This is a genomic window from Aurantiacibacter zhengii (assembly GCF_003584125.1).
Classification (GTDB): domain Bacteria; phylum Pseudomonadota; class Alphaproteobacteria; order Sphingomonadales; family Sphingomonadaceae; genus Alteraurantiacibacter; species Alteraurantiacibacter zhengii.
This window is the reverse complement of record NZ_QXFL01000008.1, coordinates 1-113,199: the sequence shown is the minus strand read 5'-3', so window position 1 is coordinate 113,199 and position 113,199 is coordinate 1. Positions and strand designations below refer to the sequence as shown.

Annotated in this window: 110 protein-coding genes (1 of these 110 only partly in view); 51 read left to right on the top strand and 59 right to left on the bottom strand. The window is 64.0% G+C overall.

Annotated features, from left to right (window positions below):
* Positions 1–188: the 5' portion of a hypothetical protein gene (locus D2V07_RS15690; RefSeq protein WP_119587861.1), read on the bottom strand. It extends 88 nt beyond the left edge of the window; only the first 188 of its 276 coding nucleotides appear in the window; it begins with the start codon at positions 186–188; its stop codon lies off the left edge, out of view.
* Between the two features lie 192 nt (positions 189–380).
* Here D2V07_RS15690 and D2V07_RS15685 point away from each other — a divergent pair, with 192 nt between their 5' ends.
* On the top strand, positions 381–1,025 hold the full coding sequence (locus D2V07_RS15685) for a hypothetical protein (RefSeq protein WP_119587907.1): 645 nt from the start codon (positions 381–383) through the stop codon (positions 1,023–1,025).
* A gap of 76 nt (positions 1,026–1,101) precedes the next feature.
* Here the strand turns inward: D2V07_RS15685 and D2V07_RS15680 are convergent, their stop codons facing one another.
* Positions 1,102–1,512, bottom strand: coding sequence for a hypothetical protein (locus tag D2V07_RS15680; RefSeq protein ID WP_119587860.1), 411 nt, complete (start codon positions 1,510–1,512; stop codon positions 1,102–1,104).
* Positions 1,513–2,171: 659 nt separating this feature from the next.
* Between D2V07_RS15680 and D2V07_RS15670 the strand changes: the two genes are divergently transcribed.
* Both D2V07_RS15670 and D2V07_RS15665 read left to right on the top strand, forming a co-directional pair.
* On the top strand, positions 2,172–2,507 hold the full coding sequence (locus D2V07_RS15670; RefSeq protein ID WP_158586862.1) for a helix-turn-helix domain-containing protein: 336 nt from the start codon (positions 2,172–2,174) through the stop codon (positions 2,505–2,507).
* Positions 2,508–2,511: 4 nt separating this feature from the next.
* Positions 2,512–3,030 (top strand): ImmA/IrrE family metallo-endopeptidase, encoded by a 519-nt coding sequence (locus D2V07_RS15665; RefSeq protein ID WP_119587857.1) that lies wholly within the window; start codon positions 2,512–2,514, stop codon positions 3,028–3,030.
* Here D2V07_RS15665 and D2V07_RS15660 read toward each other — a convergent pair whose 3' ends face one another.
* Complete coding sequence (locus D2V07_RS15660) at positions 3,031–4,101, bottom strand: ribonucleotide-diphosphate reductase subunit beta (RefSeq protein ID WP_119587856.1); 1,071 nt, start codon at positions 4,099–4,101, stop codon at positions 3,031–3,033.
* A gap of 185 nt (positions 4,102–4,286) precedes the next feature.
* Here D2V07_RS15660 and D2V07_RS15655 point away from each other — a divergent pair, with 185 nt between their 5' ends.
* Positions 4,287–4,499 (top strand): hypothetical protein, encoded by a 213-nt coding sequence (locus tag D2V07_RS15655; RefSeq protein ID WP_119587855.1) that lies wholly within the window; start codon positions 4,287–4,289, stop codon positions 4,497–4,499.
* A 55-nt stretch (positions 4,500–4,554) separates the two neighbouring features.
* Positions 4,555–4,836 carry a hypothetical protein gene (locus D2V07_RS15650; RefSeq protein ID WP_119587854.1) on the top strand — a complete coding sequence of 94 codons (282 nt, stop codon included), beginning with the start codon at positions 4,555–4,557 and terminating at the stop codon, positions 4,834–4,836.
* Between the two features lie 17 nt (positions 4,837–4,853).
* Here D2V07_RS15650 and D2V07_RS15645 read toward each other — a convergent pair whose 3' ends face one another.
* Complete coding sequence (locus D2V07_RS15645) at positions 4,854–5,159, bottom strand: hypothetical protein (RefSeq protein ID WP_119587853.1); 306 nt, start codon at positions 5,157–5,159, stop codon at positions 4,854–4,856.
* A gap of 167 nt (positions 5,160–5,326) precedes the next feature.
* On the opposite strand from D2V07_RS15645, the gene D2V07_RS15640 reads away from it, so the two are divergent.
* Positions 5,327–6,193, top strand: coding sequence for an arylamine N-acetyltransferase family protein (locus D2V07_RS15640; RefSeq protein ID WP_119587852.1), 867 nt, complete (start codon positions 5,327–5,329; stop codon positions 6,191–6,193).
* Here D2V07_RS15640 and D2V07_RS15635 read toward each other — a convergent pair.
* From D2V07_RS15635 to D2V07_RS15620, 4 genes are all read right to left on the bottom strand, one after another.
* Complete coding sequence (locus D2V07_RS15635; protein ID WP_119587851.1) at positions 6,190–9,120, bottom strand: CHAT domain-containing tetratricopeptide repeat protein; 2,931 nt, start codon at positions 9,118–9,120, stop codon at positions 6,190–6,192. The two genes, D2V07_RS15640 and D2V07_RS15635, sit on opposite strands and share 4 nt — an antisense overlap.
* 68 nt (positions 9,121–9,188) lie before the next feature.
* Positions 9,189–9,488, bottom strand: a complete 300-nt coding sequence (locus D2V07_RS15630) for a hypothetical protein (protein ID WP_233548465.1) — start codon at positions 9,486–9,488, stop codon at positions 9,189–9,191.
* Complete coding sequence (locus tag D2V07_RS15625; RefSeq protein ID WP_119587850.1) at positions 9,485–9,856, bottom strand: hypothetical protein; 372 nt, start codon at positions 9,854–9,856, stop codon at positions 9,485–9,487. The genes D2V07_RS15630 and D2V07_RS15625 overlap by 4 nt, the downstream gene beginning before the upstream one ends.
* A gap of 13 nt (positions 9,857–9,869) precedes the next feature.
* Positions 9,870–11,777, bottom strand: coding sequence for a ribonucleoside-diphosphate reductase subunit alpha (locus D2V07_RS15620; protein WP_233548464.1), 1,908 nt, complete (start codon positions 11,775–11,777; stop codon positions 9,870–9,872).
* Positions 11,778–12,578: 801 nt separating this feature from the next.
* Here D2V07_RS15620 and D2V07_RS15615 point away from each other — a divergent pair.
* On the top strand, positions 12,579–12,797 hold the full coding sequence (locus tag D2V07_RS15615) for a hypothetical protein (protein WP_233548463.1): 219 nt from the start codon (positions 12,579–12,581) through the stop codon (positions 12,795–12,797).
* A 91-nt stretch (positions 12,798–12,888) separates the two neighbouring features.
* Here the strand turns inward: D2V07_RS15615 and D2V07_RS15610 are convergent, their stop codons facing one another.
* The 7 genes from D2V07_RS15610 to D2V07_RS15580 form a co-directional block, all read right to left on the bottom strand.
* The gene (locus D2V07_RS15610; protein WP_119587848.1) at positions 12,889–13,164 is read right to left on the bottom strand and encodes a hypothetical protein; all 276 of its coding nucleotides are present in this window, start codon (positions 13,162–13,164) and stop codon (positions 12,889–12,891) included.
* A 219-nt stretch (positions 13,165–13,383) separates the two neighbouring features.
* Positions 13,384–14,379, bottom strand: coding sequence for an amidohydrolase family protein (locus tag D2V07_RS15605; RefSeq protein WP_158586861.1), 996 nt, complete (start codon positions 14,377–14,379; stop codon positions 13,384–13,386).
* A 288-nt stretch (positions 14,380–14,667) separates the two neighbouring features.
* Positions 14,668–15,618, bottom strand: coding sequence for a TraB/GumN family protein (locus tag D2V07_RS15600; RefSeq protein ID WP_233548462.1), 951 nt, complete (start codon positions 15,616–15,618; stop codon positions 14,668–14,670).
* Between the two features lie 87 nt (positions 15,619–15,705).
* A complete protein-coding gene (locus D2V07_RS15595) occupies positions 15,706–16,590 on the bottom strand; it encodes an alpha/beta fold hydrolase (protein ID WP_119587846.1) in 885 nt (294 codons plus the stop codon).
* Positions 16,591–16,625: 35 nt separating this feature from the next.
* Positions 16,626–18,218, bottom strand: a complete 1,593-nt coding sequence (nadB, locus tag D2V07_RS15590) for an L-aspartate oxidase (RefSeq protein WP_119587845.1) — start codon at positions 18,216–18,218, stop codon at positions 16,626–16,628.
* 315 nt (positions 18,219–18,533) lie between these two features.
* A complete protein-coding gene (locus D2V07_RS15585; protein WP_158586860.1) occupies positions 18,534–19,544 on the bottom strand; it encodes an acyltransferase family protein in 1,011 nt (336 codons plus the stop codon).
* Positions 19,545–19,593: 49 nt separating this feature from the next.
* On the bottom strand, positions 19,594–20,541 hold the full coding sequence (locus D2V07_RS15580; RefSeq protein ID WP_119587843.1) for an ABC transporter ATP-binding protein: 948 nt from the start codon (positions 20,539–20,541) through the stop codon (positions 19,594–19,596).
* A 55-nt stretch (positions 20,542–20,596) separates the two neighbouring features.
* Here D2V07_RS15580 and D2V07_RS15575 point away from each other — a divergent pair, with 55 nt between their 5' ends.
* The 3 genes from D2V07_RS15575 to D2V07_RS15565 all read left to right on the top strand — a co-directional run bounded on the left by D2V07_RS15575 (position 20,597) and on the right by D2V07_RS15565 (position 21,896).
* Positions 20,597–20,839: a zinc-finger domain-containing protein gene (locus tag D2V07_RS15575; RefSeq protein ID WP_119587842.1), complete on the top strand. Its 243-nt coding sequence runs from the start codon at positions 20,597–20,599 to the stop codon at positions 20,837–20,839.
* Positions 20,840–20,926: 87 nt separating this feature from the next.
* Complete coding sequence (locus D2V07_RS15570; protein ID WP_119587841.1) at positions 20,927–21,334, top strand: hypothetical protein; 408 nt, start codon at positions 20,927–20,929, stop codon at positions 21,332–21,334.
* 16 nt (positions 21,335–21,350) lie between these two features.
* Entirely contained in the window at positions 21,351–21,896 is a 546-nt protein-coding gene (locus D2V07_RS15565) for a DUF924 family protein (RefSeq protein ID WP_119587840.1), read from the top strand.
* Here the strand turns inward: D2V07_RS15565 and D2V07_RS15560 are convergent, their stop codons facing one another.
* The 8 genes from D2V07_RS15560 to D2V07_RS15525 form a co-directional block, all read right to left on the bottom strand.
* On the bottom strand, positions 21,897–22,682 hold the full coding sequence (locus D2V07_RS15560; protein ID WP_119587839.1) for a hypothetical protein: 786 nt from the start codon (positions 22,680–22,682) through the stop codon (positions 21,897–21,899). It abuts the gene before it with no gap.
* Positions 22,679–23,338, bottom strand: coding sequence for an endonuclease III domain-containing protein (locus tag D2V07_RS15555; protein WP_119587903.1), 660 nt, complete (start codon positions 23,336–23,338; stop codon positions 22,679–22,681). Before D2V07_RS15555 ends, D2V07_RS15560 begins: the two co-directional genes overlap by 4 nt.
* Complete coding sequence (locus tag D2V07_RS15550) at positions 23,331–23,567, bottom strand: YrhK family protein (RefSeq protein WP_119587838.1); 237 nt, start codon at positions 23,565–23,567, stop codon at positions 23,331–23,333. The genes D2V07_RS15555 and D2V07_RS15550 overlap by 8 nt, the downstream gene beginning before the upstream one ends.
* A gap of 6 nt (positions 23,568–23,573) precedes the next feature.
* A complete protein-coding gene (locus D2V07_RS15545; RefSeq protein ID WP_119587837.1) occupies positions 23,574–24,284 on the bottom strand; it encodes an endonuclease III domain-containing protein in 711 nt (236 codons plus the stop codon).
* Positions 24,285–24,295: 11 nt separating this feature from the next.
* Positions 24,296–24,739 carry a CHRD domain-containing protein gene (locus D2V07_RS15540; protein WP_119587836.1) on the bottom strand — a complete coding sequence of 148 codons (444 nt, stop codon included), beginning with the start codon at positions 24,737–24,739 and terminating at the stop codon, positions 24,296–24,298.
* 89 nt (positions 24,740–24,828) lie between these two features.
* Positions 24,829–25,890, bottom strand: coding sequence for a hypothetical protein (locus tag D2V07_RS15535; RefSeq protein ID WP_119587835.1), 1,062 nt, complete (start codon positions 25,888–25,890; stop codon positions 24,829–24,831).
* A 61-nt stretch (positions 25,891–25,951) separates the two neighbouring features.
* Positions 25,952–27,526 carry a glutamine-hydrolyzing GMP synthase gene (guaA, locus tag D2V07_RS15530; RefSeq protein WP_119587834.1) on the bottom strand — a complete coding sequence of 525 codons (1,575 nt, stop codon included), beginning with the start codon at positions 27,524–27,526 and terminating at the stop codon, positions 25,952–25,954.
* Positions 27,527–27,912: 386 nt separating this feature from the next.
* Complete coding sequence (locus D2V07_RS15525) at positions 27,913–28,611, bottom strand: ZIP family metal transporter (RefSeq protein WP_233548461.1); 699 nt, start codon at positions 28,609–28,611, stop codon at positions 27,913–27,915.
* A gap of 260 nt (positions 28,612–28,871) precedes the next feature.
* Between D2V07_RS15525 and gyrB the strand changes: the two genes are divergently transcribed.
* Genes gyrB through D2V07_RS15510 form a run of 3 tightly spaced genes read left to right on the top strand, consistent with a single transcriptional unit; the run spans position 28,872 to position 33,243 of the window.
* Positions 28,872–31,418 carry a DNA topoisomerase (ATP-hydrolyzing) subunit B gene (gene gyrB / locus D2V07_RS15520; RefSeq protein WP_119587902.1) on the top strand — a complete coding sequence of 849 codons (2,547 nt, stop codon included), beginning with the start codon at positions 28,872–28,874 and terminating at the stop codon, positions 31,416–31,418.
* A gap of 9 nt (positions 31,419–31,427) precedes the next feature.
* On the top strand, positions 31,428–32,507 hold the full coding sequence (locus tag D2V07_RS15515; RefSeq protein ID WP_119587832.1) for an AI-2E family transporter: 1,080 nt from the start codon (positions 31,428–31,430) through the stop codon (positions 32,505–32,507).
* Positions 32,508–32,511: 4 nt separating this feature from the next.
* On the top strand, positions 32,512–33,243 hold the full coding sequence (locus D2V07_RS15510; RefSeq protein WP_119587831.1) for a M50 family metallopeptidase: 732 nt from the start codon (positions 32,512–32,514) through the stop codon (positions 33,241–33,243).
* Between the two features lie 62 nt (positions 33,244–33,305).
* On the opposite strand, the gene D2V07_RS15505 is transcribed toward D2V07_RS15510, so the two are convergent.
* The 9 genes from D2V07_RS15505 to D2V07_RS15465 all read right to left on the bottom strand — a co-directional run bounded on the left by D2V07_RS15505 (position 33,306) and on the right by D2V07_RS15465 (position 40,426).
* Entirely contained in the window at positions 33,306–33,989 is a 684-nt protein-coding gene (locus D2V07_RS15505) for a hypothetical protein (protein ID WP_199698813.1), read from the bottom strand.
* Positions 33,990–34,060: 71 nt separating this feature from the next.
* Positions 34,061–34,852, bottom strand: a complete 792-nt coding sequence (locus D2V07_RS15500) for a DUF1295 domain-containing protein (RefSeq protein ID WP_119587830.1) — start codon at positions 34,850–34,852, stop codon at positions 34,061–34,063.
* On the bottom strand, positions 34,845–35,522 hold the full coding sequence (locus D2V07_RS15495) for a 1-acyl-sn-glycerol-3-phosphate acyltransferase (RefSeq protein WP_119587829.1): 678 nt from the start codon (positions 35,520–35,522) through the stop codon (positions 34,845–34,847). Before D2V07_RS15495 ends, D2V07_RS15500 begins: the two co-directional genes overlap by 8 nt.
* A gap of 70 nt (positions 35,523–35,592) precedes the next feature.
* Positions 35,593–36,129 carry a hypothetical protein gene (locus D2V07_RS15490; RefSeq protein WP_119587828.1) on the bottom strand — a complete coding sequence of 179 codons (537 nt, stop codon included), beginning with the start codon at positions 36,127–36,129 and terminating at the stop codon, positions 35,593–35,595.
* Positions 36,130–36,207: 78 nt separating this feature from the next.
* Entirely contained in the window at positions 36,208–36,519 is a 312-nt protein-coding gene (locus D2V07_RS15485) for a DUF3088 family protein (RefSeq protein ID WP_119587827.1), read from the bottom strand.
* On the bottom strand, positions 36,516–36,776 hold the full coding sequence (locus D2V07_RS15480; protein WP_119587826.1) for a hypothetical protein: 261 nt from the start codon (positions 36,774–36,776) through the stop codon (positions 36,516–36,518). The genes D2V07_RS15485 and D2V07_RS15480 overlap by 4 nt, the downstream gene beginning before the upstream one ends.
* A 5-nt stretch (positions 36,777–36,781) precedes the next feature.
* A complete protein-coding gene (locus D2V07_RS15475) occupies positions 36,782–38,383 on the bottom strand; it encodes a carboxyl transferase domain-containing protein (RefSeq protein WP_119587825.1) in 1,602 nt (533 codons plus the stop codon).
* Positions 38,384–39,232, bottom strand: coding sequence for a hypothetical protein (locus tag D2V07_RS15470; protein ID WP_119587824.1), 849 nt, complete (start codon positions 39,230–39,232; stop codon positions 38,384–38,386).
* A gap of 36 nt (positions 39,233–39,268) precedes the next feature.
* Entirely contained in the window at positions 39,269–40,426 is a 1,158-nt protein-coding gene (locus D2V07_RS15465; RefSeq protein WP_119587823.1) for an acyl-CoA dehydrogenase family protein, read from the bottom strand.
* A gap of 123 nt (positions 40,427–40,549) precedes the next feature.
* Between D2V07_RS15465 and D2V07_RS15460 the strand changes: the two genes are divergently transcribed.
* Genes D2V07_RS15460 through D2V07_RS15450 form a run of 3 tightly spaced genes read left to right on the top strand, consistent with a single transcriptional unit; the run spans position 40,550 to position 44,376 of the window.
* Positions 40,550–42,070 (top strand): PAS domain-containing protein, encoded by a 1,521-nt coding sequence (locus D2V07_RS15460; RefSeq protein ID WP_119587822.1) that lies wholly within the window; start codon positions 40,550–40,552, stop codon positions 42,068–42,070.
* On the top strand, positions 42,071–42,838 hold the full coding sequence (locus tag D2V07_RS15455; protein WP_119587821.1) for an ATP-binding cassette domain-containing protein: 768 nt from the start codon (positions 42,071–42,073) through the stop codon (positions 42,836–42,838). It begins immediately after the preceding gene.
* On the top strand, positions 42,835–44,376 hold the full coding sequence (locus D2V07_RS15450; protein ID WP_119587820.1) for an ABC transporter permease/substrate-binding protein: 1,542 nt from the start codon (positions 42,835–42,837) through the stop codon (positions 44,374–44,376). Before D2V07_RS15455 ends, D2V07_RS15450 begins: the two co-directional genes overlap by 4 nt.
* Before the next feature lie 9 nt (positions 44,377–44,385).
* On the opposite strand, the gene D2V07_RS15445 is transcribed toward D2V07_RS15450, so the two are convergent.
* The gene (locus D2V07_RS15445) at positions 44,386–45,477 is read right to left on the bottom strand and encodes a class I SAM-dependent methyltransferase (RefSeq protein ID WP_233548459.1); all 1,092 of its coding nucleotides are present in this window, start codon (positions 45,475–45,477) and stop codon (positions 44,386–44,388) included.
* A complete protein-coding gene (lgt, locus tag D2V07_RS15440; RefSeq protein WP_119587900.1) occupies positions 45,474–46,394 on the bottom strand; it encodes a prolipoprotein diacylglyceryl transferase in 921 nt (306 codons plus the stop codon). Before lgt ends, D2V07_RS15445 begins: the two co-directional genes overlap by 4 nt.
* Before the next feature lie 170 nt (positions 46,395–46,564).
* On the opposite strand from lgt, the gene D2V07_RS15435 reads away from it, so the two are divergent.
* The gene (locus tag D2V07_RS15435) at positions 46,565–49,324 is read left to right on the top strand and encodes a [protein-PII] uridylyltransferase (protein WP_119587819.1); all 2,760 of its coding nucleotides are present in this window, start codon (positions 46,565–46,567) and stop codon (positions 49,322–49,324) included.
* A 3-nt stretch (positions 49,325–49,327) separates the two neighbouring features.
* Here the strand turns inward: D2V07_RS15435 and D2V07_RS15430 are convergent, their stop codons facing one another.
* Together D2V07_RS15430 and D2V07_RS15425 are read right to left on the bottom strand one after the other, a co-directional pair.
* Positions 49,328–49,798 carry a hypothetical protein gene (locus D2V07_RS15430; protein WP_147367041.1) on the bottom strand — a complete coding sequence of 157 codons (471 nt, stop codon included), beginning with the start codon at positions 49,796–49,798 and terminating at the stop codon, positions 49,328–49,330.
* Between the two features lie 87 nt (positions 49,799–49,885).
* Positions 49,886–50,551 (bottom strand): YggS family pyridoxal phosphate-dependent enzyme, encoded by a 666-nt coding sequence (locus D2V07_RS15425; RefSeq protein WP_119587817.1) that lies wholly within the window; start codon positions 50,549–50,551, stop codon positions 49,886–49,888.
* A 20-nt stretch (positions 50,552–50,571) separates the two neighbouring features.
* Between D2V07_RS15425 and D2V07_RS15420 the strand changes: the two genes are divergently transcribed.
* The 9 genes from D2V07_RS15420 (at position 50,572) to D2V07_RS15380 (ending at position 61,979) form a co-directional block, all read left to right on the top strand.
* Positions 50,572–51,108 carry a thiamine phosphate synthase gene (locus D2V07_RS15420; protein ID WP_119587816.1) on the top strand — a complete coding sequence of 179 codons (537 nt, stop codon included), beginning with the start codon at positions 50,572–50,574 and terminating at the stop codon, positions 51,106–51,108.
* Between the two features lie 178 nt (positions 51,109–51,286).
* On the top strand, positions 51,287–53,638 hold the full coding sequence (locus tag D2V07_RS15415; protein ID WP_119587815.1) for an FtsK/SpoIIIE family DNA translocase: 2,352 nt from the start codon (positions 51,287–51,289) through the stop codon (positions 53,636–53,638).
* 181 nt (positions 53,639–53,819) lie between these two features.
* A complete protein-coding gene (locus D2V07_RS15410; RefSeq protein WP_147367040.1) occupies positions 53,820–54,716 on the top strand; it encodes a BamA/TamA family outer membrane protein in 897 nt (298 codons plus the stop codon).
* Between the two features lie 16 nt (positions 54,717–54,732).
* Positions 54,733–56,136: a 7TM domain-containing protein gene (locus D2V07_RS15405; protein WP_158586859.1), complete on the top strand. Its 1,404-nt coding sequence runs from the start codon at positions 54,733–54,735 to the stop codon at positions 56,134–56,136.
* Entirely contained in the window at positions 56,054–56,824 is a 771-nt protein-coding gene (locus D2V07_RS15400) for a sugar-transfer associated ATP-grasp domain-containing protein (RefSeq protein WP_233548458.1), read from the top strand. The genes D2V07_RS15405 and D2V07_RS15400 overlap by 83 nt, the downstream gene beginning before the upstream one ends.
* Before the next feature lie 113 nt (positions 56,825–56,937).
* Entirely contained in the window at positions 56,938–57,423 is a 486-nt protein-coding gene (locus tag D2V07_RS15395; RefSeq protein ID WP_119587811.1) for an SRPBCC family protein, read from the top strand.
* A gap of 80 nt (positions 57,424–57,503) precedes the next feature.
* Positions 57,504–58,943: an ATP-binding protein gene (locus D2V07_RS15390; RefSeq protein ID WP_119587810.1), complete on the top strand. Its 1,440-nt coding sequence runs from the start codon at positions 57,504–57,506 to the stop codon at positions 58,941–58,943.
* A 118-nt stretch (positions 58,944–59,061) separates the two neighbouring features.
* Positions 59,062–60,177 carry an alanine dehydrogenase gene (ald, locus tag D2V07_RS15385; RefSeq protein ID WP_119587809.1) on the top strand — a complete coding sequence of 372 codons (1,116 nt, stop codon included), beginning with the start codon at positions 59,062–59,064 and terminating at the stop codon, positions 60,175–60,177.
* A 92-nt stretch (positions 60,178–60,269) separates the two neighbouring features.
* Positions 60,270–61,979: a sensor domain-containing diguanylate cyclase gene (locus D2V07_RS15380; RefSeq protein ID WP_119587808.1), complete on the top strand. Its 1,710-nt coding sequence runs from the start codon at positions 60,270–60,272 to the stop codon at positions 61,977–61,979.
* Here the strand turns inward: D2V07_RS15380 and D2V07_RS15375 are convergent.
* A complete protein-coding gene (locus D2V07_RS15375) occupies positions 61,976–62,389 on the bottom strand; it encodes an acyl-CoA thioesterase (RefSeq protein WP_119587807.1) in 414 nt (137 codons plus the stop codon). The two genes, D2V07_RS15380 and D2V07_RS15375, sit on opposite strands and share 4 nt — an antisense overlap.
* A complete protein-coding gene (locus D2V07_RS15370) occupies positions 62,386–64,464 on the bottom strand; it encodes a S9 family peptidase (RefSeq protein ID WP_119587806.1) in 2,079 nt (692 codons plus the stop codon). Before D2V07_RS15370 ends, D2V07_RS15375 begins: the two co-directional genes overlap by 4 nt.
* A gap of 208 nt (positions 64,465–64,672) precedes the next feature.
* Between D2V07_RS15370 and D2V07_RS15365 the strand changes: the two genes are divergently transcribed.
* The 4 genes from D2V07_RS15365 to D2V07_RS15350 all read left to right on the top strand — a co-directional run bounded on the left by D2V07_RS15365 (position 64,673) and on the right by D2V07_RS15350 (position 69,412).
* A complete protein-coding gene (locus D2V07_RS15365) occupies positions 64,673–66,481 on the top strand; it encodes an aminopeptidase P family protein (RefSeq protein WP_119587805.1) in 1,809 nt (602 codons plus the stop codon).
* 222 nt (positions 66,482–66,703) lie between these two features.
* Positions 66,704–67,264, top strand: a complete 561-nt coding sequence (locus D2V07_RS15360) for an EF-hand domain-containing protein (RefSeq protein ID WP_119587804.1) — start codon at positions 66,704–66,706, stop codon at positions 67,262–67,264.
* A complete protein-coding gene (locus D2V07_RS15355; protein ID WP_119587803.1) occupies positions 67,261–68,001 on the top strand; it encodes a response regulator in 741 nt (246 codons plus the stop codon). Before D2V07_RS15360 ends, D2V07_RS15355 begins: the two co-directional genes overlap by 4 nt.
* Before the next feature lie 19 nt (positions 68,002–68,020).
* The gene (locus D2V07_RS15350; RefSeq protein WP_233548457.1) at positions 68,021–69,412 is read left to right on the top strand and encodes a sensor histidine kinase; all 1,392 of its coding nucleotides are present in this window, start codon (positions 68,021–68,023) and stop codon (positions 69,410–69,412) included.
* Here D2V07_RS15350 and D2V07_RS15345 read toward each other — a convergent pair.
* Entirely contained in the window at positions 69,409–70,944 is a 1,536-nt protein-coding gene (locus D2V07_RS15345) for a helicase HerA-like domain-containing protein (RefSeq protein WP_199698812.1), read from the bottom strand. The two genes, D2V07_RS15350 and D2V07_RS15345, sit on opposite strands and share 4 nt — an antisense overlap.
* Positions 70,945–71,003: 59 nt before the next feature.
* Here D2V07_RS15345 and pabB point away from each other — a divergent pair, with 59 nt between their 5' ends.
* The 8 genes from pabB (at position 71,004) to ribA (ending at position 78,373) form a co-directional block, all read left to right on the top strand.
* The gene (pabB, locus tag D2V07_RS15340; RefSeq protein WP_119587802.1) at positions 71,004–72,800 is read left to right on the top strand and encodes an aminodeoxychorismate synthase component I; all 1,797 of its coding nucleotides are present in this window, start codon (positions 71,004–71,006) and stop codon (positions 72,798–72,800) included.
* Between the two features lie 56 nt (positions 72,801–72,856).
* Positions 72,857–73,975 (top strand): pyridoxal phosphate-dependent aminotransferase, encoded by a 1,119-nt coding sequence (locus tag D2V07_RS15335; protein ID WP_119587897.1) that lies wholly within the window; start codon positions 72,857–72,859, stop codon positions 73,973–73,975.
* A 111-nt stretch (positions 73,976–74,086) separates the two neighbouring features.
* A complete protein-coding gene (locus tag D2V07_RS15330; protein ID WP_119587801.1) occupies positions 74,087–74,746 on the top strand; it encodes an RluA family pseudouridine synthase in 660 nt (219 codons plus the stop codon).
* Between the two features lie 6 nt (positions 74,747–74,752).
* A complete protein-coding gene (gene arfB / locus D2V07_RS15325) occupies positions 74,753–75,157 on the top strand; it encodes an alternative ribosome rescue aminoacyl-tRNA hydrolase ArfB (protein WP_119587800.1) in 405 nt (134 codons plus the stop codon).
* Between the two features lie 136 nt (positions 75,158–75,293).
* On the top strand, positions 75,294–75,461 hold the full coding sequence (gene rpmG / locus D2V07_RS15320; protein ID WP_047003840.1) for a 50S ribosomal protein L33: 168 nt from the start codon (positions 75,294–75,296) through the stop codon (positions 75,459–75,461).
* A 134-nt stretch (positions 75,462–75,595) separates the two neighbouring features.
* A complete protein-coding gene (locus tag D2V07_RS15315) occupies positions 75,596–76,264 on the top strand; it encodes a LolA family protein (RefSeq protein ID WP_119587799.1) in 669 nt (222 codons plus the stop codon).
* Between the two features lie 250 nt (positions 76,265–76,514).
* Positions 76,515–77,303, top strand: a complete 789-nt coding sequence (xth, locus tag D2V07_RS15310; protein ID WP_119587798.1) for an exodeoxyribonuclease III — start codon at positions 76,515–76,517, stop codon at positions 77,301–77,303.
* A gap of 32 nt (positions 77,304–77,335) precedes the next feature.
* Entirely contained in the window at positions 77,336–78,373 is a 1,038-nt protein-coding gene (ribA, locus tag D2V07_RS15305; RefSeq protein ID WP_119587797.1) for a GTP cyclohydrolase II, read from the top strand.
* A gap of 34 nt (positions 78,374–78,407) precedes the next feature.
* Here the strand turns inward: ribA and asd are convergent, their stop codons facing one another.
* The 8 genes from asd to recQ all read right to left on the bottom strand — a co-directional run bounded on the left by asd (position 78,408) and on the right by recQ (position 84,738).
* Positions 78,408–79,268 (bottom strand): archaetidylserine decarboxylase, encoded by an 861-nt coding sequence (asd, locus tag D2V07_RS15300; RefSeq protein ID WP_119587796.1) that lies wholly within the window; start codon positions 79,266–79,268, stop codon positions 78,408–78,410.
* Positions 79,268–79,531 carry a DksA/TraR family C4-type zinc finger protein gene (locus D2V07_RS15295; protein WP_119587795.1) on the bottom strand — a complete coding sequence of 88 codons (264 nt, stop codon included), beginning with the start codon at positions 79,529–79,531 and terminating at the stop codon, positions 79,268–79,270. Before D2V07_RS15295 ends, asd begins: the two co-directional genes overlap by 1 nt.
* Before the next feature lie 76 nt (positions 79,532–79,607).
* Entirely contained in the window at positions 79,608–80,324 is a 717-nt protein-coding gene (locus D2V07_RS15290; RefSeq protein ID WP_119587794.1) for a hypothetical protein, read from the bottom strand.
* A gap of 48 nt (positions 80,325–80,372) precedes the next feature.
* The gene (locus tag D2V07_RS15285) at positions 80,373–81,374 is read right to left on the bottom strand and encodes a right-handed parallel beta-helix repeat-containing protein (protein WP_407641605.1); all 1,002 of its coding nucleotides are present in this window, start codon (positions 81,372–81,374) and stop codon (positions 80,373–80,375) included.
* Positions 81,375–81,428: 54 nt separating this feature from the next.
* Positions 81,429–81,677 (bottom strand): hypothetical protein, encoded by a 249-nt coding sequence (locus D2V07_RS15280; RefSeq protein WP_119587793.1) that lies wholly within the window; start codon positions 81,675–81,677, stop codon positions 81,429–81,431.
* Positions 81,678–81,706: 29 nt separating this feature from the next.
* On the bottom strand, positions 81,707–81,907 hold the full coding sequence (locus tag D2V07_RS15275; RefSeq protein WP_119587792.1) for a toxin-antitoxin system HicB family antitoxin: 201 nt from the start codon (positions 81,905–81,907) through the stop codon (positions 81,707–81,709).
* Positions 81,908–81,913: 6 nt separating this feature from the next.
* A complete protein-coding gene (locus tag D2V07_RS15270) occupies positions 81,914–82,822 on the bottom strand; it encodes an SPFH domain-containing protein (protein WP_119587791.1) in 909 nt (302 codons plus the stop codon).
* A gap of 80 nt (positions 82,823–82,902) precedes the next feature.
* Positions 82,903–84,738 carry a DNA helicase RecQ gene (gene recQ / locus D2V07_RS15265; protein WP_119587790.1) on the bottom strand — a complete coding sequence of 612 codons (1,836 nt, stop codon included), beginning with the start codon at positions 84,736–84,738 and terminating at the stop codon, positions 82,903–82,905.
* A gap of 66 nt (positions 84,739–84,804) precedes the next feature.
* Here recQ and D2V07_RS15260 point away from each other — a divergent pair, with 66 nt between their 5' ends.
* Genes D2V07_RS15260 through phhA form a run of 3 tightly spaced genes read left to right on the top strand, consistent with a single transcriptional unit; the run spans position 84,805 to position 86,335 of the window.
* Positions 84,805–85,113: a hypothetical protein gene (locus tag D2V07_RS15260; RefSeq protein WP_119587789.1), complete on the top strand. Its 309-nt coding sequence runs from the start codon at positions 84,805–84,807 to the stop codon at positions 85,111–85,113.
* Complete coding sequence (locus D2V07_RS15255) at positions 85,110–85,328, top strand: hypothetical protein (RefSeq protein WP_119587788.1); 219 nt, start codon at positions 85,110–85,112, stop codon at positions 85,326–85,328. Before D2V07_RS15260 ends, D2V07_RS15255 begins: the two co-directional genes overlap by 4 nt.
* A 47-nt stretch (positions 85,329–85,375) precedes the next feature.
* The gene (gene phhA / locus D2V07_RS15250; RefSeq protein ID WP_119587787.1) at positions 85,376–86,335 is read left to right on the top strand and encodes a phenylalanine 4-monooxygenase; all 960 of its coding nucleotides are present in this window, start codon (positions 85,376–85,378) and stop codon (positions 86,333–86,335) included.
* Between the two features lie 66 nt (positions 86,336–86,401).
* On the opposite strand, the gene D2V07_RS15245 is transcribed toward phhA, so the two are convergent.
* From D2V07_RS15245 to D2V07_RS15225, 5 genes are all read right to left on the bottom strand, one after another.
* Entirely contained in the window at positions 86,402–86,647 is a 246-nt protein-coding gene (locus D2V07_RS15245) for a hypothetical protein (RefSeq protein ID WP_119587786.1), read from the bottom strand.
* A 66-nt stretch (positions 86,648–86,713) separates the two neighbouring features.
* On the bottom strand, positions 86,714–86,998 hold the full coding sequence (locus D2V07_RS15240; RefSeq protein ID WP_119587785.1) for a hypothetical protein: 285 nt from the start codon (positions 86,996–86,998) through the stop codon (positions 86,714–86,716).
* 143 nt (positions 86,999–87,141) lie between these two features.
* A complete protein-coding gene (locus D2V07_RS15235; protein WP_119587784.1) occupies positions 87,142–87,987 on the bottom strand; it encodes an undecaprenyl-diphosphate phosphatase in 846 nt (281 codons plus the stop codon).
* Positions 87,988–88,092: 105 nt separating this feature from the next.
* A complete protein-coding gene (locus D2V07_RS15230; protein ID WP_119587783.1) occupies positions 88,093–90,216 on the bottom strand; it encodes a M13 family metallopeptidase in 2,124 nt (707 codons plus the stop codon).
* Between the two features lie 153 nt (positions 90,217–90,369).
* Positions 90,370–92,166 (bottom strand): ABC transporter transmembrane domain-containing protein, encoded by a 1,797-nt coding sequence (locus tag D2V07_RS15225; RefSeq protein ID WP_119587782.1) that lies wholly within the window; start codon positions 92,164–92,166, stop codon positions 90,370–90,372.
* Positions 92,167–92,375: 209 nt separating this feature from the next.
* Between D2V07_RS15225 and D2V07_RS15220 the strand changes: the two genes are divergently transcribed.
* Positions 92,376–93,608 carry a polyhydroxyalkanoate depolymerase gene (locus tag D2V07_RS15220; protein ID WP_119587781.1) on the top strand — a complete coding sequence of 411 codons (1,233 nt, stop codon included), beginning with the start codon at positions 92,376–92,378 and terminating at the stop codon, positions 93,606–93,608.
* Here the strand turns inward: D2V07_RS15220 and D2V07_RS15215 are convergent.
* The 3 genes from D2V07_RS15215 to D2V07_RS18740 are packed head-to-tail and all read right to left on the bottom strand — an operon-like array spanning position 93,605 to position 96,232.
* Positions 93,605–94,756 (bottom strand): acyltransferase family protein, encoded by a 1,152-nt coding sequence (locus D2V07_RS15215; RefSeq protein WP_233548455.1) that lies wholly within the window; start codon positions 94,754–94,756, stop codon positions 93,605–93,607. The genes D2V07_RS15220 and D2V07_RS15215 overlap by 4 nt on opposite strands.
* The gene (locus D2V07_RS15210) at positions 94,720–96,084 is read right to left on the bottom strand and encodes a putative O-glycosylation ligase, exosortase A system-associated (RefSeq protein ID WP_119587780.1); all 1,365 of its coding nucleotides are present in this window, start codon (positions 96,082–96,084) and stop codon (positions 94,720–94,722) included. The genes D2V07_RS15215 and D2V07_RS15210 overlap by 37 nt, the downstream gene beginning before the upstream one ends.
* The gene (locus D2V07_RS18740; RefSeq protein WP_199698811.1) at positions 96,077–96,232 is read right to left on the bottom strand and encodes a hypothetical protein; all 156 of its coding nucleotides are present in this window, start codon (positions 96,230–96,232) and stop codon (positions 96,077–96,079) included. The genes D2V07_RS15210 and D2V07_RS18740 overlap by 8 nt, the downstream gene beginning before the upstream one ends.
* Before the next feature lie 88 nt (positions 96,233–96,320).
* On the opposite strand from D2V07_RS18740, the gene D2V07_RS15205 reads away from it, so the two are divergent.
* The 4 genes from D2V07_RS15205 (at position 96,321) to D2V07_RS15190 (ending at position 105,840) form a co-directional block, all read left to right on the top strand.
* Positions 96,321–97,550 (top strand): TIGR04063 family PEP-CTERM/XrtA system glycosyltransferase, encoded by a 1,230-nt coding sequence (locus D2V07_RS15205; RefSeq protein WP_119587779.1) that lies wholly within the window; start codon positions 96,321–96,323, stop codon positions 97,548–97,550.
* A gap of 46 nt (positions 97,551–97,596) precedes the next feature.
* A complete protein-coding gene (locus D2V07_RS15200; protein ID WP_147367039.1) occupies positions 97,597–99,525 on the top strand; it encodes an ABC transporter permease in 1,929 nt (642 codons plus the stop codon).
* 222 nt (positions 99,526–99,747) lie between these two features.
* On the top strand, positions 99,748–104,391 hold the full coding sequence (gltB, locus tag D2V07_RS15195) for a glutamate synthase large subunit (RefSeq protein ID WP_119587777.1): 4,644 nt from the start codon (positions 99,748–99,750) through the stop codon (positions 104,389–104,391).
* A gap of 12 nt (positions 104,392–104,403) precedes the next feature.
* The gene (locus D2V07_RS15190) at positions 104,404–105,840 is read left to right on the top strand and encodes a glutamate synthase subunit beta (protein ID WP_119587776.1); all 1,437 of its coding nucleotides are present in this window, start codon (positions 104,404–104,406) and stop codon (positions 105,838–105,840) included.
* Between the two features lie 53 nt (positions 105,841–105,893).
* Here D2V07_RS15190 and D2V07_RS18735 read toward each other — a convergent pair whose 3' ends face one another.
* The gene (locus D2V07_RS18735; protein WP_233548454.1) at positions 105,894–106,073 is read right to left on the bottom strand and encodes a hypothetical protein; all 180 of its coding nucleotides are present in this window, start codon (positions 106,071–106,073) and stop codon (positions 105,894–105,896) included.
* A 98-nt stretch (positions 106,074–106,171) separates the two neighbouring features.
* Here D2V07_RS18735 and D2V07_RS15185 point away from each other — a divergent pair, with 98 nt between their 5' ends.
* The gene (locus D2V07_RS15185; RefSeq protein WP_119587775.1) at positions 106,172–106,423 is read left to right on the top strand and encodes a hypothetical protein; all 252 of its coding nucleotides are present in this window, start codon (positions 106,172–106,174) and stop codon (positions 106,421–106,423) included.
* 32 nt (positions 106,424–106,455) lie between these two features.
* Here the strand turns inward: D2V07_RS15185 and D2V07_RS15180 are convergent, their stop codons facing one another.
* Together D2V07_RS15180 and ung are read right to left on the bottom strand one after the other, a co-directional pair.
* Positions 106,456–107,796, bottom strand: coding sequence for a hypothetical protein (locus D2V07_RS15180; protein WP_147367037.1), 1,341 nt, complete (start codon positions 107,794–107,796; stop codon positions 106,456–106,458).
* Positions 107,797–108,269: 473 nt separating this feature from the next.
* The gene (ung, locus tag D2V07_RS15170) at positions 108,270–108,953 is read right to left on the bottom strand and encodes a uracil-DNA glycosylase (RefSeq protein ID WP_119587772.1); all 684 of its coding nucleotides are present in this window, start codon (positions 108,951–108,953) and stop codon (positions 108,270–108,272) included.
* A 192-nt stretch (positions 108,954–109,145) separates the two neighbouring features.
* On the opposite strand from ung, the gene D2V07_RS15165 reads away from it, so the two are divergent.
* A complete protein-coding gene (locus D2V07_RS15165; protein WP_147367035.1) occupies positions 109,146–109,598 on the top strand; it encodes a hypothetical protein in 453 nt (150 codons plus the stop codon).
* 50 nt (positions 109,599–109,648) lie between these two features.
* Here D2V07_RS15165 and D2V07_RS15160 read toward each other — a convergent pair whose 3' ends face one another.
* Complete coding sequence (locus D2V07_RS15160) at positions 109,649–111,373, bottom strand: ABC transporter ATP-binding protein (RefSeq protein WP_119587770.1); 1,725 nt, start codon at positions 111,371–111,373, stop codon at positions 109,649–109,651.
* Positions 111,374–111,487: 114 nt separating this feature from the next.
* On the opposite strand from D2V07_RS15160, the gene D2V07_RS15155 reads away from it, so the two are divergent.
* The 3 genes from D2V07_RS15155 to D2V07_RS15145 form a co-directional block, all read left to right on the top strand.
* Positions 111,488–112,105, top strand: a complete 618-nt coding sequence (locus D2V07_RS15155; protein WP_119587769.1) for a ribonuclease D — start codon at positions 111,488–111,490, stop codon at positions 112,103–112,105.
* Between the two features lie 24 nt (positions 112,106–112,129).
* A complete protein-coding gene (locus D2V07_RS15150) occupies positions 112,130–112,783 on the top strand; it encodes an LPS export ABC transporter periplasmic protein LptC (protein ID WP_119587768.1) in 654 nt (217 codons plus the stop codon).
* Positions 112,783–113,199 (top strand): LptA/OstA family protein (locus D2V07_RS15145; protein ID WP_325049030.1); only part of this gene is annotated, 417 nt, incomplete at its 3' end. The genes D2V07_RS15150 and D2V07_RS15145, both read left to right, overlap by 1 nt.

The window sequence follows — 113,199 nt, the reverse complement described above, 5'->3', positions numbered from 1 at the left end:
GGCACGCTGTCAGCCTCCGGATCGACGGCGATCAGCTCCCCGCCCGAAAGGTCCGGCGTGTCGAGCGGCCGCTCGGACATCTGCTCGGGCGCGTCCTCCTCCTCGGCCCCGCCGCAGGCGGACAGCGCCAGCGCCGCCGATAGCGAGAGGGTGGCAAGGATGGTGCGGGCAAGTGAAGTGTCAGTCATGGTCGTGTCTCCTTTCCTGTACCGGGCGACCCTGTGGGCCACGCCATAGTGACCGCGCGGGCGGCAATGGCAAGCCTTCTGCCGCATCGGCGTCCGGTCAAATTGTACGCACTGGGCAGGATCGCGCCCTCGCAATCCGCCGAGCGCGGGAAAGGTGTGGCGCATGCGGGCCCGCTGGGGCAGGATGCGCCCATGCACCCAGCCATAAACCGCCTCGCCCCGGGAGCACTCGCCACCGTCCTGCTTTCCGCCTGCGCCAGCATGGACGAGCCGCCCGCCCTGCCCGCCACGCAAGAAGCGTTCTGGGACAACCTGACCAGCCACTGCGGCAACACCTACGCAGGCGGGCTTGCCAGTTCGGACGAGCGGGACGAGGATTTCGAAGGCCGCCAGATGCTGGCCCACTGGGCGCAGTGCAGCGACAACCGCGTGGCGATTGCCTTCCATGTCGAGGACGCAGGCGCGCCGGGCGGGTGGGACCGCAGCCGCACCTGGCTGATCACGCGCAACGCCGATGGCCTGCGCCTGAAGCACGACCACCGCCACGAAGACGGCAGCGAGGACGCGGTGACGCAGTACGGCGGCGACACCCTGTCCGCCGGAACCGCGCGCGTGCAGGATTTCCCCGTCGACGCCTATTCGATCGCGATGTTCGAGCGCGAGGGACTGGACGTGTCGCTCACCAACGTCTGGCGCGTGGAAGTCAGCCCGGCCGACGCGCCCGGCGCCATGTTCGCCTACCAGCTCACCCGCCGCAACGACCCGACCCGCCTGTTCCGGGTGGAGTTCGACGCAAACGACCCGGTGGACACGCCGCCGCCTGCGTGGGGGTGGTGAGGGGCGGAACGTGGAACGCCCTTCGCATCTGTAACGCGGCTGGCCGAACCCCCGCCTAATCATCGATCCCGCCCGTTCACGATAGCTGCGCGACGAGCTGAACTAGCGCATTATCGTCAGTTTTCCAGTTGGTTGCGCGGTATTTGCCGCGATACATCACGACTTGTGCAAGCCCTGCGCGGAAGCGATATCCGGCAGACAGACCCGTGGACTTCGCAGAGGCAAGCGTGACGCTCTGCTTCGCTTTCCCTGGCGCCACGTCCCACGCCGCCGCGAACCCTTCCGCACCGGCGCGCTTACGAAGGCGATAGGCGCTGGTCTTATCCTTGCCTACCATGGCTGCCGCCATGGTGACGCACCGGGTCTGCGCGAGATAACCGATGAACATTGCCTGCCGCTCAGGCGTCCACCCATCGCGGCGCGGGGTAACGGGGACGGGATGAAAAGCCGGGATGCGGCGGCGGGTCTTGAAGCGGCACTTTGACATTGCAAAAGGCTGCGACGAGCAAGGGCGCGTAGGAAATAGCTCTGTGAGTACGAAAATCCTGATCGGCGAAAGTTATGAGAGCGGCCCCTCTCCTAGCCGCCCTCAAGTTAGCCAGTGTGGCAAGCGTTGCAGCAATGGTAACATCCGTTGGACTGCGGATAGGTCTTTTTCGCTCCCGAAACAGCCCCGTGGCAGTTTGAATGCCAGCCCAGATCCTTCTGATTGATCTTGGCGGGCATCCAATTGCAGCCCGAGGTGGCATTATGCACCTCATGATCGCCGTTCGATTGTGCGTTCTTGTTTACAATATAATTCGGCATCTCGCACTCCTAGCGTGAACTATCGGGGGTGCGGCGAACCGGAACCCATCCGCGACCCGGCTGGGACGTCGGAGGCATCCGTTCGTTGTCGCGAACCGTGGTGTAGTTGTCGTAGCGACCCCCTCGCGGACCGACCTCTTGGAAAATGCCTCCGTCGCGACCGGTATTACTTCCAGGCTTCTTCATTTCGTGACCTCTTTTTTGATCTGCCTCCGAATCGAGGCGAGAGCACTAGGCCATAGGAATCCAACATGGTCAACTCCTGACACACAAGTGTGCATGGTGTGCACAGTGGCACGAGATTGACAGATGTCGCTATGAGGCATATCTGCCAAGCCTGTGGAAGCAGAGCAGTTCTATAAGCAGTTGGGGTCAATCCTCGCAGAGAGGAGAAGGGCCAAGGGCCTTACGCAAACTCAATTGGCTGATCGGATTGGTGTGCCCCGGACGCGTTTGGCGAACGTTGAAACCGGACGGCAGAGCGTTCACGTCCATCAATTGGTGGAAATAGCAAACGCCCTCGGCGCGCACTCAATTGAGGCGCTGTTGCCTGCTAATTTTTGGGTACCGCAAAATGCAACGCAAAGTTCCAAGGTCGAAACCACAGGATCTAGACTTAGTGTGAGGCAACAGAAACAAGTGGCAGATATTTTCGACAGTTTAGGCGAAGATTGAAGTCGTGACACCCGACAAAAAAAGGGCTGAGCGAGCTGCATTGAAGCTGCTTTCGACTCACACGATCTCGGAAGCGCGGGTCCCTGTGCGCGCATTGGCTCGCGCCGCTGGATGCACGGTTAAACTCACCCCCCTCGATGACGATCTCTCAGGAATGGCCTTCTTGAAGGACGGGGTGAAAGCGATCGTTGTAAATTCTCTACATCATCCGAACAGGCAAAGATTTACAATAGCGCACGAACTCGCACATCATCAGCTTCATTTACCGCTGCTCGAAAAGGGTGTGCATGTCGATAAGGCTATTTTTCGTCGAGACCTACATGCCGCGAGCGGAACGAGGCCTTACGAGATCGAAGCAAATCACTTTGCGGCCGAGCTATTGATGCCGAAAAAGCAACTTCGGCAGTTTGTGGGCCCCGATTTCGATTTGCAGGATGATTCGCAGCTAATTGAACTGGCAGCCAAGTTTGGCGTGAGCACAGCAGCAATTGGCTACAGAATTCAGAACGTGTACGGCCGCTAGTTACTCCGCCGCAACGCTCCCGGCACCGCCGCCGCTCGTTTCACCGAACATGTCCGGACCTTCGTCCGCTGCGTCTTCCTCGTTTGCGGCCTTGGCTTTCTGGCGCTTGTCGAAGCTGGACCACACGTCCTGCCAGTTGCCCTTGGTCGCGCCCTTGGAATATTCCGTCGCGCGGGTTTCGAAGAAGTTGGCGTGCTCCACGCCGTTCAGCAGCGGGGCGAGCCAGGGCAGCGGGTGGTCGTCCACCATGTAGATGGCGGGCAGGCCCAGCTGCGACAGGCGCCAGTCGGCGATGTAGCGGATGTACTTCTTGATTTCCTTCGCCGTCATGCCGGGCACGGGGCCCTGCTCGAATGCAAGGTCGATGAAGGCGTCTTCCAGGCGCACCGTCTTCTGGCACATGTCCATGATGTCTTCCTTCACGGACTTGGTCAGGCAGTCCCGCTCCGCGCAGAAGGCGTGGAACAGGCGGGTGATGCCTTCGCAGTGCAGCGATTCGTCGCGCACGGACCAGCTGACGATCTGCCCCATGCCCTTCATCTTGTTGAAGCGCGGGAAGTTCATCAGCATGGCGAAGCTGGCGAACAGCTGCAGCCCTTCGGTAAAGCCGCCGAACATGGCCAGCGTGCGGGCAATATCCTCGTCGTTGTCGACGCCGAATTCCTGCAGGTAGTCGTGCTTGGCCTTCATCTCTTCGTATTCGAGGAACATGCCATATTCGCTTTCGGGCATGCCGATGGTGTCGAGCAGGTGGGAATAGGCGGCGATGTGCACCGTTTCCATGTTGCTGAACGCGGCCAGCATCATCTTCACCTCGGTCGGCTTGAACACGCGGCCGTATTTCTCGTGGTAGCAATCCTGCACTTCCACGTCGGCCTGGGTGAAGAAGCGGAAGATCTGCGTCAGCAGGTTGCGCTCGTGCTCGGTCAGGTTCTGCGCCCAGTCGCGGCAGTCCTCGCCCAGCGGCACTTCCTCGGGCATCCAGTGGACCTGCTGCTGCCGCTTCCAGAACTCGTATGCCCACGGATATTCAAACGGCTTGTAGGTCTTGCGGGCTTCGAGCAACGACATCTGGTATCTCCGGCTTGTGTGCGAATGTCCTACATAGGGAATCATTAACCCGATTCGATAGCAAGCCTGACCTTTGTGTCGTGGATAAATCCGGTAACCGGCGGCTGGCGGGCGGCGGGGCGCGGAACGCAAGGGCTGGCGTGGGTGTTGATTACGTGAACGCACTTTACACCAGGAGGCCCGCCATGGGCGAGTACGAACCCCGCGATTCCCGCGATGTCACATTGAAGCAAGGCAACGAACCCGGCAGCGCCGAGCGCACCGGTCCCAAGGAGGACGAAGTCCGCCGCGAGGCCATTGCCCGCGAAAAGGCCGAGGAGAAGAAAGCCACCAAGACCGAGCGCGACGATGCCGCGCGCCAGTCGCAGTACGATCCCGCAGAACGCACCAGCGGCTAGGGCTTGTGGGGATACCCCCCACATCCACCGCCCCTCATTCAGAAAGAACGCCCCCATGAACCAGCAGACCGGAAACGACCGTTATTCGGGCACCACGCCGCCCGTGCAGAACCAGAAGATCCAGCAAACGCCCGCACCGGCCGTCATGACCGAGGCGAAGCAGGCGGGTGCGCAGATGGAAAATCAGGCACGCCCCAAGGATACGGAAGAGCGACGCCAGCAGGCTGCGCAGCAGTCCGATCAGGGGCTTGGCACGGGCGCGCAGGACGCGGAAGATCGCGGATACGGCGATGCCTCGAAAAAGCGCGAGGAAAAGCTGGACGACGACGCGGACTGAGCGCGGCGCTACCTCGCTCAGTCCTTCGACTGGCCCCAGCGGCGTGAAATTTCCAGCATTACGAGGATCGGCGTTGCCCACAGCCATGTGAGCAGCGCAGCTTCGCGCCAGCCTCCGCCATCTTCGGGCAGGCGCATGGAGCAGGCATAAATTTCCAGCAGGTTTTCCGGCATGCAGGTGCTTGGCCAGTATGCGCCGGAATAGAGGTATACCCCCAGTAAGACCCACGCAATCTGCGATAGGTACAGCACGAAATACCGCGAAACCTTGATTTCGCCGTAGCCGTAGTGCGTCGGATACCGGTTGTTGCCGCGCTGTTTCATGGTTGCAGCCTATAGGGCGCAATTGGTTAGCATCACCTTACCGCGCGCCCGGATATATTGCGGATCTCATTTGCAGAACATCAGACCTTTCAGGGGCTTGCACGCAGACGCGCACCCGGGACAAGAGGCAAATTGTCGCGCACGCGCGGCTGCCCTATGGCGTGTTCATGTCCACCCAGCAGAAGCCTTCCGAACCGCAGAAGTCGGCCTACCTCGCCCGCATCGGCCTGTCCGAACCGCCAGAGACCGGTCCGGCAGGCCTCGCCATGGTGCAGGCCGCGCACCGACGCTCGATCCCGTTCGAGAACCTGGATGTCCGTCTGGGACGCGGCATTGCCTGCGATACGTCCAGTGCCTTTGCCAAGCTGGTCACCGCCAAGCGGGGCGGATACTGCTTTGAACACAACCGCTTGCTGGCCGACATGCTGTCCGCGCTGGGTTTCGCCAATCGCCTGCTGCTGGCGCGCGTGCTGCTGGGCAGTCCGCCTGCACCTACCCCGCGTACCCACTGCCTGGTGCTGGTAGATTTTGCGGGCGAGCAATGGATCGCCGATGCGGGCTTTGGCGGCGCCTATGCGCCGCCCATGCTGCTGGCCGATGGTGCCCGGGCGATGTCCGGCGACGGGGCGGAGCATCGCCTCACCCGCATCGGCAGCGATGGCGATCTGCCGGGCAGTTGGCTGTTGGAACGCAAGGGACCGCGCCTCGCCACCGATGGCCGCGCGGCCAGCGACGATGCGTGGGAGCCGCAATTCGCTTTCGACACCGCGCAAGTGGCCGATGCCGACCTCGCGCTGGGCAACCACTGGGCCGCCACCCATCCAACCTCGCGTTTCACCAATGCGACCGTAATCAGCCTGTGCCTGCCCGATGGGTTCACCAGCCTTGTGGACCGCAAGCTGACCGTGTGGCGCATGGGGCACGACGCCGAGCGCCTGACGCTGGAAACGCCTGCGCAATACGCCGCGGTTCTGCAAGAACGGTTCGGCCTTTCGCTGGACAGCGCAGAGATAGGCCGCCTCGCGCTGTTCTAGTTCTCCAGGATCACGAACGGTGCCCAGATTGCCGGGTGCGCGGCGTCGGCAATGTCGGGACGAGACATCAGCGCCAGTTGCGCCTGGCGCAAGGCCTCTGCCCGTGACAGGCCGCTGGCCGCGCCGCGCACCGTCTCCACGCTCAGCACGGAGGCGACATCGTCGCGCACGCGCCAGTGGCTCAGCATCAGGCTGCGCGCACCGGCCTGGGCAAAGGCCGTCGCCAGGCCGGAATAGACCGGCGCGCCGCCATCGGCACCGGCGGCGGTGTTGCAGGCGGACAGGATAACCCAGTCTGCGTCCAGCTTGAGCCGGGCAATCTCGCTCGCGCCCAGCAGCCCGTCTTCGCCGCTGTCCTTGTCCAAGGTGCCCAGCAGCAGCGCGGGCTCCCACAGGTTGCGTAGCTCTCCTGCAACCAGGCCATGGGTGGCAAAGGCGATCACGCGCGCCCCGGAAAGGTCGGCCCGCTTGAAGTTTTCTTCCGCTGCATCGCTGCCCACAAGCAGCACGTCGTCGCCGGGAAGGGCATCGGCCAGGGCCTGCAATTCGGCATCGGCGGTGACGAGCGGGGGCAGGTCCGCAATGCTGTCTGCCGCCGGTCGGCCAGAGCGGAACAGACCGGCAAGCTGCACTTCGCCTCCAGCCTCACCCGGCAGTTCCGCGCCGCCGATTCCGGCAAAGGTCGAGATGTCCCCGGCACGAAGCGGCCCCTGCGCCCGCCCTGCTGCGAACACGGCAAGATTGCCGATGACCTGCGAGGCAGCATCGCGCACCAGCCATGGTGCCCCGGCAAGGTCGCCGCGCGCCTCCCCGGTCAGCAGCATCGCCAGCGGCAAGCTCGCCAGCGACTGGCCGCCGTAGAGGAATACCTGCCGGTGATCGCCCAGCCCACTGGGAAACAGCTGTTTGAAAAGCGCGTGAGCGGCCTCTGCCGGAAAAGCGCCGAGGTCGCTGTCGGGAGCGACCGCGTCGCGCAGCGCGGCCACGTTGGCGCGCAGGCTTTCGCCGTCGACCGAAGTCCACACCATGCCACGGCCATCGACCTGCACCACCCAGCTGCCGAACGTTGTCTCCACCGGAATGGTGACCAGTTCGCCCTCCCCCAGCGACTGGCGCAGCCGTTCGAGAGAGATGGGCTGCGGCCGGATACGGGCGATGAAGTCGGGATGATCGGCGACGAGGGTTGCCAGCAGTTCCCCGGCCAGCGCGTCCAGCTGCGCGCGCTGGGCGTCGAGCGCTTCGGCCGCGCCTTCCTCGCTGTCTGCCGACAGCTCCAGCGCGATACGCCGCTCCACCAGCCGCAGCCGCCGGTTGGTATCGACCAGTTGGCGATGGAGGGCGAAAGCCTCGCTTTCCCCTCCGCCGCGCTCATCGGTCGCGCGGCCCTGGGTGAGCGCGAGTTCCGACAGGGTGAGGATCTGCACAGCGCCAAAGGCACGATCCTCGTCACCCGCATCCAGCGCGGTTTCGAGGTACAGCAGCATGGCTGCCGAATTCGCGCTTGCCTGCCGCGCAATATCGCGGTCTGCGGCGCGTACATCGGAAAGCTTGGCCACAAGCTGGGCCGCGACCGGATCGACCGTTTGCCACAGCGCGTCGCCCTGTGACGCGGCATCACCGTCCAGTTGGCGCAGGCGCGCAAGCAGCAACTCGCCAAAGACGCGATCGTTATTGGCAGGGATCAGCTTCTGGGCGAGGATAGGCACCCAGCGCTCCGCCAATTCGCGGGCGGCGTCCGTCTCGCCGCGGCGGTAGAGCTGGTAGGCGTGATCGATATGGAAAATCGCCAGCGCGGGATTTTGCGAATCCAGCATCTCGGCCAGCACCGGTTCCGCATCGGCAATGCGCTGGGCGTAAAGGTCCCACTCGCCCAGCGAGGCCGCCAGCCGCGCCCGCGTCCGCAGGAAGCCTGCCAGCGTGTTGGGGTCCATCAGATCCCGGTGCTGCTCGAGAATTTCCGTCGCCGCGCCCGACAGCGCGCTTGCTTCGCGCAGGTGCCCGGTTTCCTCCAGCGCCACGGCGAGGACCATTTGCGAGGCAGCGGTATAGGGATGCTCCGGCCCCAGCTGCTGGCGGCGCACGTCCAGCGTTTCCCGGATGACCGGTATCGCCTCGCCATAAAGCGTGAGGTCCAGCAGCACCTGTCCCAGCGTGTTGAGGACATAGCCGTACCACGCATGGTCGCGCCCCAGGTGAGCGCGGGCGAGCGCTTCGGATTCGCGCGCCACGCGCAGCGCTTCGGTATCGCGGCCGGTCTCGTCCAGCAGCGAGGCCAGGCTGTCGAGGCGCTTGATGATCTCGAAGGCATCGTCCGGCCCGGCAGCGCGCTGCTCGTCCAGCGCCTGCCGCATCAGGTCCAGCGACTCCTCGTACCGTCCGGAGGAATAGAGCACGTTGCCCAGCGTGCCGAGCGCGGAAGCCACTTCCTCGTGCGGCTCGTCATACAGATCCTGCCGGATGGCAAGCGCAAGACGGGCGGCTTCCTCCGCCTCGCCCAGCCGGTTCGCGCGGCGCATCAGCACGGCGCGGTTGATCGCCATTTCCGCCACCTTGTCGGGTGCGTTGCCATCCTCGGCATAAGCAGCCTCGGCGCGGTCGAACCACAGCGCGGCATCGTCCATCTGCTGCTGGGCGTAGTGGGCAACGCCGATCATCGCCAGAAGCTCGCCACGCTGGCGCGCAGACACGGCGGAGGGGTCGGCCTCGACTTCGGTCTGTAAGGCCATCAGCGCTGCCAGCGCTGCCGCAGGATCGCCATCGCGGTCCGCATCGGCCCAGTACTGGATGCGTTCTGCCAGCGGGGCATCGGCAGGCGGCGCGGCTTCGGGGGGCGCTTCTGCCGCATCCTCCTGCGCCAAAGCGGGCGCAGCAAGCATCGCTGCCGCCAGCATCAGCCCGGCGCGCGTTGCCGCCAAATAGCGCGTCATGAAATTCCCCCGAAGAACCCTCTACCCGAAATGTAGATTATCCAGCCGCGAGAGAAAATAAAGAGGAATTACTTGCGTTTCTTCGATCCGAAGACACTGCCCCCGCCCAGCACGGTGATGCCGAGGAAGAAACCGAAATCGTACCACCCGCCCGAATTGGGCACGGCGTAGACGGCGATCTCGTTGTTGAAGAGTGAACCGACGAAGGCGAAGGGGAAGACGAACCCGTGCCACAGGCCCCACCAGAAGCCCGGCCCCGCGCCCTCTGGAACGACGCCCGCGTCGATCTGGCTGGCGCAGGCAGAGAGGAGCGTTGCCAGGGCGAGAGCAGGAAGAACCCGCGCCAGGCGTGCGGTAGACAGAATCACGATCTTGTCTTCTTTGACGCCATGTTCCAGGCGGCGGCCAGCGCAGTCCAGCTGACGACCATCACGATCGTACTCATCGCGGCGGTTAGCACCGCCCGCTCCCCGCGCAGGACAAGATCGACGTTGACCAGCAGGAATTGCGCTAGACCCAGCGCCAGCGCAGCCTGCCATGCATTGCCCATCTTCCGCGCCGTCCAGTCGAACAGAAGAACGGCGAGCAAGACGTAGACCGCGAAGCCAAAGAGCGGATGGAGGACGGCCATGCCAGTGCCGGGCAGATCGCCGACCGGGCGGTAAAGCGATACGACCAGCAACAGGTTTGTTACGCCAAAGGCGAGGGAACCGGCAAAGATCGGCATCCAGCCCATGGCAGCACCCCTTTTACTGACACGCAAGACACTCGTCGTAGTCGGTCGTCGGCAGTTCGTACTTGGCCGGTTCGCCCGTGTTGTCCGCTTCCACGCCGCCGGCGAAGCCTGCGCGCTGCACGCTCTTCGAACGCAGGTAGTAGAGCGACTTGATACCCTTCTCCCACGCCTGGAAGTGCAGCATGGCAAGGTCCCACTTGTCGACGTCCGCCGGGATGAAGAGGTTGAGCGACTGCGCCTGATCGATGAACGGCGCCCGGTCGGCGGCGAATTCGAGCAGCCAGCGCTGGTCGATCTCGAAGCTGGTCTTGAACGTCGCCTTTTCCTCCGGCGTCAGGAAGTCGAGGTGCTGGACGGAGCCGCCCTTTTCCAGGATCGAGTTCCAGATCGCGGTGGAGTTCTTGCTCTTCTTGTCGAGCAGCTTTTCCAGGTACGGGTTCTTCACCACGAAGCTGCCCGACAGCGTCTTGTGTGTGTAGATGTTGGCCGGGATCGGCTCGATACAGGCGCTGGTGCCGCCGCAGATGATGGAGATCGACGCGGTCGGCGCGATGGCCATCTTGCAGCTGAAGCGCTCCATCGCGCCCATTTCCTCGGCATCGGGGCAGGGCCCGCGTTCCTTGGCCAGCATCATGCTCGCCTCGTTCGCCTTGGCATTGATGTGCTTGAACATCTTCAGGTTCCACACCTTGGCCATCGGGCTTTCGAAACCGATACCCTTGGCCTGCAGGAAGGAGTGGAAGCCCATCACGCCCATGCCGACGCTGCGTTCGCGCATGGCCGAATACTTGGCGCGTGCCATCTCTTCGGGCGCGCGGTCGATATAGTCCTGCAGCACGTTGTCGAGGAAGCGCATCACGTCCTCGATGAAGGTCTTGTCGCCGTTCCATTCTTCCCACTTTTCCAGGTTGAGCGAAGAGAGGCAGCACACCGCCGTGCGATCGTTGCCGAGGTGATCGACGCCGGTCGGCAGGGTGATTTCGCTGCACAGGTTGGAGGTGGACACCTTCAGGCCCAGGTCGCGGTGGTGCTTTGGCATCATGCGGTTCACCGTGTCGGAGAACACGATGTAGGGCTCACCCGTGGCAAGGCGGGTTTCGACCAGCTTCTGGAACAGCGAGCGCGCATCCACCTGCCCGCGCACGGAGCCATCCTTGGGCGACTTGAGATCGAACTTCTCGCCCGCACGCACCGCTTCCATGAATTCGTCGGTCAGCAACACGCCGTGGTGCAGGTTCAGCGCCTTGCGGTTGAAGTCGCCCGAGGGTTTGCGGATTTCGAGGAACTCCTCGATTTCCGGGTGGTGCACGTCGATGTAGCAGGCGGCCGAACCACGGCGCAGCGAGCCCTGCGAAATCGCCAGCGTCAGGCTGTCCATCACCCGCACGAAGGGGATGATGCCGCTGGTCTTGCCGTTGAGGCCAACAGGCTCGCCAATGCCGCGCACGTTGCCCCAGTAGGTGCCGATGCCGCCGCCCTTGGAAGCCAGCCACACGTTCTCGTTCCAGGTGCCCACGATACCGTCGAGGCTGTCCGAAACGGAATTGAGGTAGCACGAGATCGGCAGGCCACGCCCGGTGCCGCCGTTCGACAGGACGGGCGTTGCGGGCATGAACCACAGGTTGGAGATGTAGTCGTACAGGCGCTGCGCATGCTCCTGATCGTCCGCATAGGCATCGGCCACGCGGGCGAACAGGTCCTGATAGGTCTCGTTCGGCAGCAGGTAGCGATCGTTCAGCGTTTCCTTGCCGAAATCGGTGAGGTTCGCGTCGCGGGAGGAATCGGTCTCTATCGTGAACCGGCGCGGATTCACCGTCTTCGAATCGCTCTGCGGCTTCAGCGCGGTTTTCGCCGCCTGTGCCAGCGCTTCGGCGGCCGCCTCACTCACGAGGTCTTCGCTGCCCTTGTCCGTCTTTTCCATGCTTACTGCTTTCTCGTCGGAACTCTTCGTTCCTGATGAATTGCTAGGTGATTTGGTAGCCGAGGTATCGGTTCGGGCGGGCCTGGCTTCGGCCGCACCGGCAGTGTGTTCGTCCAGACCCATCGCTGCGTTGTCTCCGTTCCGAAATTCCATCTGACCCTTAGCCCCTAATGTCGTGGGACGCACGAACACCATCCGGGTGCCCACGCGCCGCGCCTTGATCCCGCAATGTGAGCGAATCGAAGCGGGCACGCTGCCAGCGACTTTGCTCACATGCATCGGCGGGCGATTACTTATCCCCCGCCGCACCGGCCGTGCGTGCCATCCGTGCCTACCAGAACGATTGTCGGACCTGTTGCGCGAAGCGTATCGCGCTGTCCTGTAAATCTAGGTCTAGTAGGTCGTCCCGGCAAGCCGACCACCACCTGTTGTGAATCAGGTGGGACTCGGGCGCAAGAGGGTTAAGCCCGATTTACCGCGCAGACACGGCTGTCGGTCCGGTGTCTGGCGCCAGCAACACGGTGCGACGCGTGGATGTTCCTCGACTCCCGCGCTGTGCAAGAGGAAAAACCAAACTGCGGAAAAAAAGCTCGCCAGGTGCGGCAACGCGAATCAATCGAATCGGCGCGCGCAATATTGCTGCCGCAGGCCTGCCGTGGATCGCCCCGCGGCGCGTTACGGGCTTTTCCATCTGGCGCGATAAGACGGTGGTAACCATGCCCTGCTATGGCGGCGCTCTGTCATGTCTGGCTGCCGTTGGCGGCCACTCACGCATAGAAAGACGTACACGGAGCGCAAACGATGATCGCAATGTTCAAGGCGATACCCTTCGGGATTTTCCTGACGCTACTCGTGGCCTTGTTCATGGGCTCTGGCGGGACCAGCGGCGGAATGCTGCATATCTTCCCGTTCGACGTGCAATATGCGGACTGGGGACTGGATTTCCGCCTGTACTGGAGCTGGGGCCTGTTCCTTGGTGGCACGGCGCTGTCGTTCTTCATCATCCTGATGATGGACTGACGGGCCGGGGGCCGGAAACGCGAAAGGCCCCCGCACTGCTGCGGAGGCCTTCCTGCAACCAACCTTGCGGTCGGATCCGGGTCTAGCCGGTTTATTCCATTTCGTCGGCGCGCTCGTTCATCGCTTCAGCAGCGTCGTCACCGATGTCGTCGACTTCCTCGGCACGCTCGTTGAGCATGTCTTCACGGGCGTCGGTATTTGCTTCGTCGGCCATTTCTTCCAGCTGGCCGGCACGGTCATCACCAACGTTCTCGATGGCGTCAGCCTGTTCTTCCAGCATGTCACCACGCTCTTCGACAGCACTGTCTTCGCCGCAGGCACCAAGTGCGAGGGCGGGCGCGGCGGCGAGGATGATCAGCTTCTTCATAATTGTATTCCTTCCCGGCGACCTGGGCCGCCGTCTTCTTTTCTACTTCACCCAATCAACGGGCAGCAGGCGCGCTTGTTTCGAAAAAAGTCAAAAAAAAGGCAGTCTGGCTGATGAACGGGCGCGACAGGAAGGCGACAGGAATGGCCAAGCGTGCGGAGTTCGCCGCCTAAGGCGCGGCACCTCGCCCCACCTGTCCCGGCATTTCACCCGGCGCGGTCAGTCGCGTGCGGCGAGAGGCTCCAGTTCGGGCGCGAAGAAGCGCGCAGCGTTGTCGTAGAGGATGGCCTTTTTCTGCTCGTAGGTCAGGAACGGCGCATCGTTGATGGCATCGATCCCCTCGCCGATCAGGCCCGGCCAATTCATCTGGTCGGATCCGAACATGATCCGGTCACCAAAGCCGGCGCGCACGATCTCTTCGAGAAACGCGTAGTATTCCTCGCGTGGTGCGGCGATCTGCAGCACCCCTGTGTCGAGGTAAAGTTGCGGATAGAGATAAAGCAGCGCCTTCACGTCGTCGGCGAAGGGAAAGCCTGCATGCATCAGGTAGACCCGGAGGTCGGGATGACGGCTCAGCACCTCTTCCATGCGCAGCGGCGACTGGGCGCGAAAATCGGGATAGAGCATCGGCGCCCCCGGAGGCCCGACGCCAAGATGGATACCAACCGGAATTCCCCTGTCCGCTGCCACCTGCCAGTAAGGTTCGAACGCGGGATCGTCCGCGAGTACGCCTGAATACTGGTTGGTGACTTCTGCCATCACCATGAACTCGCCGCGCTCGTATGCGGCGGCTGCCTCCTCGGCGGAAAGGTCGCCGTCGCGCCGGATGTTCAGCGAAAGGCCGCGCATGAAGCGATCGGAGGCGGCGGCAGACCATGTCGCGAATTCTTCCGCCGTAGAGCTCAGGATGCCGGTCACATCATAGCGCTCCATCTGGGCGATAGTCTGTGCGAGCACTTCTGCGTCGGTGGCGGGGCCGCGAATCGGATCCTCGCAAGGTGGATCGAGCGAGAGGCGGCTCATGGCGACCGGCCACGGCTCTTGTCCGGTGTATTGCAGGTTTGCCGCAGCGCCGACGCATATGCCGTTGGGAGCAGGGCCGTTGGCATCAGCAGCAAAGGCGTGAAGGTGCACGTCTATCACGGGGCCGGTATAGGGGCGATGCTGCTCGCTTTCCTGGGCCGCTGCAGGCGGGCCGAGAGAAAGGATTATCAAAAAAGCCGTAAGCGCAGACGCAATCTTTCGCATGGAAGCCCCCTGTCACGGCCGCCGATTATGGCATCAGCGCCCGGCAGCGCGCAAGACCAGCCAATTCCAGCGGTATATCGTGCCCCCCCGGGTATGGTCCTGATGGTTGCGCAGAGAATCGCGGCAGCGATGACAGGGCCATGGGCATGTGGATGAGCGGATCGTCCTCCCGGTGCAGCACCAGCGTGGGCGCCTTGATCCGGCGACGCATCCTCGCCCGCTGTCAGTCGCCTCCGATCAATCGCTGCCTGTCAATTACTGCGGCTCGATCGGGGCTTGGCGCCATGCCGGACCGGCGATCAGGTGTCCGGCTGCCTGCAAACGGTCGAGCACGCCGTCGTCTTCCGCCAGCAGGCGCAGCGGCACGACCGCCAGGGTCACGCCGCTTTCGCGCGTTGCGCCGTCTATCGCGCTGACCCACCGTTCGCGCAGGTCCGTGCCCAGTTCATCGTCTGTCCACGGCCAGCATCGCCCCAGCGCCACTTCCAGCGGGTTGGCCATGACCGCAGGCACATCATAGGCGCGCCAGTCCGCCCCGCGACGCTCTATCAGGTCGGGGCCGATCTCCGCCGCGGTCATGGCTGCATCGAGGCAGGGCAGATGGTCGCGCGGGTCTGCTTCGGCGAGATTGTCGAGCATGTCTTCACCGCGCACCGAGCCAACCGGCTCTGCCGGAACGTCGGCGCGCCGGGCTGCGCGGCGCACCACGTCGCTGGCGTCACGCCCGGTATCGCGGGAGAAACGCAGGCGGCGCGACAGCAGGTCGTAAGACGTGATCAGGAAGCTCTTGCGCGCATAGTCCTGATCGTACTCTTCCTCCAGCGCGGCCAGCCGCGCCAGCTGGTCTGCGCCAAGGTAGTCGCTCGCCACGGTATCATCCGGCAGGCGGGTGATCCGTCCTCCGGCAAAGATCAGCCGCAACACATCGCCCGGTGAAACGCGGCTGCGAAAGCCCAGGATCACACGCGTGGCCGCTTGCGTCGCGTCTTCCAGCCGGTCCGGCTGCCAGGGGGTGGACTCGGGCACGGCCACAATCTCGCCGACGAGGATTACCGTGCCGGTGGGCGTGTCGATGGTCCACATCGGCGCGCCAGACCGCTGCGCGCTGACGACGATGGAATTGGCAGGCACCTGTTCCTGCGCCGCGGCGGCAGGAGCGATGGCAATGGGGGCGAGCGCGGCAAGCAGAAGGGGGGATAGTCTCATGGCGGGCCTCCCCTGTAGCACACTGGTTGAACGGCAGCTTGCCAACATGATGGCATCGCAGCGCAACGATGCTCCCATAACGCTGGACTAAACCGCTCGCGCGTGCCGGGCGATTTCGTCTGCAAGCTCGTCCACCAGTTCCAGCGGTATGTCATGGCCCCAGCCGGGGATGGTCCTGATTTTCGCGCCGGGAATGGCTGCAGCCGTGGCATGGCCATGAGCCACGGGAATGAGCGGATCGTCGTCCCCGTGCAGCACCAGCGTGGGCGCCTTGATCTGGCGGAGCATCCGGGTCCGCTCCCCATCATCGATGATCGCCGCCATCTGCCGCACCGGCCCCTGCAGATAGACGCTGCGCTGCACCAGCGCGCGGGTGCGCGCATCCAGCCGATCATCGGGCGCAGGAAAACCCGGCGAACCGATGACGCGGGCCACATTCTTCCCGTGTTTCACCAGTTCCTCCTCCTCTACCGAGGCAGGCCGCTGGGTCAGCGCCTTGATTGCCCCCCGCTTCGACGATGGCAGCTTCGGGTTGCCGGTAGTGGAGAAGATCGAGGTGAGGGAGCGAACCTTTTCCGGGTGCTTGGCGGCCAGGTGCTGCGCAATCATCCCGCCCATGCTGCCGCCCACCACGTGCGCGCTTTCGATGCCCAGCGCGTCCAGCACGCCGGCGCTGTCTTCCGCCATGTCGGCCAGGGTATAGGGCACGCTGGGTCGCAGCCCGATCTTGCGCATCAGGGTGTGCCGCACGGCGCCGGGCGCTTTCGCCCCGTCGAATTTGTGGCTGAGGCCGATGTCGCGATTATCGTGCCGGATCACCCGGAAGCCGTGCCCCGCTAGCGCTTCCACCAGTTCCATGGGCCACAGGATCATCTGCGCGCCAAGCCCCATGATCAGCAGCATGGGCTCCGCATCGGCAGGGCCATGCTCGTCGTAGTGGATGGTGATGCCGTTGGCGGTGATTTCGGGCATGGCGTTTATCTTTCTCGGAGCTTTTGCAGGCTTTCCTAGGGCACCAGCACGGTATCGCGCGCAGCCGCGTCCAGTTCGGGATAGTCCAGCGTGTAATGCAGCCCGCGGCTCTCGTGCCGTTTCAGGGCGCTTTGCACGATCAGGTCCGCACACTGATGCAGGTTGCGCAACTCGATCAGGTCGGTCGTCACGCGGAAATGGCCGTAGTAATCGTCGATCTCGGTCGCCAGCAGGTCGATGCGATGCTTGGCCCGCTCCAGCCGCTTCGTGGTGCGCACGATGCCGACGTAGTTCCACATCATGCGGCGGATCTCGGTCCAGTTCTGCTTGATGACGACTTCCTCGTCCGAATCCGTCACGCGGGTATCGTCCCACGGGCGGATTTCGGGAGAAGGATCGAGCTTGTCCCAGCAGGCCAGGATATCGCGGGCCGCCGCATCGCCGAAGACGAAGCATTCCAGCAGGGAGTTTGATGCGAGGCGGTTGGCCCCGTGCAGGCCGCTTTCGGTCACTTCTCCCGCGGCCCAGAGGCCAGGCAGGTCGGTGCGTCCGTCAAGGTCGATCACCACGCCGCCGCAGGTATAGTGCTGTGCGGGCACGACGGGGATCGGCTCCTTCGTCATGTCGATCCCCAGCCCCAGCAGCTTGTCGTAGATGGTGGGGAAATGCCCCTTCACGAATTCGGCGGGCTGGTGGCTGATGTCCAGATGCACGTAATCGAGGCCATAGCGCTTGATCTGGTCGTCGATGGCGCGCGCCACCACGTCGCGCGGAGCCAGTTCCATCCGCTCTGCATCGTAATCGACCATGAAGCGGTGCCCGGTTTCCGGGTGCAGCAGGTGGCCCCCCTCGCCGCGCACGGCCTCGGTAATGAGGAAGTTCTTCACGTCGAGGTTGTAGAGGCAGGTGGGGTGGAATTGCATCATCTCCATATTTGAAACGCGCGCGCCCGCGCGCCAGGCCATGGCGATGCCGTCTCCCGTCGCGCCGCGCGGCGCGGTGGAGAACTGGTAGACGCGCCCCGCCCCGCCTGCCGCCAGCACGGTGGCGCTGGCGGTAAAGGCTTCCACCTTGCCGGTGGTGGTATCCAGCGCATAGGCGCCCCACACCCGCCCGCTGCCTGAATATTTCGCCTCGTGCCGCCCGGTAATCAGGTCCACGCAGGAATGATCGGGCAGCAGTGTGATGTTTGGATTTTCCTCCGCCGCTTTCAGCAAGGCGGCCTGCACGGCCCAGCCGGTGGCATCGTCCACATGTACGATCCGGCGGTGCGAATGTCCGCCTTCGCGCGTCAGGTGCAGGTCCCCGCTTTCGCGGTTGAACGGCACGCCCAGCTCGCACAGCCTGTCAATCGCGGCAGGTGCGCCCTCGATCACGAATTCCACCGTTTCCCGATCGTTCAGGCCCGCGCCTGCCACCATCGTGTCGCGGATGTGATCATCGAAGGTATCGCCGGCGTCGAGAACGGCGGCAATGCCCCCCTGCGCCCAGGCGGTGGAGCCGCTCGTGAGCTTTCCCTTGGCCAGCACCAGCACGCGCAGCCGCGTTGCCAGGGTAAGCGCAGCGGTCAATCCGGCGGCGCCAGAGCCGATGATTAGGACATCGTAATCGGTTGAAGGTGTTGTCATCGCGCGATGCTTTGCCCGCTCCCCTCGTCACCTGCAAGACTGCACACATCCGTGGGCGCGGCGAGACCTACCGATATTGCACTTGCTAAGTGAAAATACCTATGAGATGGTGCAGCGCACAATAACGGGTCGCATCCGCATCACGAGTCCATAGGGGGTTCCTTTGCATCGACTTGCGTGCCTCTTCAATCGTCACGAGCCACCCGGCCGCCGTGCGGACTGGGACGGACTTACGTTCGTCAGTCGCTGCGCGCATTGCCACAAGCCCATTCGCCGCGTCGGCAAGGGGAAGTGGCGTCGCGATGTCGAAAGCGATTAGGACGGTACCGGACCCGGCTCCGGGGCTTGTTCAACCGCGACCTTCGTTCGGTGGGTCAGCCGGCTACGGCCCCACGCGGACGCCGGAACCTCCACGGTACGGTACACCAGCAGGGCCAGTACGCACGCGCCTGCGATCATGAGGGCGAACACCAGCGGCCCCGGCAGGTAGGGGGCGATGAAGATCTTGCCGAACTGCAACACGAAGAGGTGTGAAAGGTAAAGGCTGTAGGACGCATCGCCCAGCATCGCGGGCAGGCGCCAGCGCGGCAATCTGCCATCCAGCGAACGTGCAGCCAGCACGATGACGGTTACCGGGACGAAGACGCCCTGCCAGATTGGCAGACTGTCGGAGAACAGGATCAGGGCGATAAACGCAGGCGCCATCCACAGCGCGGGAAGCCGCAGGTCGAACCGGGCGATCGCCATCCCCACGACGAAGAGCAGCAACAGGCCATCGGTATAGAACGCAGCCAGTGGCGGGAGATCGATAACGGTGCCCGCCTGCGTGATGAGGACCAGAGCGGCAGCAACACTCCAGAAGCGAAACCGTTCGGGCAGGAACAGTCCCAGTGCGAAGATGACGTAGAAGAACATCTCGAAATTCAGCGTCCACCCCGGTTCCAGCACGGGCGAGCGAACGGACCCGCTGGCCGGATCGAGGCTGGGCACGAACGCAAGCGACGCGGCCAGCTGCCGCCCATCCCAACCTTGCTGAACCATGCTCCAGGCAAGTGTCATCGCCCAGTAGAGGGGAGCAATGCGGACCAGGCGGCGCAGCAGGAAATTGCGCGGGTCGGTACGGCGGCCTTGCGTGGAGGTGACCATCACGAAACCCGAAATGACGAAGAACAGCGCCACGCCATGCTTCAGCCACAGCACGCTCGAAAGCTGGGCGACGGGAACAAGGCCGTAGGTGAAACAGTGCACCGCCACCACCATCAGCGCGGCGAGTCCGCGCAGATAGTGGATCGACAGGTACTGCTCCGGATTGCCCTTCGATGCCATGAACGTCTGCATGGCAGACATGGCTGAAATTTGAATTAAGCGGCGTGTCTCACGCCTTTTCCCGGTCATCCTCGCCGGTCAGCTGCACGAACACGTCTTCCAGGTCCGCCTCGCGGGTGGAAACGTCTTCTATCGCAAAGCCCTGTTCCTGCACCTTGGCCAGAACCTGCCCCGCAGTCATCTCGCCCTTGTCGAAGGTGATCTCGATCGATTTTTCGCCCACCACCTCGCACTTGTGGAAGCGCGGGTCATCGGGCAGCCGGACGATATCCTTGTCCACCGTAATGGCGAGGATTTTTTCGCCCATCATCCCCACCAGTTCGCGCGTCGGCTTGTTCGCGATCAGCTCGCCGTGGTTGATGATGGCGATCTGTTCGCACAGCTCCTCGGCTTCTTCCAGGTAATGGGTGGTAAGCACCACGGTCACGCCTTCGGCGTTCAGTTCGCCCACAAGTTCCCACAACTGCTTGCGCAATTCCACGTCGACGCCGGCGGTCGGCTCGTCCAGCACCAGGATCGGCGGAGAGTGGACCATCGCCTTGGCGATCAGCAACCGCCGCTTCATCCCGCCCGACAGCGTGCGGGCATAGGCATTGCGCTTGTCTTCCAGGCGCACGGCTTTCAGCAATTCCTCCGACCGGCGCAGCGCCTTGGAAATGCCGTAGAAACCGCCCTGGTTTTCCAGCACCTCGAACGGGGTGAAGAACGGATCGAACACGATCTCCTGCGGCACGATGCCGATGTTCAGCTTGGCATTGCGATGATCGTGGTCGATGTCGTGACCCCAGATCTTCACCGTGCCGCTGGTCTTGTTCACCAGGCCCGCCATGATGTTGATCAGGGTAGACTTGCCCGCCCCGTTGGGGCCGAGCAGGCCGAACACGCTGCCCTGCGGCACGTCGAAGCTGACGCCTTTCAGTGCCAGTTTGGGGCCGGTGCCCTTGCTGCCGGCATACTCCTTCACGAGATCGCGTATTTCGATTGCTGCTTGTGCCATGGCCGCGCTCTTAGGGGCTTTTCGCCGCCCGCGTAAAGCGATAGGAACGGTGCCCATGGATCACGTACCTGAAACCACCATTGTCGATACGCCGCGCGTCTGGTGCGACGGCGCCGGAGATATTCGTGGCGGAGAGAATTACCTCCCCGCCAGCCTGGGCCACCCACGGGTCTACATGCAGATCGACGAGAAGGGCTATGTCGACTGCGGCTATTGCGACCGGCGCTTCATCCTCGAAGGCGGCCCGGCCGACGACGGGAATGTTCCCGACGCCTCTGTCTCCGGTGCGGCCGCCTGAACCAGGCAGCTTAGCGGGCGGAACAAAAGGCGGTCATTCCGGGTTCAGGATGGAGGGTCTAGGTTGCCGGGCATCAGGAGAGATACCATGTTGAAAACACTTACCGTTTCCGCCGCAGCCGCCGCGATGACGCTGGCACTCCCCGCCTCTGCCCAGGACCGCGACGCCCGCGCAGAGCAGGCTTTCGCCGAACTGGTGGAAGGCCGCACCGCAGGCGAGCCGCAAAGCTGCATCAATACCGTCAGCACCAACCGCCTGCGGGTGGAGGAGAATGTCGGCCTCGTTTACGAACGTGGCGACACCATGTGGGTGGCGCGCGCACGCAACCCCAACCAGCTGGACAGCTGGGATGTGCCGATCATCGAGCGTTACAGCGGCTCGCGCCTCTGCCGCACCGACGTGACGCGCACGGTCGATCGTTCGTCCGGGATGTTCAGCGGCGTGCTGTTCCTCGACGAATTCGTGCCCTACACGCGAACCGAAACCGAAGGCTGACCGCCGCGTGGCCCATATGCCCCGGCAGTGGGCCGCCGACCTGACGCACTTCTGGTTTCACGAACTCGGCCCCGCCGACTGGTGGGGCGGTTCGGATAGCCTCGACAAGCGTATCGAAAAGCGCTTCCGGCACTGGCTGGAGGCGCTTTTTGTTTGCCCGCCCCATAGCTTCCTTGGCGGTCCGCAGATTGCGCTCGCAGCCGTGCTGCTGTTCGACCAGGTGCCGCGCAATATCTTTCGTGGCACTCCGCGTGCCTTTGCCACCGATCCGCTGGCGCGGGCTATCACCCACGGCGCCCTGCGGCGCGGTTACCTGCCCTTGCTGGCGCGCCAGCAGCGGCAGTTTCTGGCGATGCCGCTGATGCACAGCGAGACGATGGCCGATCACCTGCTCAGCCTGCGGTTGTTCGCGCGCATCAATGGCGGGGCCAACCTGCCCTTCGCGCGCAGCCATGCCCGGATGATCGCCCGCTTCGGCCGCTATCCGCATCGCAACGCGGTGCTGGGCCGCACCAGCACGCCGGCAGAGCAGCGCGCTATCGACGCGGGATTTTCCTGGTAGCTACTTCGGCTTCACCAGCTTGGCCGGGCGCTGCCGCTGCGCTTCGGAAAACAGTCCGTAGGTGCGGTTGACGTAGTTGGATACGTCCATAATCGAGTTGAGGTAGCCGTCGAGGTCCTCCGTCATCTCCTGCTCCACCAGCCGCACGCGCGCACCGGGATTCTCGGTCTCGAAATGGACGTAGAACCACGGCTCCCCGCGCGTCAGTTTCAGCGGCTTCGACAGGTCGTACCACTCGAAAGCCCATGCCAGCGGGCGCGGCCAGATATGCACGGGATAGCGCCCGCCCATCTGTACGCCTGGCCGGGGCTCGGGAAACCAGTGCAGGTGCGGCGCTGTCTGCACCACCCAGCACGGCTCGTCCGCCACGAACACGTAGGGCGCGGTGAACTGGATGATCGGGCGTTCCGGGTGGCGCCACTCGCTGGCGGGCTGGACGATGAACAGGTTGGCGCGCCCCTGCGGACGCATGGCGGAGTTTTCGCCGTTGTTATCGATCAGTTGCAACTGGCCCTGCGCGTTGCGGGCAAAGGCCAGTTCGAGGTCCACCGGGCATGGGATGACGAAATGGCGACGGTCGAAATCGACGGCAGCGGGGCAGGCCTGAATGGACTTGGCGCTCTTTGCCTTGGGGTCGGACCGGCTGAAGGACTGGGGCGGGGCCCAGATCGTGCTGCCCTTCGCATCCCATTTCACCGTCCAGCCCACCGTCAGCGTACGCGCCTTGCCGCGCGTTTCGGCCTCGGTCGCGCCGGCATCCTCGGCGAAGTAATCATCCCAGCTCATTGCGTCTCCTCGCCGTTCCCGGCGTAATATTCACACAGATCGTTCACCGGGCAGGTGCCACATTGCGGCGCGCGTGCCCGGCAAACCCGCTTGCCGAACTGGATTAGCCAGAAGTGCCCGTCGCGCATAGCCCAGTCGGGCGATCTCTCTTCCAGTTGCTGCGCCGTCTTGTCCGCCGTCTTCGCCTCGGTCAGGCCGATGCGGTTGCACACGCGGTGCACATGGGCGTCGACCGCGATCACGTCTTTCCCGAAGGTGAAGCTCAGCACGATGTCGGCGCACTTGCGCCCGATGCCGGGCAGCGCCAGAAGGCCCTCCCGTGTGTTCGGCACCCTGCCGCCGTGTTCGGCCAACAATGCCTCGCAGAACCTGCGGATGTTGCGTGTCTTCATGTTGTAGAGACCGCATGGCTTGATGGCCTGCGCAATCGCGTCGTCGGAAAGCGCCAGCATGCCCTCCGGCGTGGTTGCCAGTGCGAACAGCGCTTTCGTGGCCGCTGCCGTATTGAGATCCAGCGACTGGGCAGACAACATGCAAGAGATACAGGATCGAAAGGCATCGGGCTGCCCCTTTGGGCCCTTGGCATCCTTCGTCCGCCCCGGCATGGCCTGCGAGAGGCGGCGATAGACCTCTTCGACCTCTTCAATTTCAATCATCGTCGGCTTCATCCCGGACGGAGGGCAGGCGCACGAGGAATTCGCCGAGTGCACCGACCAGCATGAGTGCAGCGCCGACGATGAACAGCCAGACCCCCGTCGTCTTCCATTCCTCGAAGCGGGGCAGGAACAGCACGCTGCCGACAAGAAAGGTCAGATTGCCGCCAAGGCCGAGCGAGCGATGGATCCAGCCGAAGTCGGTCACGATGGTGCGGATAAGGTTGCCCATGCAGGCTCAGCGTATTGGCGTCCGGCCGGTTCCGGTATCGCAGTCGGCACGGATCGGGCAGGCTGCGCAAAGCGGTTTCGACGGGCGGCAATGCACCTGGCCCAGCCATTTCACGAGCAGGTGATGTTCGTCGATGTCCGCCGCGCTCCATTCCTCCGGCAAAACCGGCATCAGCGCGGTGTAGGCGCGGGCGGTATCCGCCCGTGGCGGAACCAGGCCGACCCGCTGCATCACCCTGCGATGATGGCCGTCGATCACCAGCTGGCGGCGCGCGAACATAGACGTGTTCATCACGCCCGCGGCAATCTTGCGACCGACGCCCGGCAGCACCTCGAGCCAGTCCATCGCTATCTCGTCCGGCAGGTTCGAGAGGTGGCGCATGTCCACCGCCCCACGCTCCGCCATGATCGCAAGCAGGCATGCTTTCAGCCGCTCGGCCGCGACGGAGGGAAAGGTCTGGTTGCCCAGTAGTGCCTGCAATTCGGCCAGGTCTGCGCGGGCCACGGCCTCCCACGACCCGTACCGCGCCAGCAAGGCATCGGTGGACGCGTTGGAGATGGCCGTCTTGGTCTGCGCCCCGATCACGCCCTGCACCAGCGTCCATGCGGGATCGCGACGCTTGTCGTCCGGGCGTTCGATCCGCCCGAATGCGCCAATCAGTGCCGCATGGATGCGCGCGAGCCGTGTCTGTCGCGGGTCATCGAAGGGCAGTTCCACTTTCTTCCGGGCTATTGCCGCAACTGGCCGCGGATGGCGCCCTCGGGATATTCAGCCGTGTGGACGTTGACGTAATAGTTCGAAAGCCCCTCGGAGAATGCGCGCTGGACCCAGGCGGTGTCCGAGCTGCATCCGCGCCAGCCGCCCTCGGTAGAGCGTGTGAAAGGCAGCACCACGGGGCCGTTCTGGCCCGCTGCGCCGCGATGGATATGCGCGCCGGTGATCGGGCCGAGATTCTGCAGGTCGTTCAGGTCCCAGCAGACCCGCGTCAGTTCGTCGGAAAAGCTGATTTCCGCAGTGCCGTATCCGTCCGGGTCGCCAGGGCCGACCTGGTTCGCGCCGCGCAGTTCCGCGTCGTAGGTGGACGAGATCGCCTCGGTGTATGTCTGCTCCAGGGTCTCGCAGGCGGAAAGCGAAAGGGCGGCAGCGCTGATGGCGACGGCACGAAGAAGCATGGCGATTATCCTCTGGCGAAAGCTGTTGTTGCCGGTTCAACCACTGTCCGCTGGCGCTTGTTCCGCAAAGACGTGTGCGCAAGCCATGGCTAGTCTCCCGGTTCGAACGGCCTCCGGTCCGATACCCTTACCGTATCGATCTTGAACTCGCCCGTCTGGCGCAGCATTGTCAGCGTGACATCGGCCACTTCAACAGGGATGCCGTCCTCACCGGCATAGGCAACCTGCCCGTGCGCTTCGGCATGATCGGGATCGATGCCTGCGAACCTTGTGAATGACAGGTAGCCGCCATCCAGCGCATCGCGCAGCAGCCGGAGGCGGGCATCGCCGTAGCCGACGAACAGCCACTGCAATTCCTGATCCTGTGACGATGTTCCGCGCCGTTCCATGCGCAGCAAACGTTCCAGCCTTGCAACCTCGCCGTAGGCTTCGCCGGCAACCAGCCTGTCTCCATCCAGCATGCGACAGGCGGCGAGAAGGTTTGCCCGCGTGCGAAAATTGTCCATCGATAGCGTGCTGCATTGTGGCAGTGATTCGTACGCCATGTCCGCCAGTGCAAAGGCGTAGCTCATTGCGAGACCGCCAGCACAGGCGCCCTCGGCATCGCTACGTACGACACCTTCTTCCATCGGCGGATCGACCGGGAGAGCCGGATCGCGTTCCTGGCCGATGGAGCCGGTGCCCGCCAAAATCGTGGGAGAAACCCGCGGTGCATCTACCGCATCCACCACCACGAACCATCCATGCAGGCAGATACTTGTGCCATCGCTATTGCTGTCGGCCACTTCGCGAGCGAGCAACTGATCGAAATGGGATGAACGGCCGAGCACCTCGCGCCATGTCACATCGCTTACCGTTGCACGTAAGTGGCCCCGCTCGTCCGCCAGTCCTTCTCCCGGGATAAGAACTTCGACAAAGGGCGTCTCACCCGGTTCGCGCTTGAACACCACCGCTGCAACATCGTTGCCGTAGCCATCGACGAACATTGCCCGGCGCGTGGTAATGTTCGCATTCAGCAGATCACGCGCATCGGCAATGCCGTACTGCGTATGCATGCGCGCCTGTACGTCCTCGGCGCATCGATCCACGCCGTTGTCATCGCCGCAGCCGCGTGAAAAAACATCGCTGACTGACTGTGCATGGGCAGGCATGGCGGTAGCTGCGCCCAGAGCAGCGAGCGCGAGACAGAAGGCTGCGCGCGGGGCGATCAGCTTACTCCCACTCGATCGTGCCGGGCGGCTTGCTGGTATAGTCGTAGACCACGCGGTTCACGCCCTGCACCTCGTTCACGATGCGGGTGGCGACGCCGGTCAGGAAGCTGGCGTCGAAGGGGTAGACATCCGCCGTCATGCCGTCTGTGCTTGTGACGGCGCGCAGACCGCACACGCTATCGTAAGTGCGCCCGTCGCCCATCACGCCCACGGTCTTTACCGGCAGCAGCACGGCAAAGGCCTGCCAGATCGCATCGTAGAGGCCCGCGTTGCGGATCTCCTCGAGATAGATCGCGTCGGCCTTGCGCAGGATGTCGCAGCGCTCCTTGGTCACTTCGCCGGGGATCCGGATGGCAAGGCCGGGTCCGGGGAACGGATGACGGCCTACGAACATCTCGGGCAGGCCCAGTTCGCGGCCGAGTTCGCGCACCTCATCCTTGAACAGTTCGCGCAAGGGTTCGACCAGCTTCATGTTCATGCGTTCGGGCAGGCCGCCCACGTTGTGGTGGCTCTTGATCGTCACGCTCGGCCCGCCGGTGAAGCTGACGCTTTCGATCACGTCGGGGTAGAGCGTGCCCTGGGCGAGGAAATCTGCACCGCCGATCTTCTCTGCCTCGGCCTCGAACACGTTGATGAACTCGGCGCCGATGAACTTTCGCTTCTTTTCCGGGTCGGTGACGCCGGCGAGGCCCGCCATGAAGCGTTCTTCCGCATCCACCACCACCAGCGGAATGTTGTAATGGTCGCGGAACATCGTCTCGACCTGCTGCCGCTCGTTCAGGCGCAGCAGGCCGTGGTCCACGAAGACGCAGGTCAGCTGGTCGCCGATGGCCTCGTGGATGAGGATCGCGGCGACGGAACTGTCGACTCCGCCCGAAAGGCCGCAGATCACCTTGCCGCCACCCACCTGCTCGCGGATTTCGGCAATCTTCGTCTCGCGGTAGGCGGCCATCGTCCAGTCGCCCGCCAGCCCGCACACGTGGCGTACGAAGTTGGCCAGCAGCCGCGCACCGTCGGGCGTGTGGTAGACTTCCGGGTGGAACTGCGTGCCGTAATACTTGCGGCTCTCGTCCGCGATCACGGCAAAGGGTGCGCCATCACTGGTGGCGACGATCTCGAACCCGTCGGCAAAGCGCGTCACCTTGTCGCCGTGGCTCATCCACACCTGGTGGCGCTCGCCCACTTTCCACAGGCCGTCGAACAGCGCGCAATCCTCGGTCACGGTCAGGAACGCGCGCCCGAATTCGCCGCCATCTCCGGTTTCATGGCCGGGGCGCACTTCGCCGCCCAGTTGCGTAGTCATCACCTGCTGGCCGTAGCAGATGCCAAGGATCGGCAGGCCACTGTCGAACAGCACCTGCGGCGCCCGAGGGCTTCCTTCGTCGCACACACTGGCGGGGCTGCCCGACAGGATGATGCCTTTGGGGTTCATCCGGTTGAAGGCTTCCTCGGCCTGGGTGAACGGGGTAATCTCGGAATAGACGCCCGCCTCGCGCACGCGGCGCGCAATCAGCTGGGTGACCTGGCTGCCGAAATCGACGATGAGGATGGAATCGGGAATAAGCTCTGCCTGCATGGCAGCGCATTGCCCAAAGGCGAAGCGCAAGTCCAGTAGCGGGCAGAATGCCGCTGAGGATGATATGTTGCAAAACACGCAACACTTGTCGAATATTTCGCATTTGTAATATATTCGTTCGCACGCCATCTGCGCCATCGACGCGGGGCGGCGACACAGATTCGTCCCGTCGAACTCATAAACAGGACGAAAATAACAATGCGGTATTACGCAACCAATATCCTTGCCTCGCTCGCCGCGATCACCGTCAGCAGCACGCTGCTGATGGGCATTCTCTAGGCGCGATTAACAAGGAACCCCTGAAGCCCGGAAACTTCTCTCCCCCCTCCCCCCCGTTTCCGGGCCGACAAGATGGCCGTCTCCCCAGCCCGGAGGCGGTCATTTTTCTATCCGCTTCCCAGCTGGCCCAGCGCCAGTGCGGCCAGCAGGCCCAGGGCCGTGGCTATGCCGGCCCAGTGGTGATCGTCCTTGAACCCCTGCGGGAATACCTCGGTGGCAAGGCTTGCAACCACCGCGCCTGCGGCAAGACCGCGAATGAAGGAAAGCGGCCCCTCCCCGACATTTGCGAGCAGGATGTTACCCGCGATTGCGGCGACCGACAGCAGCGCTGCCGTGGCCGCCCAAAGCGCGATGACCTTCCCCTTCGACATTCTGCCTTGCGCCATCTGCTTCGCGCCGCCCGCCGCTTCCGGCAGGTTCGACAGCAGGATGGACCCGGCCAGCGCAGCGACTTCGGGTGCACCAGCGCCGATCAGCGCAACGCCAAGAGCCAGGTTTTCCGGAATCCCGTCAAGGGTGATGGATGCAAGCAGCCCGCCGCCGCTGTCGGAGCCCCACTTCCTGGAAACCAGGTAATCGATGCCAGTGAACAGCCCGGCACCCGTGGCCACAGCCAGCGCGGCAACTGAAAGCCCGGCCCGCTCGACAGCCGGTTCTATCAGCTCGGTCGTCACGGAAAGCAGCAGGGCTCCGCCCGCCAGCGCCACCAGGAACCCCTCGGTCTGTTTTCCCATCGAGCCATAGGCACCCCACACGGCCCCGGCAACGAGCGCTCCGGACACTACGAGCACGACAATCAGAACCATCGTCATGCCTCCCAAACGCACAAGGCGTGGCCCCGGTCCCGGCTGGTGCCGGGTAGGATCGGGTGGGTGAGCGGCAAATTACGGTTCGCGTTTCGAATCGCGCGTTCCTGTGCGCTTTAAGATGTACCGAGCACCCTCCGGTACCTCGTGGCACCACAAATCGGGCCAAACACCGTCCTGGTGACGGTAACTGGTGGAAAAGCGCCCTCTGACGAACTGCCAGCCTTCCGCATGCTTGCCGCAGTGCCTATATGATGCCCATGGAAAATACGCCTGAAGACACCCCCGCAGCACCTCCCGAAAAGAAGCGCCAGAACGGCGAATACAGTTCCGACAGCATCAAGGTGCTGAAGGGGCTGGACGCGGTGCGCAAGCGGCCCGGCATGTATATCGGCGATACCGACGACGGATCGGGCCTGCACCACATGGTGTTCGAGGTGTCGGACAACGCCATCGACGAGGCGCTGGCGGGCCATTGCGACCTGGTGCTGATCGAGCTGAACCCCGACGGCAGCGTCTCGGTGGAAGACAACGGCCGCGGCATCCCGGTGGACATCCACAAGGAAGAAGGCGTCTCCGCAGCAGAGGTCATCATGACCCAGCTTCACGCGGGCGGGAAGTTCGAGAACACCAGCGACGACAACGCCTACAAGGTCTCGGGCGGCTTGCACGGCGTTGGCGTTTCGGTGGTGAACGCGCTGTCCGAATGGCTGGAACTGCGCGTGTGGCGCAACGGGCGCGAACACTGGATGCGTTTCGAACATGGCGACGCGGTGGAATCCCTGCGCGAAGTGGGCGATGCCCCGCCGGTAGAGAGCAACGGCGACGACGAAGGCCTGAAGAAAGGCACCCGCGTCACGTTCAAGGCGAGCGAGGAGACGTTCAAGAACGTCACCGAATTCGATTTCGACAAGTTGGAGCACCGCTACCGCGAGCTCGCCTTCCTCAATTCCGGCGTGCGCATCCTGCTGCGCGACAAGCGGCACGAGGAAGTGCTGGAGCATGACCTGTTCTACGAGGGCGGCATCGCGGCCTTCGTGAAGTACCTCGATCGCAACAAGGCACCGCTGGTGCCCGAGCCCATTTCCGTTTCGGCGGAGAAGGAAGGCATCGGCATCGACGTGGCGCTGGAATGGAACGACAGCTACTACGAGAACGTCCTGTGCTTCACCAACAACATCCCGCAGCGTGACGGCGGCACCCACCTTGCCGCATTCCGCGCCGCGCTCACCCGCACGCTGAACAATTACGCCAATGCCGCGGGCCTGCTGAAGAACGCCAAGGTCTCGCTTTCTGGCGAGGACATGCGCGAAGGGCTAACCGCCATCGTCTCGGTCAAGCTGCCCGATCCCAAGTTCGGTAGCCAGACGAAGGACAAGCTGGTTTCTTCCGAAGTGCGCCAGCCGCTGGAAAGCCTGATGGGTGAGAAGATGACCGAGTGGCTGGAAGAGAATCCTTCCGATGCCAAGGCCATCGTCGGCAAGATCATCGATGCCGCCGCCGCGCGCGAAGCCGCGCGTAAGGCCCGCGAGATGAGCCGCAAGGGCGCGATGAGCGTCGCCAGCCTGCCCGGCAAGCTGTCGGACTGCCGCGAGCGTGACCCCGCCAAGTCCGAAATCTTCCTGGTCGAGGGTGATTCCGCAGGCGGCAGTGCCAAGAGCGGGCGCGATTCCAAGTACCAGGCGATCCTGCCGCTGAAGGGCAAGATCCTGAACGTGGAGCGCGCGCGGTTCGACCGGATCATTTCTTCCAAGGAAGTCGGCACGCTGATCCAGGCGATGGGCACTGGGTTGCGTGACGAGTTCAACCTCGAAAAGCTGCGCTATCACAAGATCGTGATCATGACCGACGCCGACGTCGACGGCGCGCATATCCGCACGCTGCTGCTCACCTTCTTCCACCGCCAGATGCCGGAGATCATCAAGGCCGGGCACCTCTTCATCGCCCAACCGCCGCTGTACAAGGTCGCCAAGGGCAAAAGCGAGGTCTACCTGAAAGACCAGGGCGCGCTGGATCGCTACCTGGTCGACAACGGATTGCAGGACCGGGTGCTGGAGACAGCGGGCGGCGCGCGTTCGGGTGCCGACCTGCACGATCTGGTGGACAAGGCATTGCAGCTGAAGAACCTTTTGGCTTTCGCCCCGCGCAAGTACGATTCCTCTGTGATCGAGGCGATGGCCATGGCCGGTGCTCTCGAACCCGGCCTTGCGCCCTCGCAGCGTGACGAGCGCCTGACACACGCGGCAGGCCAGATGCAGCTGAGCGATCCCGAGGCGGATTGGTCCGCCCGCACGCTGGAAACCGGCGAAGTACGGTTCGACCGCGTCTGGCGGGGTGTTACCGACGTGCACCTGATCGAGGAGAAGTTCCTCGAGAGCGCGGAAGCGCGCAAGCTGAATACGCTGGGCGTGGCGCAGGCGGAGACCTATTCTCAGCCCACCCGGCTGGTGAAGGCCGGGAGCGAGGAAGCACAGCCGGTGGAGGACAACCCGGACGAGACCGATGCCGATGCGCCCGCCTTCGATCCGAACACGGCCATCACCCGCCCCACCCAGCTGCTGGAAACCGTCCTCACCGCAGGGCGCAAGGGACTGTCCATCAGCCGCTACAAGGGCCTGGGCGAGATGAACGCAGAACAGCTGTGGGAGACCACACTGGACCCCGAAAACCGGGAGCTGTTGCAGGTGAAGGTGGAAGACGCCGACGTGACGGACGAAATCTTCACCCGCCTGATGGGCGACGTGGTGGAACCGCGCCGCGAGTTCATCCAGGACAATGCACTGAACGTCGCCAACCTCGATATCTAGGGCGCATCGATGACCGGACAGCACAGGTCGGGTACGGTCGAGCACGGGGGCTTTCTCGTCTTCCTCGCGCTGGTCTCGCTGGTGCTGCTCTACATTGTATGGCCCTTTGTCGCACCGCTGCTGTGGGCGACGCTGGCGGCGATCATGTTCCAGCCGCTGTACCAGTGGTTCCGCGCGCGCATGGGCGGCAGCAACCGCGCGGCCATTGCCACCTTGCTGGTAATCACAATCGCCATAATCATCCCCGCCTTCTTCATCGGCGGAGTGGTGGTGGAACAGGCAACCGCCGTGGTGGTCGCCTTTCGCGAGGGGCGCATCGACATCGCCGCCCTGTTCGAGGCAGTCCATACCGCGCTTCCCGAAGCGATCCGGCAAAACCTCGACGCTTCGGGTTTTGGCACGCCGGAGATGGTGCAGCAGCGCGCACAGGACCTGGCGCTGGAAAGCTCCGGCCTGATTGCGCAACAGGCGGTGGCCATTACCGGCAGCGCGCTTGGCTTCGTCCTTGCTTTCGGCATCGGGCTCTACGTCGCCTACTTCCTGCTGCGCGACGGCAGAGAGATCGGGCGGCAGGTTATCGCCCACCTGCCATTGGCAAGCGACGTGGCGACAGAGCTTGCCGAGCGATTCCTCGCCATCGTGCGCGCCACGATAAAAGGCTCGGTCGTGGTCGGCCTCGTCCAGGGCGCGCTGGGATCGATAACCTACTGGATCGCAGGGGTGCCCAATATCGTTCTCCTCGGGCTGCTGACAGCGCTGTTCTCCCTGGTTCCGGCCATCGGCCCTGCCGTGGTCTGGGCACCGGTGGCTCTTTACCTGCTGGCCGTGGGTGACATCTGGCAGGGCGTCGTGGTCCTTGTGTCCGGGTTCGCGGTGATCGGCATGGCGGACAACGTGCTGCGTCCGATCCTGGTAGGCCGCGATACCGGCATTCCCGACTGGATCATCCTTGTTACTACCCTTGGCGGAATTGCCGCGATGGGTCTTTCCGGCATCGTGGTCGGCCCGCTGGTGGCTGGCCTGTTCCTCGCCGCTTGGGGCGTGCTGGCCCAGCAGCGCGGCGTCACCCGACCCGTGGCGGCGGAGTAACGCGATGGCATTCGGAGGCGTGCGACCGGGCAGCCAGGAAGAACAGGTCGGCAGACTGGTGCTGGCAGGCGTACTGGTGCTGTTGCTGCCGGCATTGCCGCTGGGCAATTACCTGATCTGGCCCTTCGTCATCCTCACCACATGGTTTCACGAGATGGGCCACGGCCTGACCGCGCTGCTGACAGGCAATGCGTTCGACGAACTGGTGATCTACGCCAATGGCTCTGGCTATGCCTCCTCCCGCACGGCGATGGATGGGGGCGGCCTTTCGCGCGCACTGATCGCCATGGGCGGGCCGCTGGGGCCAAGCGCGATGGGCGCGCTGCTGATCCTTGCCAGCAGCGCGCGCAAGTACTGGAAGCCCGCGCTTGTCCTGCTGGCGGGCGCGCTGGTCGTCTCCACCGTCATCTGGGTTCGCTCGACAGTCGGCTTTGTCGTCCTGCCGCTGATCGCAGCCGCCCTTGGCTGGCTGGCCTGGCGGGGACCACGCGGCCTGCAATTGTTCGCGCTGCAATTCCTGGGCGTGCTAGCCGCGCTATCGATGTTCAACGATCTGGATTACCTGTTTTCCGAAAGCGCGATGATCGGCGGTCAGTCGATGCTGTCCGACACCGGCGCGATCGAGGCGGAACTGCTCCTGCCGCACTGGATCTGGGCCACACTGATCATCGTGATTTCCGGCCTGATGATCGGTGGGAGCCTGAAATACGCCCTCAATCACGAGGGGCATCGCTAGGCCCAACGCCTCTCAGGTGGGGGACAGACAGGCAGGCTTAATCGCCCGCCTGCCCATCTGCCTCAGTCGAGGGTGGTGCGGACCCGGTCTGTACGACCGTCGCCATTTACATCTTGCCTCACGATATCGGCATCGCCATCGCCGTCCACGTCGGTCACCCTGGTGGTACCGGTGGCCGCGGTCCGGCTGTCTTGCGTTTGCACGGATGCATTGTTGCTGTTGGCCGTGAGGTGGTCGTAGAGCGCCTCGTAATGCTTCATGGCCTGGCGCATGTCCTCGGTGCTCGCATTTCCCTTTCCATGTCGCTCGGCGATGTCGCGCCCGGCGCGGTAGTGGCGGGCAACGTCGGCATGGTCGACGGTCAGGTCTTCGTAGCGACGATCGAAGTCGGCCATCGGATAACCGACGGTCTTCATCATGTTCGCCAGCATCCGGTCAGCGTGCAGCACGGCCTCAACCGGACTATCTACGAACACGCTTTTCACCTCGCGCCATTCCTCTGCAAAACGGCTGTGTTCGTCGGCGGTGAGTGAACGGATATCGAGCGCCTCGACGCGCTTTTCGCGTTCTTCCAGCGCCTTTTCCGCCGACACGCGGTTGCCCGTGTCATCCAATGTGCGATCGTATTCTTCGCCGAAGCGGTCACGCAGGCGGTCGGTGCGGCGACGGCTGACGAACAGCCACACGCCGATGGCGACAACCAGGACAAGGATCACGAGGACGGCAAGCAAGGTATTCTGGTCCATAAGGAAACTCCATCTATGCCCTGCCCGTCGATTGCCAACAAAACGCCGCCAGCCCGCGCGCGTTCCCCGCGTCAGGTCCTGGGCGGCAGGGGGATAAAGGCGGAGGTACGCCTTGTGTAATCGGCGAAATCCTTGCCGTACTTGTTGCGCATCCCCTTCTCGGTCATGGCCGCGCCCGACCATTTTACCAGCGTGAAGGTCAGGAACAGCGGACCTGGCAGGGTCCAGATCACCGCGCCGGGGGCGATGGTCATGGCGACAGTGAATATGCCCCACCACGCGCAGGCGTCGCCAAAGTAGTTCGGGTGGCGGGTGTAGCGCCAAAGCCCCTTGTCCATCACCTTGCCCTCGTTATCGGGATCGGCCTTGAACCGGGCAAGCTGCCAGTCGCCCACCCATTCGAAGAATATCCCCACGAGGTAGAGCGCTACGCCGGCCCATGCCCAGTTGGATAGGGGCTGCTCGGAATAGGCGGCGAGGATGCCGACCTGCGCCGGGCTGCTCACCAGCATGATCAGCGCGCCTTGCAGCAGGAACACCTTCCACAGCGCGGTTATGGCGAACGCGGCAAGGTTTTGGGGATCGGGCAGCATCTTGCGATAGCGGTCGTCCTCACCATTGCGCAGGTAACGGCGCAGGAGATGGATGCCGAGGCGCACCCCCCAGAAAAACGCCATCACGAAGACCAACAGTGCAGCAGAGCCAAATTTGGTGCCCCAAAGGCTGAGCCACGCGAGCCACGCCATCGAGAACCCCCACACGCTGTCGATGAAGCTGGCTTCTCGCAAGCCCATGGAAAACACCCACAAGACCAGCAGCATAGCAAGCAGCCAAACGGCGTTGTGCAGCAGGCTCTCAATCATGTGACGGGTCCGGGGTCGGCACCGGCTCCGGCGCAAGCATGTCCGGCTCCACCGGCCTTGCGGGGGTGGCGATTGCGCCGCGTGCCTGTTCCTCCAGCACCTCGAAGCGCGGGCAATCGGGCAAGACCGACTGATAGAATGCCGCGAACTTCGCAAGATCGGCGTGGAAGTCGCCCGAGGGATAGATCGGATCGCCAAACCCGGCCTGCCCGGTTTCGGCATTCACCCAGGCCGGAACGATGGGCACGCCCGCGCCGCTGGCGATATGATAGAATCCGCTGCGCCAGCGGCCATCCGACGTGCGCGATCCCTCGGGCGCGATCACCAGCGCGATCTGCTCCGCCGCGTTGACCTGATCGACCACGGCGTTGACGTATCCGCGTGGGGAGGAGCGATTTATCGGCATCCCGCCCATGTCGTACATGAACCGTGTCATCGGCCATTTGAACAGCGTGTGCTTACCGATGAAGCGAGGCTTCACCCCCATTTCCTGCACCGCGCCGGCGAAATAGATGAAATCCCAGTTCGACGTATGCGGCGCGCCGACCAGGATGAACTTGTCGAGCCTGGGCACGTGGTTTTCGAGGTGAAAGCCCTTCCAGCGATACAGCCGGAACAGCACCCACCATACGAAGCGCGACAGCAGGCTGGGTGCAGATCGTGCAGTCATCGAAAACTCCCCCCGACTGCCTAGCAGGCGGGGGGAGGATTGCTACCGTTCTCGCAAGACCGGACCGGCTTCAACCGCCCGCCGGTGCCACGGGACTGCCCGGCTCGGGAAAGCGCGAGAAGACCGCGTCGCTCTCTTCGGCGCGACGGTACCGATCACCGGTCACCGTCATCGTGCTGTCGAGCGCGGTGTCGTTCTGCAGGCGCACGAGGTCGCCATTGGAGATCGCGAACGAGGCGGGTTCGCCGTTGAAATCCTCGATATTCAGGCGATAGCCGTCAGCGTCCCAGGTGTAGCTGCCGCTACGCATCTCGCCGTCGGCACCGACATAGTCATAAGTGTTGTCACTGGAATTCAGGCGCACCGCGTTCTGCGCACCCTGTTCGTCGGTGTAGCTGTAGACGCCAGAATAGTCCCCGGCCTCGGCCTGGCTTGTCGCCGGCCCCGGCTCACTGTCTGCACTCATCGCCGTATCGTTTGCGGTCATATCCGCTTCGGCAGTCATGTCGGCGTCGGTATCCATTTCGGCTTCGTCGGCATCGTTGCCGCCGCAGGCAGCCAGCAAGGCCAGCGGTGCCGCAGCCATCAACAGGGTGAAATTGCGCATGAATTCTCTCCTTCGTTGGAACCCAACGCGAAAGCAGGGGGCAAGTTTCCCGAACGGCGACAGCCGCACGGTAAGCGGTCAGGGATGGGGGCGGGGGAAACCGTGGCGGACGTGCAGGGCTTCCAGCACGCCGGGCAGGTCGTTAACGAAGCCGCCTTCCGCAAAGACGAGCGCGGGGCAGTTCTGGTTCTCCTCCCCAATGGCCACCACCACCTCTGCACGCGGGCGCGGCCACGGCACGCGCACGATCTCCAGCCTGGCCGCAAGATCGGGATAGGTCGCCAGCACGCCCTCCACCGTCATGCACGCTTCGCAATAGAAGGTATCCCCGCCGTGCGCCGGGTCGGCGTAGTCGTGGAGGAGGAAGAGGGTGTCGCGAGGAAGGCTCATCGCGCGGCGCTGGTGTCGTCACTGGCAGCACGAAAAGCCCGCCATTCTTCCCAGATATTCTCCGGATCCAGGTCATCGTATCCGCGCTCCTGCACCATCGCGATATGCGCAGAACGCGGGGCCGCAATGCATTCAGCATTATCGCGAATATGCAAAACTTCCGCTTCCTCCAGAGGCGCGCCCTTTTCCCGCTCGGCATGCAACAGGACTGCAACCAATGCCGGTACGGGAATGATATCGAGCGGCTCCTCGTCCATCGTCGTCACATCCGGAAAACGCCGAACTGAGCACGCTCCGGTATCGGTGCTTCGAGACAGGCTGCCAGCGACAGGCCCAGCACGTCGCGGGTCTGCACAGGGTCGATCACGCCGTCATCCCACAGGCGGGCCGTGGCGTAGTAGGGATTACCCTCGTCCTCGTACTTCTGGCGGATGGGCGCCTTAAATTCCTCTGCCTCGTCCTCGCTCCACTTGTCCGCGTCGCGGTGGACGGTGGCGAGCACGCTGGCCGCCTGTTCGCCGCCCATTACGCTGATGCGCGCATTGGGCCAGGTGAACATGAAATTGGGCGAATAGGCGCGGCCGCACATGCCGTAATTGCCCGCGCCGAAGCTGCCGCCGATCACCACGGTGATCTTGGGCACCTGCGCCGTGGCGACCGCAGTCACCAGCTTCGCGCCGTGCTTGGCGATGCCTTCCGCCTCGTACTTGCCGCCGACCATGAAGCCGGAGATGTTCTGCAAAAACAGCAGCGGAATGCCGCGCTGGCAGGCCAGTTCGATGAAGTGCGCGCCCTTCTGCGCGCTTTCGGAAAACAGCACGCCATTGTTGGCAAGGATCGCTACCGGCATGCCCCACACGTGGGCAAAGCCGCACACCAGCGTAGAGCCATAGTCGCGCTTGAACTCATGGAACTCGCTGCCATCCACCAGCCGCGCAATCACCTCGTGAACGTCGTAGGGCGCGCGCACGTCGTCCGGGATGATCGCATAGAGATCTTCGGCATCGAATTTCGGCGGGCGGGGATGCTGCACTTCCAGCTTCGCCGCATTGCCCGCGCCAAGGTGGGACACTATATCGCGCACGATGGTAAGCGCGTGCTCGTCGTTCTCGGCCAGGTGATCGACGACGCCCGATTTTTTCGCATGCAGCGCGCCGCCGCCAAGGTCTTCGGCGCTGATTTCCTCGCCTGTGGCGGCTTTCACCAGAGGCGGCCCGGCAAGGAAGATGGTGCCCTGCTCGCGCACAATCACGCTCTCGTCGCTCATGGCGGGCACGTAGGCGCCCCCCGCGGTGCAGCTGCCCATCACGCAGGCAATTTGCGGGATACCCATGCTGCTCATCTGCGCCTGGTTGTAGAAGATGCGCCCGAAATGCTCGCGGTCGGGAAAGACTTCTGCCTGGTACGGCAGGTTCGCCCCGCCGGAGTCCACCAGGTACACGCACGGCAAGCGGTTCTGCTGCGCGATCTCCTGTGCGCGCAGGTGCTTCTTCACCGTCATGGGGTAGTAGCTGCCACCCTTCACGGTGGGATCGTTGGCGGCGATCATCACCTGCCGGCCAGAAACGCGGCCAATCCCGGCAATCATAGAGGCGCCGGACACGTCGCCTTCGTACATTCCGTTCGCCGCCAGCTGGCCGATCTCGAGGAAAGGCGAGCCGGGATCGAGCAGGCGCTCGACCCTTTCACGCGGCAGCAGCTTGCCGCGCGACACGTGCCGCTCGCGATGTTTCTCGCTACCGCCCAGCGCAGCTTCGGCCACCTTGGCGCGGAGGTCCTCGGCCAGCGCCTTGTTATGGACGAACCTTGCCTTGGCGTCGGGCGCTTCGCGGTCGAGGGTGGAGGTAAGGGGGGGTGCGGTCATTCAGAACCTTTCAGGATTGTCGGCCTTGCTGCGCAAGTCTTCGGGAATGTCTGTCCCGTCAAGCCAGCGGCCCTTCATCCATTGCCGGGTGGCGGTAATGGTGTTTGCGGCATAATCTTCGGTATCGAGGCCGATGAGCGGCAGGGCGAATTGCTCCGCCGCCTCTTCCAATGTGGCATCGCAGATCGGCTTCCCGTCGCGCACGATATGGCGGGCAAGTTCCAGCTCCTGCCCCCAGAAATACACGGTTTTCGCTCCGATATTGTCCTGCATCCGCCGCGTCTCCTCGGCCCTGCCGTCGCTCACGACATCCAGCCAGATATCCGGCATCAGCAGGTCCACCGGGGCGTCGGGCTTCCAGGTGAAGGCATCGTCTTCCACAACGGTGATCTTTGCCCCCAGCCCGTCGGGCAGGCGGTCGAACAGGCCCAGTTCGCGGTTGAGTTCGATGACCTCGGTATCGCGTTCGATCACGGTGATGCGCTCAACCAGCGGGTGAAAGGCGGCCATGGCCGCGGCCCAGCCCATGCCCAGACCGACGATCACCGTATGGCCGCTGGCATTGTCGATGCCGATCCACTGGCTCTCGACCTCCATCGGGCAAATCGACATCCACACGTCCTGACCACGAGTCAGCACGGGCATGTTCCAGACCCGTTGCAGGCCTGAGAAATATCCCATGGCTACGCCGAAGGCGACCGTGGTGAGCGCCCATGATCCGGACTCCATCGGCCTGTAGTAGGCGGCCAGCGGGTCGCCCTGGAAATCGGGCAGCGCGTGGATGTCCACCCCCGCCAGGTCGGGAACACCGCTGCGGGGGTTGGGTGTGCCGCCGATCTGCTCAACCACGCCTCACCTCCTGCAATTCCGGTATCCGGTCGACTGTCATCCGATCAATTCGCGCCCTATCAGCATGCGCCTGATCTCGTTGGTGCCGGCCCCGATGTCCAGCAGCTTTGCGTCGCGCAGGTAGCGCTCCACCGGCCAATCCGTGGTGTAGCCCGCGCCGCCCAGCGCCTGCACTGCCTCTCCCGCCACGCGGAACGCGTTTTCGCTGGCGAGCAGGATCGTTCCTGCCGCGTCGAAGCGGGTCGTCTTGCCGTTGTCGCATGCCTTGGCCACGGCATAGGTGTAGGCGCGCGCGGATTGCAGCGCCACATACATATCGGCCACCTTGGCCTGGATCAGCTGAAAATCGCCGATGCGTTTTCCGAACTGGTTGCGCTCGCGAACGTAGGGGATGACAGTATCGAGGCAGGCCTGCATGATACCCAGCTGCACGCCCGAGAGAACCACGCGCTCGTAATCGAGGCCGCTCATCAATACCTGCACACCCCGGCCGACTTCACCCAGCACATTTTCTTCGGGAACGTGACAGTCCTCGAACACCAGTTCGCTGGTGATCGAGCCCTTCATGCCCATCTTCTCGATCTTCTGGCCGGGCGAGAAACCCTCCATGTCCTTCTCGATCAGGAAGGCCGTGATCCCCTTGCTGCCACCTGCCGCATCTGTCTTGGCATAGACCACCAGCGTTTCTGCAACGTGCCCGTTGGTGATCCAGAACTTCGTGCCGTTCAGCAGGTAGCCGCCCTGTACTGCATCGGCTTTCAGTTTCATCGAAACAACATCCGAACCCGCCGCCGGCTCGCTCATCGCCAGCGACCCGACATGTTCGCCGCTGATGAGGCCAGGCAGGTACTTCGCCTTCTGCTGCGCATTGCCCCAGCGGGCGATCTGGTTGACGCACAGGTTGGAATGCGCGCCGTAGGAAAGGCCGACCGAAGCGCTGGCGCGGCTCACCTCCTCGATGGCGATGGTATGTTCCAGGTAGCCCAGGCCCGTGCCGCCATCGGCCTCGCGCACTGTCATCCCGTGCAGGCCCAGTTCGCCCATTTCCGGCCACAGCTCGATCGGGAACCAGTCCTCGGCATCCACCTTTGCCGCCAGCGGCGCTATCCGTTCGTCGGCGAACCGGGCGACGGTTTCGCGGATCATCTGGGCTTCTTCGGTCAGGCCGAAGTCGAAATCGGGCGTGGCACGCATGGAAAACTGCTCCTTTAATCGGGTGTGCCAATAGCAAGCGGCACCATTCTGGCAAACAGGTTGCAATCGAAACTTGCCGACTTTGCTAGGATTCGTGATCTTTCGCAGCTACACAGGATAGATATGGCTCTGGAAGATCCCCTGGCACCGCCATCGGTCATGCCCCGACCGGTTAGCGAATTCGACGACGAGACACGCCGCCTTGGCGTGATCGACAGCTTTAACGCGGCAGCGCTGGAAGACGATCCCGAATTGCAGGCCATTGTCGAGTTCGCGGCGAAGCTCTGCGATGCACCGGTGTCGCTTGTCACCCTTCTGGGCGAACGCAAGCAGCATTTCCTCGCCCGCGAAGGGCTGGACCAGCCAGACACCCCGCGCGAGGTGGCTTTCTGCAATTACACTCTGGGCAGCGGCGAACTGCTGGAAATCACCGATGCGCCCGCCGATGCCAGGTTCAGCAAGAATCCCCTGGTGACCGATGAGCCCGGTGTGCGCTTCTACGCCGGCCAGCCGCTGGTGTCGGAGGAAGGGGCATCGCTGGGCACGTTGTGCGTGATCGACACCAAGCCCCACGAACAGCCGCTGAGCGATTTCCAGAAGCAGGGCCTGGCAGTACTTGCGCAGGCAGCGGTACGACGCCTGGAAGCGCGCCGTTCGGCCATGCAGGCGGAAGAGATCATTGCAGAGCGCGAGCAGCGCCTGCTGCGCATGATCGAGGGCGTGCCGCAGATCGCCTGGTCTGCCGATGCCGAGGGCAATTTCGACTATTTCAACAAGCGCTGGACGCAGGTGACCGGCACCCCGGCGCCCACCACTTCAGATGACTGGCGACCACTCATCCATCCCGACGATGCCGATCAGGTCTTCTCGGAGTGGCAGGAAAGCTTTGCCGCCAATACGAGTTTCGACGCGGAGTTCCGCCTGAAGCGCGCCGACGGTTCGTGGAAATGGGTGCTGGGCCTTGCCGTGCCCGTCGCGGAAGAAGGCGGCGCGCAGCGGCGCTGGTTCGGCACGCTGACCGATATCGACGAAGTGCGCGCCGCGCTGGAAGAGCGCGACCTGCTGGCGAACGAGCTTTCGCACCGCATCAAGAACATCTTTGCCGTTGTGATCGGTTTGGCTACGCTGAAAGCGCGCAAGTCGCCCGAGCACGAGCCTTTCGCCAATGAACTGAACAAGGTGCTGCGATCACTGGGCCGCGCCCACGAATTCGTACGGCCGGAGCAAGGTCCGCACCAGGACAGCCTGCAAGGTCTGCTTGAAGCGCTGTTTGCCCCCTATGCCGATGGCGAGGAAGCGCAGCGCGTTCACGTGTCCGGGGTGGATGCGGCGATCGGCCCGCGCGCTGCCACACCGCTGGCGCTGGTGTTCCACGAACTGGCAACCAACTCCGCCAAGTACGGCGCGCTTTCCACCGATAACGGCCATGTCGATCTGGTGGTGGAGGATGCCGGCGATGCCATTCACTTGCGCTGGCAGGAACACGGCGGACCGCCGACCCGCGATACCGGCGAAGTGGGCTTCGGCTCGCGCCTAGTCGAAATGAGCGTGCGCGGCCAGTTGCAGGGCACGTGGGAGCGCGAATTCGCATCCGAAGGACTGGTGGCCCACCTGACCATGGCAAAAGCCGCGCTCTCCGCCTGAATGGGCAGCGTGCCGCACGCTTTCCTGCGCTTCGATGCGTTGGGAAAAACCTACGACGAAGTCCATGCGGTGCGTGATGTCTCGCTCGATATCGCGCGCGGGGAATTCGTGGCGCTGGTGGGCGCATCGGGATCGGGCAAGTCCACCCTCCTGAAATGCATCAACCGTCTGGTGGAGCCCAGCTCGGGCCGCGTGCTGCTGGACGGGCAGGACGTACTGGACGGCCCGCCCGCACCGCTGCGCCGCCGCATCGGCTACGTATTCCAGGGAATCGGCCTGTTCCCGCATATGAGGGTGGCGGAAAACATCACCCTTACGGCGCGCCTTGAGGGCGAACGCCTTCCCGATAAGCGCATCGCGGAACTGCTGGAACTGGTCGAACTCGACCCGGCGATGGCCAAGCGCCTGCCTGCCGAGCTTTCAGGCGGACAGCGCCAGCGCGTCGGCGTAGCCCGCGCACTGGCGGGCGACAGCCACCTGCTGCTGATGGACGAGCCCTTCGGCGCGCTCGACCCGATTACACGCGGCCAACTGGGCGAGCGCGTGCGCCGCCTGCATGACGAACTGGATCTCACCACCGTGATGGTGACTCACGACATGGCCGAGGCGCTGCTCCTTGCCACGCGCGTGCTGGTGATGGACGCAGGGCGCATCGTCGCCGACGAAACACCCGCCGCGCTGCTGGCAGGCGAAGGTGGTGACATTGCGCAGGCCCTGGTCGACGTGCCGCGCGCGCAGGCCCGGCAGCTGGCGGGTATCGGCAAGTGAGCCCGTTACCCGATGCGATTCTCGACCTTGGACCGCAGCTGGCGGAACACGTCCTGCTGTGCGCGGCCGCCGTGGCGCTGGGAATTGCCGTTGCCCTGCCGCTCGCCGTCTGGGCCAGCCGCTCTCCCCCCGTCGCGCGCGTCGCGTTGGGTTTTGCCAGCCTTGTGCAGACGATTCCCGCGCTCGCTCTGCTGGCGTTGTTCTTTCCCATCCTGCTCGCCGCGCGCAGCGTGTTCGGAGAGGACCTGCCCACGCTCGGCTTCCTGCCCGCTTGGCTGGCGCTGGCGCTCTATGCCCTGCTCCCGATCCTCAGGAACGCAGTGACGGCGCTCGCCAATCTCGACGACGAACTGATCGAGGCTGCGGACGGCCTTGGCATGACGAGCTGGCAGAAGCTGCGACTGGTGCAGGCGCCGCTCGCCGCGCCATACGTGATGGCGGGCATCCGCACCGCCAGCGTCTGGACCATCGGTGCGGCCACGCTGGCCACCACCATCGGCCAGCGTAGCCTCGGCGATCCGATCTTTGCCGGTTTGCAGACCCAGAACTGGGTGCTGGTGCTGGCCGGGTGCTTTGCCAGCGCGGGACTGGCGCTGGTGGCAGACGGACTGTTCGGCCTTGTCGAGCGCGGCTTCGCGAAACGGCGTCCGGCGCTCGTAATAACCGGCGCGCTGCTGGCGCTGGCGGGGATTGCTGGCGCGGCACTCTCACTCGTCGACTGGCGCAGCGAATCACGCGAGACGGTGGTGATTGGGGCCAAGAGCTTTTCCGAGCAATACATTCTGGGGCGTGCCATCGGCACACTGCTTGAGGATGCAGGCTTCGTCGTCGAATACCGCGAGGGGCTGGGATCTGCCGTGGTTCACAACGCCGTGGCCAGCGGCGCGATCGACGTGTCGGTGGACTATACCGGCACGCTCTGGGCCAATGAACTGGGCCGTTCGGACAACCCGGGCCGTGCGGCGATGTACGATGAAATCGTGCGCTGGGAAAAGGAGAATACCGGCGTCGCGGTGCTTGGGCGGCTGGGGTTCGAGAATGCCTATGGCTTGGCGGTGACGCAGCAAACAGCGGAGCGATACGGGCTCGAAAGCATCGCCGACCTTGCCGCCGTCGCCCCGCAATTGACCATCGGCGGCGATCCCGAATGGTTCGAGCGGCCCGAATGGACGGCTGTGCGCGACGCCTACGGCCTTCGCTTTGGCGAACAGCGGACCTACTCGCCCACCTTTATGTACGACGCCCTGATTTCGGGAGAGGCCGACGCGATCAGCGCCTATACCTCCGACGGACGCATCGCGGCGGAAAACCTGGTGGTGCTGTCGGACCCGCGCGAAGCGCTGCCGAGCTACGATGCCATCGTGCTGATTTCGCCGCGCCTGGCCGGGGATGATGCTATTGCCGACGCCCTCCAGCCATTGTTGGGCAGCGTCGACGTGGCGACCATGCGGCAGGCGAACTACGCGGTGGACCGCCAGGACGACAAGTGGCCGCCCGAACGCGCTGCCGACTGGCTGCTGAAGCAGGTCGCCCGCTAGCCCTTCCGGTCAGTCTTCATCGAACCCCGCACCGTCGGGCCAGTCGGGGCCAGCGAGGCCCATGACCTTGAACAGCTCGCCCATCTGGTCCGGCTCCACCAGCCGGTCTCGCGCGCGCATCAGCGCATCGTGGTGGTGGGGGGCGAATTCCGATAGCGCATCGGCGCGGGCGTTGATGCCGAGCCGCGTCAGCCATTCGCCCTGCGTCACCGTGCCGAGCACACGGGCATCGCGCGAACGGGCGATCTGCTCCATCTGGGCGAAGTCGACATGGGCAGTGATATCGGCAGCGCCCGGCGCATCGAACACACCGATCTTCTCGTGATCCTTCACCGCCTGCAGCGTCGATCCGCTGCGGCCGTGGGTGTATCCATAGTCGATGAACAGCGCGGCACCGCCCTGGTTGGCGAGACGGCCAGCCACCTCGAACATCACCGTGGCGCCGGCGGGGGAGGTTTCGATGACGGTGCCCGGCGGATCGTCGCGGCGCGCCTCCGGCACGGCGGAATCCATCGGCTGGCGACCCGGCATCTCCACGAACTTGTCCAGGCCGTCCACGCCCACCGTGATTTCGCGCCAGCCCTCCACCGTCTTCACCAGCTGGCGTACCGGCAGCGCGTCGAGGAATTCGTTGGCGACCAGCAGGATCGGACCTTCCATGGGCACGGTGGAAAGGTCGCGGTGCTGGATGGCGTCGGGCACGCTGGCCAGCTGCACGTCGCGCATCCGGCACGAGGTTTCGACAAGGTGCATCTTGGGGACAAGCCCATAGCGCTTCATCGCGCGGCTCGCATCGCGCGCCAAAGTGCCCCGGCCCGGTCCCAGTTCCACGTAATGGACAGGTTCGGTGCGCCCGCCCCTGATCCACATGTCTGCCAGCCACAGGCCGATCAGTTCGCCGAACATCTGGCTGATCTCGGGCGCGGTGATGAAGTCCCCGCCCGTGCTGCCGCCTTCCCCGATCACGCGCTTGTCGTTGTAATAGCGCATGTTCGATTCGCCCATGAAATGCATGAGGCTGATCGGGCCGGTCGCGGCAATCAGGCGGCGAAAGGTATCGCCAAGATCGCGTCTGGCGTCCTCGTCGCGCAGGTCGCTCAAGTGGCCTCCACTGGCCGCTTGCCCCCGCTCGCCAGCGGGGCGCGGGTGAGTGACCACGCCACCAGCCCCAGACCCAGCAGGATCAGCGGGATGGTAAGCCACTGGCCCATCGAGAGACCCGTCTCGGCGGCGAACTCGGCGAGCTGGGCATCGGGTTCGCGGTAGAATTCCACGAAGAACCGTGCGCAGGCGATCAGCGTGGTGAACACGCCCACCAGCATGGCCGGGCGGTAGCGCGCGCGGGTGAGCCAGAACAGGCATAGCATCACCACCACGACGATCAGCCCTTCGCCCAGCGCCTGGTAGAGCTGGCTGGGGTGGCGAGGAATGAAAGTGGACAGGCATTCACCGGCAGGGCCGCGCCCTTGGTCGCAGAACGTCATCGCCCAGGGCACACCCTCGCCCGCGGGCCGGCCCCACAGTTCCCCGTTGATGAAGTTGGCAAGACGCCCGAACATCATGCCGAAACCCACGTTGACGGCAATATAGTCCGCCACGCGGATGAAAGGCAGACCGGCGCGCCAGCTGACGTAGGCGATGGCAGTCACCACGCCCACCAGTCCGCCGTGGAAGCTCATGCCCCCGTCCCACAGCCGCAGCACTTTCCAGCTCACGAAGCCGTCGCCGGAAAAGTCCGTCCAGTGGCCCGGTTCGTAGAATGTCACGTAGCCCAGCCGTCCGCCGATGATGATGCCCAGCGTGCAGTAGAAGAACAGGTCGTCGACATGCACCTGCGCCATCGGGGCGCCGGGTGCCTTGACCATTTTCGACAGGTGCCAATAGCCAAGGATGATGCCCGCAAGATAGGCGAGCGAATAGTATTTCAGCTCGAAGAAGCCGAGATCGATGCCGGTGCGCAGGCCCAGGTCGCTCCATCGCAGGACTTCGCCGCCCGTTGCTGCCAGAACATCTAGAATCACGCTGCGCCTCTCGGGATGGGGGAGACGCGGCGCGTCTCCTTGCAATGGCTGCGCTTTGGCACAGGGCGCGCGCGCATGAAACCCCCTCCCGTATCTGGCCCCGCATCTGGCCCTGCATCTGGAATGCCCCTTTGCAAAGGCCTGCCCCCACGCCTATCTCCGCCAGCGTGAGCCTTCCCGCTATTCCCAGGCAGCGCGCCATACTCGACCGGCGCAAGCTCGTCGCCGCAATCGACGATATTGTGGCCGAGAAAGGCGCGGCTGACGGGCGGCAGGCGATCGTAGAGCAATTGCGCACGGCGCTTGACGCCGGACGCGCAGAACTGGAACGGCGGCTGGTGGAAAAGCCGGGCTCCGGCCACGAAAGCGCGCACGGCTACGCGTTCCTGATCGATCAGCTTATCCGCATCGTGCACGATCACGTGATCGAACATGTCTACCCCGTCGCCAACCGCAGCAAGGGAGAGCGGCTGGCGCTGATCGCGGTAGGTGGTTACGGGCGCGGTGAGATGTCGCCGCACTCGGATGTCGATATCGCCTTCGTCACGCCGGACAAGCCTACTTCCTGGTGCGAACAGGTGATTGAGGCGATCCTATACTACCTGTGGGACCTCAGCCTGACGGTGGGCCATTCCAGCCGTTCGCTGAACGAGGTGACGCGCATGGCGCGTGAGGATATCACCATCCGCACCGCGCTGCTGGAAGGCCGCTTCCTGTGGGGAGACCAGGAGGTATACGAGGCCGCGAGCAGGCGCTTCTGGGCCGAGGTCGTACCCGGCACCGAAAGCCGGTTCGTGTCCGAGAAACTGGCCGAACGCGATGCCCGGCACAGGCGCATGGGCGACAGCCGCTATGTGGTCGAGCCGAACGTGAAGGACGGCAAAGGGGGCCTGCGCGACCTGCAGACGCTGTACTGGATCGGCAAGTACACCCACCGCGTGAAAAGCGCGCGCGAACTGGTGGACAAGGGGCTGTTCACGCAGGAAGAATACCGCAGTTTCCGCCGCGCCGAGGGCTTCCTGCTGGCGGTGCGCGCGCACCTGCACACGCTGGCCAAGCGCGGCGAAGACCGGCTGACCTTCGACCTTCAGCGCGAGGTCGCGGCGCGCATGAATTACGCCGATCGCCCAGGAAAAAGCGCGGTCGAGCGGTTCATGCAGTTCTATTTCCTGCAGGTGAAGCACGTTGGCCACCTGACCGGCGTGTTCCTCTCCCACATCGAGGAAGAGACGCAGGAGCGCAGCCGCATCAGCGAGTTCTTCTCCGCGCTGAAACCGGCAAAGTCGGTGGAGGGCTATCCCGTCCAGGCGGACAAGATCGCCGCCCCGTCGGATGACTGGTTCCAGCAAGACCCAATCCGCCTGCTGGAGATTTTCGCCATTGCCGAGCGGGAAGGGCTGGAAGTCCATCCCGCCACGATCCGCATCGCCCGGCGCGATTCGGGCTTGATCGATGCCAAGGTCCGCAAGGATCCGCGCGCCAATGAACTTTTCCTCGACCTGCTGAGCGGCAGGCGCGATCCCGAAACGGTGCTGCGCTGGCTGAACGAGGCGGGCGTGTTCGGCCGCTTCGTGCCCGATTTCGGCAAGGTCAACGCGCAAATGCAGTTCGACATGTACCACCACTACACGGTGGACGAACACACCATCCGCGCGATCGGCCTGCTGAGCGAGATCGAGCGCGGCAATCTGGCCGAGGACCATCCGCTTGCCAGCGAGATGCTGCCGCTGATCCAGAACCGCCGCGCGCTCTATGTCTCGGTCCTGCTGCACGATATCGCCAAGGGCCGGGGCGGCGATCATTCGGTGCTGGGCGCGGAAGTGGCGCGCAAGGTCTGCCCCAGGCTGGGGCTTGACGAGGCCGAGACCGAACTGGTCGCCTGGCTGGTGCGCTATCACCTGCTGATGAGCGCAACGGCCTTCAAGCGCGACCTGTCCGATCCCAAGACCATTACCGACTTTATCGCCGAGGTGCAGAACCTGGAGCGTCTGCGGCTGCTGACGGTGCTGACCATCGTCGATATTCGCGCCGTAGGCCCCGGCGTCTGGAACAGCTGGAAGCGCCAGCTGATCGGTGACCTCTACGAAAATTCGGTGGAGCGGCTGCGGCTTGGCCACAAGGCCCACGGGCGCGAAAAGCGCGTTGCTGCCAAGAAAGAGGTCGTGGCGGAAATGCTGGGTGAGCAGGGAAATCTTGTGCAGTCGCTGGATGACCGCTTCAACGATGCCTACTGGATTGCCGAGCCCGAGGACGTGATCGCCATCAACCTGCCGCATTATGAAGCGGCACGGCAGGCCGGCCACGCCCTGTCGATCCACGCGCAGTTCTACGAGGCGCTGGGCGCCACGCTGGTAACTGTGATCGGCGAGGACCATCCGGGCCTGTTCTTCCGCATCGCGGGCGCCATTCACCTGGCCGGCGGCAACATCATCGATGCGCGCATCCACACCAACAGGGTGGGCAAGGCGGTGGACAATTTCCTGGTGCTCGATCCGCTGGGCAAGCCATTCAGCGAGGATCAGCAGCTGGCCCGCCTGAAAAAGAGCATCGAGGATGCCCTGGCGAACAAGATTGACATGGTGCCGCGCCTCGCCAAACGGCCGCTGAAGCAGACGCGGGCCGAGGCCTTTCACGTTGCCCCGCAGGTGTTGTTCGATAACGACGCCTCTAACCGCTATACCGTGATCGAAGTGAACGCGACCGACCGCCCGGCACTGCTGAACCGCCTGACACGGGCGATGTTCGAGGCCAGCCTGATCATCAACTCGGCGCACATCACCCAGTATGGCGAGCGCGCGGTGGACACTTTCTACGTCACCGACCTTCTGGGCGGGAAGATCGTGGCGCAGGAACGCCTCGACAAGGTCAAGCGTGCGCTGCTCGATGCAATCGCGGCCGGAGAACCCGAAAACGCCGAGGCGGCCTGACGGTCAGCGCATGCGCGCGACCCGCAGGTATCCGCTGCGCCCCTCGAAACGCATTTCGTAGGCGCCGCTCCAGTGGCGCGAGATGCTGGCGGCCCAGCCGTCACGCACGCGGTTGCGCAGGGTGGAGCCGCTGACCTCGCGCCAGAGCTGGCCGTTATCGAGCAGCAGCACCTGCGAACGGCCCGAACCCTGCAGGACTTCCGCCACCGTGGCGGTAAGGGCTACATCATCCTGCGCGCGTTCCAGCGCGGCATCCTCCTCGCGGAAGCCGAAGACCTCCTCGCGCTCGCGCTCTTCCACTATCTCGCGCTCTGCAATCACCACCTGCTGACGGGCATAGGTGCTGTCGAAACAGGCTAGCCGGGCTTCGTCATCGGTCATGGACGCGCAGGCAGCGAAAGGATCATCGTCCTGCGCCAAGGCGGGGGCGGCAAACAGCAGGGCCGGAAGGATGCAGGCAATCGAACGGATCATGGTGTGGTCTCTGGCAAAGGTGGCGCTGGTCGCCTTCTCCATCCTAACCGTGGCAAAGGTCAACCGCCTTGCTGGTTAATGCCGCAATCAGGCCCTGTCGCCGAACAGCGCGGTGCCCACCCGCACGTGGGTTGCGCCCAGCATGATCGCGGTGGGAAAATCGCCGCTCATCCCCATGGACCGGCCTTCCAGCCCGTGATCGTCGGCAATCTTCGCCATCAGCGCAAAGTAAGGGGCTGGCTCGATGCCAAAAGGGGGAACGCACATCAGGCCCGCCAGAGGGATATCCGCCTCGCGCGCCTGGTCCAGAAGGGCGGGCAGGTCGGTGATGGCGCAGCCGCCCTTCTGCTCTTCCTCCCCGATGTCGACCTGCACGAAGCACGGTACGCGCCTGCCAGTCTTGTCGAAAGCCTTGCCCAGCGCTTTGACGAGGCTGGGCCGATCGAGCGAATGGATGCAGTCGAACAGCTCCGCTGCATCCTCCGCCTTGTTGGATTGCAGTTGGCCGACGAGGTGCAGCTGAAAATCGGCATAGTCCTCGCGAAGCGCTGGCCACTTGTCCTGCGCTTCCTGCACGCGATTCTCCCCGAAAACGCGCTGGCCTGCTTCCAGCAAGGGCCGGATCGCGTCGGCGGGATGCGTCTTGCTGACGGCGACAAGCGCCACCTCCTCCGGCTTGCGGCGGGCGATGGTGCAGGCCTTGGCGATTTCGGCCTGCACTTCGTTCAGTCGTTCGGTGGCGCTTTTGCTCATGGGCGCGCTATAGCGCTGCCATGAATGGTTTCCAGTCCCTGCCGAACCTGTGGCTGCTTTCGGACGAGCGCAACGACGCGGTGCTGGAAGCGCGGCTGGACGATTTCCGAGAGCAGGTGGGTTTCGTCTATCGCCATTACCACCTTCCGCCTGCCGAACGCCTCGCCCGCTTCGACATGCTGGCTACTATCGCCCGGCGCGCAGGGCACCTCGTCATCCTGTCGGATTCGACGCTGACGGCGCGCGAATGGGGCGCGGACGGTGTCTATGGCGCGCCGCTGTCAATCTATCCGACGAGGGCTGACATGATCGCCGTGGCCACCGTCCACGACATGCGCGAAATGGCGCAGGCCAACCGGCTTGGTGCCGATGCGGTGATGCTTTCCCCGGTGTTTCCCACCCGCTCGCACCCCGGCGGGAAGGTGCTGGGACCAGCGAGGTTTCGCACATTGGCCAACCATGCCCGGATGCCCGTCATCGCACTGGGGGGAATGACAAGCGCCAGCGCGCGCAGGCTTGGCTGGCTTCGCTGGGCCGCCATAGACGGCCTTTCCTGAACGGCCCACAGGGCCGCAAGGGCGAACGCCCGCCCGCAGCGGGCGCGCAGCGAAGCGGAGCGCATCTAGCGAGGACGCACCTGCGGAGGCAGGTGCGCAAAACAAACCCAAAACAATTTGACCCCGGAGTCCCGCTGTGGGATTCTGCCGGTCGGGACGCATCGTTGGGGAATTTGTCATGGCCAGCAGGGCCGCCAAACAGAATGCAGACTGGCGCGCCGCGTTTCGCCGGTCGCTTGCCCGCAGCGCGCAGCTGACGGGCGCGGTACTGCTGTTTGTCTTCACCGCGTTCCTGGCAATATCGCTGGTCAGCTACAGCCAGACCGACCCCTCGCTCTCCACCGCCGCGGGCGACACCATCGAGAACTGGATGGGCGCGCCCGGCGCCTTCGTGGCCGATCTGGCGCTCACGGCCTTCGGCTGGGTGTCGGTGCTCTTCCTGCCGCTCACCTATGTCTTTGCCCGCAAGCTGTGGCGCGATGCGGACGAGGACGAGCACTGGGGCGGCGCGTGGTGGCGCACCGTGGCCGTGCTGCTGGTGGCAATGGTGCTGCTTGCCACCGCCGTCTCGCTGGTCACGAACCCGCGCGAGCATAGCTGGCCTGCAGGTTTCGGCGGCCTTGCCGGCCTGCTGGGCGAAGGCGTGGTGGGCGCGCTTGCGGGACTGTTGCCGGAGGCAGGCCGGTTCTGGGCCATGCTGGCGGGCGGTCTTGCCTGCCTGGGCGCGGGCGCTTTGCTGGCGGGCCGCGTGTTCGCGGTGGACTGGGCCAGCTTGCTGACATTGCCGCACTGGGCAGGCTCCCTGCCCCGTCTTACCGCTCCGGCAAATCCGTTCAAGCCCAACGAACCGAAACGGTCAAATGCCCGGCGCAGCAAGGCACGGTCCGATGCCGACGAAGCGGACGATCGTGCCCCTCTCGAAATCGCCGAGCGCCGCCCGGTGGAGATTACCGATCCTGCCGCACCGCCGCGCCGGGCGAAGCCATCGCCAAAGGCGCAGCAACCCGACATGTTCGCCGACTATGCCCTTCCCAGCATTGACCTGCTGGAAGATGCCACCGTCGACAAGGCGCCGCCGCTCGACAAGCTGGCGCTGGAACGCAACGCCCGCCTGCTCGAGACCGTGCTCGATGATTTCAACGTCAAGGGCGAGATCACCGCGGTGAAGACCGGGCCGGTCGTCACCATGTACGAGCTGGAGCCCGCACCGGGCATCAAGGCCAGCCGCGTGATCGGGCTGGCCGAAGACATCGCCCGCAACATGAGCGCGATCAGCGCGCGCGTGGCCTCCATTCCGGGCAAGACCGTGATGGGCATCGAACTGCCCAACGCCAACCGCCAGACCGTCAGCTTCAAGGAACTGTGCGAGAGCGAGGCTTTCGTCGATGCCAAGGGCAACCTGCCGATTATCCTCGGCAAGGGCATTTCCGGCGATCCGGTAGTAGCCGACCTTGCCGCCATGCCGCACCTGCTGGTGGCGGGCACCACCGGCTCGGGCAAGTCGGTTGGCCTCAACGCCATCCTGCTGAGCCTGCTCTACAAGTTCACCCCTGCCGAGTGCCGCCTGATCCTGATCGATCCCAAGGTGCTGGAGCTGAAAAGCTACGACGACATCCCCCATCTGCTCGCCCCGGTGGTGACGGAGCCGCACAAGTCGGTCCGTTCGCTGAAATGGGCGGTGGAAGAGATGGAGAAGCGCTATCGCATGATGAGCGAGATCGGCGCGCGCAACCTCCATGGCTTCAACGAGCGCGTGGCTGCCGCCGCCGCCAAGGGCAAGCCGCTGAAGCGCACCGTGCAGACCGGCTACGACCCCGATACGGGCGAAGCGATCGTGGAAGAGGCGGAACTCGATTACGAAGTGCTGCCGCAGATCGTGCTGATCGTGGACGAACTGGCGGACCTCATGGTGACCGTGGGCAAGGAGATCGAAGTGCTGATCCAGCGCCTTTCGCAGAAATCGCGTGCGGCAGGCATCCACCTCATCATGGCGACGCAGCGCCCCTCGGTCGACGTTATCACTGGCGTGATCAAGGCGAACCTGCCAACACGCATCAGCTTCAACGTCACCAGTCGCATCGACAGCCGCACGATCCTGGGCGAACAGGGCGCGGAGCAGTTGCTGGGCAAGGGCGACATGCTGTTCAAGCCCAACACCGGCGCCATCCAGCGCGTGCACGGACCCTTCGTCTCCGACGAGGAAGTGGAGAAGGTGGCCGATCACTGGCGCGCCCAGGGTGAGCCTGCCTACATCGATTCGGTTACCGAGGAGCCGGAAGATGGCGGCTTCAACTTCGAGGACGAGTTCACCGCCAGCGACAACCCGGAAGAGCGCAAGTATCGCCAGGCGTGCCAGATCGTGATCGAGAACCAGAAGGCCAGCGGATCGTGGCTGCAACGCCAGATGGGCGTGGGCTACAACACCGCCGCCAAGTGGATCGAGCGGATGGAAGAAGAGGGTCTGGTCGGCCCCGCCAACCACGTGGGCCGCCGAGAGATCTTTCGCGACCGGGACGGCAACCCACTCTGAGTGGCTAAATTGATTTCGGAAATTCACCGAATAGGATAACTGCGCGGCCCCGCTCCATGTGCGAGAAATCCTTTCGGTTTAGGGTTAGCAAAGTCTAAACCATTGGCTGCGTAATCCCCCTGAGATGCAGGGGAAGCCACTTCATTTCCACACCCGGCGCGCGCTTGCCGCAGCCATCGTCATGTTGACGATATTGCTGCCCGCGCTTCCGGTTCAGGCACAATCGGACGAAGGCGACTGGGAGCTGGATCCCTACGCCCGCATCGAAGTCGGCATGGTCACCTCGCAGAGCAGGGATCGTGATGACGAGCTGATCATTGTGGGCGACGGCGGCTACCTGCGCGGACAGGTCGGCGTGGAACTGAAGGACGATTCCACCAGCATCACCCTGGAGGCCGACCGCATCCAGGTCGAACGCTTCGGCAACGCGACGGGCCGCGACCGGTACGACCGCGATCGCTTTACCGCCTCCGTCGAACAGGAGCTGGGCGACGACTGGGCGATACGCCTGCAGGGCCGCGTGTACGATGACCTTGTGAGCGTGGAAAGCAGCGACACCGACGAGGTGCAGGCCTCCATCCGCATCGAATACCAGCCCGTGCTCGACCACCGCGTGCGCGCCACGGTAACCTGGCGAGAGCGGGAATATGCCGACACCGATGGTCCCGGCGGCACCGCCTCGGAAGGCGATGGGGTGCGCGTGGATGTCGACTATCGCCACCGTATCGGCCGTTATCACTATGTCGGCGTCGACCTGCGGACCGAGGAAATCGATTCGGACAACCCGGAGCGCGCCTACACCCGCGAATCCGCTTCCCTGTCCTACACCCGCCCGATCACCGACAACCTGCGCGTTCGCCCCGCAATCGAGCTGCGCCATACGCAGTTCCGCGGCCGCATGACGCCCGGCGGCATCCCGCGCGACGATACGCAGATCGTGCCCGAGGTCGAATTCCTCTGGTGGCCCGGTCCGTGGCGTATCGAAGCCGAGGCGAAGTACCTCTTCGGCACCTCCAACGATCCCCTGCGCACACGCGAAGGTTACCGGCTGAGCCTGTCCGTCGGATATGTTTTCTAACCGGATAGATTTCCTCATGCGGGCGTGGGAACGCGCCACGCCGCAGGTGCGTCGCCCGGCCTATATCGGCATGGCGGTGTTCGCGGTGCTGGGCGCGCTGGCGCTGTGGGGCATCAGCAACACCCGCAATCCGCTCTCCATGCCATCGGCGCTAGGCGGCATTGCCGTATCCCAGGCAATCTGGGGCCTGAAGCCTTCGAACCTGCTGATGGTACTGCCCATCGGCAGTTTCCTGGTGGTATTGGCGCGCAGTTTCATCGGGATGAAGGCATTCGGCCTGTTCACACCGATGCTCATTGCGCTCGCCTTCCTGCAGATCGGTCCGGTGTTCGGTCCCATCGTGCTGTGCACAGCAGTTGCCATCGGCATGGTCGTAGCCCCGTCGCTGCTGAAGCTGCGGATGACCCGCGTGGGCTTTTTAGGCGTGCTGATTTCGCTGGTGGTGTTCGTGCTCGCCGCTCTTCAGGGTATTCTCGATACCAACCTGCAGGTCGACGCCATGCCCGTGGTTGTCACCGCGCTGGTGGTGGAGCGCTGGTGGCGCCAGTGGGAAAAGGACGGCTATTTCGAGGCCGCGCATATCGCCTTCAACACCATGATGCTGGCGCTGGTCATCCAGTTCGTGATGGTTAGCGAACTGGCGCTGCGCCTGATCGAGGTCTCGCCGCTGCTACTGCCCGGCTTTGCCGCCGTCGCGATTACCATCCTTGGCCGCTACCGGGGCCTGCGCATGACCGAGATCGGTCGTTTCTTCCCGATCTGGTACGAGAGCTGGATGCTGCGCATGGGCAAGGAACCCTCCGCCCACGAGATCGAGGAAATCGGAGAAATGCTGGCCGCCCGCGCCGAGATCGACCGGCAGGACGCGGAGGAGACAGACGGAACTGCACCCTCCGAAGCGACAAGGGTCGATGACGACGCGGTGCCTGCCCCCGCGATTTCACCCTTCGCAATACCCCTCACCGCTACCGACGGCGCGAACGCCGACCAGAGCGGCCCCGAACCTGCACGCTCTACGCCCGGTCGCCTGACAGCGGTCGACTGGGATCGCATCCGCGCCGAAATCCATGCCACCCAGCCAGGACAGACCCATGTTCAACCCGATGACCCTGCTGACACGCCGCCCGCGCCATCTGCCCAGCGAGAGGATGGCAGCCTTGCCGCACTGTTCGGCTGGCGGAATAGCCTCGAACGAATCGTCGAACCCGCCCTCCTTGGATTCCTCCATCCCGGTGGTGGACGAAATCGTGGTGGACGAAATATTGGGCATCAACCTGCGCAACGCAATCATCGCCAAGTACAACCCGCGCCACGCGATCGAACGGGCGCGCGACAAGGTGGCGGCCAAGGTGGCGTTGGTGGAGCACGGCGTGAAAACCTCCGGAACCATAGCCGTGGTCTCCGGCTATGGTCAGCTTAGCAGCTTCGACCCCGAGAAGATCCTGCCCGATGCCTGGGCGATAAAACCGGCGCGCGGATCCCAGGGCGACGGCATCCTGCTGGCGGTGCGCAAGGAAGGGCGCAACTGGCTGAAAGGCTCGGGCAAGCCGATCACGCCCGACGATGTGCAAAACCACGTGCGCCGAATCGTCGACGGACAGTTCTCGGGCGATGCCGCATCCGACGATGCCGCACTGATAGAACCGCTGATCATCGCAGACCCCGCCTTCGCCTTCCTGGTGGACGACGGTCTGCCGGATGTACGGGTGATCTGCCGGGGCACGATCCCGCTGATGGCGATGGCTCGCTTTCCCACCAACCAGTCGGACGGCAAGGCCAACCTGCACCAGGGCGGCATCGGGGCCGGTGTGAACCTGGAAACGGGCGTTATCTTCCGTGCCAAGCAGGGCAAGAAAGTCATCACCCATCACCCCGATACCGGCCAAAAACTGATCGGCTTCAAAGTGCCGCACTGGAAGGAAGTGCTCGACATCGCCGCCCACAGCGGCCCGGCGGTGGGTCTTGGCTATTGCGGCGTCGATATCGTGCACGATGTGTACGAGGGCCCGATGGTGATCGAGGTGAATGCCCACCCCGGCATCGAGATCCAGAACACCACACTGCAGGGCCTGCGCGGCAGGCTGATCATGGCGGGCGAGGACTGCTGATCTTGCCACCCGACCGTTAACCAACGCACGTAGCGTAACGGCAACCGAACCGGCGCATCCTGCCGGATACCACATAGGGGGCTGCACCGATGCTTGGATTGTTCAAACCGAAAATGGCACCGGAAGATCCGGTAGAGATCGAGATGGATGCGGAAATCGAACGCTCCGCCCAAGATGTCTACGCGATGGTGAACTTCGCCGATTCGCGCCATCACAAGGCTGAAGTGGGCGTCATCACGCGAACGGGCGATGCGACTTACGAAATGGTGGTGGATATGCTTCCCGACCTGACCTTCACCGTTCGCGAGTTGGAGGCCGTGCCGAACCGTTCCTACAGCTTCGAATCTCCGCTGCCAACGGAACTGGGCGCGAGGTTGATGAAGACCGTCGAAAGCTATCGCATCGAGTCGCTGGGACCCGACAGGTGCAAGGTCACGGCGACGACCCTTGCCCATTTCCATCCGATGAAGCTGAAGCATTACCAGGAGGAAATCACCAGGATCGCCGTCGCCTGCAACAATTCGATCAACAAGCTGAAGATCCATGCGGAACAGGGAGCGGATACCATCCGCGAGATCGAGGCAAGGCAGGTCGCGTGATGCGCCCGATGCGAACAATCGCGGGATAAATGCCTTTGCGTCCCTAGGCCGAATCGCTTGCCATCCCTACCCTTGCCGGCGTGAAAGCGGACATCGAAATCGGAACGGACGCCCACGGCACGCCGGTGCTGGTGGATGTGGAGGAACTGCTCGCCACGCGCCTGCTGGTGCAGGGCAACTCGGGCAGCGGCAAGTCGCACCTGCTGCGCCGCCTGCTGGAACAAAGCGCCGGCTTGGTGCAGCAGGTCATCATCGACCCCGAGGGCGATTTCGTCAGCCTTGCCGACCATTTCGATCACGTTGTGGTGGAAGGCGCGAGCTATTCCCCGCGCGAGATAGAGGCCCTGGCTGGTCGCATCCGGCAACACCGCGCATCGGTCGTCCTGGCGCTGGAAGACCTCGAAGTGGAACAGCAGATCCGCTGCGCCGCGCAGTTCCTGACCGCGCTGTTCGATGCCCCGCGAGAGCACTGGTATCCTGCGCTGGTAGTGGTGGACGAGGCGCAGATGTTCGCGCCGTCTGCCGCCGGGGAAATGGCCGAGGATACCCGCCGCATGACGCTGTCTGCCATGACCAACCTGATGTGCCGGGGCCGCAAGCGTGGCCTTGCGGGCATCGTGGCGACCCAGCGCCTGGCGAAACTTGCAAAGAATGTGGCAGCGGAAGCCAGCAACTTCCTGATGGGCCGCACCTTCCTCGATATCGACATGCAGCGCGCGGCGGACCTTCTGGGCATGGACCGCAAGCAGGCGGAGCGTATCCGCGACCTGCAGCGCGGGCATTTCCTTGGCCTTGGCCCGGCGGTGAGCCGCCGCCCGGTGGCGGTCCACATCGGGGAGGTGAAGACCGGCGGCAAGAACGCCGCCGCCGCGCTCACCCCGCTGCCGCAGGCCGACGCTGCCGCGATGGGCGAACTGCTCCATGCAGACCTCGCGGAGGAAGCCGCGGAGAAAGTTCACCAGCCGCCCCCTCCCCCGCCGCCCGCTCCCCCACCAGTGGAAGCTCTGGCCGAAAGCATGGCTGCTCGCGCAGAGCCACAGGAAAGCCTGTCCCGCGAAGTGGCGACCGGTGATGTCGATTCCGTTCTGGCCGAAATGGCGGCAGAGGACGGCTCGACCTTCCGCCCGGCCAGCACGCTGTTTCGCGACTTTGCAACCCGCTGCCGCCAGCAGGGCGTGGCCAGCGCGCATATCGACATGCCCACCTTCCGCCGCCTGTTCGCCTTTGCCAGCGCCGGGGTCGGCCTGCTGGAAGGAAGCCAGCGCGAACGGGTTGAGGAGATGGCGCAAGGCGTCGCGGACGACGTGCTTGCGCCTTATCTCGCCATCGTGGTTTCCGCCGCGCGCGGCAGTGGCACCCCGGACGAGGATCACCTAGCGCGTGTCTACGGTACCGCATCCCCCGGGCGCATCCGCCGCCTGCTAGAGCACCTGGAGAAGACGGGCCTGATCTCGGTCCACGAGGATTTCGGCGGCGATCGCACGATCACCGTGCCGGGTATCGAGGATGTGCTGGCCTGAAGGGCGCACCCGCGCCGGTCGTGTTTTGAATTGCAGCAAAGCGGTTACATCTGTAACGGCCTTCGGAACAATCGGGCACCAGCCCGACTTATCCCGAAATTGACTGGAGTCCATTCCCATGCGCATCGGCTGCCCCCGCGAGATCAAGAACCGCGAATACCGCGTCGGCCTGACGCCGGAAAGCGCCAAGGAACTGATCGCCAACGGTCACGAGGTGTGGGTGGAAACCGGCGCTGGCGCAGGCATCGGCGCCTACGACGCACAGTATGTCGCCAGCGGCGCGAAGGTGATCGACAAGGTCGAGGACATTTTCGCCGAGTGCGAGATGATCGTGAAGGTAAAGGAACCCCAGCCCGAGGAAATTGCGCGGCTGCGCGAGGGCCAGATTCTCTACACCTATCTCCACCTCGCCCCCGATGCCGCGCAGACCGAGGGGCTGGTGAAGTCCGGCTGCACCGCGATCGCCTACGAAACCGTTACCGGACCGCGCGGCGGCCTGCCGCTCCTGAAGCCGATGAGCCAGGTGGCCGGGCGCATGAGCATCCAGGCGGGTGCCAATGCGCTGGAGAAGGTTCACGGCGGACGCGGCGTACTGCTGGGCGGCGTTCCCGGCGTACTGCCGGGCAAGGTGGTTATCATCGGCGGCGGCGTGGTAGGCTTCAACGCCGCGCAGATGTCTGCCGGGCTGGGTGCAAGCACGATGATCATGGATCTGGACCCGGAAGTGCTGGAAAAGGTCGGCACGCATTTCGAATCGCGCGCCAGCACCCGCTTTGCCAGCAAGGCCAATCTCGAACAGGCCGTGGCGCAGGCAGACATGGTGGTGGGCGCCGTGCTGGTACCCGGTGCCGCAGCACCCAAGCTGGTCAGCCGCGCAATGCTGAAGACCATGAAGCCGGGCGCCGTGCTGGTCGATGTCGCCATCGACCAGGGTGGTTGTTTCGAAACGAGCAAGCCCACGACTCACGACAATCCCACCTACGTGGTGGACGACATCGTGCACTATTGCGTCGCCAACATGCCCGGTGCGGTCAGCCGCACCAGCACCTATGCGCTGAACAACGTCACCCTGCCGCATGCCATCCGCATCGCCAACCTGGGCTGGAAAGAGGCCATGCGCCGCGATCGGCACCTGGCGCAGGGGCTGAACGTGCACGCAGGCCGCGTCACATATCCTGCCGTCGCCAGCGAACTGGGTTACGACCTTTTGCCTATCGAAGAGGCGATAGCCTGAATGCCGCAGCCCTGTTGCTGACAGGCAAAATTCGGAAGTAATGTTGCTCCGTCATTTACCCTATCTACAGGCGCTGGCCTTAAACGGGGTGCATGACGCGCGCCGCCACCACTATGCTGCTTGCCCTGCTGGCGTGCCTTGGCATCGTGCTGGCATCCGAAAGGGCGGAGGCGCAAACCACGTCGGTCGCGCCCTGTCGCGCCTACAGCGACGAGAGGCTCCCCCTTTCCGCGGCTATCGGGCAGCTTGAGTGGACCTGCGGCAAGAGCGGCTTGCAGGACGGGCGCAAGGTAACGTGGCTGCGGTTCGACACCTGGGACCGGAACGATCCGCCCAAAGAGTTTTCCAGCCGGATCACGGTTTTTGACAGCATCGCCATCGCCGCGCTGGCGGCGGACGGCAGCATGCAGGTGGAAAGATATTCCGCCGGGCAGGCAACACCCGTGGCGGCGGGGCCGACCTTTACCGTGGACCTGCCGGAGATAGAGGACGATACGCGGGCCATCCTGGTCCGCATAGTCGCGCCGCACAGCGTCACGATCGGCTCCGAAGCGCGGCTCGTCACCCGGCCACAGAACCAGACCGGCGCCCTGTTCGCGACGATGTTCCTCGCCATGCTCACCGGCATGCTGGTAATGCCCCTGCTGTTCGATGGAATGTTCTTCGTGGTGTTGCGCGAACGGTTCGTGCTGTTTCACGCCTGCATGACCATCTCGATGATCGTCTATATCGGTACCGCGGGCGGAGTGGTCTCGTCTTTCTTCACCCTGCCCATCAGCTTGCTGGCCATTGCCGCGCCGCTGGTGTGGGCGGTTGGCGTGGGTTTTGGCGGTCTGTTCATCGCCAGCTTCGTGGAACGCGACATGCTGCGCCAGTGGGAACGCCGCGCGCTTACGGCGCTGTCGTTCTGGTCGATGCTGGTGCCCGGCTTTGCCGCCCTGCAGCTGCCGTGGACGCAGAGCTTCGACAACCAGCTGTACTTCTATGCCTTCCTGCCCGTGATCCCCGGGCTGATCTGCGCCATCGTCACCGCACTGATGCGCGGCAGCCGCGCCGCGCGCTTCCTGGCCGCCGCATGGCTGCTGGTGATGGCCACCGCCGTCGACCGCCTGCTCAAGGGGCTGGGCGTCTACGTCGGTAGCGATTCGATAGACCTCTCGATGTTCTTCGCGCTGGCGCTGGAAGTGGTGATCGTCGGCCTTGGCGTGGCCGACCGTTTCCTCGCCGTGCGCCGCGAACGCGACCGCGCGCTGACCGAGGCGCGCACACTTGAGGAATTGAGCGAGCGCGACGCCCTTACCGGCCTGCTCAACCGCCGGGCGCTGGAAGCCCGGTTCCCCGTCCTGCGCGCCGAGGGATTCACGGCCATGGCCGTGATCGACGTCGACAAGTTCAAGAGCGTGAACGACCTGCACGGCCATGCGACCGGAGACGCGGTGCTGAAAAGCGTGGCCAATGCCCTGCGCCGCGACGATATCAACTCGTTGGCGTTCCGCATGGGCGGTGAGGAATTCGTGCTGCTGCTGCGCGGCATGGGCGCGATCGAACGGGCGGAGGAACGCCGCCTCGCCATTACCGAGGAAGTGGCCCGGTCAGGTTTGGTGCCCGAAGTCGTGACCGCCAGCATGGGCGTAGTGGAGGTGCCGCACGATGCCCTGGCCGATAGCAGCTTCGATGCGCTTTACCTGCGCGCCGACCGGCTGCTGTACGAGGCAAAGGCCTGCGGACGCGACCGGACGATGTCGGAAAGGCTGAAGGTCTTCCGTCCGCGCCGAACGGTAGAGCGCCGCGTCGCGGCTTAGTCTGTCCGATCGGAACGCGGCAGGAAAGGCGCGGCAACCTCGGCAGGCACGCGCAGCAAGCGGCCGCTGGCCTTGTCCACCATGGCCCAGGTCGATTTAGCGCGCACCAGCGCCTTGCCCTGCGCATCGCGAAACTCGTAATGCCGGTCGAACCGCGCGCCGCGCGGGCCATCCTTGATGATGGTCTCGCCGGTCACCTCGGCGCCCTCGGTCACGTTGCCGCGATAGTCGATCTCGTGCCGGGTCACCACCCAGACGTAGGCCTCCCGGTGTTCGGGCGCGGCGTGGGCATCCCAGTGGGCCACGGCCAGCTCTTCCATCCAGCGCACCCAGACGGTGTTGTTGACGTGGCCGTTGGCATCGATGTGCTCCGGCCGCGCGGTGAAGGTGAGGGAGAAACGGTCGCTCATTTCGCAACGCCGAGCTGCCACAGGATGAAGGCCACCTCCTCCGCCGTTTCGCGCAGGCCTTCCCAGCGACCCGACTTGCCGCCGTGGCCAGCGCCCATGTTGGTCTTGAGCAGCAGGATATTGTCGTCGGTCTTGTACTCGCGCAGCTTGGCCACCCACTTGGCGGGCTCCCAGTAGGTGACGCGCGGATCGTTCAGGCCTGCGGTCACCAGCATCGGCGGATAGGCCTGCCGCACAACCTGGTCGTAGGGAGAATAGCTCAGGATATTGGTGAAGGCGGCCTCGCTTTCGATGGGGTTGCCCCATTCCGGCCATTCGCCCGGCGTCAGCGGCAAGGTGTCGTCGAGCATGGTGTTGAGCACGTCCACGAAGGGAACGTGCGCCACCACCGCGCCGAACAGTTCGGGCGCCTGGTTCACCACCGCACCCATCAGTTCGCCTCCGGCAGACCCGCCGCTCGCCGAGATGCGGCCTTCGGCGGTGTAGCCCATGTCCACCAGCCCGCGCGCCACGTCCACGAAATCGTTGAAGCTGTTGGTGCGCGCTTCCATCTTGCCCTGCAAGTACCAGTTGCGCCCCAGATCGTCCCCGCCGCGGATGTGGGCGATGGCATAGGCCATGCCCCTGTCCACCATGCTGAACCGCGAGGTGGAGAAGCCCGGCGGCACGGCAAACCCATAGGCGCCGTAGGCATAGAGGTGCAGCGGCCCACCAGCCCCGCCGTTCATCGCGTCGCGATCCTTGCGATAGACGATGGAGACCGGCACCATCGCCCCGTCACGGGCGCGCACCTCCACCCGGTCGACTGCATAGAGCGAGGGGTCGAAACCGCTGGGAATTTCCTGGACCTTCAGCACCTCGAGTTCACCCGAGGCGACGTGATAGTCGTAGACGGTGTCGGGCGTGATCGGGCTCTGGTACGACAGGCGGATGCGGTCCTGGTCCCATTCCGGATTGTTGCCAGTACCGGCGTCGTAAGCGGCTTCGGGGAAATCGATGGACTGCACCCGCGCAGGGTCGTCGTAGTAACGGATCTGCACCTGATCGAGGCCGTTCAGACGCCCCTCGGTCACGTAGAAATCCTTGAACAGGTCGAAGCCTGTCAGGTAGAATTCGTCCGAACCCTCGATCAGCGTCGTCCACTCTCCGGGCGCGCTTACCGGCGCGGTGGCGAGGCGGAAGTTCACATGCTCGTCGTTCGCCCAGATGTAGATCGTATCGTCACGGAAGTCGGCGGCGTATTCAACGCCGACCTGGCGCGGCCTGATGATGGTCAGTTTCCCGGTGGGATCGTCGATAGAGGTGAACATCACCTCGCTCGTCTCGTTGTCGCCTGTGGCAATCACCAGCCATTGACGGTTGGCGCTGACAGATGGCGACGCGGTGTAGCCCAGCGTCGCCTCGTGGAATATCTCCACGTCGCTGACGGCGGGCTGGCCGATGGTGTGGGCAAGCACACGGTCCACGCGCCAGTTCTCGTTCGCCCGGCCATAGACCAGCACGGTATCGTTCGCTGCCCAGATCAGGCCGGAGTTCACGTTCTCGATGCGGTCTTCCAGCACGTCGCCGGTGTGCAGGTTCTTGATGAACCCGGTGTAGAATTCGCCGCCGCTGGTGTCGGTAGAATAGGCGAGATAGCGCCCGTCCTCGCTTACCGAAAACGCGCCGAGGCTGAAGTATTCGTGGCTCTCGGCCAAGGCCGGCACGTCCAGGATGAGCTGGGTCGCGCCGCCCGCCACGGGACGGCGGTAGTACTTGCGATACTGCGCGCCTTCCTCGAACTCCGACCAATACTCGTAATCGCCATCGCGCTGCGGAACGCTGGAATCGGCTTCCTTGATGCGGGCGCGCATCTCGGTGAACAATTCCTCCACCAGCCCGCGATTGCCCGCCATCTGCGCCTCGAAATAGGCGTTCTCGGCACGGACGTATTCCAGCACGTCCTCGTCATCGATGGTGGGATAGCTCTGGTCGCGCAGCCACGCCCATGGGTCGGACACGGTGGTACCGTGACGGGTGTAACTGTGTTCGCGCTGCTCGGCACGGGGCGGCTGGATGCTGGTGTCGTAGTTCAATTCATTGTCCCGAGATCAGGTTGGGGCGATTGCAGCTGTGGCCGTAGCAAGGGCTGCGAATGCGGCAAGGGCCATGTTGCGGATCGACAGCCGCGGGCGAGGGCCTCCGCAAGACTGGAACCATGCTGCGGGTGGAAACACGCCGGGCAAAGGCCTATGTCGGATGCATAACGCGAACATGTTTCCTCTGAAACCGGAAGACGACCCAATGCTGATGCAAACCCACGAAGCCCGCCTTGATGCCCTGCGCAAGGAACTGGACCGCCGCGACCTTGATGGCTTCGTGGTGCCGATCAGTGACGAGCATTTGAGCGAATACGTGGGTGCCTATGCCCAGCGCCTCGCCTGGCTGACGGGTTTTGGTGGTTCTGCCGGCAGCGCCGCGATCCTGAAGAACAAAGCCGCGATGTTCGTCGATGGGCGCTACACCCTGCAGGTGCGCCAGCAGGTGAGCGGGCAGCTTTACGAATACAAGTCCGTGCCGGACGATTCGATGGCCGACTGGCTGGCCGAAAATGCCAGTGAAGGCACGCGCATCGCCTACGACCCTTGGCTGCACACGCGCGGATGGGCGCAGGCGGTGGAGAAAAAGCTGGCAGCCGTGGGTGCCGAGCTGGTGCCCGTCGACTCCAATCCGCTGGATGCCGTCTGGGACGACCAGCCCGAACCCTCCCCCGCGCCTGCCTACGTGCAGGACGACAAGCTGGCGGGCCGTTCCAGCGCTGAAAAGCGCGGCGAAATTGCCGAGTGGCTGAAGACAGAAAAGCTCGACGCGGTGGTCATCAGTGCGCTCGATTCGGTCGCCTGGACGCTGAACATTCGCGGTGCCGACGTCGATCACACGCCCGTTGCGCTCTCTTATCTCTTCGTGCAGGCGGACGGGACCGCAGACTGGTTCATCGCGCCCGACAAGGTGCCTGCGGATGTGGCGAAGGCGCTGGGCAATGCCGTGCGTATCCGTCCGCGCGACGAGTTCTCCGACGCCTTTGCCGAAATGGCAGGTAAGCGCGTCGCCGCCGATCCGCAGCGTTCGGTCGCGGCGATTTTCCAGCGGCTGGACGATGTCGGTGCCGAGATCGTCAGCGAAGACGATCCCACCGTGCTGCCCAAGGCGATCAAAACGCCTGCCGAGCAACAGGGCCACCGCGATGCACAGGCGCGCGATGGCGTGGCCATTTCGCAGTTCCTTCACTGGTTGAGCGTCGAAGCGCCGCAGGGCAAGGTTGATGAACTTTCCGCCGCCGCCAAGCTGCACGATCTGCGCAAGATGAACAGCGACCTGCTGCGCGACCTGTCGTTCGACACGATCAGCGGTGCGGGGCCGAACGGAGCCAGTCCGCATTACCGCGTGGATGAAGAGAGCAACATCAAGCTGGAGCCGAACAGCGTCTATCTGGTCGATTCCGGCGGCCAGTATCCCGACGGCACTACCGATATCACGCGCACCATCTGGGTTGGCCCGGATGCTCCGCCCGCCGAAGTGTGCGACCGTTTTACGCGCGTGCTGAAGGGCCACATCGCGCTCGATACGCAGACCTTCCCCCCCGGCACGCCCGGCTCCGCGCTGGACACCCTGGCGCGGCAATTCCTGTGGCGAGCGGGCCTCGACTATGCCCACGGCACCGGCCACGGCGTGGGCGCGTTTCTGGGCGTGCACGAGGGTCCGCAACGCATCGCCAAGGGGCGCGGCGCGCAGGCGGGCACGGACCAGCCGCTGATGGCAGGCATGATCCTCTCGAACGAGCCGGGCTATTACAAGGCGAACGAATACGGCATCCGCATCGAGAACCTGGTGTTGGTGGAAGAGCGCGAGATCCCCGGCGGCGAAGGCGCCTGGCTCGGCTTCGAGACACTCACCTTTGCCCCCATCGACCGCACGCTGGTGGATCGCAGCCTGCTCAGCCCGGCCGAGGTGAACTGGTGGAACACCTATCACGCCAAGGTGCGCGATGTGCTGGCCCCGCAGATGGAAGGCGAGGAACTGGCATGGCTGGAGGAGGCGTGCAAACCGCTCTGACGCGGTCGCTTGACCCACTTTCGCCAGCCAGGGCGCAGATAACGGCGCGATGAACGGCCAGGCGATTGTGCGACAAATTGCGACAATTCTCTCCCGAACCGGCAAAATCGTGCGACACCTGTTGCCTATAACCGGTATCACAGAGCAGCGGGTTGCCTGACCTCTTCCCTCCCCCCTCAGGCTGGCGGCCCGTTGCTCTACCGAAACGAACTGGAGAGTGACATGAACGAGACCCTGATATTTGTCGCCACAGTCGCTGCGTCCAGCGCGACCTTGGCCCTGAGCGGCGCCTCCATGGCGCAGGACCTTCCACAACGCGGAGCCGAAATGACCCGCGCCGATGCCGAGGCCCGCGCCGCTGCGCATTTCGCTCGCATGGATGCCAACGACGACGGCGTGCTGGACGAAGCCGATCGTGAGGCGCGCGCACGCGCCCGCTTCGACCGGATGGACACCGACAACGACGGCATGCTCAGCTTTGCCGAAACCCAGGCCGCGCGCGATACCATGCAGGAACGGCGTGCCGAGCGCCGGGCCCAGGCTGGCGAGCGCGACGGCCATCGCGGCCAGCGCATGGCTCGCCGGGGCGGCGGGATGCGGGGCATGATGATGAACCGCGCCGACACCGACAATGACGGCACGATCACCGAAGCCGAATTCACCAGCGCCGCTCTTGACCGTTTCGAACGTGCCGATGCCAACAACGACGGCACCGTCACGTCCGAGGAACGCCGCCAGCAGATGCGCGAACGCCGCGCCGAACGCCGCCAGAACCGCGGATGAGCGAAAGCCCGGTAAGGCTGCTGCTGGTCGATGACGAAGCCAGCCTGCGCGAACCCCTGGCCGACTATTTGTCGCGCCAGGGGTTTGTCGTGCAGCAGGCAGCCGATGCGGCCAAGGCACGCTCAGCGCTGCTCGAGGACATGCCCGATCTCGTCCTGCTCGACATCATGATGCCGGGGGAGGACGGGATCTCCCTTTGCCGCCACCTTGTCGAAAGCCGCAACCTGCCGGTGATTTTCCTCACCGCAAAGGGCGAATCGACGGACCGGATCGTGGGTCTGGAAATCGGTGCCGACGACTACGTGGTTAAGCCCTTCGAGCCGCGCGAACTCGTCGCCCGCATCCGTTCCGTCCTGCGCCGCACCGCAAAGGGTGCCGTGGCCGGCCCTGCCGCCGCTTCGGAGGCGCATTATGAATTCGATGGCTGGCAGCTCGATCCGCTGAAGCGCCGCCTCGTCGATCCGGAAGGCACCGTGGTTCCGATCTCATCTGCCGAATTCCGCCTGCTCGTCGCCCTTCTCGACCATCCGCAGCAGGTGATGGACCGCGACCGGCTGCTCGACATGGTGCAGGGGCGCGAGGCGCACCTGTTCGACCGGGCGGTGGACAACCAGGTCAGCCGTCTGCGCCGCAAGATCGAGGTCGACAGCCGCGATCCCAAGCTGATCCAGACGGTGTGGGGCGGCGGTTACATCCTGGCAGCGGAAGTGAAACGCTTTACGCCCGAAGTGAACTGACAGGCGTCAGAGGGTAATCGTGAACCGTCGCTTCCTTCCCAAGAGCATGCACGGGCAGATGCTGCTCTCCGTGGCGCTGGCGCTGCTGGCGGCGCAGCTGCTTTCCGGCATCCTGCTCTACCGCGCCGAACAGCGCCGGATCGAGAGCACCCTCATCAGCCAGCTGGCGTTCCAGCTGGTCCGCGATCCGCAGATCGACCTGCGCGGCGAAAATCCCCGCTCCGGTCGCCGGGCGGAGCGGCGGCGCCTGCGTCTCGAACGCGTGCTGGAATCGCCGCAACTGCGCGGAGACATGCGCGATCCGGAGCGCGAGGCCGCGCTGCGCGAAGTTTTGCAGGAGCAGGGCGTGGAAGTGGCGCAGCTCGTGGTGCTCTCCCGGCCGTTCTCGCGCGACAGGTACCTGATGCGGCGGATGCGCGAGGCGCCCGATCTCTATCGCGAAACGTTCGACAGCGACGGAATGGTTGTGCTGGCCGGATTGAAACGCGCCAATGCCGACCGCTGGATGGTTGCCCGCGCACCGCTGCGATCCCGCAGCGTCAGGGCCTTTCGCGGCGTGATTTTCCAGACCCTGATCCTCTACGCCGTGCTGGTGGGCGGCCTCGCGCTGCTGTTGCGCCGTATCTCGCGCCCGCTGGCCGCGCTCACCGCCCGGGTGGAAAGGTTCGGCGGCATCGCCGACACGGGCGAACCGATGAAACTTTCCGGCCCGGAAGACACCCGCCGCCTGATCGCCGCACACAACGCGATGGAGGCACGCATCGCGAATCTGCTGGACGAGAAAAACGTGATGCTGGGAGCAATCGGCCATGACCTCAAGACCCCGCTTGCCGCGCTGCGCGTGCGGATCGAGAGCGTCGAGGACGACACCGAGCGCGCCAAGATGGCCCGCACCATCGAGGACATTACCGATACGCTGGACGATATCCTTTCGCTCGCCCGGGTCGGGCGCTCCAGCGACCCCTTGGAGCGGACCGACATTTCCGCCCTCGTCGCCTCTGTGGTGGAGGAGTACGAGGACATGGGAGAGGACGTTGCCCTGGGCGAAACGGTGCGCGTGGCCCTGCCGGTTCGCGCCACGTGGCTGCGCCGGGCAATCCGCAACCTTATCGGCAATGCGCTGCGGTATGGCAGCCAGGCCCGCATCGGGCTGAGAAGGGACGAGACCCACGCCATCATCCGCATCGCCGATACCGGGCCGGGCATTCCCGAAGGGGAGATCGCTGCCATGCTGGAGCCGTTCACGCGCGGCGAAAGCTCGCGCAACCGCGAGACCGGCGGCGCGGGCCTGGGCCTGACGCTGGCGCGCGCCATCGCCGAACAGCACGGCGGATCGCTGGCACTTGCCAACCGCATCGGCGCGGATGGCAGTATCGCCGGACTGGTCGCCGAGATACGGCTCCCGCTCTAGCGCATCAGTCCGCCAAGGATGTTGCGTACGAAGGCGTTCAGGCCGGTGCGCACCGGGTCCGCGCTGGATTTCTTGCCAAGGGCAGTCGCCACGGCAATCGAGGCGAGCGATCCCGTCGCTGCCTTGACCGCGCTCTTGCCCGCCTTTTCCCACATGGAGGTGGACTTGCGCGGTTGCTTGCGCACCTCCTCCACGCCCTTCTCTTCCACTTCCTCTGCCGTTTTTGCGGCATCCAGCGTCTTCTGCGCCAGCACTTCCTCGGCGCTTTCGCGGTCGACGCGCTCATCGTACTTGCCATCGTGTGGGCTGACCGACTGGATGATCGCGCGTTCCTTTGCGTTCACCGGCCCCAGGCGGCTGCGCGGCGGCTTGATAAGGGTGCGCTGCACGATGGAGGGCGCGCCCTCCTCATCCAGCGTGGAGACCAGCGCCTCGCCAACGCGCAATTCGGTGATGGCTTCTGCCACATCCAAATCGGGGTTGATGCGGAACGTCTCGGCCGCCGCCTTGATGGCGCGCTGGTCCTTCGGCGTGAAGGCGCGCAGGGCATGCTGCACGCGGTTGCCCAGCTGGCCTGCTACTTCCTCGGGAATGTCGATGGGGTTCTGCGTCACGAAGTAGACGCCCACGCCCTTCGATCGGATCAGGCGGACGACCCGCTCGATGGTGTCCTGCAAGGCATCGGGCGCATCGTCGAACAGCAGGTGCGCCTCGTCGAAGAAGAACACCAGCTTGGGCTTCTCCGGGTCGCCCACTTCGGGAAGGCTCTCGAACAGTTCGGCCAGCAGCCACAGCAGGAATGTGGCGTAGAGCTTGGGGCTGCGCATCAGTTCTTCGGCGGCCAGCACGTTCACCACGCCGCGGCCCTGATCGTCCACGGTCAGGAAATCGTCGATCTCCAGCGCGGGCTCTCCGAAAAAGTGATCCGCCCCTTGCGATTCGAAGCTGAGCAACTGGCGCTGGATAGCCCCCACCGATTGCTTCGAGACATTGCCGTACTGGCCCGACAGTTCCTTGGAATTGTCGTAGGCCCAGGCGAGCATGGCGCGCAGGTCCTCGAAATCCAGCAGCAGCAGCTTGTTCTCGTCGGCGTAGCGGAAGACGATCTGCAGCACGCCTTCCTGCGTTTCGTTCAGGTCGAGCAGGCGGGCGAGCAGCAGCGGCCCCATTTCCGATACCGTGGTGCGGATCGGGTGCCCGTTCTTGCCGTAAAGGTCCCAGAACACCACCGGGTTATCGGAATAGGCATAGTCATCCATGCCCAGTTCCTTCGCCCGGCTTTCCAGCTTATCGGCATGCTTGAAGGTGGGCGATCCGGGCATGGCGATGCCCGACAGGTCGCCTTTCACGTCGGCCACGAACACCGGCACCCCCGCGGCGGAGAAGCTTTCCGCCATACCCTGCAGGGTCACCGTTTTGCCGGTGCCGGTCGCGCCCGCGATCAGGCCGTGGCGGTTCGCCCGCGACAGGTCCAGCGCCTGCCTGTTTCCATTCAGATCGTTACCGAGAAAGATGTCGGTGGTTTCTGCCACTTTGGCCTGCCCCCAATAGATTGTTGCCCGATTCCAGCCGGAACCCTAGAGCGGGGCTGATGGATGGCAAGTCCCCCTTTGTCCTGCTCGACGATGCCCGCGCGTCCGGTGCCAGCGATGCACATTGCTACACCGACCCTGCGCAGCTGTTCGTTGCCCGCAGGGCGCAGGATGTCGTGCGCGTGCTGGAAGAAGCGGACGCCGCCCGGCGGGAAACGGGCAAGCATCTTGCGGGCTATATCGCCTACGAAGCAGGGCTGGCGCTGGAGGAGCGGCTGGCACCGCTCGCCGGATCGCGTAGCGGCGCTGCCGGACCGCTGGTGTGGCTGGGCCTGTTCGACGATCCCGAAATCATCCCGGCAGCCGGGGTCGAGGGCTGGCTTGCGGCCCGGTGCCAGGGAGAGGCCAGCATCGGCCCGCTGGACCCGCAGGTATCCACCGGCGGCTATCTCGACGCCTTCGATGCCCTGCAGGAAGCGATCACGGCAGGCGACATCTACCAGGCCAATCTCACCTTCCCGCTGGCCGGCCCGGCCAAGGGCGACCCGCTGACGCTCTACGCGAAAATCCGCCCTGCCGCCGCGGCGGGCTATGGCGGGCTGATCTTCGACGGATCGGACTGGCTGCTCTCTTTCAGCCCCGAACTGTTCTTTGCCCTGCGCAATGGCCGCGCCAAGGTGAAGCCGATGAAAGGCACAAGGCCCCGTGCCGCCGATCCATCGGCGGACCGCGCGATGGCAGAAGAGTTGGCGGCATCGGCAAAGGACAAGGCCGAGAACCTGATGATCGTGGACCTGATGCGCAACGACCTGTCGCGCGTGGCGCAGGCGGGCAGCGTGCAGGTGGAGCATCCGTTCGCGGTCGAAACCTATCCCACCCTCCACACGATGACCACGACGGTGCTGGCCACCCTGCAGGAGGGAAGGAGCGCGGTGGACGTGCTGCACGCGATCTTTCCCTGCGGTTCCATCACCGGTGCCCCCAAGATCCGCGCAATGGAATTGATCGACGAGGTGGAGCGCGACGCGCGCGGCCCCTATTGCGGGGCCATCGGGCGGATCGACGCCAATGGCGATGCCGCTTTCAATGTCGCCATCCGCACCATCCGCCTGACACCGGGCGAGAACCAGCGGCACAAGGCCGTGCTGGGCGTTGGCGGCGCAATCGTCGCCGACAGCGATGGCATGGAGGAATGGCGCGAGTGCCTGGTGAAGGGTGCTTTCGCCCGCGGCGCGGCGGGCGGTCACGACCTGATCGAGACCATGCGGTTCGACCCCAGGGCAGGAACGCCGCTGCTCGAAATGCACCTGGAACGCATGAAGGCCAGCGCCGCAGAACTGGGCTTTGCCTTCGACCGGCACGAGACCCGCAATCGCATCCAGGCGCTGTGCTTCGAACTGGAAGAAGCGGCCACGCTGCGGCTCGTCCTCTCGCGCTCGGGCGCGGTCACGCTGGAAGCTCATCCCCTGCCCGGCGCATTGCCGGACCCTGTGCCCTGCATCGCCCTGCCCCATCCCACCGTGGCGCACGACTGGCGTCTTTCTCACAAGAGCACCGACCGCAGCTTCTACGAAGCCGCACGGGACACCGCGAGGAGCGTGAACGCTCTGGAAGCGATACTGGTGCGCGACGGCATGGTGACGGAGGGCAGCTGGACCAACGTGTTTGTCGAGCGCGACGGCACGCTCGTGACCCCGCCAGTGTCGGCGGGGCTGCTGCCGGGCGTGCTTCGCCGCTCGCTGATAGAGGACGGGAAGGCCCGCGAAGGGGCGCTTTCGCTAGAGGATCTGGAGAACGGCTTCTTCATCGGCAACGCCCTGCGTGGCCTGCTTCCTGCCACGCTGGATCTTGCGTGAGCACCGCCCATCTCAGCCAGGCGCTGCAACGCATAGAGGCATCGCCCACCACGGCGATGACCGACCGCGCCAGCCAGTTGCGCGCCGAAGGGCGTGACATCATTTCGCTCAGCGTGGGAGAGCCGGACTTCGACACCCCGCCGCACGTCATCGCCGCTGCCAAGGCCGCGCTGGATGCTGGCGACACGCGCTACACGCCCGTCACCGGCACCGCGCGCCTGAAAGAGGCTGCCGCGCTGCATTTCCGGCGCGATCTCGGCATCGAGGCCGATCCGGCCAGCGTGATCGTGACGGCAGGCGGCAAGCAGGCGATTTTCGAGGCGCTGGCCGCCACCGTCAGCGCCGGTGATGAGGTGATCGTGCCCAGCCCCTGGTGGGTCAGCTATCCGCAGATGGTGCGCTTTGCGGGCGGCACCGTGGTGCCCTTGCGCACCTCTGCCGCCAATGGCTTTCGTTTCCGCCCCAGCGAGCTGGAGGCCCTCATAACGCCGCGCACGAACTGGCTGCTATTGAACTCGCCCGGCAATCCGACTGGCGCGGTGTTTCCTGCAGACATGCTGCGCGGCATCGGCGACGTGCTGCGCCGCCACCCGCAGGTGCTGGTGCTGAGCGACGATATCTACGCGCCGCTGCGCTACTGCGAAGAACCGCACGCCACGCTAGCAGCGCTTTGCCCGGACCTCGCGGACCGCATCATCACCGTCTCCGGCGTGTCGAAAAGCCACGCGATGACGGGCTTTCGCATCGGCCTCGCCACCGGGCCGGACTGGCTGGTTTCCGCGATGGGCAAGCTGCAAAGCAATTCCAGCGGCAACCCCGCCAGCATCTCGCAGGCCGCCGCCGTGGCCGCGCTCGAAGGGCCGCAGGATTTCCTCGAGGAGTGGCGCAAGGCGTTCCGTCGCCGCCGGGACATGGTGGTGGCGCGGATCAATGCCATTTCCGGCCTCTCCACTCCCGTGCCCGATGGCGCGTTCTACTGCCTCGTCGATGCCGCCCCTCTCTTGGAGCGGTTCGGCGGAGACGACGGCAAGCTGGCGCTCCACCTGCTCGACCACGGCGTGGCGACGGTTGCTGCATCCGCGTTCGGCGGGCACGACGGCTTCCGCATCAGTTTTGCCGCAGACGAGACTGTGTTGGACGAAGCGCTCGACAGGATCGAAAAGGCCCTCGCTTGAAGTCCGAATGTCCTGAGCTTGTCGAAGGACTGCTTTTCTTTGAAACGCCGCACCGGAAAAAGGGCAAGCAGCCCTTCGACAGGCTGAGGGCAAACGGATAGTATAAACGCAATGCACATTCCCATTCTCTTCGAAGATGGCGAGGCGCTTGTCATCGACAAGCCCGCCGGCCTCCCCATCGAGACACCGCGCAAGGGCGGTGCCAGTCTCGAGGATCACCTCGAAAAGCTGAAGCTGGGCTTCCAGCGCGCGCCCGTTCCGGTGCACCGGCTGGATACCGATACCTCTGGCTGCCTGCTGCTGGCGCGCAACCCCAAGGCTTTGAAGCGCTTCAACAAGGCTTTCGAGGAAAAGCTCGTCGCCAAGACGTATCTCGGCATCGTCGCCGGACCGGTGGAGGACGACGAGGGCACCATCGAACTCGCCCTGTCCAAGATCAGCAGCGAGGCGAAGGGCTGGCGGATGATCGTGGCGAAGAAGGGCAAGCCCTCCGTCACCCATTGGACAAAGCGCATGGAACTGAACGGCGGGCTGACACTGGTGGAATTCCGTCCGGAGACGGGCCGCACCCACCAGATCCGCGTCCACGCCGAACACACCTTCAAGCGGTCGCTGCTGGGCGATCCGATCTACGGCAACAAGGATGCGCGCGTCTCGCGCACGATGCTGCACGCCAGCGCACTGGTGATGCCGCGCGAGGGCAAGCCCGATATCGTGGCGCAGGCTCCGCTGCCCGCCGATTTCCTGAAGCTGGGCGCCGCGCAGGAATAGCAGGCAATGGGCAGGATCCTCGACCGGGCGCACGAGATCGCGGAGGAGAGCTTCATCGCCGCGTCCGGGCCCGGCGGGCAGAACGTTAACAAGGTGGCGACGGCCGTGCAGCTGCGGGTGAACATCTACGCGCTGGGATTGCCTCCGCGAATCTTTCACCGGCTGAAGGACATTGCCGGCAACCGGCTGAGCCAGGCGGGCGATATCATCATCGATGCCCGCAACCACCGCACGCAGGAAGCGAATCGGCGCGACGCGCGCGAGCGCATGGCCGCCATGATCGAGGAAGCGATCAAGGAGCCCAAGAAGCGGGCAAAAACGCGCGTGAACCGGCTGAACAAGAGGAAGCGGCTGGCCAACAAGAAGGCGCAGGGCGAGAAAAAGGCGCTGCGCGGAAAGATCGACCTGTAGCGACAGGATCGCTCGCCAGCCTTGACTTTTCCCCGATTCTCTCGCAATGGGCGCGCCGGAACGGCGGTGCCGATGGCATCGCCCTATTTATTTTCAGGGCACACGCGCCCTTATCAGACTTTTTGAAGGCAAGACCATGGCGAAGCCCGCAACCATCAAGATCCGCCTGAACTCCACCGCGGACACCGGCCACTTCTACGTGACCAAGAAGAACCCGCGTAACCACACGGAAAAGTTCACCTTCCGCAAGTACGACCCGATTGCGAAGAAGCACGTCGAGTACAAGGAAGGCAAGATCAAGTAAGCCGCTTTCGGCACGCTCGATCGCCGTATTACCGACCCCTTGCTGAACCCCTTTGCTGAATGGGGGGAACCGGCGGGGTTCACTGTCGGTTCAATGCCTCACCTGTACCCATCGGGTTCCCTAATGGTGAGAGTATGAACGCCTTGAAAAACCTTATCCGCACACCCGCCATCGCCGCCGCCCTCGGCGCGATGGCTTTTGCCGTTCCAGCCACGCTTACGGTCGCGGCGGCTCCCGTGGCTGCCCAGGCCCAGGCCGACCAGTTGCAGCGGGCCGCCCGTGCGCTGCGCGGCATTTCCACGATGCGCGCCGACTTCACCCAGACGGACCGCCTCGGCAACGTTGTCTCCGGCGAGCTGACGCTGAAAAACCCCGGCAAGATCCGCTTTGAATATTCGGATGACGTGAACATGCTGGTTGTTTCCAACGGCACGGCGCTGTCGATCATCGATTACGAAGTCAGCCAGGTGGAACGCTACCCCATCGGCGATTCGCCGCTCGGTGCGCTGCTCAACCCGAATCGCGACATCACCCGCTATGGCCGGGTGCAGCCCGGAACGCGCAACGGCATCGTCTCGATCGCGGTCACGGATCCCGACCGTCCGGAATTTCCCACGATGACCCTCATTTTCACGGAAAAGGCCTCCGCACCCGGCGGGCTGGAGCTGAACAGCTGGGTCGCCCTCGATTCGCAGAACCAGCGCACTACCGTGCGGCTGCGCAATCATCGTTACGGAATGAGCGTATCCGACAGCGAATTCCGTTTCCGCGATCCGCGCCGCTCGTCCCGTCGTCCGGGATAACCGGCCTGTAGGCGAATTGTTGTAAATTTGCGACAAACTACATCCGTCATTCATTGCTGCGACAGGGAGTTCCGCCTAATCCATAAGACATAGAGACGCGGTGAGGCGGGTTTCCCCCCTGTTGCCCTGATCCTCGTAAAAAGCCGCGTTTCTTGCGAAGCGTGACGAACGCTCGAAAAACGAACCCCCGTCGCATCATGCCCCCGCGACGGGGGTTTTTTTATCTGCGGTGCACGACTAGGCAGCAGTGATGGTCACAATCACCACTTGGAACATCAACTCCGTCCGCCTGCGCATGCCCATCGTGGAGCAGTTCCTGAAGGAGAACGCGCCCGACGTTCTGTGCCTGCAGGAAATCAAGTGCCAGGAGCAGCAGTTTCCGTACAAGGCCTTTGCCGAGCTCGGCTACGAACATGCCGTTGTGCACGGGCAGAAAGGGTATCACGGCGTCGCCACGGTCAGCCGCATCCCCATGCAGGAGTTCTCCCGCCACGACTGGCAGGATAACGGAGAGGCTCGCCATGTTGGCGTGGAGTTTCCCTCGCTTGACGGGCTGGTGCTGGAAAACGTCTACATCCCCGCCGGCGGCGACATCCCCGACCGCGAGAAGAACGCCAAGTTTGGCCAGAAGCTCGATTTCCTCGGGCGCATGACGCACTGGGCCGAGGCAATCGACCGGCCCACCCTGCTGGTGGGCGATTTCAACGTCGCTCCGCTGGAATGCGATGTGTACGATCACAAGGCGCTGCTGAAAGTCGTCAGCCACACGCCGCTGGAAGTGGAGACGCTGGGCCTGCTGCAAGGCGCGCATGAATGGGTCGACCTTGGCCGCAAGCATATCCCCGCGCCCGAACGCAACTATTCCTGGTGGTCCTATCGCACTTACTGGCAGGGCAAGGACCGCGGACGGCGGCTCGATCACATGTGGGCATCGCCCGATCTTGCCGCGCAGAGCCGTGGACATACGATCGCAGAGCATACCCGCGACTGGGAAAAACCCAGCGATCACGTGCCCCTCACGACGGAGTTCGACCTCTGAGCGGATCGCCCACCCGTTCCCCGCAGCGGCGCGTGGCACAGGCGATAGACGCGCTGCGCCATGGCTGGCCGATCAAGCTGGGGGATGCGCCGGTGCTGTTGCCGGTAGAGACCGCGCCCGGCCGCGCGGCGAAGTCCGACCGCATGCTGATTTCCGCTGCGCGCGCCGAGACGCTGAAGCTCACCAACCAGCGCCCGGCTGCCGACGGCCATTCCCCCGTGCTGATGCGCGCTGCCGACCTGCTCGACCGCGACAGCGCCCTGCCGGTGGCGGACCCCGCGCTCGACCCGGTCAATCCGCTGAAGGGGCCGTTCCTGGCCGAGACGCTGGAATGGGTGACCGCCGCGAAAGTGGCGCTGGAACTGGCGCGCATTGCAGGGGTGCTGCCCGCATTCCTGGTTGACCCCGACCCGGCGGGCGAGGCGGTCGAGCTGAAATCCGTGGACCTTGCGGCGTGGACGGAACCCGCCAACCTTGCCATTGCCACGCGCGCCCACTTGCCCATCGCGCACGAGGAAGAGGCGGAAATCGTCGTCTTCCGCGCGCCCGACGACATGCGCGAGCACGTAGCGCTGGTGCTGGGCGCACGATCGGCCGACACGACCCCGCTCGTCCGACTGCATTCCGAATGCCTGACGGGCGATATCTTCGGCAGTCTGAAATGCGATTGCGGCCCGCAACTCGACCATGCGCTGGCTGCCATGTCTGCCGCGGCGAGCGAGGGGGGGTGGGGCGTGCTGCTTTACCTGCGACAGGAGGGGCGGGGAATCGGCCTCGTCAACAAGCTGCGCGCCTATCGCTTGCAGGATGACGGGTTCGATACGCTGGAAGCCAACCGCCGCCTGGGCTTCCCCGAGGAAGCCCGCGACTTCCCGCTGGCGGCCCGCATGCTGGACCTGCTGGGGATTCACGCGGTGCGACTGATGACGAACAATCTCGAGAAGGTCGTGGCGCTTGAGGATGCGGGGATCAAGGTGACTGAACGCGTGCCCCACCAGTTGCCCGCCAACCCGCACAACACCCGCTACCTCGCCACCAAGCGCGATCGGGCCGGGCACCTGCTGACGTGAGCAGGGTTCACTCTGGTCCCCGTCAGTTGCTCGGCTAGGCGCCGGTTTCCGGATTAACCCACCGCCCCAGCGCCTGCCCCATGCGCACTGCGTCACCGGCCTTGAATTCCTCCAGCCAGTCAACGTGGCCGGGTTCGAACAACAGGACCACGGTCGAGCCGAGGAAGAAGCGGCCCATTTCGTCGCCAGCCGCAAAATTGTGTTCCCCATCGGCGAAGGTGCGGTGCCGGGGGCGCGGCGCGTGGGCTGTCTCGCGTCCGCCCCAGACGGTCTCGACACCGGCCACGATCATCGCGCCGACCATGACGCTGGCAAAGCATCCGTGCGGCCCGTCGAACATGCAGGCGAGCCGCTCGTTACGGGCGAAGAGGTCGTCCACGTTTTCGGCCGTGACCTGGTTCACGCTGAACAGGTCGCCCGGCACGTAAACCGTGCCCAGCAACTCTCCCGCGGCAGGCATGTGCACGCGGTGATAATCTTTCGGGCTGAGGTAGATGGTGGCGAAAGCGCCGCCCTCGAACCGCTTGGCAATCGCCGGATCCCCGCCCAGAAGCTGCGTGGCGGTGAACGCCCGGCCCTTGGCCTGGAAGATACGTCCTGCCTCGATAGTGCCGATCTGGCTGATAGCGCCGTCGGCGGGGGACAGGACGTGTTCACGGGCATCTGCCAGGGGGCGCGCGCCGGGTTTCAGTTCGCGCGTGAAGAAGTCGTTGAAGCTGGCATAGGCCTCCACCGGGCGCGCTGCCTCGCTCATGTCGACATCGTAGGTGTCGATGAACCGGCGGATCAGGCGATCCTTCAGCCACGGCGTTTCGCTGCCGGCGAACCTGCCGGCGAGGCGCGAGATGGCATGGTGCGGCAGAGCGTGCTGGAGCCAGATGAAAGGACTGGCCATCAGCGTAGCTGGCTATCCTTGGAGCCGCGCCGGTTCATGCTCGTATGACGCACCGCGCTATCCTTGCCCGACTGGCATTCGACGCAGGTCCGTACACCGGGCACGGCCTGGCGCCGTTTTTCCGGGATATCCTCGCCGCAGATGTCGCAGTATTCGGCGCTTTCCCCCTTGGGTATACGCGAACGTGCGGCGGCGACTGCGTCGCTCACCGTATCGTCGATCTGGTCCTGCACCGCGCCATCGCGCGACCATCCGCCTGCCATTGTTCAAATCCTTCCTATGGAAAGAATGGCATAGCAGGGGTGTATGTTCCCGCCAAAGGCCCGCCGCGCGTATGGCTCAGCGACAAAGTTGGCGGTAGCGTTCGCGTTGGCGTTCGGCCGCGACATCGGGCACCAGCCAGCTGTTCGCGCGCGCGCAATTCAGGGCGTTTTCCCAAAGTGTGCCGGAAGGACTTTCGATTTCTCCGGTATCGAGATCCAGCGCCAGGGCGATATGGGGGCCTTGAAACGCACGCGGAATATCGCTGTCCGGTCCGACCAGGTGCAGGGATATTATCGCGCGGTGAGTACCAGGTTCGATGCGGGGCGCCGCGCCCCACCAGCGCAAGGTCGAAACGGTACGCGGCAAGCCGTTTATGTAGTCTTGTGGCAGGAAATCCTTCAGCGCGTGGCGAGCGATGACTTCGCCTTTGCTGCCGTAGACCACCAGAACGTTTTCACCGAACCCGTAGGAGGCATAGTCGTCGACCGTCAGCAGCCGCTCGCCATCGTCTGTTACCAGCACGCGAGCGGGTGCCTGGGGATTGAGCAAGCGAACCGTGCGCGAATTGCTGCGGTAATCGCCGCGAAAATGCTCCACGATAGCGCGGGCGGCGGGCTCGCAATCCGCTTCGCCCACGGCGCAGGAAAGCATGGCTGGAACGACGGTGACGACGATCGATCCGTCGGCGGAGCTCGCTTCCTGCACGCTGGGTGGAAGAAAGCTGTCCGCCTGGGCCGGCACGCCGGTTATGAACGCGGCGATGGTCGCAAGCAGGGGAATCGATACCTTCATGATACGTCGTATCAGGCACTGTCGCTTTCGCGACGCTGAATTGCCGTATCAGCGGATCACTTCATAGCGGGTCAGGCGGCGGTCGAGCGCGTTTTCGCCCACGCCGCGCATGTCGCCCGACCAGTCAGCGACGAAAATGGATTCGCGATCCACGCCGCTGGCGAAGCGGGCATCGTTGCCGACCACGGAAAGGCCCGAGCTGTCGTGCGTGCGGCCTTCTGCGGCGACGGCAATGAAGGCACCGTAGTTTTCCTTGTCCTGCCCCTGCACGAACCAGTTGTTGCTGATCTGTCCGGCGGCCCCGCCAGGCAGGTCGATCATGTAATTGGTGCCGCGCCCGGCGGCATCGTCGAAGCTGGAGGAGGCGATGTCGACACGCACGGCGCGCGCTTTCACGTAGTGGCCGCCGCGACCTTCCTCGAACCGGCTGCGGGTGATGCGGACATGGCCGTATTCGCCGGTGTAGATGGAATGGGCACAGCCGCCCGATCCCTCGCAAGTGCCAAGGCGGGTGAACGTGCTGCGATCGATCACCAGCCGTCCGGCGGGATCGTTGTGTGTCAGAATGCCCTGCTGGCTGTCGCGAAACCAGCTTTCGGCCACGGTGAGATTGCCCTTCTCGAGCCGGATGCCGGAGCCGTTGTAATCGGGCACGCGCATGTTCTGGAAGACAATGCCGGACACTTCCGCCGTGCGCCCGCGCAAGACCAGCGCCGCCTTGCCTTCGCAGGTTACGCCATCGAAGACGACAGAGCCCGGTTCGCTGGCGAGGTAGGACACCGCGCCCGCTTCCTGGATTGCGCACTGTTCATAACGTCCGGGTGCGATGGCGATGGAGCCGCGCGCGTCGCCAATGGCATTCACCGCGTCCTGCAGCCGATCGTACCCGCGTCCCGTCTCCACCACGGTGAAAGGCGATGCGCGGTCCTGCGCAAACACGGTGGCCATGGGAATAGCGGCCACGGCAAGGGCGGCGACAACACCGATCAGGCCAAGCTGAAGGCGGTGTGAGTTGCCATTGGGGGCGAGGCGGGATTCCTGCGTCATCATACCCGCTCTCGTAGCCGAATTGGGTTAACGGGCTGCTAAGCCTGCCCCTGAAGGCTAGCCTCGCCAACGCCACCCGCCGCGGGTGTGGCGCTCGGCAAGCCAGAGGAACGGTATGGTGATCGCCGCCAGCAACACGACGAAAGTTACAAGGCCAAGCCGATCCGCGAAAAGCGAAAGTCCGATGGCCGCGCCGATAAATGCAAGCAGCAGGAGCCATCCCTGCCACGCACAGGGCCAGCCGGCACCGTAACCGAATTTCTTGGGTGCGAACCAGGGATCTGTTCCAAACAGTCCTTTCGCCATCTTCAACGCCTTCCACCCCTGTTCAAGTGTCAGTTCTTCTTCGGCGGCCTGCCGCGCTTCGGCTGCGTGCTGACCGGCACCTGCACCCCCCGCCGCTTCAGGGCCTCGCGCAGCAGCACCTCGATCTCCGCGTTGACCGAGCGCAGTTCGCCCGCGGCCAGGCGCTCCACCGCGTCGTGGAGCGCCGGATCGAGCCGCAGGGCGAATGCTTTCTTCTGTGCCTTGGGCATGAGAGCTTACTGGTAGAGCGAGCCCGCATTGACGACCGGGTTCACGTCGCGCTCTCCGCACAGCACCACCATCAGGTTGGACACCATGGCCGCGCGTCGCTCGTCATCGAGGTGGACAATATCGTCTTCGGACAGCTTCGAGAGAGCCATCTCCACCATGGAGACCGCCCCCATCACCAGCTTGGCGCGCGCGGCGATGACCGCCTCGGCCTGCTGGCGGCGCAGCATGGCACCGGCAATCTCGCTAGCGTAGGCCAGGTGGGTGAGGCCAGCCTCGTCCACCACGATCCCGGCGACGGCAAGGCGTTCGTTGAGCTCGGTCTGCAATTCGGAGTTCACCACGTCGGGGCTGCCGCGCAGGGTCGTCTCGTCCTCCTCGAAATCGTCGTACGGATGGCGCGCACCTACCGTGCGCAGCCCCGCCTCGATCTGGATGTTCACGAACTCGTGATAGTCGTCCACGTCGAACACAGCCTGCGCCGTATCGCGCACGCGCCACACCACGTTGCAGGCGATGTCGATGGGATTACCGCGCAGGTCGTTGATCTTGATCCGTTCGGAATGGATGTTGTGCGCGCGGGCGCTGATCTTCTGCTTCATCATCCACGGCCAGACCCAGCGCAGACCCTCCGTCCGGTCGGTGCCGCGGTATTCGCCAAACAGCGTGATCACCGCGCCCTGATTGGGCTGGATCATGTAGAAGCCGATCCACGAAATAAGGCCAATCAGCGCCACGAGAATGCCGAGGATCACCGGTGCCGGCGAGCCGCCCACCTTGGCCACCGATATACCATATATCACCGCGAAGGCACCGCCCAGCGTCAGCACCAGCGCCACCAGCAGCATGAAATACCCGTTATAGCCGCTCGCCGGGACCTCCCGGCTGCGAGCCATGGGGATGTGTTCCTTACTCATATAAACCCTCCTGTCTGATATAAATATGATATCACTATTATATCAGACGTGGCGGGTTGCAAAGCAGAATCGGCGCGTGGTCAATTGCGTGCGATGGCTTTCAGAAAAGCCTCGCCATAGGCCTCCAGTTTCTTCGCCCCCACGCCGGGGATCTGCGACATTTCCGCCAGGTTCACGGGCCTGTCCGCCGCCATGGCGCGCAGCACGGCATCGTGGAAGACGACGTAGGGCGGCACCCCTGCTTCGGCGGCAAGGTCGCGGCGCAGGGCGCGCAGGGCATCGAACAGCGGATCGCCGACCGGGTTGGGGGTGGAACCGCCGCGCCCCTTGCGACTGCCGCGGCGCTGCGGCGGTTTTGCCATCACCAGCGGCGCTTCGCCGGTCAGGATCGCCCGCGCATCTCCCGCCAGCGCCAGGCCCCCGTGCTCGGTCTGGACGAGGCAGCCGCGCACCTGGAGCGCGCGGGCAACAGCTTGCAGCAAGGCCGCATCTTCCCCCTCGACGATACCGAATACCGTTAGCCGGTCGTGCTGCTTGCTCACCACGCGGTCGTCCGCCACGCCGGTCAGCACCTTTTGCAGGTGCCCGAAGCCGAAGCTCTGGCCCGTGCGATAGACAGCGGAAAGCAGCTTGCGCGCCAGTTGCGTCACTTCGATTACCTGCGGCGGATCGAGGCAGTTGTCGCAGTTGCCGCACGTATCGGGCGGGTCCTCGCCAAAATGGCGCAGCAGCACCGCGCGGCGACATCCGGCGGTTTCCACCAGGCCAGCCAGCGCATCCAGCCGCTGGCGCTCGCCGTGCTGGCGCGCCTGCTCCACCTCGCCGATGCGCATGCGGGCCTGCGCGAAGTCGCCCGCGCCCCACAGCATCAGCGCGACCGCCGGATCGCCGTCGCGCCCCGCACGGCCCGTTTCCTGATAATAGGCCTCGATCGACTTGGGCGTTGCTGCGTGGGCGACGAAGCGCACGTCGGGCTTGTCGATCCCCATGCCGAAGGCGATCGTTGCCACCATCACCATGTCTTCGCTGGCTACGAACTTCGCCTGGTTCTCCGCGCGAACTTCCGGCGGCAGGCCCGCGTGATAGGGCAGCACCGGGCGGCCCGTGGCCTCTGCCAGTTGCTCCGCCAACTGCTCTACCTTGCGGCGGGTTGGGGCATAGACGATGCCCGGGCCGGGATTGTCGGCGCAGACCTGCGCCAACTGGCGTGGCAGCGAATCGCGCGGACGGATGGCGTAGCGGATATTCGGCCGGTCGAATCCGGCAACGATCAGACCCTCTTCGGGCAGGCCAAGCTGCGTGAGGATGTCGGCGCGGGTGTGGGCATCCGCCGTGGCCGTCAGCGCCAGGCGCGGCACATCGGGAAAGGCATCCATCAGCGGGCGAAGCTGGCGGTAGTCGGGGCGGAAATCATGGCCCCATTCGGATACGCAGTGCGCTTCGTCCACGGCGAACAGCGCCAGCCGGGCACTGGTCAGCAGGTCGCGAAAGCCCGCCTGGCTGGCGCGCTCTGGCGCGACGTAGAGCAGGTCGAGCTCGCCCGCCCTGAAAGCATCCATCGTCTCGCGCCAGTCGGCATCGGCGCTGGTCAGTGTGGCGGCACGGATTCCGTTGGCACGTGCAGAGCGCAGCTGGTCGTGCATCAGCGCGATCAGCGGAGAGATCACCACGCAGGTGCCCTCCAGCATGGTGGCCGGCAGCTGGTACGTCAGCGATTTGCCCGCCCCGGTTGGCATCACCGCCAGCGTGCTCTGCCCTGCCAGAACGCGCGTGACGACATCCGCCTGCCGCCCGCGAAAATCGGAAAAGCCGAACAGGCGGCGTAGTTCCTCCCGCGCAAGATCAAGGCCGACAGTTTCTATCACCGTGCTCCTGTGACAGGTCAAGGCCCCCGCGCCTACCGCCGCAACAGGCATTTCCACTTGGCGTTTGCACGGCTATGGGCAATTCGGGTTCAATCTCGAGGAAAGGGTCAATCCCCCATGAAGAAACTTGCCTATGTTGCCGTTGCCGCCGCGTTCGCGCTGTCTGCCTGCGGCGACACCACCGATGCGTCGGATGATGCCGTGGCTGATACCGTCGAAGTGCCTGCCGACGATGCGATGGCCGGCGCCCCCGATCCGGTCGCCGATGCCGATGCCATGGCCCAGGACGATGCGGACGTGGAAGAGGCGCTGGACGATGCCGAAGCAACCGCCGAGGCCGCTGGCGACGCCGCGCAGGAAACCGTGGACGACGCGATAGCGGCTGCCGAGGCGGCCCAGGACGAAATGGACAACGCCGGCGAGTGATCGCCGCGCGTTTCCACCGCAGAACGGGCCGGGCCTTCGCGGGTCTGGCCCTTTTCGCATGCGCCGCTTGCGGGGACGGCGGGGGAACAGGCGAACCGGCTCCGCCCACGCAGGGTGAATCGGCTGCCCTGCGCGATGCCGAGGAGATGCTGGACGCGCGCGAACCTGCTGAAATAGCGCCCGAAACCCCGCAGGCCGAGGCGCCCGGCACATAGGTTGCAATGATTCGCACCGGCCCTGCAAATGTGGTATCATTTGCAACATGACGGACATTGCCGAAAAACCCCGCGAAACTGCCCACCAGGGCCAGGACTTCAGCACCCTGCCCGAGGTTTCCAACGATGTATTCACCGCGCCGCTGAAGCGTCCCGGTCATGTGACCGAGGACTGGCTGGAGCCGCAGCAGACGCAGTACACTTCCGAAGACGACGCAATCTGGGACGACCTGTTCGCCCGGCAGATGAACGTGCTGCCCGGCCGCGCCTGTTCGGCCATGCTGGAAGGGCTGGAGAAGCTCGATCTTGGCAAGGGCGGCGTGCCCGATTTCGGCGAGCTGTCGGAGGAACTGGGCAAGCGCACCGGCTGGAGCGTGGTGCCGGTTCCCATGCTCATCCCCGATCACGTGTTCTTCTGGCACCTGGCCAACCGGCGGTTCCCTGCGGGCAACTTCATCCGCACGCGCGAGACGTTCGATTACATCCAGGAACCCGACGTGTTTCACGACGTGTTCGGCCACGTTCCGCTGCTGACCGACCCTACCTTTGCCGATTACATGCAGGAATACGGCCGCGCGGGCTGGAAGGCCATGCGCTACAACAAGCTCAAGGCTCTTGGCGCGCTTTACTGGTACACGGTGGAGTTCGGCCTGATGATGGAAGCTGGCGAGCCGCGCATTTACGGCGCGGGCATCCTATCCGGCCCGACCGAGGCTGTTTTTGCACTGGAAGGCCAGTCGCCGAACCGCATCATGCTGAATGTCGACCGGGTCATGCGCACCGACTACGTGATCGACGACCTGCAGCCGACCTATTTCGTGATCGAAAGCTTCGAGGACCTCTATCGCCAGACGGTGGAGCGCGATTTCGACCGGCTCTATCGCGACCTCGGCGCCAGCTTTACCTATGCCAATTCGGCGGTAATCGATGTCGACAACGTGCTGCATCGTGGCACGCAGGAATATTTCCTGCGTGGCGGCCGCGGAAGCGACGCCAGACCGGTCTGATCCAGACAACAAAAAACCGGCGCTGGATCGCTCCAGCGCCGGTTCTCTGAACTGCAAAATGCAGGCTTACATGCCGTCGATTTCGTCGGCCTGCTCTTCCATGTTTTCTTCCATGGCGTCGGTCTGGTCGTCCATGGCGTCGGCCTGCTCGTCGGTGATCACGCCTTCGGCTTCCATTTCGTTCACCTGCGCATCGCGCGAATCTTCCATCTCTTCGATGTTGTCTTCGGCCTGGTTTTCAGCGGCGCTGTCACAGGCGGCAAGGCCCAGGCCCAGAGCGGCGGCAGAGGCGAAAGCGATAATCTTCTTCATAGTGTATTTCCTTCCTGAGATGGCCACAGCGACATTCGAAACGGCCATTAGAATTCATTCCTCACTTCAGTCGAGGCCCGGCTTGGTAGTGTCGCGCCGATACAGGTAGTTGTACATCACCAGCGCGGCCAGAGCCCCGGCCATGGTCATCAACAACGCATCTACCGTATAGGTTCCTGAAACCAGATTTCCGTGGGTAAGTTCAGGCGTCAGAAGCAGGCCGGAAAGAACCGCGCCCACTACGCCAACGGCCATGAAACGCCATTGCGCCCGTACGCTGTCGGCGTGCACCATGAACGCGGTCTGCCATCCGAGGATGGTTCCCGAAACTATCATGAAGATGTAGCCCACGTGCCTTACCTTTGGTCCTTTCACAGACTAAACGGAAAGGAAGGGGATGCAGTTCCATGCGGCTGGGTCTACTTGTCGCCAACAGATCATCGGAATTAGCGCAATTTCTTGGTAATACAGTGTATTGCGCGGTTAACAGCGCATTAGAACATCCACAGCAGCAGCACGCCCATCGCAATCCGGTAGATCACGAAGAGCAGCATCGAGGCTCTCTTCAGGAAGTTCATCAGGAATGCCATCGTGCCGAAAGCGGCCAGGAAGGTCAGTCCGCCGGTTATCAGCGCTTCCATTACCATTTCTCCGCCCGCATCCATCAGATCGGGCACGATCAGCACGCCTGCCCCGGCCACGGCGGGGATCGACAGCAGGAAGGAGAAACGCGCAGCCTCCACCCGGCCGAAGCCGAGTACCCGCGCAGCCGTCATCGTGACGCCGGAGCGGCTGGTGCCGGGAATCAGCGCCAGTGCCTGCGCCATGCCCACCAGCAGGCCATCGCGCCAGGTCAGGTCCTCGTAGCTGCGATCCTCCCGCCCGAAATAATCGGCGATGCCCAGCAGGATGCCATAGAAGATCAGGTTGAATGCGATGAGGTCGGTAAAGCGCAGCGATGCGAGCAGGTCGCCATCCTCTATCTTCAGGCCGAACAGCGCCACGGCCACGCCGTTGAGGGCGCCGGTCTTGATCGCCAGCCCCGCGATCACGGCGGGAACGGTGCCCAGCACGATCCACCAGAACAGGCGCTTTTGTTCGGGCGCGTGGCCGATACCCACGGTGGCGAAGCCGCCGCGTGCCAGGCCCCAGGCATCCTTGAAGAAGTAGACGATGATCGCCAGCAGCGAACCGATGTGCACGGCGATGTCCAGCATCGGACCCTGATCGGGGTAATCGAGGAACACCGGCACGAGGATCAGGTGCCCCGAAGACGAGATCGGCAGGAATTCGGTGATCCCCTGCACCACGGCAAGGATCAGCATCTGGAGGAAAGTCATCGGGTAGCGGTGGTCCCTGGATGGAGAGCGTGCGTGCTCCCGCCTCCAACCAAAACGGGGGCGAAGTCAAGCCTCGCCCCCGTCGGATGGTTAGTTTTTTGCGCCTTACCAGATCGAAATGCGATCTTCCGGTGCCAGGTAGAGTGCATCGTCCGGGCCGACATTGAACGCGTCGTACCAGGCATCGAGGTGACGCACGGCGTTGTTGAGGCGGAATTCACCCGGCGGGTGATTGGCCGTCATCACGCGGTTGCGCAGAGATTCCTCGCGCTCCATGCCGCGCCAGACCTGGGCAAAGCCGAGGAAGAAGCGCTGGTCGCCGGTCAGGCCGTCGATCACCGGAGCTTCCTGACCATTGAGCGACAGGCGATAGGCGCGGTGCGCCATCTGCAGGCCGACGACATCTCCAAGGGTTTCACCCATCGACTGGCCAGCACGCAGGCAGACCGGGCCTTCGGGGCTGTCTACCGGGCAATAGGATTCGATGAATTCGCCCATGCGCTGGGTGAACTGCTCGAAACCTTCGCGGTCCGAATCCTGCCACCAGTTGCGCAGGGTGCCGGTGGCATCGAACTGCGAGCCCTGATCGTCGTAGCCATGGCCGATCTCATGACCGATCACCGCGCCGATTGCGCCGTAATTCACCGCCGGGTCGGCTTCCGCGTTGAAGAACGGCGGCTGCAGGATCGCGGCGGGGAAAACGATGCGGTTGGTCAGCGGCGAATAATAGGCGTTCACCGTCTGCGGCAGCATGCCCCATTCGCTGGGATCGACCTTGGTGCCAAGCTTCGAGCGGGCATCGGCAATCGCCCAGTTCGTGGCGTTGATACGGTTGGCCAGCGGATCGTCGGGCGTGATCTCGAGGCCGTCGTAGGTCTCGAACTCACCCGGATAGCCGATCATCGGCACGAAGCCTTCCAGCTTTGTGCGGGCCTCGGTCAGCGTGTCGGCGGTCATCCACTCGTTTTCATCGAGCGCAGAGGACATGGCGCGCTGCAGGTTTGCCACCAGCTCGTCCATGCGCGCCTTGCTCTCTGGCGGGAAGTACCGGTCGACGTAAAGCGCGCCAAGCTGCTCGCCCAGCGTGCCTTCCACTGCGCCGATGGCACGCTTCCAGCGTTCCTGCTGGGCTTCCTGGCCACCGATGGTGCGGCCGTAGAAGTCGAAGCGCGCGTCATCCAATTCACTGGAAAGCACGGCGGCGTTGTTCGACAGGAACTGCGCGGCCATGAACGCCTTGATCGTGGCCAGCGGGGTTTCGGTCATCAGTTGCATCATCGCCGGCAGGCCGCCGCCGATCATGGCCTGCTGCTCCGCCGTCAGGCCGAGCGCCTCGATTTCCTCTGCGCTGGGCGGGATCTGCGAGGCTAGGAAACGCGTCTGGTCGGAAAACTGACCTGCTTCCAGCAGGGCAGCGATGGGGAAATCACCCGCCATTGCGGTCAGTTCAGCAGGCGTCAGCTCGTTGTAGGTAAGCTGCGGCAAGCGGAACATCTGGCGCGCCCATTCCACCTCGGCGACGCTGCGTTCGAACGCATAGACCGATTCGGCCGCGGCGCGCGGATCCTGGTAGCCAGCTTGTCCCAGAAGGAAGGTGAGATAGTCCTTGTAGGCGGCGCGAATTTCCAGATTGCTCTCGGAATCGACGAGGTAGTAGTCGCGGTCGGGCAGACCCATGCCGCTGAAGCCAAGGCTGACCACATAGTCGGTAGGGTTGCGTGCATCGACGCCGACACCGGCCGAAACGAGACCGGGGTATCCTGCCTGCGGGAACAGCCGCGTCAGGCCTTCCAGATCGGATGCGGAATAGATTTCCTGCAGGAACGGCTGTGCCGGGGCAAGGCCGCTCGCATCGATCGCGTCCATGTTGTAATAGGCATTGTAGGCGTCGACGATGCGGCGCGCGGTCGTGCCCGGCGCAGGGTTGGAAGCGACGAGGTCGCTCACCAGCTTTTCAACGTCGTGGATGGACTGCTCGCGCAGCATGTCGAACGCGCCGTAGCGCTGGCGATCGGCGGGAATTTCGTTCGCGGTGGTCCACTTGGAATTGGTATAGGCGTTGAAGTCGTCACCCGGATCGATGCTGCTATCCAGCTGGGTGGTATCGACACCCCAGGTGCCGAAATCCATGGTGGGCGCTGCGCTGGAATCTTCTTCCTGCGCGATGGCGGGGGCGGCGACGGCAAGTCCGATGACGGACGCCGAAGTTACAAGTAACTTGCGGATCATGTGAATGGGCAATCCTCTTTGTGGGGGAAATCTGCTGCGACCGAATTCGTCCACACGGACAAGACGGTTTCTGTCGTTATGAATTCGATGTAATGTCGATTCCGCTCGACGCAAGACATGAACGGATCATCCGTTCCCTTGCGCTACAGTGGGTTAGGCTGTTTTGGCGAGCGCTGCCGGATCGTCGAACTGCAAGGCCGCGAGGCGGGCGTAAAGACCGCCCTGCGAGGTCAGGCTGGCGTGGTCGCCCTGTTCCACGATCCGGCCACCTTCCATCACCACGATCCTGTCGGCCGCGCGAACCGTGGCCAGGCGGTGAGCGATAACCAGCGTCGTGCGATCCTGCATCAGGTGATCGAGCGCGTCCTGCACCAGTCGCTCGCTTTCGGCGTCCAGTGCGCTGGTCGCCTCGTCCAGCAGCAGGATCGGTGCATCGCGCAGCAGCGCGCGGGCGATGGCCAGGCGCTGGCGCTGCCCGCCCGACAGGCGCGCTCCGCCTTCGCCAAGGAAGGTATCGAGCCCTTCGGGCAGGTCGCGCAGGAACTGTTCGGCATTGGCCGCACGCGCGGCTTCCCATATGGCTTCCTCGTCCGCCTCCCACGCACCGTAGCGCAGGTTGTCGCGCGCATCGGCGGCGAACAACACGCCTTCCTGCGGCACCAGCGCCATGCGGCGGCGTATCTCGGCGGGATCGGCCTGCGTCAGCGGAACGCCGTCCATCCGCACCGTGCCAGACTGTGGGTCGTAGAACCGCTCGGCAAGCTGGAAGATCGTGCTCTTGCCCGCGCCCGAGGGGCCGACGATGGCTACTGTCTCGCCCGGTTCGATGGTCAGCGAAAAGTCGCTGATCGCCTGTTCGCCCGGGCGGGTGGGATAGCTGAAGGTGACATTCTGGAACGACAGGCTACCGCGGGGCGGCTGCGGCAGGGCCTGCGGGCGGGCGGGCGCCTCGATGACCGGCTTTTCCTCCATCAGTTCGCTGAGGCGGCTGGCCGCGCCTGCGCCGCGCAACAGGTCTCCCAGCACTTCCGTCAAAGCGCCGAAGGATGATGCCGCAATCGCGCTGGCGAACACGAAGGCGCCGATGGTGCCGCCCGTGATCTCTCCGGTGGTCACCAGCACGGCACCGCGCCAGAGAAGGCCGGTAATCCCGCCGAACACCAGGGTGATGACCATCGCCGTCATCACGGCACGGATCATCACGCGCGTCTTGGCAACGGCAAAGGTGCGCTCCACCGAAAGGCCGAACCGCTCGCCCTCGCGCCGTTCCTGGTTGAAACCCTGCACGATCTTCATCGCGGAGAGCGTTTCGGTCACCATGCCGCCGACATCGGCCACCCGGTCCTGGCTCTCGCGGCTGACGTTGCGCAACCGCCTGCCGAAGACCGTGATCGGGATGATGACCGTGGGCAGGCCGACCAGCAGCCAGACGGCCAGTTGCGGGGCAAGCCAGAACAGGTAACCCGTTGCAAGGACAGCCATGATGATATTGCGCAGCGCGACAGAGACGGTGGTGCCCACCACCTGCTCGATGATCGCGGTGTCGGATACCATGCGGCTGCTGATTTCCTTGGGGCTGTTCTCCTCGAAGAACGAGGGCGAGAGGCGCAGCAGGTTGTCGTAGACCTTGCGCCGGATATCGGCGACGACCCGTTCCCCCAGCCAGCTGACGAAGTAGAAACGCATCGCGGTTGCCAGGCCCAGCACGCCCACCAGCACCAGCAGGTAGCGGAACCAGCGGCCGATCTCGCCATCGCCGGTAAAGCCTCGGTCGATGATCAGGCGCAGGGCGCTGGGCAGCGCGAGCGAGGTGATCGTGGCCGTTATCAGCAACGCGAGCCATGCCAACACCACCTGCAGAGGGTATTTCTTCGCCTCGCGGTAGATCATCACGAGCGGACTCAGGCTCTTGGCCTTTTCCGGAGGATTTGTGACTTCGGGGATCGCCATGGTGACCCGGGCACTAGCCGAAAGTCCTGCAGCTTTGAAGCAGACTTTCCACCGTGCCCGACATGGGTTGCAATAAACCACTTTTGTCGTACGCCGCATTGCACAATCGGGGCCAATGGCCCATGTTCGGTGGGTAACCGTGCGGGCCATGCGCCACATGCAGCCCGCCTCAACTCGTCCGCCAGGGACGATGCTTAGGGACGCGAGACTTGCTTTATTCCGCTTACGAAATGCAACGTGCGCTGCTGGGATCGGCCAGCAACTGGGCCAGCGTGGGCGCGCGCCTGCTCGACAATCCGGCGCTGCCGCTTGGCTACATGGGCATGGGTCCAGCCTTCGCTTCGGCGCTGAAAGTGTTCGCCCATCTCTACGAAGAGCGCGGCAAGCCCGATTTCGATATCCAGCCGGTGGAGAAGGATGGCAAGACCCACTACGTCAGCGAGACCGTGGTGATGGAAAAGCCGTTCGGCAACCTGCGCCGCTTCACCCGCGACGGCCTGCCCGAAGACGCGCCCAAGCTGCTGATCGTCGCCCCGATGAGCGGGCACTACGCCACGCTGCTGCGCGGCACGGTGCAGCGCATGGTGGAAAACCAGCAGGTGTGGATCACCGACTGGGCCGATGCCCGGCTGGTGCCGACAGAGGCCGGCCAGTTCGATCTCGACGATTACATCGATTACCTGATCGAGTTCCTGCAGTTCCTGGGTCCCGACACCCATATGCTGGCCGTATGCCAGCCGTCGGTTCCTGCTTTCGCCGCCGCCGCCATCATGGCGGAGGAGAAGGACGCCTGCCGCCCGGCCTCGCTCACCATGATGGGCGGGCCGATCGACACCCGCGCCAGCCCGACCAGCGTGAACGACCTCGCCATGGAAAAGCCGCTGAGCTGGTTCGAGAACAACGTGATCGCCACGGTGCCGCTGAACTATCCGGGCGCGGGCCGCCGCGTCTATCCCGGCTTCCTGCAGCTGGCAGGCTTCATCTCGATGAACCTGTCCGACCACATGATGAGCCACTACGAGATGTTCAAACACATGACCGTGGGCGACCAGGACAGCGCGGACCGGACCAAGGGTTTCTACGACGAATACCTGTCCGTCTGCGACATGACGGCAGAGTTCTACCTGCAGACCATCGAGCACGTGTTTCAGGAACACTCGCTGCCCAAGGGCGAATTCGTCCACCGCGGCAAGGCCATCAATCCCGATGCCATCCGCGACACCGCACTGCTGGCGATCGAGGGCGAGCACGACGATATCTCCGGCATCGGCCAGACTCGCGCCGCGCTGAAGCTGGCGGAACACCTGCCGGCGGCGAAGAAGAAGTACTTCATGGCGCCCGACGTGGGCCACTATGGCATCTTCAACGGCAGCAAGTGGCGCAATGGCATTGCCCCGGTCGTGGAAGAATGGATGCGCGCCCACCCAAGCGTGAAGGACTAGTTTGCCTTTCCCTCCGGCAACGGGCGGACGCGTTCCGGCATCCGGGCGTTGAGCCATTTCTGCGCTGGCTTCTCCAGCCAGCGGTAGAGCCCGCCCGACAGCGCCAACAGTACCAGCAGGTAGGCGGCGAACACCGCCGGGCCGATCTGTAGGCTCTCGTCCACCGCCACCAGTTTCAGTGCGATCAACAGCGGGAAATGCACGAGGTACGTCGCGTAGCTGGCATCGCCCAGCCACACCAGCGGGCGGACGGAGAGAGACCGTGCGACAGGCCCCCTGTCGAGCGCGAGCGCCAGCAGAATGGCAGCAAAGGCCATGGGCAGGAACAGCGTCTCCGGCCCGTCCAACAGCACCATGCAAGCCAGCACAAGCGCACCTGCCGCAGCGCAGGCCAGCGCCATGCCGCGGCGATCGCGCCACACCAGCCACAGGTTCGCCAGCGCCATGCCCATGCCGAACTGGATGACGCAGCGCGCCAGCCCCAGCCGGGGGATCTGGTCGCCCAGCCTCTCGGCACCGGCCAGCGTGAACATCCCGTGCAGCACAAGCGCGGCGACAACGACACCGGCAATCAGCGCCCAGGGCCGTATCGCTTCCCAGCGCACCGCCACCACGGCTAGCGGAAACATCATGTAGGCAGCCAGTTCCGTGCTGATCGACCACGCCGGATGGTTCCACGTGAGCGCCGAGGTCAGCCCCCAGTTCTGCACCAGCAGCAGGTGGAGCGGTAATTCTGCCAGCGGGTAGTTCGCCATGTCGCGCCCGGTCGCCAACAGCAGCAAGGCAAAGCAGACCATGGCCCCCAGCACGGCGGCATGCAGCGGCCAGATGCGGGCAAGGCGCCGCCACCAGAAGGCCGGCGCGCCCGCCGCCCCTTCGGCCCGCAGCCGCTCACCATAGTTGAGCCACATGACGAAGCCCGACAGCATGAAGAACACGTCTACCGCGAGATAGCCCTTTGCGGCCACGGCGATTCCCGCCTCGGGCATCCACCCGGCCAGCGAGAGCCGCGCGTGATAGAACACCACGAACCACGCGGCCACGCCGCGCAGACCGGTCAGCGCGGCAAGGTGCGGAATGCGCTCTCGCTGCGGCGGGATCGGCGGGGCGATCACGCGGGCTGGCCCTGCGTCCTGCCTTGCAACCATGGGCGCGGCTGCTGCTCCACGCCCGCCCAGTCGCGCTTCATCAGGCTGTAAAAGGCGATCTGCAGGCCCAGCAGCATGAACATGAAGGGCTGGTAGCCAACGCCCACGAATGCTGCCCCCACCAGATAGACGAACTGGCCGTTCTGCAGCGCGGTAGCCAGCGAATACCAGCGTTTGCCCTCTGCCTCGTCGCAATCCCTGTAACGACGGCGGATGCGCTGCATGTGCCACAGGCCAAGGCCCTGCAATGCCAGCCACATGGCGAAACCGGGATAACCCTGTTCGCCCAGCACCTCGAAATAGGCGGAATGGAAAGCGCGGCCCTCGTCCGTCACCTCTTCGTAAACCACGGCCTCCGTGTTTCCGAGATCGACGGTCTTGCGCATGTTGTAGGTAAAGCTGTTGCCAAGGAAGGAATCGAAGCCGCCGCCGAGCGGATTGTCCTTCACGTAGTCCAGCGTCCATCCCCACACCGCCACGCGGGTGGATGCGCTTTCGTCCGCCTTGTATTCGGTGATGGTGGACATGCGCTCGGTATAGCTGGCGGGCAGGAACGGCAGCGCCACCAGCAGGGCCACGCCCGCTATCCCCGCGTAGACGAAGCGGTATTTCACCGTGCGCATTACCAGTACGCCCAGCACGGCAATGCAGATGAGGCCCGTCCGGGTCTGCGTGCCGATGGGCACCAGCAGCGCGGCGAAGACCAGCGCACCGGCAAACAGCATGGCCGGCTTTCGCTCTGGAATAATCGTGCCGTGGCGCGCCACCCAGATGATCAGCGGGATCATCGCGACCGCGACGGTGGACAGGGTGGAGCCTTCGTAAAGCCCGGCATTATCCTGCACCAGCGAGACCAGCGTGCCGTAGCCGCCGCCCGACAGCACCGTCTTGATCCCTGCCGATATGATGATGCTTGCCGCCGACAGCACCATGATCAGGGCGGCAGCTTCCAGCCGCAGCTTGGTGCGCAAGGTCAGCGGCAGGAACGCGGCGAACACCAGGCTTTTCCAGACCCAGTCCCATTTCACCAGTGCTTCTGCGGGGAAATCCGCGTTCAGCGTGGTGATGCCGCACCATGCCAGCAGGGCAACGATCAGCCCCTGGCGCAGGGTAAAACGGCTCCCCTCCTTGGAATCCAGCAGGACGTATCCTGCAAATGCGGCCACGAAACACAGCAACGACAGGGAGATGCTGGTGATGATGCCGTAACCCACCTTCTGCGGGGCAACGATATCGACGTAGATATAAAGCAGCACCCACAGGAACGGGCGCCGGAATCCCATCGCCACGATAGCGGCGACGAAGGCCAGGAGGACGAGATCACGCATCGGCGCTGTCGTCCGCCTGTTTCAGCCACGGCTTTTCCGCTGGGCGGGATGCTCCCCCCTGCCTGTCCAGGTCGTCCCGGAACAGCAGGCGCCAGCAGGCGAGCAGGATCAGCCCGTGCGTCAGCGCGATGGAGAAATAGTCGATCACCGGTCAAAGCGTCCTTGCGGTTCGGGCTTTCGCTTTAGGGACAAGCTATTGACGCGCCGTTAAGCCTGTTCTGGCAGGAGGGGCGGCGATGACACGGATACTCCACGTTCTCGACCATTCGCTGCCGATGCACAGCGGCTACACCTTCCGCACCCGCGCCATCCTGCGCGCGCAGCAGGGAATGGGGATGGAAGTGCGCGGTATTACCGGGCAGCGCCATGTAGAAGCTGGCCCCGAGACAGAAGTCGTCGATGGCCTGACGTTCCATCGCACTCCCGGCAAGCCCGGCGGGCCAGCGGGCCTCCGCGAATGGCGAGAGATCGATGCGCTGGCCGATGCCATCGTCGCTCTGGCGCAGGAATGGCGCCCGGACGTGCTTCATGCCCATTCGCCCGCGCTCAATGGCCTTGCCGCGATCCGCGCCGGCCGCAAGCTGGACATTCCGGTGGTCTACGAGATCCGTGCCTTCTGGGAAGACGCCGCTGTTGGCAATCTGACCGGACGCGAGGGCTCTCTGAAATATCGCCTCACACGCCAGCTGGAAAACATGGCCGTGCGCGGGGCCGATGCGGTGATGACGATCTGCGAGGGGCTGAAGGCGGACCTCGTGTCACGCGGCTTCCCGGCGGACAAGATCGGCATCATGCCCAACGGCGTGGACCTGACGACTTTCGGCGAACCTGCGCCGCGCGACGAGGCACTGGCTACCGATCTTGGCATAGCGGAAGGCCCGGTAATCGGCTTCATTGGCAGCTTCTACGATTACGAGGGGCTGGACGACCTGATTGCCGCCATGCCGATGCTGCTCGACAGGCATCCCGGCGCGCACCTGTTGCTGGTGGGCGGCGGACCGATGGACGCATCGCTGCGCGCGCAAGCTGCCGCTTCACTTGCGGCAGACCGTATCCATTTTACCGGCCGCGTGCCGCACAGCGAAGTGGAGCGATACTACGCCCTCACCGACATCATGGCCTACCCGCGCAAGAAAAGCCGCCTGACCGATCTCGTCACCCCGCTGAAGCCATTGGAAGCCAATGCCCAGATGCAACTGGTGGCCGCCAGCGACGTGGGCGGGCACCGTGAACTGATGCGCGATGGCGAAACCGGCGTGCTGTTCGCGCCCGACGATCCTGCCGCCTGTGCTGCCGCGCTGGCCGACCTGGCAGACCGGCGCGAGGACTGGGACGCGATCCGCACCGCAGCGCGTGAACACGTTCGTAACAGGCATGACTGGGCTACCAATGCACAGCGTTATCAGGTCGTTTACCTTAGCCTGCTAGGCCAGCCCAACGATGGCCGTATCCCTGCTGCCGCCTGAGCTGCTGGCAAGAGGGAATCAATCGGCGCAGAAACAGGATTGGCACGTGGCTAGCAGCCCCATGCAAATGGACGATCTGGTTGAGGCTCCCCGTAGCAGGGGCAGCAAGCCGCCCATCACCGCGAACCCCGCGTTCCCCTGGATCGTGGCCCTCTGGTTTGCGTGCCTGCTGGGTATCGGCAGCCTGATCGTCCCCACCACCTTGCTGGAAAGCGTCAGCACGGCCAGCGGGCTGGCATCGATCCTGCCCATGGCCGCGCCGCCGCTGGGCATTACCGCCAAGGGGCTGATGGCACTGGTCGGCATTCTGGTCGGCGGCTGGCTGGGTCTGTTCATGGCCCGCAAGATCGCCGCGCCGCAGATGGCGCGCGTGAGCCATGGCAAGCCGCGCAAGCCGTTGAGCGCGGGTGAGGACCTCGACGATGCAGAGTTCGACGACGAAGACTCGCACGATGACCTGCCGACACCGGTAAAGGGCCGACGCCGCGCCCTGGCAATCGAACCGGAGGATGGGCCGAGCGACTTCCTCGACATCGCGTCCCTGCCGGGCATGCAAGGGCGTAGCGGCCACCTGCTGAAAGTCAGCAAGGAAATTGTCGAGGACGCGGTTTTCGAGCAACCCGAAGCCGAGGAACAGGACGTTTTGGTCAAAGCACCCATGGCGCAAGCAGACATCGCCGAGGACGAACCCTTCGAACTTGATGAAAGCGCCGCGCTGGACCAGCCAGAGAACGAAACGCCCGAACCGGCAGAGCGCCAGATGTTCGTGCCGACCCCCGTGCACCAGGCGCCCGTTGTCGCCGTAAACTATGCCGAACCGGTCGTCGCGTCGGCAACGGCGAAAGAGCCCCTGCCGTTCTCTCCGCCGTCGATGACGCGGACCGAGGGCGAAATTCATACTGACCACGGCGGAACCGATTGCGCCGACGCACCGACATTCGACCCGGACGAAAACGACGGGCCAGAGAGCGAGGATACAGTGTCCGAGAAGCAGATTTTCCATGGCTCCGACGCATCGGAATTCGACATGCCGGAATCCGAACCGTCATTTGAAACCGGCACCTTTGCCGAGGACGAGGATACGAGCGGCGAAGACCTCGGCGCAGATGACGCGCCTGTCGAGGAATCCAGCGACGAAGGGCTGGTGCAACTGGTCCAGCGGCTGGGCTCCACGCTTGAAAAGCACCGCGAATGGGTAGCGGAAACCGCAGCACGCAAGGCCGCAGCTCCCGAGCCGGAGGTAAGCGCCGATGCCGATTTCGATGCCGCGGACGTGCAAGAAAACGAGGCACACGGCATAGCCGAGAATACGGTTTCGGCGGCTGCCGGCACCGACACCCCGGTGCCCGACGAATTCGATCCCGCCGCGGCAGAGGACGTATCGCAGGCCATGGCCGCCTATTTCGGGGCATCGCCTGCTGCGATGGCGAGCGCCGATGCGGCTGGCATGAAGGAAGCGGACGATGAGGAACCGCGTCCGCGCTACGAATCGTTCCGCGGCACCATCGCGCACGTGGACTTCGACGACATCGATGATGGCGAAGACGACGACGACATCGCCGATCTTGCGGCATCCTTCACGCTGCCCTTGGCACAGCCCCCAGAGCCCGCGCCGACGCCGCGCCCGGCCTTCGACCGACCTCCGCCTGCTGCACTTGGGGCCGATGAGCCTCGCGAAGAACCCGATGCAGTTCCGGAAGCCGGCACCAACCCGTTCAAGCGCAACGCCGAAGAATTCGTGCGCGTGGAGGAGCCCGAACCGGAAGAAGGCGATGCCGAGCCGGCCGTGCTGTTCCCCAACCAGCAGGCCCACAAGCAGGCGGCGCCTGCCGCGCCGGGGCCCCGCACGTTCGATCCGCCCGTCGCCGACGGCAATGTCGCCGCCCATCGCACCGACCGTCCGCGCCCGTCCAACGACGACAACGACCGCGCACTGCGCGAAGCACTGATGAACCTCCAGCGCATGGGCAAATAGGTCGGCAGTACATCGCCCGCGAGAAAGCGTCGCTTTAGCACCGCGAAGCTCTTTTGCGGTGCACCAAAACTTGCAAAAAGTGCTTCCTGTCGCCATGAGGGCGGCTCGCGAAATTTTCGTGCCTACACGGGCTGTCGATTCGCGTTTCGTTACCGTTGAAACCGGTATCGGGGCGCGCAATCTCTTCGCCCGGGGTGTGCACGCGAAACAGGAAGCTGAAGATTGACCGACTATCCCGTCACCCAGGGTCTGTATGATTCCGTAAACGAGCACGACAACTGCGGCATGGGCTTCGTCGCCCATATCAAAGGCACGGCCTCGCACGATATCATTACCCAGGGCCTGGAGATTCTGGCCAATCTCGACCATCGCGGCGCCGTGGGTGCAGACCCGCTGCTGGGCGACGGCGCGGGCATCCTGATCCAGATCCCGGACAAGCTTTATCGCCGGTGGGCGGAGGGCGAAGGCCTGACCCTGCCCCCGGTCGGCGAATATGCGGTCGCCATGTGCTTCATGCCGCAGGAGGCAGAGGCGCGCGAATTCATCACCGGCCAGTTCGAGAAATTTATCGCCAAGGAAGGCCAGCGCCTGATCGGCTGGCGTGACGTGCCGACCACGGAAGATGGCCTGGGCAAGGCAGTGCTGGCGAGCATGCCGGTGATCCGCCAGTGCTTCATCGCCAGGGGCGAGAACTGCGCCGACCAGGACGCGTTCGAGCGCAAGCTGATCGTGATCCGCAAACAGACCCAGAACCCGCTCAAGGAACTGGCGAAGAAGCACGACATGCCGGGGCTGGAAAAGCTCTACATGCCGAGCTTCTCCAGCCGCACGGTCGTCTACAAGGGGCTGCTGCTGGCAAACCAGGTCGGCAGCTTCTACGACGACCTGCGCGACCCGGAGTGCGAGAGCGCACTGGGCCTCGTCCACCAGCGTTTCAGCACCAACACGTTCCCCAGCTGGCGCCTTGCCCAGCCCTTCCGCCTCGCCTGCCACAATGGCGAGATCAACACGGTGCGCGGCAACGTGAACTGGATGAATGCCCGCCGGCGGACGATGGAAAGCGAACTGCTGGGCGCCGACCTCGACAAGCTGTGGCCGATCGTGCCCCACGGCCAGTCCGACACGGCCTGCCTCGACAACGCGCTGGAACTGCTCCTGCTGGGTGGATACAGCCTTGCCCATGCGATGATGATACTGATCCCGGAAGCGTGGAACGGCAACGACCTGATGGATCCCAAGCGCCGCGCGTTCTACGAATACCACGCCGCGCTGATGGAACCCTGGGACGGCCCCGCCGCCGTCGCTTTCACCGATGGCCGCCAGATTGCCGCCACGCTGGACCGCAACGGCCTGCGCCCGGCGCGCTATTGCGTGACGAAGGGCGATCTCGTCTGCCTCGCATCAGAAAGCGGCGTGCTGCCGTTTGCCGAGGAAGACATCGTGCGCAAGTGGCGCTTGCAGCCGGGCCGCATGCTGCTGATCGACCTTGAGCAGGGTCGCATCATCGAGGACGAGGAACTGAAGGCCGAGCTGGCCAATGCCCACCCCTACGAGGAATGGCTGGAAGCCGCGCAGTACAAGCTGAAGGACCTCGAAGCGATCGAGACCGACGAGGATGCGGTGCAGGAGCACGAGGTGAGCCTGCTCGATCGCCAGCAGGCGTTCGGCTACACGCAGGAAGACATCGCCAAGTTCCTCGAGCCGATGGCCACCGCCGGGGATGATCCCATCGGCTCGATGGGGACCGACACGCCGATTGCTGTGCTGTCGAACAAGAGCCGCCTGCTCTACGACTATTTCAAGCAGAACTTCGCCCAGGTCACGAACCCGCCGATCGACCCGATCCGCGAGGAACTGGTGATGAGCCTGCTCACCATGGTCGGTCCGCGCCCGAACCTGCTGGGGCGCGACGCGGGCACGCACAAGCGCCTGGAAATCAGCCAGCCGATTCTCACCAACCGCGGCATGGAAAAAATCCGTTCGGTCGAATCCAGTCTGGACGGCGCATTCCGCACCGCCACCATCGACATCACCTGGGATGCCGAAGCCGGGGCCGATGGCCTGGAAATGGCGATCAAGGAAATGTGCTGGGCCGCGACGGAGGCCGTGCTGCAGGACAAGAACATCCTGATCCTGTCCGACCGCAAGCAGGGGCCGGATCGCATTCCCATGCCCGCACTGCTGGCAACCGCCGCCGTGCATCACCAGCTTACCCGCCAGGGGCTGCGCATGCAGACCGGCATCGTGGTGGAAACCGGCGAGGCGCGCGAGGTGCATCACTTCTGCGTGCTGGCAGGATACGGCGCGGAAGCCATCAACCCCTATCTCGCTTTCGAGACTCTGGAGGATATCAGGGCGCGCAAGTTCCCCGAGCTTTCGACGTTTGATGTCGAGAAGAATTACATCAAGGCGGTGGGCAAGGGCATCCGCAAGGTGATGTCGAAGATGGGCATCAGCACCTACCAGTCCTACTGCGGCGCGCAAATCTTCGACGCGGTGGGCCTGTCGACCGAGTTCGTGGAGAAGTTCTTCACCCGCACCGCGACCACCATCGAGGGTATCGGCCTTGCCGAAGTGGCGCAGGAAACCGTGCGCCGCCATGCTGCGGCCTATGGCGACAACCCGATCTATCGCTCCATGCTGGATGTGGGCGGTATCTACCAGTACCGCCTGCGCGGCGAGGAACACGCCTGGACGCCCACCAATATCGCCAAGCTCCAGCACGCGGTGCGCGGCGACAAGTGGGACGATTACCAGGAGTTCGCGAAGTCCATCAACGACCAGGCCGAGCGCCTGTTGACGATCCGCGGATTGATGGAACTGAAGAAGGCCGACGAGCCGATCGACATTTCCGAAGTCGAGCCGGCCGAGGAAATCGTCAAGCGCTTCAGCACGGGCGCGATGAGCTTCGGCTCCATCAGTCACGAGGCGCATTCCACGCTGGCCATCGCCATGAACCGCATCGGCGGGCGTTCGAACACCGGCGAAGGCGGGGAGGAGCCGGAGCGCTTCGTGCCGCTGCCCAACGGCGATTCCATGCGCAGCCGCATCAAGCAGGTTGCCAGTGGCCGGTTCGGCGTGACCACCGAATATCTCGCCAATTCCGACGACATCCAGATCAAGATGGCGCAGGGCGCGAAGCCCGGCGAAGGCGGTCAGCTGCCCGGCCACAAGGTGGACAAGCGCATCGGCGCGGTGCGCCACGCAACGCCTGGCGTAGGCCTGATCTCGCCGCCGCCGCACCACGACATCTACTCCATCGAGGATCTGGCCCAGCTGATCCATGACCTGAAGAACGTGCAGCCGTCTGCGCGCATTTCGGTAAAGCTCGTCTCCGAAGTGGGCGTGGGCACCGTGGCCGCGGGCGTATCGAAGGCGCGCGCCGACCATGTGACCATTTCCGGTTACGAAGGCGGCACGGGCGCATCACCGCTCACCAGCCTGACGCACGCGGGGTCCCCGTGGGAAATCGGCCTTGCCGAAACGCAGCAAACGCTGCTGCTGAATGACCTGCGCAGCCGCATTGCGGTGCAAGTGGACGGTGGCCTGCGCACCGGGCGCGACGTGGCGATCGGCGCATTGCTGGGCGCGGACGAGTTCGGCTTTGCCACCGCCCCGCTGATCGCTGCGGGCTGCATCATGATGCGCAAGTGCCACCTCAACACCTGTCCGGTGGGCGTGGCGACGCAGAACCCGGAACTGCGCAAGCGGTTCGTCGGGCAGCCGGAACACGTCATCAACTACTTCTTCTTCGTGGCCGAGGAACTGCGCGCCATCATGGCCGAAATGGGCTTCCGCACCGTGGAGGAAATGATCGGCCGGGTGGACAAGATCGACATGAACCGCGCCATCCGTCACTGGAAGGCCGACGGGGTGGACCTGTCGAAACTGCTGCACAAGGTGGAGCTGTCGCCAGACGTGCCCCTGTGGAACACCATGACGCAGGACCACGGACTCGAAGCGGCACTGGACAACACGCTGCTGGCCGACTGCAAGGATGCCATCGCCAGCGGCACTCCGGTGCAGCTGGAATACCCGATCCGCAACCTCAACCGTGCGGTGGGCACGATGCTGTCGGGCCGCGTGGCGGAAGCACATGGCCACAAGGGCCTGCCGGTCGACACGATCCGCATCAATTTCACCGGCACCGCAGGCCAGAGTTTTGCCGCCTGGCTGGCACACGGCGTCACGCTGGATCTGGTGGGCGACGCCAACGACTATGTCGGCAAGGGGCTGTCCGGTGGCCGCGTGATCGTGCGCGCACCCGAAGGCGTCTCGCGCGATCCCACCAGCAACATCATCGTCGGCAACACCTGCCTCTACGGCGCGATTTCGGGCGAGGCCTATGTCTGCGGCGTGGCGGGCGAGCGTTTCGCCGTGCGCAATTCGGGCGCGGTCGCGGTGGTCGAGGGTACCGGCGATCACGGGTGCGAATACATGACCGGCGGCGTTGTCGCCGTGCTGGGCCAGACAGGGCGCAACTTTGCTGCCGGCATGAGCGGGGGCGTTGCCTACGTCTACGATCCGGACGGCACTTTCGCCAGCCGCTGCAACATGGCGCAGGTGGACCTTGTAGGTATCGACGTTGCAGCCGACGATCCCGAAGGCACCGGTGTGCCGCAGCAGCGCCCCTCCACGGTCGATGACCTCGGCATGGGCGATCCGCTGTACCACGACGCCGCGCGACTGAAGATCCTGCTGGAACGGCACAAGCTGCACACGGGATCGATGCGCGCCAGCGACCTGCTGGCCGACTGGGACAACGCGGTAAAGGCCTTCGTGAAGGTCATGCCGAAGGACTATGCACGCGCTCTCAAGCAGCTTGAGGCAGAGCGCGAAGAAGCCGCCTCCGTCGCGGCCGAGTAAGGAACACAGAACATGGGCAAGGAAACCGGCTTCCTCGAGATCGACCGCAAGGATCGCACCTACGACGCGCCTGAAGAGCGGCTGAAGCACTACAAGGAATTCGTGATTCCGCACAGCGAGGAAGGCCTGAAGAACCAGGCCGCCCGCTGCATGAATTGCGGCATTCCCTACTGTCACAACGGCTGTCCGGTGAACAACATCATCCCGGACTGGAACCACCTCGTCTATGAGGGTGACTGGAAGAACGCGCTGGAGATCCTGCACTCCACCAACAACTTCCCCGAATTCACCGGCCGGGTGTGCCCCGCCCCGTGCGAGGCCAGCTGCACACTGAACATCACCGACGAGCCGGTGACCATCAAGTCCATCGAATGCGCAATCATCGATCGCGGCTGGAAGGAAGGCTGGGTCAAGCCGCAGGTGCCGGAGACAAAGACCGGCAAGAGCGTGGCCGTGGTCGGCTCCGGCCCGGCGGGCATGGCCTGTGCCCAGCAGCTGGCGCGCGCGGGCCATTCGGTCACCGTGTTCGAAAAGAACGACCGCGTTGGCGGCCTGCTGCGCTATGGCATCCCCGACTTCAAGATGGAGAAAAGCCAGATCAACCGCCGAGCGGTGCAGATGGAGGCAGAAGGCGTCACCTTCCGCACCAGCACCGAGGTGGGGGTCGATATCTCGATGAAGAGCCTGAAGGAAAACTTCGACGCGGTTGTACTGGCAGGCGGCGCGGAACATCCGCGCATGCTGGAAATCCCCGGCGCGGAACTGCCCGGCGTGCGCCTGGCGATGGAATTCCTCACCCAGCAGAACAAGCGCAACGCGGGCGATGACGAGAACCGCGCCGCCCCGCGCGGCACGCTGACCGCCACCGGCAAGAACGTGATCGTGATCGGCGGCGGCGACACCGGCTCCGACTGCGTGGGCACCAGCAACCGGCAGGGCGCCAAGAGCGTGACCCAGATCGAGATCATGCCGCAGCCTCCCGAGAAGGAAAACAAGCTGCTTACCTGGCCCGACTGGCCGATGAAGCTGCGCACCTCCAGCAGCCACGAAGAAGGCGTGGAGCGCGACTGGGCAGTCCTGACCAAGGAAGTGGTGGGCGAGGATGGCAAGGTCACCGGCCTGAAATGCGTGCGCGCCGACTGGTCCGAAGGGCAGCTGAAGGAAGTGCCCGACAGCGAGTTCACCATTCCGGCAGACCTGATCCTGCTGGCCATGGGTTTCCTTGGCCCGCGCAAGCAGGGCATGATCCAGCAGAGCGGCGTGACCCTGACCGATCGCGGCAATGTGGATGCCAACGTGAAGGACTATCGCACGACCGACCCGGCGATCTACGCCTGCGGCGACATGCGCCGTGGCCAGTCTCTGGTCGTCTGGGCCATCCGCGAAGGCCGCCAATGCGCCGCCAGCGTGGACGAGGCGCTGATGGGCAAGACCGAACTGCCGCGCTGATCGCAATTATCGCGAATAGAGGAAGGGCGTTTTTCGTAAGGGAAACGCCCTATCTATTTGCGTCGCGCCTTCACCAACGCGTAGCCCATGACCCCGGATACGCCCAGCGCAACAACAAGGCCGATGCCTGCGCCCCAGATCATGCCCTCGCGCCCAGCTAGCCAGCCGCCTATGACGAGGCCCAAGATAGGGAAGATCAAGAGCAGAAAGCATCCTAGGGCGGCCATGGCCATGCTCCTAGCAGACACAGGTGACCGCGCCAGCGGCACAGGCACCCAACTGTCACCTAACAGTCATAACGCTGCAATGTGTCTGGTCTTCAGTGCAAACAATGCCGGACTACCGATTCTGCCTTGAGCGTGGCAACATTCGCAGCCCCGCGATCGCTTTCGATCTACCCGATGTATGGGCGGTAAGCTTGGTGGCAAAGCAGGTGGCGCGCTCTCTCGCCGCCCGCGAACTCGGCACCGGGCACCTGCACTTGGAACAGGACATCATGGTGCTCGATGCCGAGGATGTTGAGGTCGCGCGTTACCCGCTGGTGGACTTCCTTTTAATCGAGCCTGTCCGAACCATCGGCTAACCCCGGCCTTGGCTTCGGTGGCGGAACGTTCCTTACGCGGATAAGCCGACCGTGATAAGAACGCCGCACGCGAAAAATACGACGCCATAGCCACGCTGCGCCCAGTCGATCCATCCCGGCATGGTACTTACGGTTTTTCCCGCACGACGCTGCAACCAGGCAGACATCAGAAGGGCAGCCGCCCAGGCCATGAGAGGTGCGAAGCCGGTCCAGTACCTTGCACTGGATTTGTGCACGAACGGCTGGATGAACGCGCACGTCGTCGCCGCCTTAAGCAAAATAGACTGCATCCGCAGCTTGTCGCCGTGCCGGAATGGCAGGATATTGGCGAGCAGTAGCGCCAGCAGGAAAGGCACATAGACAATCAGCGTGACCGCGCTGATCAGACCGATAAGCGGCTCGCGCAAATTTTCGGGAACGGAATACATTCGATCTTTGTAAGCGCGCAGTCGCTGCATCGGATCGAAAAGGAAACGGCCAAAATTTTCCCTAACTGATGCGAGGTATTCGCTCGTAGTCAGATCGGCCAGCGCATGGTCCAGCATCTTCGCCTGAATATCGAGCACATTCTCGCCCGTTTCCTCAGTGACTGCCTGAGAAAATTCCCATGCTGGCCAAATGTCCTGTCCCGGTTCACAAGGCCCAAAGCAAGACCGCTCAGGTCCGCCAAAACTGTTCGCCAATACGAGCGGAACATTGGTCGTGGTGGGAATTGGCTTTTCAAACTTTGCACTGATTGCAATGCTCCAAGGAAGTAGTAGCGCAATGAATAGTGCAATGCCGACGGCCAATCGCCCAAGGCTTCGTCCCGACGCCGGCAATTTGGTAAGCACGAGGACGAACAGGATCGCGTGAAGCCCGATGGCCAGGACAAGCACCGGCCCGCGAAAGTAGAGCGCGGCGATCAATGCCACCTCGAACAGCAGCAAAAGACGCCAGCCAACTGGCTCGCCTCGTACCACGTGCATGCCGATTTTACAGCAACCGACAAGGGACAGCATCGCGAGCAAACCGGACGGTATCTCAGGCCACCAGCCTGAAGCTGCAACATACCAGCCCAGAACCATACCAGGGAACAGCAACAGAGCGGCAGCATGTACTCGTCCCCATTCCAGCCACACCGCTTTGAGTAAAAGAGCGAGCAGCGCAAGATTGAAGATCAGGGGAAGAAGCCGCAGGACCCAGAACGGCGGTTCGTCGCTGAACAGGAATGCCGGGGCTCCGGCAATCCCCATTGCGGGCATGAACCACCCCGGTCCGATCACTGCATCAATCATGGCCGTGATCGATGACTGGCCAGTCAGCCCATTAGCGATGGACCTTGCCATATCCGTATAGGTGAACTCGTCGCCTAGCAAAGTCGTCGCGCGCATGGCGATCAAAGTCCCTGACGCAAGAGTAATTAAGACGCCAGACGCACCCAGTGCGAACACGCGTGACGAAAGGGGCCGGAACAACCTTTAGGCTCCCGACGCACAATTCACACAAGTCGCCATGCAAGGATCGCCGCGCGACCGGCCTGTCGAAACCTCCTCACCATAGGTTAAGCACCAGCCACCTCCACTCTCGCGCAGCCCACATGCGCAGACCTGATACGCGGGCGCTGCATAACACGCCGACGTTCTTCGGCTTGAGCCATTGGCTGCTGTTGCAATGAATCTATGCGCGGGAGGCAACCGACGCTATCTTGCTGCAGAGTAACAGGGGCACCGCCTTGATCGTTCAGACTGTGGACCCGATCCAATTCGGTAAGGCGCTCGATCATCGCAGCAAGAGCTTCGTCCTCATACATCCTGCGATCTTCCCATTTCCATCCGCTGCTGGCAAGGCCGGGTTGCGGGCAATATCAGAGCTGCCAGTCGATAGTCCCACGCCCGTGGGTATCGAGAAACGCGTTAGCCTTGGAGAAAGGTCGCGAGCCGAAGAACCCACGATAAGCGGAAAGAGGGCTGGGATGAGGGCTCTTCACTAACTGGTGACGCCCGGTATCGCGGAGCGCAGGTATGCGCGCGGCCTTGCCCTGCGCGTGGCTGCCCCACAGGATGAAGACCGTGGGCTCGGCGCGTTCGGCAACAGCGGCAACGCAGGCGTCGGTGATCGCTTCCCAGCCCTTCCCGGCGTGGCTGCCTGCCATCCCTTGTTGCACGGTCAGCGTGTTGTTGAGCAGCAGCACGCCCTGCTGCGCCCATTTCTCCAGCGATCCGTGATCGGGGCGGGGCAGGCCAAGATCGCTTTCCATTTCCTTGAAGATATTCTTCAACGACGGCGGCGGTGGCTCACCTTCCGGCACGGAAAAGCATAGACCATGCGCTTGGCCCGGCCCGTGGTAGGGGTCCTGCCCCAGGATTACCACGCGCACCGTATCGAGCGGGGTGAGCTCCAGCGCCCGCAGGCGGCAGCCATGCGGCGGATACACGCTCTTTCCGGAATTCTCTTCCGTATCCAGCCAGCGCCAAAGTTCGCGCGACTGGTCACTTGCGAAAACGGGGGCCAAGACGGGCGCCCAGCTAAGAGGTACAATATCGATCAAGGCTATGAAACTGTGACTTCACAGCCTTCATAGCAAGCGCAATGTCACCTGGCGTACAATCCAGACGTTGAGCCAAGCCCATGCGATTTCGTTTGGAAATTTTTCTTTTTCGATTGTGCACAAAGGTTTGCAGCGAGTTGCAAACTGCGCTGCAAACCTGAAGAGGTGCGTCGCAACCAAGGGGATCGTAGCGTGACATCTGCAAGCGATGACAATCGAAATGAGAATGTTAACCCGCCTGCCCGCACCAGACAGAGAAATAGGACCGCGCGGGGCATGGCGATAAGGGCTCAGAACGCCACGCGTCATGGTGCGCTTAGTACTCGCGTTGTCGGTTCGTTGGAGGATGAGGCTGCTTTTGACGACTTGCTTGAGGAGCTTGAGCGAGAGTTCGCCCCAATGACCACGACAGAGTATTCCCTGGTCCAACGCCTTGCCATTCTGTTTTGGCGCGAACGCCGATTGGCACGCGCGGAGGCGCAAAAACTGATGGAGCGCGAAAGCGAAATCAATCCTGGCGGCGGGCGAACGCCTTTTGGCATCGACTATCAATTACTCGTCGGGAGATATCAGACAATGTTAAGCAATCAGATAACAAAAACGATTGACCAATTAAGATTTTTGAGAGAAGAGCGCGAAGCGTGAATAGTAATTTTGGCTTTTTCTCTCGCCATCATAAATCTGGATGAGAGACATTACTTTGACCCTGTCGAAATACCGTATTGTGAATTGTCGTCAACCGGTATTGGCAATATCTCTGCGAGTTCCGGCCCCGGTCTGATCTCACGGCATTCGCCGCCCTCGACCGTTACGATACGGTCCGCTAATGCAAGACTGGCAGGCCGGTGGGTGATGAACAGTACCGTCCGCCCTACGAGAGCGTCGCGGCACGATTCCACGAAAGCCGCTTCGCCTTCGAGGTCCCACATCGACGTTGCCTCATCGAACACCAGCACGGGCGGATCGGCGATGATCGCCCGCGCCAGTGCGATGCGCTGGCGCTGTCCGCCAGAAAGACGGACACCGTTGTCTCCGATTACGGTCTCGAGCCCGTCCGGAAGGGCGGAGACGAAGGCACTCGCCTGTGCCAGCGACAAGGCCCGTTCGAAATCGGGCGCTTCGCTGCCGTGATAGCCAAAAGCGAGATTCTCGCGCACCGTGCCGTTGAACAGGAGTGCGCGCTGCGGTACATATCCCACCTGCCTGCGCAGACTGCGCACGTCGAGCGTGGTAATATCGCGCCCATCGAAAGTGATCCGTCCGCTCTCGAGGTCGTATAGCCGCAGCATCAGCTTGAGTAGGGTGGTCTTGCCGCAACCGTTCTCCCCGATCAGGGCCAACACCTCGCCCGGCGCGATGGTAAGGCTGGCATCGCGGATTGGTCCGTTGCGACCTGGATACGAGAAGCGCACGTTCTCGAATGCTATCGCCCCGCGCGGCTCGGTAATCATGCCGCTTTCTCCATAGCCCGACTCTTCCGGCAGCTGCAGGACCTGCTCCAGCCGGGTCAAGGTGCCCTTCGCGACCTGCCACTGGCCGTAGACACTGGATAACGAACCGATGGGACGGGTTAGCAATGCGGCGTAGAAGAGGAAGGCGAACAGTTCTGCAGGGTTTTCCTGCGCGCCCGAAAGCTGGGTGCCGGCGGCGGCAATAATGAAGATTGCGGCGCAGCCTGCAATTAACCCCGAAATGGGACCGATAGCCGCACTGGCATGCTGCGCGGCCAGCGCGCGTCTGCGCGATTCCTCGACCACCTCGGCGTAGCGCGCCGCCTGTTCCTGCTCGGTGGCGAAGGTCTTGGTCGCCATCAGCATCTGTAGATGGCTTTCCGCCACGGCATAGACCTCCGCCTCCGCCTCACGCGCGCGCATGGCAAGCTTGCGCAGGCGGAGCGAAAGCAGTTTCAGGGCCAGATAAAAGACGGGCACCAGTACCGGCACGACAAACGCCAGCATCGGATCGATAAGGAACAGCGCGATAGTTGCGCCGAGCGAAGTTGCTAGCATGGCCGGCACGTTGGCGAGCGTGGAGGTAAGGAAGCCGCTCAGGCGGCTCGCTTCATAAGTGGCCAGCGCAATCAGGTCACCCTGGCGGCTGTTGTCATGGAATTCCAGCGGCAGGTGCGAGAGATGATCGAACACCTCGCAGCGGAAATCGGCCAGAATTCGAGCGGAGGACGTAGCCGTCACCACGTTGGACGCGAGTGTAAATACCGTCGTCAGCAGCAATGCACCGACCAGCAGGGCAGCGATCACCCCGCCCTGCATGACAGAGCCGGTGATTGCATCGCCCAGCAGCATTCCGGCAAGCGCCGGAATGGCGAGCATGCTCACCGAGCTCAGCAGCGCGAGCACGCTGATTGCGAAAAGCTGACCACGGTAGCGCGCCGCCCGCTTGATGAGGTTTCGAAGGGTCATGGGCTGATGGCGGTGTGGCTGTGAAAGTGGCGCTGCGCAAGTACCCGCAGCCGACATCCTAAATCGGGTATCCGCCCTTCCCCAGCGTTGCTTATCGCTCTAAGGACAGCCGCCATGACTGTACATTTTCATGAAGAAGATCTGCCCGCCGGCGTTCTCGCCGATGGCCCCGTGGCCGTCGATACCGAAACCATGGGCCTTATCACGCCGCGCGACCGGCTTTGCGTTGTCCAGATCAGCGACGGGAACGGTGACGAGCACCTTGTTCGGTTTGCCAAGGGCAGCACCTACGACGCGCCCAATCTGAAGGCAGTCCTCGCCGATCCCAGCCGCGTGAAAATCTATCATTTCGCCCGGTTCGATCTCGCTGCCATCGCGTATTACCTGGGTGTGGTAGCCGCGCCGGTTTTCTGCACCAAGATCGCCAGCAAGATGACGCGCACCTATACCGATCGCCACGGGCTGAAAAACCTGATCGAGGAACTGCTGGGCGAGAGTATTTCCAAGCAGCAGCAGTCAAGCGACTGGGGCGCGCCTGAACTGAACGATGCGCAGCGCGAATATGCCGCTTCGGACGTGCGCTATCTCCACCGTCTTCGCGATATCCTGATCGAGCGTCTTGCGCGGGAAGACCGCCTTGAACTCGCGCAGGCGTGCTACGATTTCCTTCCTGCACGCGCCCGGCTCGATATCGCAGGCTGGGCGGACCAGGATATTTTCAGCCACGAGTAATGATCTCGGGCGTTAGAGCATGGCATGACCAGAGCCGCAGACAGGATGCGCAACAGGCGCCAGCAGTTCGCGACACCGGGAGGTTCGCTGGATCGGATCGTGCGCGTGCTGGCCGTGGGGCTTCCTGCCCTGGTGGGCGTGGTCGCGGCGATGATGCTGATTACCCCGCTGTCGCCGCGCGGGGAGATCAGCTTCCTGCTCGACCGCAACAAGGTCGCCATCGCGGACGACCGGCTCCGCGTCGACAACGCGATGTACCGCGGTCAGGACAACAGGGCGCGTCCGTTCAGCCTGGTCGCCGGCGAGGCGGTACAGCGCAGTAATTCCATACCACTTGTGGAGATGCAGGATATGACAGCGCGGCTCGCGCTGGCCGAAGGTCCGGCTGTCCTTACCGCCCCGCGCGGCGTCTATGATATCGACGATGAGCAGGTGCGCATTCCCGGCACGGTCCGGTTCGACGCTGCCGATGGTTACAATTTCATCGCTCGCAACGTGACGATCGACCTCCCCTCCCGCACCCTGACTGGCGATGGGCAGGTAAGCGGCGCGATCCCGGCCGGTGCCTTCTCGGCCGATGCCATGCGCGCGGACATGGAAGAGCGTACTTTCTCCCTCAACGGTAACGCCAGGTTGCGCATGGTGCCCGGCCGCTTGCGACTGCCCGAGGAAATGTGATGATGGAGCCTGACAGCATGAATACCGAAACCCCATCCTCGCGTCCTGCGCTTCGCCACCTTGTCGTGCGCGGCCTGGCTGGCGGTCTCATCGCCGGCGGGATCGCGGCGCTGTCGTTCGGTTCGGTTGCCGGGGCGCAGACGATTGCCGGTTTCAATTCAAACCAGCCGGTCAACTATGCTGCCGATCGCATCGAGTTGCAGGATCGGCAGAACCGGGTTGTCCTGTCTGGCGATGTCCAGATCCGGCAGGGCGACCTGCAACTGACCGCGGCGCGGACGACGGTAGCCTATAGCGATGCCGGCAGTCTGCGAATCCAGCGCATCGATGCGACTGGCGGTGTGACGGTTACGCGCGGCAATGAGCGCGCCAGCGGCAATGCCGCCGTCTACGATTTCAACCGGCGGGTCATCGTC

Excerpts from the sequence above, each read along its gene's own strand:
- D2V07_RS18735 (WP_233548454.1), bottom strand. The coding sequence starts at position 106,073 with ATGGCCATGGCCGCCCTAGGATGCTTTCTGCTCTTGATCTTCCCTATC.
- D2V07_RS15565 (WP_119587840.1), top strand. The coding sequence starts at position 21,351 with ATGCCCCGGCAGTGGGCCGCCGACCTGACGCACTTCTGGTTTCACGAA.
- D2V07_RS15285 (WP_407641605.1), bottom strand. The coding sequence starts at position 81,374 with ATGATGACGCAGGAATCCCGCCTCGCCCCCAATGGCAACTCACACCGC.
- D2V07_RS15330 (WP_119587801.1), top strand. The coding sequence starts at position 74,087 with ATGCACATTCCCATTCTCTTCGAAGATGGCGAGGCGCTTGTCATCGAC.
- pabB (WP_119587802.1), top strand. The coding sequence starts at position 71,004 with ATGGATGGCAAGTCCCCCTTTGTCCTGCTCGACGATGCCCGCGCGTCC.
- D2V07_RS15555 (WP_119587903.1), bottom strand. The coding sequence starts at position 23,338 with ATGATTGAAATTGAAGAGGTCGAAGAGGTCTATCGCCGCCTCTCGCAG.
- D2V07_RS15355 (WP_119587803.1), top strand. The coding sequence starts at position 67,261 with ATGAGCGAAAGCCCGGTAAGGCTGCTGCTGGTCGATGACGAAGCCAGC.
- D2V07_RS15570 (WP_119587841.1), top strand. The coding sequence starts at position 20,927 with ATGTTGAAAACACTTACCGTTTCCGCCGCAGCCGCCGCGATGACGCTG.
- phhA (WP_119587787.1), top strand. The coding sequence starts at position 85,376 with ATGACGGACATTGCCGAAAAACCCCGCGAAACTGCCCACCAGGGCCAG.
- recQ (WP_119587790.1), bottom strand. The coding sequence starts at position 84,738 with ATGCCTGTTGCGGCGGTAGGCGCGGGGGCCTTGACCTGTCACAGGAGC.
- D2V07_RS15640 (WP_119587852.1), top strand. The coding sequence starts at position 5,327 with ATGTCCACCCAGCAGAAGCCTTCCGAACCGCAGAAGTCGGCCTACCTC.
- D2V07_RS15230 (WP_119587783.1), bottom strand. The coding sequence starts at position 90,216 with ATGATCCGCAAGTTACTTGTAACTTCGGCGTCCGTCATCGGACTTGCC.
- D2V07_RS15660 (WP_119587856.1), bottom strand. The coding sequence starts at position 4,101 with ATGTCGTTGCTCGAAGCCCGCAAGACCTACAAGCCGTTTGAATATCCG.
- D2V07_RS15615 (WP_233548463.1), top strand. The coding sequence starts at position 12,579 with ATGATCGCAATGTTCAAGGCGATACCCTTCGGGATTTTCCTGACGCTA.
- D2V07_RS15290 (WP_119587794.1), bottom strand. The coding sequence starts at position 80,324 with ATGAAGGTATCGATTCCCCTGCTTGCGACCATCGCCGCGTTCATAACC.
- D2V07_RS15405 (WP_158586859.1), top strand. The coding sequence starts at position 54,733 with ATGCGGGCGTGGGAACGCGCCACGCCGCAGGTGCGTCGCCCGGCCTAT.
- D2V07_RS15315 (WP_119587799.1), top strand. The coding sequence starts at position 75,596 with ATGAACGCCTTGAAAAACCTTATCCGCACACCCGCCATCGCCGCCGCC.
- D2V07_RS15685 (WP_119587907.1), top strand. The coding sequence starts at position 381 with ATGCACCCAGCCATAAACCGCCTCGCCCCGGGAGCACTCGCCACCGTC.
- D2V07_RS15380 (WP_119587808.1), top strand. The coding sequence starts at position 60,270 with ATGACGCGCGCCGCCACCACTATGCTGCTTGCCCTGCTGGCGTGCCTT.
- rpmG (WP_047003840.1), top strand. The coding sequence starts at position 75,294 with ATGGCGAAGCCCGCAACCATCAAGATCCGCCTGAACTCCACCGCGGAC.
- D2V07_RS15680 (WP_119587860.1), bottom strand. The coding sequence starts at position 1,512 with ATGTCAAAGTGCCGCTTCAAGACCCGCCGCCGCATCCCGGCTTTTCAT.
- D2V07_RS15415 (WP_119587815.1), top strand. The coding sequence starts at position 51,287 with ATGGCCAGCAGGGCCGCCAAACAGAATGCAGACTGGCGCGCCGCGTTT.
- D2V07_RS15410 (WP_147367040.1), top strand. The coding sequence starts at position 53,820 with ATGTTGACGATATTGCTGCCCGCGCTTCCGGTTCAGGCACAATCGGAC.
- guaA (WP_119587834.1), bottom strand. The coding sequence starts at position 27,526 with ATGCAGGCAGAGCTTATTCCCGATTCCATCCTCATCGTCGATTTCGGC.
- D2V07_RS15480 (WP_119587826.1), bottom strand. The coding sequence starts at position 36,776 with ATGGACGAGGAGCCGCTCGATATCATTCCCGTACCGGCATTGGTTGCA.
- D2V07_RS15270 (WP_119587791.1), bottom strand. The coding sequence starts at position 82,822 with ATGAGTAAGGAACACATCCCCATGGCTCGCAGCCGGGAGGTCCCGGCG.
- D2V07_RS15275 (WP_119587792.1), bottom strand. The coding sequence starts at position 81,907 with ATGCCCAAGGCACAGAAGAAAGCATTCGCCCTGCGGCTCGATCCGGCG.
- D2V07_RS15635 (WP_119587851.1), bottom strand. The coding sequence starts at position 9,120 with ATGACGCGCTATTTGGCGGCAACGCGCGCCGGGCTGATGCTGGCGGCA.
- D2V07_RS15585 (WP_158586860.1), bottom strand. The coding sequence starts at position 19,544 with ATGGCATCGAAGGGCAATCCGGAGCAGTACCTGTCGATCCACTATCTG.
- D2V07_RS15465 (WP_119587823.1), bottom strand. The coding sequence starts at position 40,426 with ATGCGTGCCACGCCCGATTTCGACTTCGGCCTGACCGAAGAAGCCCAG.
- D2V07_RS15185 (WP_119587775.1), top strand. The coding sequence starts at position 106,172 with ATGCCGGACTACCGATTCTGCCTTGAGCGTGGCAACATTCGCAGCCCC.
- gyrB (WP_119587902.1), top strand. The coding sequence starts at position 28,872 with ATGGAAAATACGCCTGAAGACACCCCCGCAGCACCTCCCGAAAAGAAG.
- D2V07_RS15360 (WP_119587804.1), top strand. The coding sequence starts at position 66,704 with ATGAACGAGACCCTGATATTTGTCGCCACAGTCGCTGCGTCCAGCGCG.
- D2V07_RS15485 (WP_119587827.1), bottom strand. The coding sequence starts at position 36,519 with ATGAGCCTTCCTCGCGACACCCTCTTCCTCCTCCACGACTACGCCGAC.
- D2V07_RS15210 (WP_119587780.1), bottom strand. The coding sequence starts at position 96,084 with ATGCGTGATCTCGTCCTCCTGGCCTTCGTCGCCGCTATCGTGGCGATG.
- D2V07_RS15245 (WP_119587786.1), bottom strand. The coding sequence starts at position 86,647 with ATGAAGAAGATTATCGCTTTCGCCTCTGCCGCCGCTCTGGGCCTGGGC.
- D2V07_RS15460 (WP_119587822.1), top strand. The coding sequence starts at position 40,550 with ATGGCTCTGGAAGATCCCCTGGCACCGCCATCGGTCATGCCCCGACCG.
- D2V07_RS15190 (WP_119587776.1), top strand. The coding sequence starts at position 104,404 with ATGGGCAAGGAAACCGGCTTCCTCGAGATCGACCGCAAGGATCGCACC.
- D2V07_RS15375 (WP_119587807.1), bottom strand. The coding sequence starts at position 62,389 with ATGAGCGACCGTTTCTCCCTCACCTTCACCGCGCGGCCGGAGCACATC.
- D2V07_RS15550 (WP_119587838.1), bottom strand. The coding sequence starts at position 23,567 with ATGGGCAACCTTATCCGCACCATCGTGACCGACTTCGGCTGGATCCAT.
- D2V07_RS15595 (WP_119587846.1), bottom strand. The coding sequence starts at position 16,590 with ATGCCCGAAATCACCGCCAACGGCATCACCATCCACTACGACGAGCAT.
- D2V07_RS15420 (WP_119587816.1), top strand. The coding sequence starts at position 50,572 with ATGAATGGTTTCCAGTCCCTGCCGAACCTGTGGCTGCTTTCGGACGAG.
- D2V07_RS15500 (WP_119587830.1), bottom strand. The coding sequence starts at position 34,852 with ATGATTGAGAGCCTGCTGCACAACGCCGTTTGGCTGCTTGCTATGCTG.
- D2V07_RS15365 (WP_119587805.1), top strand. The coding sequence starts at position 64,673 with ATGCTGATGCAAACCCACGAAGCCCGCCTTGATGCCCTGCGCAAGGAA.
- D2V07_RS15455 (WP_119587821.1), top strand. The coding sequence starts at position 42,071 with ATGGGCAGCGTGCCGCACGCTTTCCTGCGCTTCGATGCGTTGGGAAAA.
- D2V07_RS15625 (WP_119587850.1), bottom strand. The coding sequence starts at position 9,856 with ATGGGCTGGATGCCGATCTTTGCCGGTTCCCTCGCCTTTGGCGTAACA.
- D2V07_RS15395 (WP_119587811.1), top strand. The coding sequence starts at position 56,938 with ATGGCACCGGAAGATCCGGTAGAGATCGAGATGGATGCGGAAATCGAA.
- D2V07_RS15560 (WP_119587839.1), bottom strand. The coding sequence starts at position 22,682 with ATGAGCTGGGATGATTACTTCGCCGAGGATGCCGGCGCGACCGAGGCC.
- D2V07_RS15205 (WP_119587779.1), top strand. The coding sequence starts at position 96,321 with ATGACACGGATACTCCACGTTCTCGACCATTCGCTGCCGATGCACAGC.
- D2V07_RS15430 (WP_147367041.1), bottom strand. The coding sequence starts at position 49,798 with ATGATCCGTTCGATTGCCTGCATCCTTCCGGCCCTGCTGTTTGCCGCC.
- D2V07_RS15610 (WP_119587848.1), bottom strand. The coding sequence starts at position 13,164 with ATGAAGAAGCTGATCATCCTCGCCGCCGCGCCCGCCCTCGCACTTGGT.
- arfB (WP_119587800.1), top strand. The coding sequence starts at position 74,753 with ATGGGCAGGATCCTCGACCGGGCGCACGAGATCGCGGAGGAGAGCTTC.
- D2V07_RS15155 (WP_119587769.1), top strand. The coding sequence starts at position 111,488 with ATGACTGTACATTTTCATGAAGAAGATCTGCCCGCCGGCGTTCTCGCC.
- D2V07_RS15225 (WP_119587782.1), bottom strand. The coding sequence starts at position 92,166 with ATGGCGATCCCCGAAGTCACAAATCCTCCGGAAAAGGCCAAGAGCCTG.
- D2V07_RS15600 (WP_233548462.1), bottom strand. The coding sequence starts at position 15,618 with ATGAGACTATCCCCCCTTCTGCTTGCCGCGCTCGCCCCCATTGCCATC.
- D2V07_RS15150 (WP_119587768.1), top strand. The coding sequence starts at position 112,130 with ATGACCAGAGCCGCAGACAGGATGCGCAACAGGCGCCAGCAGTTCGCG.
- D2V07_RS15525 (WP_233548461.1), bottom strand. The coding sequence starts at position 28,611 with ATGGTTCTGATTGTCGTGCTCGTAGTGTCCGGAGCGCTCGTTGCCGGG.
- D2V07_RS15280 (WP_119587793.1), bottom strand. The coding sequence starts at position 81,677 with ATGGCGAAAGGACTGTTTGGAACAGATCCCTGGTTCGCACCCAAGAAA.
- D2V07_RS15475 (WP_119587825.1), bottom strand. The coding sequence starts at position 38,383 with ATGACCGCACCCCCCCTTACCTCCACCCTCGACCGCGAAGCGCCCGAC.
- D2V07_RS15505 (WP_199698813.1), bottom strand. The coding sequence starts at position 33,989 with ATGGACCAGAATACCTTGCTTGCCGTCCTCGTGATCCTTGTCCTGGTT.
- D2V07_RS15575 (WP_119587842.1), top strand. The coding sequence starts at position 20,597 with ATGGATCACGTACCTGAAACCACCATTGTCGATACGCCGCGCGTCTGG.
- D2V07_RS15215 (WP_233548455.1), bottom strand. The coding sequence starts at position 94,756 with ATGGTTGCAAGGCAGGACGCAGGGCCAGCCCGCGTGATCGCCCCGCCG.
- D2V07_RS15495 (WP_119587829.1), bottom strand. The coding sequence starts at position 35,522 with ATGACTGCACGATCTGCACCCAGCCTGCTGTCGCGCTTCGTATGGTGG.
- D2V07_RS15335 (WP_119587897.1), top strand. The coding sequence starts at position 72,857 with ATGACCGACCGCGCCAGCCAGTTGCGCGCCGAAGGGCGTGACATCATT.
- D2V07_RS15650 (WP_119587854.1), top strand. The coding sequence starts at position 4,555 with ATGAACCAGCAGACCGGAAACGACCGTTATTCGGGCACCACGCCGCCC.
- D2V07_RS15160 (WP_119587770.1), bottom strand. The coding sequence starts at position 111,373 with ATGACCCTTCGAAACCTCATCAAGCGGGCGGCGCGCTACCGTGGTCAG.
- D2V07_RS15260 (WP_119587789.1), top strand. The coding sequence starts at position 84,805 with ATGAAGAAACTTGCCTATGTTGCCGTTGCCGCCGCGTTCGCGCTGTCT.
- nadB (WP_119587845.1), bottom strand. The coding sequence starts at position 18,218 with ATGACAACACCTTCAACCGATTACGATGTCCTAATCATCGGCTCTGGC.
- asd (WP_119587796.1), bottom strand. The coding sequence starts at position 79,268 with ATGGCCAGTCCTTTCATCTGGCTCCAGCACGCTCTGCCGCACCATGCC.
- D2V07_RS15535 (WP_119587835.1), bottom strand. The coding sequence starts at position 25,890 with ATGCCTGCCCATGCACAGTCAGTCAGCGATGTTTTTTCACGCGGCTGC.
- D2V07_RS15425 (WP_119587817.1), bottom strand. The coding sequence starts at position 50,551 with ATGAGCAAAAGCGCCACCGAACGACTGAACGAAGTGCAGGCCGAAATC.
- D2V07_RS15645 (WP_119587853.1), bottom strand. The coding sequence starts at position 5,159 with ATGAAACAGCGCGGCAACAACCGGTATCCGACGCACTACGGCTACGGC.
- ald (WP_119587809.1), top strand. The coding sequence starts at position 59,062 with ATGCGCATCGGCTGCCCCCGCGAGATCAAGAACCGCGAATACCGCGTC.
- D2V07_RS15295 (WP_119587795.1), bottom strand. The coding sequence starts at position 79,531 with ATGGCAGGCGGATGGTCGCGCGATGGCGCGGTGCAGGACCAGATCGAC.
- D2V07_RS15655 (WP_119587855.1), top strand. The coding sequence starts at position 4,287 with ATGGGCGAGTACGAACCCCGCGATTCCCGCGATGTCACATTGAAGCAA.
- D2V07_RS15580 (WP_119587843.1), bottom strand. The coding sequence starts at position 20,541 with ATGGCACAAGCAGCAATCGAAATACGCGATCTCGTGAAGGAGTATGCC.
- xth (WP_119587798.1), top strand. The coding sequence starts at position 76,515 with ATGGTCACAATCACCACTTGGAACATCAACTCCGTCCGCCTGCGCATG.
- D2V07_RS15515 (WP_119587832.1), top strand. The coding sequence starts at position 31,428 with ATGACCGGACAGCACAGGTCGGGTACGGTCGAGCACGGGGGCTTTCTC.
- D2V07_RS15510 (WP_119587831.1), top strand. The coding sequence starts at position 32,512 with ATGGCATTCGGAGGCGTGCGACCGGGCAGCCAGGAAGAACAGGTCGGC.
- D2V07_RS15620 (WP_233548464.1), bottom strand. The coding sequence starts at position 11,777 with ATGGAAAAGACGGACAAGGGCAGCGAAGACCTCGTGAGTGAGGCGGCC.
- D2V07_RS15235 (WP_119587784.1), bottom strand. The coding sequence starts at position 87,987 with ATGACTTTCCTCCAGATGCTGATCCTTGCCGTGGTGCAGGGGATCACC.
- D2V07_RS15490 (WP_119587828.1), bottom strand. The coding sequence starts at position 36,129 with ATGCGCAATTTCACCCTGTTGATGGCTGCGGCACCGCTGGCCTTGCTG.
- D2V07_RS15180 (WP_147367037.1), bottom strand. The coding sequence starts at position 107,796 with ATGCGCGCGACGACTTTGCTAGGCGACGAGTTCACCTATACGGATATG.
- D2V07_RS15540 (WP_119587836.1), bottom strand. The coding sequence starts at position 24,739 with ATGCTTCTTCGTGCCGTCGCCATCAGCGCTGCCGCCCTTTCGCTTTCC.